Source organism: Streptomyces sp. NPDC055025, from assembly GCF_053608565.1.
In genome coordinates, this window is the sequence record NZ_JBSGVS010000020.1 from 1 (window position 1) to 112,911 (window position 112,911).

The window sequence follows — 112,911 nt, forward strand, 5'->3', positions numbered from 1 at the left end:
GGTTGATAGGCCGGATATGGAAGCCAGGTGACTGGTGGAGTTGACCGGTACTAATAGGCCGAGGGCTTGTCCTCAGTTGCTCGCGTCCACTGTGTTAGTTCTGAGACAATGAACGGCTGTGTGTTATCCGGTTGGTTGTTGTTTTATAGTGTTTCGGTGGTCATGGCGTGAGGGAAACGCCCGGTTACATTCCGAACCCGGAAGCTAAGCCTCACAGCGCCGATGGTACTGCAGGGGGGACCCTGTGGGAGAGTAGGACGCCGCCGAACAATTATTGTGTGAAGTGCCCTGTGCCGGTTATCCGGTACGGGGCACTTCTGCGTTCCAGGACTTTTTCTTTCCAGGACTTTCCGGGATCTTTCTGAGGGCCTTTCTGGCCGCCGCCGCGCGAAAACCGCCTTGCGAGCCGTGGCCCCTGCGCGGACTATCGGTGCATGAACCATGTGATACGTGCCGTCCAGCCCGATGAATGGGCCAAGGTCAAGGCGATCCGGCTGGCCGCGCTCCAGGATCCGGCCGCCCCGGTCGCGTTTCTGGAGACGTACGAGCAGGGGCTCGCGCACCCCGACCTGTACTGGCAGCAGCGAGCGGCCGGCGCCTCGCCCCGGCACGGTGCACGCTCAGGCCAGTTCATCGCCGAGGCCACGGACGGAAGCTGGTCCGGTTCTGTGGCCGTGCTGATCGAGGAGGCCGGCGGCAGCGACTTCTTCGGCTCCACCATCGCCCAGCCGCAGGGACATCTCGTCGGTGTCTATGTGCGTCCCGAACAGCGCGGCAGCGGACTGCTCGGAGCGCTGGTCGCGGAGGCGCTCGACTGGGCGTGGGGGCAGCAGGAACCGTGGTTGTCCCGTGTACGGCTCTATGTCCACGAGGGGAACCCGCGGGCGCGGGCCGCCTATCGCAAGCTCGGGTTCGTACCGACCGGGACCGTCGTACCGTTCGAGCACGATCCGCTCGCCAAGGAAGTGGAGATGGCGATCGAACGCCCCTGAGGGCTGTCCGTCCTGGTCGTCCGAGGGAGGCATTCCGAGGCAGGCATGGAGCCGGGTGCGGCGGGGAAGGCGCGTGCTATGTCTCGTCCGACAGGCTCTGGATATCGGCGTGGGGCCAGCGGTCCCGGCCCTGTTGCCGCGAGCGGAGCAGCACCAGGGCGGGTAGCCCCCGGTCCTGACCGGTGGCCAGCAGCTCCGGAAGCTGGGGAAGCGGAGCCACGGCGGCGACATCGTCGAGGACGAGCGTCATTGGTGGGTCGAGCCGACCGTCAGATGACCGTGCGGCCATGCGGCGGCCGTGCTCGACCACGCTTGAGGTGAGTGCGGTGAGCAGAGGCATCGCACCCGGGCGGGAGCGCGGATCTTCGATCGGCTCACCCACCACATACAGAGTGCCCCCCTCGCTCACAAAAGAATCCAGCGTGAGCGTATCGGTTCGGTTCGGGGTGCAGGCGTCCCGGATATGGACGGAGGACAGGGCGGCGAGCGCACGGGCCGTCAACTGCTGGGCCACTTCGCGGCGTTCGGGGTGCGCGGTGAGCGCGGACTCCAGGAGACCGGCGAGTCCGGAGGTGGCCTTGGGGTGGGTGCGGAGGATCCGTACCGCCTCGTGCGCGCTGCCGCCCTGCGCCCAGCGGTGCACCTGTTTGAAGGGCCGCCCGTCCACGGCCGCGGCGTGCAGCCAGCACCGCAGGAGCGTTTCCGCCGTGTCCGCCATGGCGGCGTCGAGCAGGGCGTGCGGGCGTACGGGGGCGAGCAGCGCGGTCGCGCGGGCGGCGGCGGTGGCCGCGTCCTCGCATCCCGTGGTGGGTGACCAGTGGAGCCGGGCCGGGGTGTCGCAGAGATGGCCCGGGTCGTAGAGCAGAACGGGACCGAGCTTGGCCCGCGCGTCTTTCGTCTCCGCCCACACCGTCGGGTCGGAGGTGACCACGAGGGCGGGACCCTCGGCGTCCAGGACGGCCTGGACGGAGACGGGACGGCGGGTGAGGGGATCGCCGTACTGTACGCGCGGCGCGGTACGTGGACCGGGGAGGCCGACGGACGCGGGCACGGGCGCGGCCGCGGATGTGAAGGTGGCGGACGCGACGGAGACGGTGGGCGTGGGGCCTGCGGGGGCCGGGGACGGCGCGGCTGCCCAGCTCTGGTGCCGGCCCTGAGTCCCGGCGTCGGCCTGGAGGTGGGCTTGGGGCTGGGGCTGGGGCCGGGATTGAGCGTGGGCCTGTGTCTCGGGCGTCTCCACGGACTCGACAGCAGCCGCCCGCGCGGAAGGTCCCGGGCCCGGTCCTGGGCCTGCTCCGGCCATCGCGGTGACGCCGCCCGGCCGGGCGGCCTTGCCGAGCACGTCACGTCCGTCCCGCGCCTGCTGCTCCCGCTCGTCGCGTAGCTGTTCGCGCCGGCGTGCTCGTACCGCCCGATACCGGGCCGTCACTCCCAGGACGAACACCGTGAGGACGGTCAGCACCATGAGCTGGCTTATCAGCAGTCCCCAGAACAGCCCGTACCCGGAGAGCTGCGACGCGGGGGTGTCCGGCCAGGCGCCCGCCACGTCGTGCGGCGCGGAGGCGAGCTGACGCATCGCCACGGGCGTACGGCCGTAGGTCACCCCGTCCGGCCAGGCGCCGTGTGTGAAGAGACCGGCCAGGCCGGTCGCCGTCCAGACCAGCAGCGACAGTCCCAGTACGAAGCCGAGCAGCCCGAGCAGCAGCCCGTCGGGGACACCGCCCCGGCCCTGAGCCGGACCGTACCCCTGTCCCTGTCCCTGTCCCTGTCCCTGTCCCTGCCCGTCGTGGTGGCGCGGCATCTCACGCCACCGTCGACTCGGAGGACTCGTTGAACTGCCGTTGCCGTTCAAGGAGGATCGCCCGCTGCTCCGCCTCCCATTCCGCCGCCTGCATGTCCGCGGGGAGTCCGGCGGCCAGGGCGTCGGCGGCGTCGGCCGCGTTCGACGCCTGGGAGTTCTCGGTCATGGCCCGGTCGGTGAAGACCAGCGGCCGTTCGGCCTCCGTGACGAGATGCTTGACGACCTGGACATTGCCGTTGACGTCCCAGACCGCGATTCCCGGTGTGAGTGTCGGGATGATCTCGACCGCCCAGCGGGGCAGTCCGAGCACCCGGCCGGTCGCTCTCGCCTCGTCGGCCTTCTGGGCGTAGATCGTCCGGGTCGAGGCCATCTTGAGGATGGCCGCGGCCTCGCGGGCCGCCGCCCCGTCGACGACGTCGGAGAGGTGGTGCACCACGGCGACGAAGGAGAGCCCGAGCCGCCGGCCGAACTTGAGCAGCCGCTGGAAGAGCTGGGCGACGAAGGGGGAGTTGATGATGTGCCAGGCCTCCTCGACCAGGAAGATGCGCTTCCTGCGGTCGGGGCGGATCCAGGTGTGCTCCAGCCAGACGCCCACGATCGCCATCAGGATCGGCATCGCGATCGAGTTGCGGTCGATGTGGGAGAGGTCGAAGACGATCAGCGGGGCGTCGAGATCGATTCCGACGGTCGTCGGCCCGTCGAACATGCCCCTGAGGTCACCGTCGACCAGCCGGTCCAGGACCAGCGCCACATCCAGGCCCCAGGCCCGTACATCGTCCAGGTCGACATTCATCGCCTCGGCCGACTCGGGTTCCGGATGGCGCAGTTGTTCGACGATGTCCATCAGGACGGGCTGGCGGTCGACGATGGTCTCGTTGACATAGGCGTGCGCGACCTTGAGCGCGAAGCCGGAGCGCTCGTCGAGGCCGTGTCCCATCGCGACTTCGATGATCGTACGGAGCAGGGCGAGCTGACCGGTCGTGGTGATCGAGGGATCGAGGGGGTTGAGCCGGATTCCGCCGTCGAGCGCCGCCATCGGGTCCAGCCGGATGGGGGTTATTCCCAGCTCCTGGGCGATGAGGTTCCACTCGCCGACGCCGTCCTCGCCCTGGGCGTCCAGGACGACGACCTGGCGGTCGCGGAAGCGCAGCTGGCGCAGTACGTAGGTCTTCTCCAGCGCCGACTTGCCGTTGCCGGACTCGCCGAGCACCAGCCAGTGGGGGGCCGGGAGCTGTTGGCCGTAGAGCTGGAAGGGGTCGTAGATATAGCCCTTGCCGCTGTAGACCTCGCGGCCGATGATCACGCCCGAGTCGCCGAGGCCGGGGGCCGCGGTGGGCAGATAGACGGCCTGGGCCTGGCCCGTGGACGTACGGACCGGCAGCCGGGTCGTCTCCACCTTCCCGAAGAGGAAGCTGGTGAAGGCATCCGTGAGGACGGACAGCGGATCTCGCACCACAGGCCCCTTTCGGCTCGTCGGTTGTCAGCGGTAGTCGGCGCTTCGCGTCGGTCGGTGTCTGGCGGGCGGGCAAGCGGGGCAGCGGGGCGGTGGCGGGCGGCGGCGGGCGGTGCGGCTAGCGGCGGATGCCGGTCGCGAACGGCAGGGTGTTCACAAAGGCCCGGTGGTGCTCGCGGTCGCACCACTCCAGCTTGAGATACGACTTGCCGGCCGAGGCTCTGATCGTGCGTTTGTCCCTGGCCAGTGCCTCGGGTGTCCTGGAGGACACTGTGATGTACCCGACGAGGTTGACGCCCGCCGCCCCGCTGGCGAGATCTTCACCCCGCTGGTCCAGCCGCCCGTGCGCGGCGATGTCGCGCGGGTCGACGGTGCGGTTCATCTTGGCGGCGCGGCTCGCCTCCGCCTCGTCGTTGGTCTTCTCCGTCAGCATCCGCTCGATGGCGATCTCGGTCGGTTCGAGGTCCATGGTGACCGAGACCGTACGGATCACATCGGGTGTGTGGACGAGCAGGGGCGCGAGGAAGTTCACGCCGACCGGGGTCATGGGCCATTCCTTGACCCAGGCGGTGGAGTGGCACCAGGGCGCGCGGGTGGACGACTCCCGGGTCTTGGCCTGGAGATAGGTCGGTTCCATCGCGTCCAGCTCGGCCGGCCAGGTGTTTCGTTTCGTCATGGCCTGGATGTGGTCGATGGGGTGGTCGGGGTCGTACATGGAGTGCACGAGGGAGGCGAGACGGCTCTGCCCGAGGGGTTGCCGTACCCGGATGTCCGCCTCGGCGAGCCGGGCGCAGATGTCGGTCAGCTCGCGGGCCATGACGACGGCGAGGCCCGCGTCCCGGTCGAGTTTCCTCGTACCGGCGGCCTGGCGGGCGGCACGGGCCATGGCCTGGCCCTCGGCGGCCAGTTCACGGGTGTAGTGCATACAGGCGACCAGATAGGCGCGGTGCTGCTCGCTGGAGGTGGAGACCATCGACTGGAGCTGGTCGTAGGAGTTCTGGAGCCAGTCGGGGGAGGCGGAATCGCCGCGCTGGGCGACGTCCTTGGCGTGCGCGTCGGGGTCGGCGGGGAGCGTACGGGCGAGCATCTGGAGCCGGGTGACGAAGCCGTCCCCGTTGGCGACGTGCTTGAGGAGCGTGCCGAAGCGGTCGACGAGGGCTTCCTGGTCCTCGCTGTCGCGCAGTCCGACGCCGGGGCCCTCGATCTCGATGGCGGCGGTGACGGTGCGGCGGTCGGCGTGCAGCAGGACGGCGATCTCGTCGGGGCCGAAGGGCGCGGCCAGCCAGTTGATACGGCCGATGCCGGGGGGCGGGCCGATCTCGACCTCGCGGCCGTCGAGGGAGGTGCCGGCCTCCATGGCGGCGGAGCGGTAGACCGTACCGCCGCGCAGGGTGCGTTTGAAGCTGCGGTTGATCTCGTACCACTTGTAGAACGTGCGCTGTTTGTACGGCACGTAGACGGCGGCCAGCGCGATGAGCGGGAACCCGGCGAGGGTCACGATCCGCAGCGGCAGGACGGGCACGAGGAGCCCGCACATCATGCCGATGAAGGCGCCGGCGATGATCAGGGCGATCTCGCCGGTCTCGCGGTTCTTGCCGACGATCGCGTTCGGCCGGGCGCGGCCGATGAGATACGTGCGGCGGGGCGCGATCGCGTGGGACTGGGTCGTCAACGCCCTCCACCTCCAGTGCTGTTGTTGCCAGTTCCAGTTCCAGTGCCGGTGTTACGTGAGCCGTGGGGGGTGCCGCCGGTGGGGCCGCCGCTCCGGGGCGGGGGCGCGGCGGGAACGCTGCCGGTGCCCGCTCCGCCGCCGGAGTTGCGTGAACTGTGCGCGGCGACGCCTCCGGAGACCGGATTGGCGGGCCGTCCGCCGCTTCCGCCGCCGCTGTTGCCCTGCTGCTGGGCGCCGCGGCTGCTGTGGGTCTTGATGCCCTGGGAGACGAGGGCGGCGGGCGAGCTGATGAGGGCGGCGGCCTGGGCGCCGTCGGTGGCCTGCTTCCGGTTGGTGCGGGAGGAGGCGACCTCGTCGCCGAAGCCGGGCACGAAGCGGTAGATCATCGCGGAGGCGAAGATCGCGAGCAGGATGATGGCGAGGCCGGAGACGACCGCGGAGAACGCGTCGGGGCCTTCGTCGGCGGAGAGCGCGCCCGCGAGACCGAGGACGATCATGATCACGGGTTTGACCAGGATGACGGCGATCATGATGCCGGCCCAGCGGCGGACATGGCCCCACATGTTCTTGTCGACGAGCCCGGCGTAGACGACGGTGCCGAGGAGCGCGCCGACGTAGAGGAGCGCGGCCCGGATGACCAGCTCCAGCCAGAGGACGCCGGCGGCGAGGATCGACACGAGGGCGACGACGATCAGCATGATCGGGCCGCCGCCGATGTCGTCGCCCTTCTTGAGGGCTTCGGCGAAGCCGCCGAAGAAGACATCGGTCTGGCCGCCGGTGGAGGTGGCGATGACCTCGGTGACGCCGTCGGTCGCGGAGACGATCGTGTAGAGGATGAGCGGGGTGAAGGCGGAGGCGAGGACGGTCAGCCAGAGGAAGCCGATGGCCTCGGAGAGCGCGGTGGTCAGGGGGACGCCGCGGATGGCGCGCTTGGCGACGGCGAGGAGCCAGATGACGAGGGTGAGGACGGTGGAGGCGGCGAAGATGACGGCGTACTGGCGCAGGAAGGCGGCGTTGGTGAAGTCGACGTTGGCGGTCTCGTTCACCGCGTCGCTGAGCTTGCCGACGATCCAGGCGGCGGCGTCGGCGCAGCCTCTGGCGAGGGAGGAGAGGGGGTCGAGGGCGCTGGCGGGATCGGAGACGCCGCCGGAGCGCGGGGCGCCCGCGGCTTTCTCGCCGTCCTCGCAGTACTCCTTGGCCTGGCCGACGATGAGGTCGCAGACGTTGTCGCTGGCACTGGGCGACGGGCTCGACGAGGCGCCGTCGGTCGGGGTGGGACTCGGTGTCGGCGCGGCGGAGGCGCGGGTGGCCAGGGCCAGGGCCAGGGCCAGGACCAGCGCCGAGGCACCCGCCAGGGACATGGCGAGCGAGGAGGCACCGAGCCGGCGGCCGGCGGAGTTGCCGGGGCTGGGGCGACCGGGACGGCTGGGACTGCCGGGGCTACCGGGCATAGGTGAAGCCTCCATATCCCTCAACGGCCTTGGCGATCTCGTCCGCGGTGGAGGCCCGGTTGTCGCCGGTGACCGGCGTGGGGCCCTCTGACTGGCTCGACGAGGAGACCTTCCAGTCACCGTCGATCCACTTGAGCTTCTGGGTGATGGTGAACCAGGTCTCGGCCACCGGCTTGGTGGATTCTTCGCCGGCCAGCCCCACGAGACCGGTGGACCAGACCTCGACGGTCGCCGTGGTGGAGTTCAGATCGGTGACCTTGGTGCCCACGGGCACGGTCCTGGACACGAAGGTGAGACCCGTGGGGGCGGAGCCGTCCTCGTTGAGGCCGACGTTCTGGTAGAAGGCCGGGGAGTACGCCGTTTCCATGTCAACGAGTAGTTCTTCGACGGTGCTGGGATCGTGCGTGGCGCGGATGATGCCCTGCCGTGCGTCCGCGTTGAACATCTCCGCGGAGCCCAGTGCCACCGCGTAGTTGGCTGCCGCGCTTGCCGCGCCCTGTTCGTCCTGGGTGAAGCCTGACGGGATTGTGCCGTTCTTGCCCGTGACCGGCTTCACGCCCGATGCCGCTGTCGGGTCGGCGGCCGCGGCTCCCGTGTCTTTGCCGGTGTCGGCGGACTTGTCGCCGCCGCGGTTGGCGAAGGCGATGGCCGCGATGAGGAGGACGACCACGCCCACCACGGTGATGAGGGAGCGGGAGCCGCGGGCGGGGCGGCGGGCGCCGCCGTACATCTCGCCGCTTCTGCCGTCGGGCAGGCGCGTACGGGTCTGGCCCGTGCCGCCGAAACCGTCGTCCGTACGGCCCGAGTCGCCGCCGTAGCCGTGCTCGTCGCCGAAGCTCATGCCGCGTACGTCCCCTCAGCCGTTTGCGGTTCCGCGTGGTCCGCGTAGTACGACGGTAGCCGTGCTGGTTGCCGCGCGGGCGCGGTGTGGTGACTCGACATCAGGGAGACGCAACCTCAGCCGGTGGGCGCGACGGACAGGTGGTGTTGAAGGTGGTCCGGGCACGCCCGGTACGGACTGGTGGGAACGGGACTGGTGGGAACGGGACTCGTGGTCAGGGCTTCGACAGGATCGGGGACAGCGTTCGGAGAGGGGCTCGGGGACAGGGCTCGGGGACGGGGACTTGGGGACAGCGGCTAGACGGCCATCCCGTACACGATGGTGAAAAGCGTGCCCAGCGAGCCGATGATGAAGACACCGGTGAGCCCGGCGACAATCAGCCCCTTGCCCTGTTCCGCGCTGAACGTGTCCCTGAGCGCGGTCGCTCCGATCCGCTGTTTGGCCGCGCCCCAGATCGCGATGCCGAGGCAGAGCAGGATGGCCACGGCCATCACTACCTCGATCATGACGCGGGCCTCGTTCCCCAGAGTCCCGAAAGGCCCCCAGTTCGGGGCGATGCCACCGATGATGGTGGTGATGTCGCCCTTCTCGGCCGCCAGGTACATGTAACTCACCGCCCCTGTTGGGTTGTTCACGCCCACGCCCCCATGGCATGGGTCACGCTCTATCTTCGCTGATGGAACCGCTCTCGTATGCCGCTTGGCGGCTCTCTTTACCCGATCCCCGCACATATGACCGATCATGCCGCCCTGACCTGGCGTGGATCGGACATCTGCGTACGCACATGGTTACTCTGTGTATCACGGTGCGTGACTGCGGGCAATGACTGTCGTTGTTACACCTTTACGGTCACGTCCCGCCCGGGTCTGATCGATCGGGTCGTGGTGGTCGGCCACGGCGGTCGGCGCGCAGTCGTCGGGGTCGGGGAGTCGAGGATCCCGTCGCGCCGCGCCAACCGTACGGGTGAACTTGGTGCCCGCGCCGGGCCGTACGGCCGACGGGCCGCTGCCCATGGATACCCAGGACTGTCCGGGGCCACGGGCGGCTCCGGCGTATCTATGCGGCTCCCGCGCTCTGTTTGTGAGCGGGGCGGCGAGGTGTCCGCCTTTGGCACAGTGCCGGTCGACATCCCGGGCGAGGGACAGGGGCCTGGGTGAGGAACAGAGGCGAGAGCGGCATGGCGGGGTTTGTGGGGCACGGACAGGGGCAGGGCGCGCAGGACCGGAACGGGTGGGACCGCAATGGGTGGGGGCAGAGCGGGGCGGCGGGGGACGCGGACCAACCGGACGGTCCGCGGCGTCTGATCGACCTGGCCGTCGGCGGCGTACCGGCTCCGCGCACCGGCGGGCCCCGGCACGGCGGAGAGTTGCGGCACAGCGGCGGTCCCTGGACGCGGGCGGCCGGGGCGGCCGAAGCGCTGCGTACGCATATGGGCCTGGTGCGGGGTGAGTTCGCCGCCGCACACGAGGGGGTGGCGGCCGGTACGGAGGGCCTGGGGGCCGCGGCGGTGCTGCGGACGGTGCGTATGTCGTGGGAGCGGCGCGTCGAGATCGCGATGGGGGAGTGCGCGAGCCTGGCGGTTCATCTGCGGGCGGTCGCGCGGGACCAGGGCGAGTGCGAGTCGGCGATCAGCGCGTCGTTCGCGCGGGTGGGTGGCGGCGGGCGGTGAACGGGTTCGGCGCTGGTCGTGGTCGTGGTGGCGGTGCTGGCGGTGCTGACGGTGGCGGTGGCGGCTGGGGCGGGGCGCTGACATGGACACAGTTACGTGAGCTGAAGTGCTCCGAACTGGAGGGCGCGGCCGACGGCTGGGGCAAGGTGAGCAACCGCGCGGACGCGGCACGGGACCGTATCGACAAGCAGCTCCTTGTGGGTCTTGAGGCCACGCAGAAGGGCGAGGCGCTGGAGGCGGCGAGCGCGCGGCTGGGGGAGCTGAGCCGTAACTTCCAGTACGTATATGTGGAATGCGGACTGATCCGTACGACCCTGAACAGCCTCGCCCAGGAACTGAGGGGGGCTCAGCGGATGCTGCGGGCGGCGCTGGACGACGCGGATGGCTTGAAGTTCACGGTCCACGCGGACGGTTCGGTCGGCTATCCGGCGGCGGGCGAACATCTGATCACACGGGACAAGCTCCCGGGCGGGACGGCCGAGGGCAGCGCGCTGCCGAGACTGCTGTCCCCGCCGCCGGCCCTGACGGCGCCGAATCCCCATGCGGCGAAGGCCCAGGAGATCGCCGACACGATCGCGTGCGCGGTCGGTGAGGCGAACCGGATCGACGCGCGCTACACGGCCACGCTCCTGAAGCTGACGGCTCCCCGGGACGGTCCGCTGACCTCCGACGCGATCTGGACGGACGCGCACGGCGACGCGACGGCGGTGCGGGGACTCGCGGACGAGTACCTGAGGGAGTCCATCCCGAGGGAGAAGTCCCCCGCGGAGCGCAGGGCGTGGTGGGACGGTCTGACGCAGGAGCGGCGCGAGGAGTATCTGGCGGTCTATCCGGACGAGATCGGGAACCTGGACGGGATCCCGGCGGAGGTACGGGACGCGGCGAACAGGGACAACCTGGCGCTGCTGATCGGAAAGCTGGAGGGGCGGGCGGGGGACGAGGGGGAGCGGACGCGGCTGGCGGGGCTGAGGGCGATCGACGAGCAGGTGCGGTCGGGCGGACATCCGCCGATGTTTCTGCTGGGGATCGGGGAGCACGGTAATGGGCGGGCGATCGTCTCCTACGGGAATCCGGACGCGGCGAGGAATGTCTCGGTGTATGTGCCGGGGCTGGGGACGTCGCTGGACGAGGAATTCGCGAGGAACGACCTGAAGCGGGCGCGGGACACGGCGGTGGGGGCGCGTGAGTACGACGCGTCCAGCGCCTCGATCGTATGGCTGGGGTACGACGCGCCTCAGCTCTCCGCCGCCGATGTCGCGGGCAATACGGATGTGATGTTCGCTGATCAGGCGCGGGTGGGGGCGGTCGCGTACAACGAATTCATGTCCGGCGTCTCGGCGACGAACCGGAACGAGGATCCGCATGTGACGGCCATCGGGCACTCGTACGGTTCGCTCACGGTCGGCCAGGCCGCGCAGCGCCAGGGAGGGATTCCGGGCGCCGACGACATCGTGCTGCTGGGCAGCCCGGGGACGGGTGCGGCTTCGGCCGACGAACTGGGGGTGGGGCGGAGGCATGTGTTCGTGGGCGCGGCGGAGAACGACCCGGTGACGGCGATGCCGGCCAAGATCGAGGCCCGCGGTATGGCGACCGGCGCGGTCAGCGGAGCGGTGGTGGGGTCCGCGGTGGGCGGGCCTCTGGGGGCGGCGGCGGGAGGGCTGGGGGGAGGAGCGGCGGCGTTCTTCGCGCAGGACGCGCAGGCGGACGACCGTGAAATCTGGTTCGGCACGGACCCGGCGCACGAGGCGTTCGGCGCGCGCCGGTTCCGGGTCGAGGACGGACCGCGTCCTCTGGGAGACCGGGGCGGGTTCACGGCGCACACCAACTATTTCAATCCGGACGACGATGAGGAATCCGCGCGGAATATCGCGAAAATCGTCGCAGGCCGAGGCGACAAGATCAGCACTCAGGAGCACCGATGAAAGCTGCATGCCTTGCCCTGATGGTAATTCCGGTTGTCCTGGTCTCCGGATGTGGCTCACAGCGAGGTGCCAGTGCCCCCGAAAGGAAGCTGCCCGGAGTGAACATGCAACAGGCGGCCGAAAAAGCCGACGCGATCATGCATGAGACGGTGTCCGGTATCAGACCGGAATTGCGATGGAATCACGGCCCCTCGAACGACCACATCTGTAGCGGCCTCAAGGATGAATTGCCAGGTAGAGGATCGGTAAAGCGCCGAATCGCGGTGATGACCGTCGTTTCCGAGGAACGGAGAGGGAACTTGCTCGGTGTGGTGGAACGCAATTGGAAGGCGCGTGGATACGAGATCACCAGCGTAGACGCCGACAAGGATCTCCCGGCCATCTACGCCGCTTCGCCGGAGAACTTCCGCATGAGCGTCGCCGTCGGAGGTGAAGGCCAGTTCTTCTTCTCCATCACCACCCCGTGCTTCACCGAATCCGCCGTGCCGGATCCGGCGACCGAGCCGAACACGCCGCAACGTGCGGGTGAGTACCCCGCGCGGCCCGATGTCTACGACGACTTCTGGTCATCCACGGGGGGTCTTTCGGCGTCCTCCGTTGGTATCTCCTGATCCGGGGGCTCCGCGCCTAGACTGGGGCGGGACTGGTGGCCCTGACGCGGAGGGTGTTTGACGGTGCGTAAGGCATGGCTGGTCGTGGCCGCTGTCGGTGGGGTCGGGATGGGGTTTGTGGCCCTGCTCGTCGTGGGGACCTATTCCGCCGCCGCCGGGCTGGTCGGCGGCGGGGGGAGGGTGGGGCTGGCCAAGGGGGCCGTGCCCGCCGCGTATCAGCCGCTTGTGCAGAAGTGGGGCAACTACTGTCCCGCCATCAATCCCGCGCTGCTCGCCGCGCAGTTGTACCAGGAGAGCGGGTGGAACCCCAGCGCCCAGAGTCCCGCCGACGCCAGGGGCATCGGGCAGTTCATCCCCGGGACCTGGCAGGCGCACGGGATCGACGGGGACGGTGACGGGGACCGGGACATCTGGGACCCGGCCGACGCGATTCCGTCCGCCGCCTCCTACGACTGCGAATTGGCCGGATACGTCAAGGACGTGCCCGGGGACGCGACCAACAACATGCTCGCGGCGTACAACGCGGGGGCCTACGCCGTCATCAAGTACGGCGGCGTTCCGCCGTACCGGGAGACCCAGAACTACGTCAAGGTCATCCGGACGCTGGAGAAGAGCTTCGCCCGGCCCATCGGGCGCGTCGAGCCGTCGCGGCAGGCCGCCTCGGCCATCTACTTCGCGCAGCAGAAACTCGGCACGCCCTATCTCTGGGGCGGGAACGGTACGGCCGACCAGGGCGGGCGGTTCGACTGTTCCGGGCTGACGCAGGCCGCGTACCGGACCGTGGGGATCGAGCTGCCCCGGGTCGCCAATGACCAGTACAACGCCGGTGAGCACCCCTCGCGCGACGAGCTGCTCCCCGGTGACCTCGTCTTCTTCTCGGACGATCTGACGAACTCGCGGACCATCCGGCATGTGGGTCTGTATGTGGGCGGCGGGTACATGATCAACGCGCCGTACACGGGGGCCGTGATCCGCTTCGACAAGATCGACACCCCGGACTACTTCGGGGCCACGCGGGTCACCGAGGACGGTGCCAAATCGCTGCCGACCGATCTCCCGGAGAGCCGGCCGGCCGTCTGACGGCGGACTCCCCAGGGGTCTCCTCCCCGGGTGGCTCCGGGCCGCCCGGGGTCGACCTGGGCCTCCCGGACCCCTGGCTCCTCGGCGGCTCCTCGGCCCCCCGGCAGCACCCCGCATGGCCGGAACTCTCCCTCTCGGCGGCCGTCTGAACTGGGACGACGTGTCACTCTTCGATAACGTCATGGTGATCGTTCGGTGGAGAGCGGAACGTAGACGGTGAGTACGCCGTTCCCTGGACAACAGCCGGGTATTGATCACGCGGCATGTTCCGTACCGACCACGGGGGTTGGTGGAGGCGGTGCGCGCGGATCTGCGGCGCGCCGGGTGACAAGGCAAGGGGCCGCAGCAGATGGCTGGACTCGCACTGGATGGGTCGAACCCCGATGTCAGCCTGCTCTATGACATCAATGGGCTCGCCAAGGGCGCACCGTTGTGGTTCGACCGCGTCATGGAGTTCGCCGGCGAGTACGGGATCATGGCCGCGCTGGTGCTCATCGTGCTCTGGTGCTGGTGGAGCGTGCGCCGAAGCGGAACGGCGGAGGACTCCGTCACCACCGTCGTCGGACTCCTCTGGGCGCCGCTCGCCGCCGCCGTCGCGCTGCTGATCAACATCCCCATCCGGGGCTTCGTGGAACGGCCGAGACCGTTCCTGGACCACAAGGGCGTGGAAGTCCTGGTGGCGGGCAAGACGGACTACTCGTTCGTCAGCGATCACGCCACCATGGCGATGGCCATCGGCGCCGGGGTCTTCATCGCCCACCGTAAATTCGGTCTGGCCGCGATCGGGCTGGCACTCCTCGAAGGCTTCTGCCGGGTCTATATGGGCGTCCACTACCCGACCGATGTGATCGGCGGCTTCGCGCTCGGTACGGCCGTCGCCCTGCTGCTCACCCCCCTCGCGCTCGCCCTGCTGACGCCGCTGGTGTCCGCGGTCTCCCGTTCGCGACGGGCCGGCTGGGCCGTACGGTCACGGGCCGCGCGCGAGGCCGATCTCGCGGGGGGCTGCGGCGCCGTGGGCGGGACGCGGCCCCTCGGTATCCCCGAGCCGCGCCCCGACGACAACAATCTCGCCGCGTAATCCGTACGCGCGCTCCTACGATCCGTACGCCTAATCCGTACGCGCGCTCTGTATGGATCTGTACGGACTCCCGCGGATCCGTGTGACAGACGCCCTACGAGGGGTCCTCGCGTGACGCCACCGCGCTGACCACCACGTTCGAATCCCAGTGGCCCTGGGCGTCGATGACCCCGCCGCAGGTGATCAGCCGTAGCTGTGAGTTCGGCACCGGTCCGTAGACCACGTCCGTCGGGAAGTTCTTCGTCGGGTACGTGTTGACCTCCGTCACCCGGAACGGCAGCCGCCGCCCGTCGCCCAGCTCCGTCTCGACCAGATCGCCGGGGAGCAGCCGGCCGATCTTGGCGAAGACCGCGTTCTTGATGTTGTCGCGGCCGTTGCGCACCGGGACGCTGCCGGGGTTGGCCGGGGCGTCCCGGTGGCCGACCAGTACGGCCGGGCCGCGTTCTCCGGGGCGCGGGCCCAGGGCGTACCAGCCGACCTTCATCGCGTTGCGGAACCCCGGCGCGTCCAGCGCGCCGTTGTCGTCCACCCCGAGCGGCAGTACGTCCGCGGTCAGTCCGAGCACCGGGACGCGCAGCCGTACGGGGGCGGAGGGCGGGTCCGTGACCTCGACCGGGCGGGGTTCGGCCGTGTCCGTCACGGGTGCCGGCCGCTGCGGGAGCAGATAGAGCAGGGCACCGGCCACGGCGCACAGAACCGCGAGGACGAAGAGGACGGCGAGCATTCGGTCCGCCCTGTCCGCCCTGTCCGGCCCCCTGCCCAGGCTGGTCGACCGCGACGGTCGGCCCGCCCTGTCCGGGCTGTCCGTACGGCTCGCCCTGTGTGTTTTACGCGCCCTGCGGTCGTCCGGGCCCGCCGGCCCCGCCGTTCCGGTCAGTGGTGGTCACCCGTGGCGCGGCGCCGGCCACGGCGCACCACGAGGATCGTGCCGAGGGCCGCCGCCGCGGTGGTGCCGATGGCGAGGGTGAGTTCGGCCGTGCCGGTCCTGCGTACCACCGAGTCGGTGGCGGTCAGGTGGTCCGCGCCGCCTCGGGCCGCGCCGGACGGGGTGATCTGGAGGTTCCCGACGGAGGGCCCGGGGACGGTGTCCTTGCCGGTGCTCGTTCCCGTCGTCCCTGTCCCCGTCGTACTGGTCCCCGTCCCTGTCCCCGTCGTACTGGTTCCCGGCCTCACGGGTCCCACGGGCGCCACCGACGGCACCGGCTTCGGCGCAGGCCCCCGCGTCGAGGTCGCCGCGGGGGCCTGCGGCTGGGGAGTGATGCGCGGGGGGACCCGGGTGGGAGCGGCGGTGGTGGTCCGCGGCGCGGGCACCCGTCCACCCGCCGAGTTCGCGGGCGTGGGCGGCTTCGGTGGCTTCGGCGTCTTCGAGGTCTTCGAGGTCGGCGCCTTCGCGGCCGGTGTCTTCGAGGCCGGGGGCTTCGCCTTCGACGTGGACGACGCCGTGCGCGACGCCGACGGCTTCGCCTGGGGCGAGGTCGCCGCCGAGCCGTTCCGGTCCGTCACCGCCCTGCCGTCCGCGGAGACCAGACTGAAGCCGTCCACGTTCTGGCCCTTCGGCTGGTTCGGCCGGTCCTCCTTGTAGTAGTAGAGCGGGTGCGTGTTGTAGATGACGTGCGGCTGGTCGCTGTTGGCCGCGTTCAGCGGAGTCTGCGCGGTCTCCCCGATGACGCCCGTCGCCTTTGTCGGGAAGCCGACCGCCGCGGGCCAGGTGGTGGCGCACTTGCCGGCGCACTCGGGTCGGTCCGGTTTGTCGGCCAGCCGCAGATAGAGCGGATTGCCGTTCTCGTCGGCCAGCACCTGGCCCACGCCGGTGTTGATGAGTGTCAGTTCGCTCGGCTCCTTCGGCCTGTCCACCGCCGTGGCGGCGGCGCCGCCGAGTGCGACGAGCAGAACGGTGGCCGTCGTGAGCGTGGCTATCCGGGGTCCTTGTCGGTCCATGGGTACGCCCTTGGGAGTCGGGAATGCCGGGTGTGCCCCCTCCTGCTGCCTACGTGCTACCTACCAGAGCATCGCCCGGCGGACCGTACGGCCACCTCGGTGGGCCGTACGGGCGACAGCGACCGGCCGGTACCGGGCAGCCGGTCGCCCGTGAAAATCGGCCGGAGCGCCCGTCCCCGGTCGGCCGGAGCCCCCGTCTCACCGCCTCCCCGCGGTCAGAGCGCCTGCGGGAAATCGAAGAGCCGGTCCGGGTCGTACTGCTTCTTCAGCCGCGTCAGCCGGTCCGCGGCGGGACCGTAGTAGGCCGTACGCCAGTCCGTCAGCGTCGGGTCCGCGTAGTTCTGGTACGCCGCGCCCGACGCGTGCCGGCGCAGCGAAGCGTGGGTGTTTTCCAGCCACGCCCGCTCCGCCGATCCGGAGGTGCCGGGCTGCCAGGCGGCGATGTACTGCGCCAGGATCCGCGAGCCCCGGTGGACGAAGGACGTGGCGAGCGGATCCACGCGGTTGACCGCGCCGCCGAGCGCCGTGAGGGCGAGGGAGCCGGCGCTGCCCCCGCCGCCGTTCCCGTTCCCGTCCGGCGGGAGCCGGGTGAAGGCCTCGGCGGCCGAGACGAGGGCGCGCAGCCCGGCGGGGGAGAGGGACCGGTCGTAGAAGTCCGAGGCCGCGGCGTAGGTCTCGCGCTGGAGCGCGCCCCGCTCGCTGCGGCCCGGCGTCGTACCGGGCAGATGGCACTGCTCCTCGTCGAGTCCGGAGCAGCCGCCGTACACCAGCATCGCGTCCCCGTAACCGCGCTGCCGCAGTGATATGGAGCTCGCCGGGCCGGGACCGCCCGCGCCGTCGGCGAGCCGGTCGAGCGCGTTCTTCAGATCGTCCTCGTCGCCGAGGGAGAAGGCGGACAGGGAGACGGTGGGGGCGGCGCCGCCGGGACCCGCGGAGAGATGGAGCGAGGACCAGATCTCGTCCGGCTGGTCCGGACCCCATCGCTGCCAGGCGGCGAGCAGCGTCTCGGCCTTCGACCACGGCCAGCTCAGAAAGGCGGAGACGCTCTCGGGTGCGGGGTGCGTACGGAAGCGCAGTTCGGTGACGACGCCGAAGTTGCCGTTCCCGGCGCCGCGCAGCGCCCAGAAGAGATCCTCGTTCTGTCCGGCGTCGGCGGTCAGCCGCCGGCCGTCGGCGGTGATGAGGGTGGCGGAGGTGAGGCTGTCGCAGGTGAGGCCGTACGCGCGGGCGGCCACCCCGTGTCCGCCGCCGAGGGTGAGCCCGGACACGCCGACGGTGGGGCAGGATCCGGCGGGGATCGTACGGCCCTGTTCGGCGAGGGTGCGGTAGACGTCGCCGAGCCGGGCGCCGGCGCCGACGATCCCGTCCGTGGCCGCGTGTTCGAGCGAGTCGAGCTTCGATATGTCGATGACGAGACGGCCGTTGCCGCTGGACCAGCCCGCGTAGGAGTGACCGCCGCCGCGGATCGAGACGGGGGTGCCATGGGCCCTGGCGAAGGCGAGGCACTCCTTGATGTCGTCCTCGCCGGCGGCGTACGCGACGGCGGCGGGCTTCAGGGAGTCGAAGCGGGTGTTGTAGAGCTGGCGGGCCGTCGGGTACGCCGCGTCGTCCGGGCGTACGAGATCCCCGTCGAGCCCTTCCGCCAGCGCGGCCCAGTCCGGGGCGCCGGCCGGGGACTTTCCCGTACCACTGGGCGTCGGATCCGTACCGCCGGGCGGTCCGCCCTTGCCGTCGCCCGTGCCGCCCGTGCCCGCGGGGCGGTCGGGACCGCCGGCCGAACACGCGGACGCGGCCGCCGCGGTGAGGGCGGCGGCCGCCGCGGTGAGCACTGTGCGCCGTTCCATATGACGACCTCCTGAGGAGGGAAGTGTGCCTCAGGAACCCACGGTTGCGGAATGAGAGATTCCGGACAGGAGGGTTCCGTCTCAGCCCTGTGGTGCGTGGGACGCCGCGTCCGTACGGGCGCGGTCACGGGATCTGCGGGCGGGGCCGGTCCAGCCGCATGAGCAGCGGGCCAGACAGAACGAACCGCGCTCTATGGTCGAAGTGGTATGAGATGGGCTGCTATGGGGCGATTTGGAGTGGGATAAAGGGGCGGGAGAGGACCCGGGGGAGGGGTCGGACGCCGAGGCGGGGGGCGAAGTGGCGGTGGGGGGACCGGAGGTGTCTCGCTCGTACACGAACTCCACGGTACCGAGGTCTCCGTGCCTCATGGCGGGGCCCGGCGTGACGGGGAACGCGGGGCGTCGTTATCCGGAACGGGTGGGCTTCGGACAAGCGACGGCCAGGCGTTGGGGGTTGGCAGGCGATGGTGGTGCGGCAGCACAGACGCAGGAACGTGGCGTTCGCCGTCGTGGCCGTGGCAGGCGTCGTCGCCACGGGCGCCGGCTGCTCGGGAAGCGGCGGGGCCGTGGCCGACGACCGGCCGAGCCCGGACCCGGGAGCGGTGCTCAGGGCGGCCGACGTGCTGCTCGCGGCGGGCAGTTCGAAGGCCCGTACGTCCATGGAGATGGCGGCCGGCGGGACGCGCGTGACCATCCGGGGCGAGGGCGGATACGACTTCACGCGGCGGATGGGGCGGCTCAGGGTCGTGCTGCCGAAGGACCCCGCCGGGGTGAACCGGCACCGGCCCATCACCGAACTGCTCTCGCCCGCCGCGCTGTACATGAAGAACCGCGGAGCCGGGGTGCCCGCCGACAAGTGGGTCAGGGTGGATTCGACCACCCTGGAGGACGGGAATCTGGTCACGGGCGGGGCGACCGATCCGCTGACGGCGGCCGAACTGCTGCGCGCCGCCCGGAATGTGTCCTTTGTCGGGGAACAGGATCTGGCGGGCACCCGGGTGTGGCACTACCGGGGCACCACCTATATCGGCGGGGCCGCGCGGTCCGCGGCGCCGTACGCCCGCGAGGCCCTGGCCGCCGCGGCCAAGGGGTTCGGCGAGGACGCGGTGCCGTTCGACGCGTATCTGGACGAGGACGGGCGGCTGCGCAAGGTCAGGCACCAGTTCAGCTATGTCAATCAGGGGCATACGGTCGATGTCGCGTCGACCACCCTGCTGTACGCGTTCGGGTTCACGGTCTCCGTGGCGCTGCCCCCGTCCGACGACATCTTCGCCGGGGAGATCAAGGCCTGAGCCCGAGGGGATCAGGGCCTGGGCGCGCGGAGATCGGGGCCTGGGCGCGGGCTCCCGGCGGGGTATGGGCGCCGGCTCCCGCGGACTCCTGCCGGCTCCCGGCGGACGTCCCGGCGGAACGTGACCGGGGCGGCCGGATCACGGATCGGCAAGATCGGATCCGGCCGTAACGGCGGAGAACCAAGGCGGAAATGGTCCGGACGTGCCATGCGCGGTGTGTATCACCCTCCCTACGCTAGGAAGTCGACACCGGCAGGAAGAGGTGATAGCACGTGGCTCTGTTGCGTACGCCGACCGTCCAGGACCACGTCGCCCTCGCCGAGATCGAGTTGTGCGGTGAGTTGATGATCGCGGCGTCCGCCGCGGACGAGGACCGGCTCAGCCCGGACCGTATCGACGAGGTGCTGAATGTGACGGCCGAGCGGGCTCTCCTGGAGGAGTCCGAGCGGGCGCTGCTGGAGGAGTCCGCCGAGCGGGCCCTGTTCGGGGAGCCTTCCTGGGAGTGAGACCCCTGGCGGGGCGCGGTCCCTCCGCGCCCCGGCCGGTACGTCCGTACTCCCCGCGCCGTTCTCCCCTTACGCCGGTGACATCGGGTTATGCCTGTGACATCGGGCACAAAGGCGGCGTCGGGTACGAAGGGGATGTCGGGCGCGAAGGTGACATCGCGCACAGATGAGGTGTCACCTACGGCGTTGGATACGGCGTCAGGTACGGAGCAGCCGGGCGATCGCCTTGGTCGCTTCCTCCACCTTCGCGTCGATTTCATCCCCGCCCTTGATCGCGGCATCGGCCACGCAGTGGCGCAGATGCTCCTCCAGGAGCTGGAGCGCGAAGGACTGGAGGGCCTTCGTCGAGGCGGAGACCTGGGTCAGTATGTCGATGCAGTAGACGTCCTCGTCGACCAGCCGCTGAAGGCCCCGGATCTGCCCCTCGATCCTGCGCAGCCGCTTGAGGTGCTCGTCCTTCTGCTGGTGATATCCGTGCACACCGCGGTCGTGGTCGGTGATGGCGGAGGGCGCGTCGCTCGTCGCCGCGCCGGCCGCCTCGGTGGTCGTCATCGCGTCCTCCTGCTGTGTGTCCGCTGTGTTTCAGCGCTCTGTCCGAAAAGGGTAGTTATACCCCTCGTGGGTATATGGTACCTGTCTGTGGGCCTTGGGGCAGGGCCCTGTGCTTATCACCTTGTCTGATGGGCGACACTTGGGACTTGCCGCTTAGCAGTGGCCGGATGATGCGCCTAGCATCACCCTGACCGAATTCCATGTAACCCGAGGACCCCAGGTGCGCTTTCGTCTGACCCCCAGGGAGACGAGCTTCTATGACATGTTCGCCGCGTCCGCGGACAACATCGTCACGGGCTCGAAACTCCTGATGGAACTCCTCGGGGCGGATTCCTCCGCCCGGACCGAGATCGCGGAGCGGATGCGGGCGGCGGAGCACGCGGGCGACGACGCGACTCACGCGATCTTCCATCAGCTCAACTCCTCCTTCATCACGCCCTTCGACCGCGAGGACATCTACAATCTCGCGTCCTCCCTCGACGACATCATGGACTTCATGGAGGAGGCCGTCGACCTGGTCGTCCTCTACAACATCGAGGAGCTGCCCAAGGGCGTGGAGCAGCAGATCGAGGTACTGGCCAGGGCCGCCGAACTGACCGCGGAGGCCATGCCGCACCTGCGGACGATGAGCAACCTCACCGAGTACTGGATCGAGGTCAACCGGCTGGAGAACCAGGCCGACCAGATCCACCGCAAACTGCTGGCCCATCTCTTCAACGGCAAGTACGACGCGATGGAGGTGCTCAAGCTCAAGCAGGTCGTCGATGTGCTGGAGGAGGCCGCCGACGCGTTCGAGCACGTCGCGAACACGGTGGAGACCATCGCGGTCAAGGAGTCCTGAACCACGTGGACACCTTCGCACTGATCGTGACCATTGGTGTCGCGCTCGGCTTCACCTACACCAACGGTTTCCACGACTCCGCGAACGCCATCGCGACCTCGGTGTCCACCCGGGCGCTGACGCCGCGCGCCGCTCTGGCGATGGCCGCGGTGATGAATCTCGCGGGCGCGTTCCTTGGCCAGGGGGTCGCCAAGACCGTCAGTGAGGGTCTGATCGAGACACCTCATGGATCGAGGGGGATGGGCATCCTCTTCGCCGCGCTGGTCGGTGCGATCGTCTGGAATCTGGTCACCTGGTACTACGGGCTTCCCTCCTCGTCCTCCCACGCGCTCTTCGGCGGCATGGTGGGCGCGGCGCTGGCCGGCGGCACCGATGTGATCTGGTCCGGGGTGCTGGAGAAGGTCGTCGTCCCGATGTTCGTGTCCCCGCTCGTCGGTCTGCTCGTCGGCTATCTGGTGATGGTCGGGATCCTGTGGATATTCCGTCGCTCCAACCCGCACAAGGCCAAGCGCGGCTTCCGGATAGCCCAGACCGTGTCCGCGGCCGGGATGGCGCTCGGACACGGTCTCCAGGACGCGCAGAAGACGATGGGCATCGTGGTGATGGCCCTGGTCATCGCCGATGTGGAGGACTCGGGCGACTCGATTCCCGTCTGGGTGAAGATCGCGTGCGCGGTGATGCTCTCGCTGGGTACGTACGCGGGCGGCTGGCGCATCATGCGAACGCTGGGCCGGAAGATCATCGAGCTGGACCCGCCGCAGGGGTTCGCGGCGGAGACGACCGGCGCGTCGATCATGTTCGGCTCGGCGTTCCTGTTTCACGCGCCGATCTCGACGACGCATGTCATCACCTCGGCGATCATGGGGGTCGGGGCGACGAAGCGGGTGAACGCGGTGCGCTGGGGCGTCGCGAAGAACATCATTCTCGGCTGGTTCGTCACCATGCCGGCCGCCGCGCTGGTGGCCGCGGTGAGCTTCTGGATCGTCGACCTGACGTTCGGCTGACCGGCCTCCGGTCCCGGGACGAAGGAACGAAGGAAGCGGACGAAGGAAGCGGACGAAGAGAGCGGACAAAGAAAGTGGGCCCGCCCCCCTGGGAGAGGGGGCGGGCCCTTCGTCGTGCGGTGGCACCGCCATGCAGCACCGCAGGACGGTCCTGACGACCTATCCGAAGCGGCCGGAGATGTAGTCCTCGGTGGCCTGCACGGACGGGTTGGCGAAGATGCGCTCGGTCTCGTCGATCTCGATGAGCTTGCCGGGCTGGCCGACGGCGGCCAGGTTGAAGAACGCCGTACGGTCCGAGACGCGCGCCGCCTGCTGCATGTTGTGCGTCACGATGACGATCGTGAAGCGCTCCTTCAGCTCCCCGATCAGATCCTCGATGGCGAGGGTCGATATCGGGTCCAGCGCCGAGCACGGCTCGTCCATCAGCAGTACGTCCGGCTCGACCGCGATCGCGCGGGCGATGCACAGACGCTGCTGCTGGCCGCCGGAGAGACCGGAGCCGGGCTTGTTCAGCCGGTCCTTGACCTCGTTCCAGAGGTTGGCGCCCTTGAGGGAGCGCTCCACGACCTCGGCCAGCTGGTTCTTGCGTACCGTGCCGTTCAGCCGCAGCCCCGCCGCGACATTGTCGAAGATCGACATCGTCGGGAACGGGTTCGGGCGCTGGAAGACCATGCCGACCGTACGGCGCACGGCGACCGGGTCGACGTTCGGCCCGTACAGGTTCTCGTCGTCCAGGAGGACCTTGCCCTCGACGCGGCCACCGGGGGTGACCTCGTGCATCCGGTTCAGCGTGCGCAGGAACGTGGACTTGCCGCAGCCGGACGGGCCGATGAAGGCCGTCACGGAGCGGGGCTCGACGGTCATGGAGATGTCGTCGATCGCCCGGTGGGAGCCGTAGTAGGCGGAGAGTCCGCTGACATCGATTCGCTTGGCCATGTCAATCACTGCTTCTTTCGTGGCCCCGCGCGGCGGAGCCGGATATCGGGCCTCAGCGGCCGGTCTTCGGGGCCTTCCAGCGGGCGATGCCGCGCGCCACCAGGTTGAGGATCATGACGAAGGCGATCAGCACCAGGGCCGCGGCCCACGCACGGTCGATCGCGGCGACCTCGCCCGCCTTGTACTGGTCGAAAATGTAGAAGGGGAGCGACGACTGGGCACCGTCGAACGGGTTCGAGTTGATCAGCGAACTGCCGAAGACGAGCAGCATGACCGGCGCGGTCTCACCGGCGATACGCGCGATGGCGAGCATCACACCAGTGGTGATACCGCCGATCGCGGTTGGCAGGACGACCTTGAGGATGGTGCGCCACTTCGGCACACCGAGTGCCAGTGAGGCCTCGCGCAGCTCGTTCGGTACGAGCTTGAGCATCTCCTCGGTGGAGCGGACCACGACCGGGATCATCAGGATCGTGAGGGCGAGCGAGCCCATCAGACCGGACGGGTCGGTCTCGGTCATCAGCATGAGCGACAGGATGAACAGACCCGCGACGATGGACGGGATGCCCGTCATGACGTCCACGAAGAACGTCACGGCCTTCGCCAGCGAACCCTTGCCGTACTCCACCAGGTACACGGCGGTCAGCAGACCGATCGGCGTGGCGATCAGGGTGGCGATGCCGACCTGCTCCAGCGTGCCGATGAGCGCGTGATAGACACCACCGCCCGGCTGGGCGCTGGGGACACCGGCCATGGAGTGGCCGAGGAAGTACGGGTCGAGGACCTTCGCCCCACGGCTGATCGTGGTCCACAGCAGGGAGAACAGCGGGATCACGGCGAGGACGAAGCACACCCAGACGATGCTGGTGGCGAGACGGTCCTTGGCCTGGCGCTTGTTCTCCACCACCGAGGTGGTGACATACGAGATGACGAGGAAGGCGATGGCGGCGATCAGGCCCCACTGGACCTTGCTGTCGAGACCGGCGGCGGCCCCGATGCCCACGCCGACGAGGATCGCGACGACGGCGAATCCGGCCGCCGCCCCGCGGGGGAGGCCCCGGCGGCTGAGGCTCTTCCCGCCGCCCGAGGGCGGCAGCGGGGTCGGTGCGTGCTGTACGGCTGTGTGGCTCATGCGTTGGCCCCCGAGTACTCCTTGCGGCGGGCGATGATCAGCCGGGCCGCGCCGTTCACCAGCAGGGTGAGGACGAAGAGCACAAGACCGGAGGCGATGAGGGCGTCACGCCCGGTCTCGGAGGCCTCGTCGAACTTCGCCGCGATGTTCTGGGCGAACGTACCGCCGCCCGGGTCGAGCAGATGGAGCGAGAGCACATAGTTCGGGGAGAGCACCGTGGCGACGGCCATCGTCTCGCCGAGCGCGCGGCCGAGGCCGAGCATCGAGGCGGAGATGACACCGGAGCGTCCGAACGGCAGAACCGAGAGCCGGATGACTTCCCAGCGGGTGGCGCCCAGTGCGAGGGCCGCCTCCTCGTTCATCCGCGGGACCTGGAGGAAGACCTCCCGGCTGACGCTGGTCACGATCGGCAGGATCATGATCGCCAGCAGGATGCCCACGGTCATCATGTTGCGGGCGACGCCCGGCTGGGTCTGGTCGAAGATGTACGTCCAGGAGAAGTACTGGTCGAGCCAGAGGTTGAGGCCGTCGAGATACGGCACGAGGACGAGGGCGCCCCAGAGTCCGTAGACGATGCTCGGTACGGCGGCGAGCAGGTCGACGACGTACGCGATGGGCGCGGCCAGTCTGCGCGGCGCGTAGTGCGAGATGAAGAGCGCGATGCCGACGGCGACCGGGACGGCGATGATCATCGCGATGATCGAGCTGACGACCGTACCGACGAAGAGGACCGCGATACCGAAGACCGGCGGGTCGGCGGACGCGTTCCAGTCGAGCGTGGTGAGGAAGTTGCCCTCGTTCTTGGAGAGGGCGATGGCGGCGCGGTAGGTCAGGAACCCCGCGATCGACGCCATGATGACGAGCAGCAGAATGCCCGAGCCCCGGGAGAGGCCCGAGAAGATCTTGTCGCCCGCGCGCCCTGTGGAGGTGCCCGACCTGGGGCTGAGCGGCGGAGCCGGTGGGGTGTCTGTAGGTGTGGTGGAAGCCATGATCTTTCCGGTCTGTGTGGGGGAGGGGTGGCTCCCCTGGCGGCGGTGCACCGGATGGGTGGACGGCCGTCGGCCCGGAGCGTTGCGCCGGGCCGACCGCTGTCACCTGCTGTGCCGGGGACTACGAGAGGGAAGCGACCGTCTCGCGGACCTTGGCGTTGATCTCGGCGGGGATCGGGGCGTAGCCGGCGTCGGAGAGCAGCTTCTGGCCCTCGTCGCTGGCGGTGTAGGTCAGGAAGGACTTGACCGTGGGAAGCGTCTCGGCCTTGTTGCCCGTGTCACAGGCGATCTCGTAGGTCACCAGGACGATCGGGTAGGCGCCGTCGGCCTTGGTGGTGTAGTCCAGCTCCAGGGCCAGGTCCTTGCCGGTGCCCTTGATCGTGGCGGCGGCGATGGCCTTGGAGGCGTTGTCGGACGTGGCCTCCACGGGGGCGCTGGCACCCGTGTCGATCTGGACGGTGGAGATCTGCTGCGACGTGGCGTAGGAGAGCTCGAAGTAACCGATCGCGCCGTCGACCTGCTTCACCTGGGTGGCCACACCGGCGGAGCCGGAGGCAGCCTGGCCGCCGGGGGCGGGCCACTTCTTCTCGGCCTCGTACTTCCAGTCGGAGGAAGCGGTCGCGTTCAGGTACTTGCCGAGGTTCTGCGTGGTGCCGGAGTCCTCGGAGCGGTGGAAGGCCTGGATGGGCTTCTTCGGGAGCTTGACGTCGGGGTTCAGCTTGGCGATGGCCGTGTCGTCCCAGCTCTTGATCTTGCTGTCGAAGATCTTGGCGAGCGTGGGGGCGTCGAGGACGAGGCTGTCCACACCCTCCAGGTGGTAACCGATCGCGATCGGACCGCCGACCATGGGCAGGTTGATGCCCTGGCCGCCCTTGCAGATCTCCTTCGAGTCGGCGACCTCTTCGGGCTTGAGCGCCGAGTCGGAGCCGGCGAAGCCGACGGTGCCCTGGTTGAAGGCGACGATGCCCTCACCGGAGGAGGACGACTTGTAGTTGACCTCCACACCAGGACATGCGGCCATGTAGCCCTGGACCCAGAGGTCCATGGCGTTCTTCTGGGCGCTGGAACCGGACGCGAGAAGCTGGCCCTGGGCGCCCTCACAAGCGGCGTTCGCCGAGGCGGCGGGCTTCGACGACGCGTCGCTGGGGTTGGTGTTGTCGTCCGATCCACACGCCGTGAGAACCAGGGCGCCGGAGACGGCGAGGGCACCGAGCGCGGTGGCACGCAGCCCGTTCTTGCGCTGAAGCTTCACTTCGGGTGTTCCTTCCAAGAGCCGCCGGTCCCCGTGAGATGACGGCGGCGTGTGTCGGGGTGGTTGGTGAGGCACTGTGAACCGTCACCGTGTAAGCCCGAAATTAGGCAGATGAGGTGAAGCCGCCGACGGGGAAGGGTGAACGGAAAGTGAACCGTGGCATACGGACCGGTGCTGGCCTCTTTTTCGAAGGGATCAGCTCGTCTTCGGGGCGCTTTATGCCACTGCTGACGGCTGATCATGCTCGATTCGCTCGTCGGCCCAAATGTCCCGAGGACGGGATCAGGTCGCGTGCAGCGCGTCCAGCAGGACATCCACCAGGATGCGGTCGCGGGGCTGGGTGAGCCGGTCGCGGGCCGCCGCCGGAGCGAGCCAGACTATGCGGTCGACCTCGTCGCTCGGGGTGAAGGCGCCGTCCGTCGCCTCGGCCGCCCAGTAACTGACCCGCTTGGGACGGCCCTGGGCCAGATAGCTGACCGTACCGAGCCGGGCGCCGGGCGCGCAGTGGTGGCCGGTCTCCTCGTACACCTCGCGCAGCGCGCCCGTCAGGGTGTCCTCCGCGCGCTTGAGCTTGCCCTTCGGGTGCGACCAGTCGTCGTACTTCGGCCGGTGCACCAGACAGATCTCGGGACCTTCGGCTCCCTCGCGGGGGTGGCGCCACAGGACACAGCCGGCCGCGAGCACCGTGTCGTCCGGCCTGCCGTGCCCGGCCCCCGCCATGGGTTCGCCCCCGTCGCCTTCGCTGTCGCCGCGTTCGTAGGTGTACGCGTACGTGTACTCGCCATCGCCGTCGTCCGTGTACGCGCGCCCGTGTTCGCCCGCGTACGCGTGCCCGTACTCGTACTCGCTCTCGTGGCCTTGCTCGTACTCGCCCTCGTGGCCTTGGCCGTCGTCGTGACCGTGGCCGGTCATGGTGCGGTCGCCGCCATCGACATCTGTTGCCACACCTGCTGGAAGGCGAAACGCGCGGCCTCCACCTCAAGGCGCTGGTCCGCGTGCAGCACCCCCAGGGCGTACGCCGTCGCCGGGGCGATCCGCGGGGTACGGGCCGCGTTCGCCGCCGCTGCCGCCGCCTCGGCCGCGTCCCGGTGCCGGTCCAGCGCCTGGCACGCGCCGAGCAGCATCGGATCGGGGGTGCCGCCCGCGCACCAGACCTCCTGCGCGTACCGGTGCAGCCGCAGCAACTGCCGTACCTGGTGCCAGGGCGCGTCCTGCGCCTCGCCCTCCGACGCGGTGGCGAGACCGTGGACCAGGGCCTCCGCGTTGTACGGATGCGCCGCGCGCGCCAGCGGCAGCGCGGCCACGGCGTCCAGCAGCTGCCGCTCCGTGGTCTCACCCGGTTCGGCGAGCACCTCCACGGCGGGGGCCGCGGCCATCGGCCCCAGCGGCACCTCCGAGGCCAGTACGGCCACCGCGTCCGCCACCGCGTGGAAGCGCGACGAGCCGAGCGCCTGGAGCGCCGCCGAGTGGGCACGGGTCCGGGCGAGGGTGAGCTGACGGTCCAGCAGCGCTCCCGCGCGGGACGCCCCGACCGTGAGCGTGCCGGGCGGCGCCGCCGCGGACCGGTCGTCCGTACGTGCCGTGGGCGTGGCCGTCGCGCCCGAGAGCCGGGCCAGCGCTCCGAGCAGCCGGTGCAGCCTGCTCGTACAGGCGTGCTCCTGGGCCAGGGTGCCGGAGAGCCAGCCCAGTTCCGTACGGAGCTGGTCGGCCCAGACAGGGTCGAGCAGCGGCCGGAACGTGTGCAGTCCGCCGCCGATCCTGCGCGCCGCGCCGCGCAGCGTACGGGCCGCGGCCTCGGCCGCCGCCGTGTCCGAACCGCTCTCGCCGTACATCCGCAGCCCGCGCAGGAAGTCCCCCGCGCGCGCGTGCAGATGTCCGGCCAGGACCTCGCCCGCCGTCAGACGGTCGGTGTCGCCCGCGGTAAAGGGGTCGATGTCCACTTCATGGTGCTGCACGCCGGCGCCTCCGTGCGTCTATGAGCATTTCCTGTACGTTCCGCAGCGGCCGGCCGTCCTGGTCCGTGGCATGCCGGGTCCAGTTGCCGTCCGCGCCGAGGTGCCAGGAGGAGGTGTCGTCGGACATCCCGGTCTCCAGCAGCCGGGTGAGTGCCGCGCGGTGAGCCGGATCGGTGACCCGGACCAGTGCTTCGATACGCCGGTCGAGATTGCGGTGCATCATGTCCGCGCTGCCGAGCCAGACCTCCGGCTCCCCGCCGTTGCCGAAGGCGAAGACCCGGGAGTGCTCCAGGAAGCGGCCCAGGATCGACCGCACCCGGATGTTCTCCGAGAGTCCCGTGACCCCTGGGCGCAGGGCACAGATGCCACGGACCCAGACATCGACCGGCACCCCCGCCTGCGAGGCCCGGTAACAGGCGTCGATGATCGCTTCGTCGACCATCGAGTTGACCTTGAAACGGACATAGGCGGGCCGTCCCGCCCGGTGGTGCGCGACTTCCTTGTTGATCCGGGCGATCAGTCCGTCACGCAGCGACTTCGGGGCGACCAGCAGCCGGCGGTAGGTCTCCCGGCGCGAGTAGCCCGAGAGCCGGTTGAACAGGTCCGACAGATCGGCGCCGACCTGCGGGTCCGCGGTGAGCAGCCCGAAGTCCTCGTACAGCCGCGCCGTCTTCGGGTGGTAGTTGCCCGTACCGACATGGCTGTACCGGCGCAGGGTGTCGCCCTCCTGCCGTACCACCAGCGAGAGCTTGCAGTGCGTCTTCAGCCCCACCAGGCCGTACACCACATGGCAGCCGGACTCCTCCAGCTTGCGCGCCCATTTGATGTTGGCCTGCTCGTCGAAGCGCGCCTTGATCTCGACCAGGACGAGGACCTGCTTGCCCGACTCGGCCGCGTCTATCAGCGCGTCCACGATCGGCGAGTCACCGGACGTCCGGTACAGCGTCTGCTTGATGGCCAGGACGTCCGGGTCGGCCGCGGCCTGCTCCAGGAAGGCCTGGACGGAGGTCGAGAACGAGTCGTACGGGTGGTGCAGCAGTACGTCGCGCTCGCGCAGCGCGGCGAATATGTCCGGCGCGGAGGCGGACTCCACCTCGGCGAGATCGCGGTGGGTGCCCGCTATGAACTTGGGGTACTTCAGCTCGGGCCGGTCCAGCCGCGAGATCCCGAAGAGCGCCGTCAGATCCAGCGGTCCCGGCAGCGGATAGACCTCGGCGTCCGACACCTTCAGCTCGCGGACCAGCAGATCGAGGATGTACGGGTCGATCGACTCCTCGACCTCAAGACGGACCGGCGGGCCGAAGCGGCGCCGCATCAGTTCCTTCTCCAGCGCCTTGAGGAGGTTCTCGGCGTCGTCCTCCTCCACTTCCAGGTCCTCGTTGCGGGTCACCCGGAACATGTGGTGCGCCAGCACCTCCATCCCGGGGAACAGCTCCTCCAGGTGGGCGGCGATCACATCCTCCAGCGGTACGTACCGCTGCGGCGAGGCCTCCAGGAAGCGGGAGAGCAGCGGCGGCACCTTGACCCGGGCGAAGTGGCGGTGCCCGCTGACGGGGTTGCGCACGACGACGGCCAGATTGAGCGAGAGTCCGGAGATGTACGGGAAGGGGTGCGCCGGGTCGACGGCCAGCGGTGTGAGGACCGGGAAGATCTGCTGTCGGAAAAGTGTGAACAGACGCGCCTGTTCCTTGTCGGTCAGCTCGGGCCACCGGATGATGTGGATGCCCTCGTCGGCCAGGGCGGGGGCGATGTCCTGCTGATAGCAGGCGGCGTGCCTGGCCATGAGCTCGCGCGAGCGGGTCCAGATCAGATCGAGCACCTCGCGGGGCTGGAGGCCCGACGCGGAGCGGGTGGCGACGCCGGTCGCGATACGGCGCTTGAGGCCGGCCACCCTGACCATGAAGAACTCGTCCAGGTTGGACGCGAAGATGGCGAGGAAATTAGCCCGTTCGAGCAGCGGGGTCGCGGGGTCCTCGGCGAGCTCCAGGACGCGCTCGTTGAAGGCGAGCCAGCTCCGCTCGCGGTCGAGGAACCGCCCCTGGGGCAGCTCGTCTCCCTCCTGGTCGCCGTCCTCCTCGTACACGTCGAGGTCGGAGTCCAGATCGGGTTCGAGGCCGGAGGAGGCCGTGGCGACCGTGTGGGGGCGGTGGGCGGTTATGAAACCTACGGACGGCTGGGTCTGCTGGACCGGTACCTCGGCTGGCTGCTGGCTCATGTCCCCATTCTTCCGCGCAGAGGGGACGACCGGCGCGTCGGAGAGGGCAGGGGCGAGGCGGATCCTGCCGTTCGATGAGGGGGGCAGAGCGGGCTGCATTGGGAGAGAGTCGCAAGACCGTCTGAATGGCCGGTAACGGTGACATGACGTGAAGGAAAGCGGGGCGGGGCTCCCCGGGGGCGTCCTGAAGCGGATCGGGGGCGCCCCGGCGCGACGGAAACACGGGTGCACCGGGGCACGCGCCGTTACGGGCCGTGTGCGCGGGGTTACGTTACTGGGCGGTCGGGCGGGGTGGCCGGGGCGGTCGGGGCGGGCGGGCCGATCGACCGGACCGGGCGGGCCGATGAGGAGGCCGCGGGACGGGGCGTCCGGGCCCGTCGGCCGGGCTCCCGGGGGCGTCGGACGGTGCTCCGAGGCCGTTCGCCAGCGCTCGTTTCAAGCCTTGGGGCGGTCGGGGCGCCTGATCGGCCGGGGCGGCCGGACGGTGCTCTGGGGCGGCCGGCCAGTCCCCCGCGGCGGTCGGTCAGCGCTCCGGGCCGCCCGTCAGTCCCCCGGGGCCGCCCGTCAGGACTCCGTGCGGTACATCAGGTCCACCTCGTGCGTGCGGAAGCCGAGCCGCTCGTACACCGTCACCGCCGCCGCGTTGTCCGCGTCCACGTACAGCATCGCGGTCGGCAGCCCCTGCGCCGCGAGATGGCGCAGTCCGACGCCGGTGAGCGCCTTGCCGAGGCCGCCGCCCTGCGCGTCGGGCCTGATGCCGACGACGTACACCTCGCCGAGCTGCTCCTCGGCGTGCACCTTGGTCCAGTGGAAACCGATCAGCTCGCCCTCGCGCTCGGCCAGGAAGAAGCCCTTCGGGTCGAACCACGGCTCGGCCATGCGGTCGTCCAGATCGCGCTGGGTCAGCGAGCCCTGTTCCGGATGGTGCGCGAAGGCCGCCGCGTTGACCGCGAGCCAGGCGGCGTCGTCCCGCCCCGGTACGAACGTACGGATGGTGACCCCGGCGGGCAGCACCGGCTCGGGGATGGCCGGCGAGCCCAACGGGCGCCGCAGCTGGCGCAGTTCGCGGAAGAGGGTCAGCCCGAGCACCTGGGCGAGATGCCGGGCGGCCGACTTGCCGCCGTGTGCCCACACCCGCAGCCGCTTGCCGGACGCGCCCAGCAGCGCGGCACCCAGCGCCCGGCCATGGCCCTGACCGCGGCAGCCGGGCCGTACGACCAGCTCGGCGGCCGGGGCCTCGACGGGATCGGTGTCCTCCAGCTGCCCGTAACCGACAAGCCCCCCCTCGGCGTTGAGCAGGAAGTGCCGCACGCCCTCGCGATGTCCACCGCGCAACTGGAGTCTGCCCTGCTCGGAGACGGCCTGTACCCCGTCCGAGGCGACGGCCTCGGCGAGCAGGTCGAGGACGTCCTCGGCCTGCTCCGGGGTGAGCGCGTCAAGGGTCTGGATCTGCCGGCCGGGCTCGCGGGCTGCTGCGTCAGTCATGGATCGAGGGTACGGCGCCCCCGCCCCCGCACCGCAGATCCGCCCTGCGCCCGACAGCTTCCCCACCCGCAAAGGCAACCAGCTTGTAACCCGGGACCCCCTGTCGTGCTACGCGCGTTGACTCTAGGCTGCCGCTCGCAGTCTTCATGAGACTCCGGACTTTTCATGACTCTCAACATGCTCAATACCCTCAATACCCTCAAGAACCTTCAGGCATACGTTCGATCCACAAGGGGACCGATGTCAGCGAGACCGCAGAAGAAGCGCGCGACACGGCGGCTGCTCGCCGCCGCCGCGGGGCTGGCCACCGTCGGAGCGCTCGCCGCGGCGATGCCGGCCGTGGCGAGTGACGAGAGTGGCGGGAACAAGGGCCACCACAAGGACGACTTGGTCAAGGTGCAGCTCCTGTCCTTCAACGACCTGCACGGAAACCTGGAGCCGCCCGCGGGCTCGTCCGGCAACGTCAACGAGAAGCAGGCCGACGGTACGACCAAGGCGATTCCCGCCGGCGGTGTCGAGTACCTGGCGACCTCGCTGCGCAAGGCGCGCGAGGGCAACAAGTTCTCCATCACCGCGGCGGCCGGTGACATGGTCGGTGCCAGCCCGCTGCTGTCCGGCCTCTTCCACGACGAGCCGACCATCGAGGCGCTCAACAAGCTCGACCTCGATGTGACGGGCGTCGGCAACCACGAGTTCGACGAAGGCGCCGTTGAGCTGTCCCGCCTCCAGAAGGGCGGCTGTCACCCGGTCGACGGCTGCTACGAGAAGGGCAAGAAGTTCAAGGGCGCCGACTTCCCCTACCTCGCGGCCAATGTGACGTCGGAGAAGACCGGCAAGCCGATCCTCGCGCCGTACGAGATCTGGAAGAGCCACGGGCTCAAGATCGGCTTCATCGGGGTGACCCTGGAGGGCACGCCGAACATCGTGACCGCCGAGGGCGTCAAGGGACTCAAGTTCCACGACGAGATCGAGACGGTCAACAAGTACGCCAAGGAGCTGGAGGAGCAGGGCGTCAACTCGATCGTCGCGCTGATCCACGAGGGCGGCTCGCCGGCCTCCTCCGCGTACAACTACGACTGTGACAGCCCGGCGCCCGGCGGTGGCATCTCGGGTCCGATCGTCGACATCGCGAAGGGCATCTCGCCGCAGGTCGACGCGCTGGTCACCGGCCACACGCACAACGCGTACGCCTGCACCATCCCGGACCCGGCCGGCAACCCGCGCCTGGTCACCTCGGCCGCGTCGTTCGGCCGTCTGTACACGGACACCACGCTCACCTACGACCGTCGTACGAACGACATCGTGCGGACGAGCGTGAAGTCGGCGAACCACATCGTCAGCCGGGACCAGCCCAAGGCCCAGGACATGACGGACCTGATCGCGCGCTGGAACACGCTGGCCGCGCCGATCTCCAACACCCCCCAGGGCTTCATCTCCGCGGACATCAACGGCCGCGGTTCGTCGAGCCCGGAGTCCCCGCTCGGTGATGTGATCGCGGACGCCCAGCTGGAGGGCACGGCACCGGCCGACAAGGGCGGTGCGCAGCTCGCCTTCATGAACCCGGGCGGTATCCGGGCCGACCTCGTCTACGCGGCCTCGGGGGCCGAGGGCAACGGTGTGGTGACGTACGGCGAGGCCTTCACGGTCCAGCCGTTCACCAACATGATGAACGTGTTCGACCTGAAGGGAGCGCAGATCATCACGGCGCTCCAGCAGCAGGTCAGCGGTTCGAACGCCGGCTCTCCGAAGATCCTCCAGGTCTCGAAGGGCTTCACCTACACCCTGGACATGACGAAGACGGGCGCGGACCGTGTCGTCACCGACTCGGTGCGGCTGAACGGTGAGCCGATCGACCCGGCGAAGACGTACCGCGTCGCGATGAACGAGTTCCTCGGCGGCGGCGGCGACGGCTTCGCGGCGCTCGGCCAGGGCACGAACAAGCTGGTCGGCCCCTCGGACCTGGACCTGCTGAACGCGTACCTCGCGGCGAACTCGTCGGCCCAGTCCCCGCTGGCCCCGCCGGCGGCGAACCGGATCACGATCATCCGCTAGTCCCGACCGTCGGCCCTACGGGATGCTGACACCATGAGGGCGGTGGGCTCCGGCCCACCGCCCTTCCGCGTCCCGCCGCCCTTTGCCGTCGCGCCGGGGGCGGCGTGCCGTACCCGGCCCCGCCCCAAGGCCTCGGCTCCGCGTCCCGCCCAGTTCACCCCGCCCGATCTGTCGCCCCGCTCAAGGCGTGTCCCCAGTACGTACCTTGGCTGTCTCCGGCGCGGCCAGGGCGTGTCCCAGGGCCCTCCCGCGGTCGCCCCCACGGTCTTGCCGTCGGCCACGATGCCACCGGAGCCGGTGTGTTCGGTTTTGCCGATGCTGCCCGAGCCGTACTACTGAATGTGGTCGCCGCTCATGATCACCCGATGCTCCCGCTACCGCTGTGACGGGCCTTGCCGATGCTGCCCGCGCCGTACTGCCGGATGAGGTCGCCCTGCACCGCGTGTGCCACGTTGATGATCGTCTGCGCGACGTCGGGGTTGCCGATCGCCTTGGTGATCTCGTGGATCAGCCGGTGGATCTCCTCCTGCTGCGTGGACCAGATGGCCTCATGCTGGGTGCCGGAGGTGTTGAGGACCAGGCCGTACACCGGGGGCTTTTGCAGAGCGGAGACCAACTTCCGCATCAGAAGCGCATTGACGACCATGAAGACGATTGTTCCCACGGTGTCGGCCACAACGGCGACTATGACGCCCGGGATCCACGAGCCGATGGTCCGGAGGATAAATTTCTTCCACGCGGCGCCCTTGTCGACGGTCAGTCGTCTCTGGCCGACGTGGGAGATGTCGCGCAGCGGATATGCCTCGCTCTCTACCCACAGCACACCTTCATCGATTGTTACTTGGGCTGCCACGGGACTCCTGTCCACCACCGGACGTTGCGGCATGGAGCGTAGCGAAGCCGATGCGGACACGCGACGGAGATCATCCCCCCTGCTTCCCACGGATCCCTCGCCAACGCTGGACCATCGAACGCACCCATGGCCCGGCTCGCCGACCGCCGCTGCCATCTCCGCCGCTGCGAGCGCAAAGCAGAGCACTCCCTGGCCTTCGTCGGCATCGCCTGCACCCTCATCTGCTACCGCGGACTCACCGAATGAGATGGCCTTTCAGCGTCGGCCGGCGGACTGGTCGAGGTCGTCGGGGTCCCGTCGATAGGGTCTTGGTATGGCTGATGTCTGGCAGGTCTCCACCGCGACGGGAACCCGCGAGGAAGCCGTGGCGCTGGCGAAGTCGGTGGTGACCGCCAGGCTTGCGGCCGGTGCGCAGATCGTCGGCCCGGTGGTCTCCGTGTTCTGGCATCGGGGCGAGTTCGGAACGGGCGAGGAGTGGCAACTCCTGTTCAAGACCCGCGCGGACCGCTATCCCGAACTGGAAACGCACCTGCTGCGCCATCACCCCTGGGACAACCCGGAAGTCGCGGCGGTTCCGCTCGCCGCGGGTTCGGCCGCGTATCTGCGCTGGGTCGGGACGACGACCGAGCCGTAACCCGGGCGTCGGTACGTCAAACCCCCGCTCTGTCCAGTGCCTCGGCCACGGCCGGTACGGTGCGGTGGGCGCTGAGACCTCGAAGGACTGGCGCGATACGGCGCCTTGGGCGTACCGACGCCACCCCGGCCGAAAGTTCCAGCACGCGGCCGGCGGTCGTCGCGGCTTGTTCGATCTCCCCGGCCGCCAGGTACGAGTCGGCGAGCCAGGACAGGTAGAGGCTCTTGTCGCGTGCGTGCGTGTCGTCGTAACGGGCCAGCACGTCCTCCAGGACCGGGATCGCGCGGAGCGGGCGGCGCAGCTCGGTCCAGCACCGGGCGGTCATGATCTGGAGTCCGTTGCCGTCCCACGCCGCCCAGTCGGGTACCGGGACCCCGTTGGCCTCACCGAGCACCGCTTCCGAGGTGTTCAGCGCGCGCTCGGTCTCGCTGACGTTCCCAGCGGCGGCGTACGCCCAGGCGAGCCGCCCGTGGAGCAGCGCCCGCACCCCGGCCGGGGCACCGGGCCCCGCCGTACGGCACGACTGGACAGCGGTCTCCACCCCGGCGGTGCGGCTGGCGCTGACCTTCTGGTACGCGAGGAAGGCGAGCGCGTTCCCGGCGAGCGCGTCGTCGCCCGCCGCGACGGCGGCTTGATGGCCGGCCTCGTAGAGACCGCTCGCGTCGGCGTGCCTGCCCGCGTCGAACGCGGCCCATCCAGCCTGCTGGGCCTGCTCGGCCAGTACGGAGAGAAGGGAACGGCCGGTCTCCTCCGTGTAACTGCCGTCACGGATCAGCGCCTTGGTGGCCTGATACTCCCCGACATAGAAGCGGTACGTGTCGCCGCCGCCCAGGACGTCGTCAAGCCGACGCAGGCGCGCCGTACGCTTCCGCAGCCGGACGGGTATGTCCCGTCCGATCCGTGGTCCCGCTTCGAGCTGAACGAGTTCATGAAGCCCCACTGCCAGCCCCGCGCCGGCAGACGACCTGAAGAATTCTCTGCGACGCACTGTGCTGCCTCCGTTTCGGGGCGTTCTGGTGATGTGCGCCGACGGTGCGGACGAACGAGCACCGGGGTCGCTTGTCTCTCAAGCCCGGGGAGCGAGGCCGACCCCGGCAGGAAGGGTCCGTGCCGGGGTCGTTCGTTCTCGTTGCTGTGGGTGGCGTCAATCGATGCTTGAGAAGGCGCCTTTCCGCACTCCGGCCACGAATGACGACCACGTGTCGGCGCCGAGGAGCAGAACGGGACCGTGGAGGTCTTTGCTGTCCCGTACAGGGACGACTCCATGGCCCGAAAGCACGGCCTCCACGCACGCTGACTGCCCGTTGCTGTGGCTGGACTTAATCCATACCGCGTCCGTGAGGTCATAACTACCTACCACCTCGGGTATCAGACGCATTGACGCCTGCGCATCGAGCGGCACTTTTCAGATGTTGCTTCGCGCTTACGCCTTGGCGTGCCGGGCGAGTTCAACCAGACCCGCCCATGCTTCATCGGAGAGCATGAGGACGGGACCGCCGGTGTCCTTGGAGTCGCGAACGGCGATGACTCCGGATGCGAGGAGGGCGCGGTTGTACTCGACGCAGTTTCCGCCATCTTGGTTGCTGTAGCTCGACTTGGCCCACCCGTGTGGTGGGATGACCGGGATCACAATGCCTCCATAAGGTCACGGATCACACTCGCGGACGCGTCGGGTGAGAGAGCTGACGCGGTGATGACATCGTACAGACGCGTCAGAATCCTTACAGCGGCCTCGTCGTTGGTCATGCCCCGACTGGATCCCCAGACAACTGGGCGAGGGGCAATGAATACGACCCCGGCCGGAAGGGTCCGTGCCGGGGTCGTTCGTTCTTGTCGCTGTGGGTGGGATCAATCGGCGTTTGAGAAGGCGCCTTCCCGCACCCCGGTGACGAACGACGCCCACGTGTTGGTACCGAAGACGAGCGCTGGGCCGTGCGGGGTCTTGGAGTCGCGGACGGGGACGCCGACGGCATAGCCGTCCGATACTTCAACACACCCGCCCTCTCCGTTTTCGCTGTGGCTTGACTTGCGCCAAGAAGCCAGAGCCGACGCATTAGGAATCGCGTTCATTCTCACACCCCTTCAGCTTCCACTGCTGGATCGGATCAAAGGGAAAACTTGCCGCTCTTTACTGCGGTAACGAACGAAGACCAAGCGTCTACTCGGAATACCGCTGCCGGACCGTGCGGGGCCTTGGAGTCGCGAACAGGAACACCATCGGAATAGCCGTCCGATACCTCAATACACCCGCCTCCGCCGTTTTCGCTGTAGCTCGACTTGCGCCAAGAAGCCAGAACGGACGCGTCAGGAATCGTATTCATCGTCATACTCTTTCAGGTATCTACGGATCAGGTCGATGGATTCATCATCCGTAAGCGCCATTGAGCGGGCCAGATCAAAACGATCTGTCAGCTCAATCACCCTCTTCGTCGAAGATACCGCTTCTCCGGAGTCAAAGCTCTCGACCAGTGCGATTGTCCCGCCGTCTTTCAAGGTCATGAGAGTCAGACTCCCTCCCAGCATGGAGTGCGCGCCCTTAGCGAACGGAAGGATCTGAATTGTGGTGTGCGGTCGGGAGGCAATCTGTAGCAGATGGCGTAGTTGCCCGGTCATGCCCTTTGCGTCACCCATTGGACGCCTTAGTGCCGATTCGTCAATGATTGCCCAGTAATAGAATGCTTCGTGACGGTCGAAGATCCGTTGCCTGCGACGACGGACGGTGACTCGCTCGCTGCGATCCTCCTCGGATTCGCCGGGAAGTGCCTTTCGGAATAGCTCTCGCGCGTACTCTTCCGTTTGAAGAAGTCCGGGGATGAGGCTACTCGTGAAGACCTGGATGCGTTCCGCCTCAGGCTCCTTGCTCACGAACCTGCGGCTGTAGTCGGCGATCACAAATTCATGCGCCATCTCCAGTAGTTCGGCCAACACGCCATCGGTGTCGAAGAACCCGTCCAGCGTGTTCACCAGAGCCTCGGAGGGAAGCTGATCTCCCAGCTCTACGCGGCCGAGATAACTGTGCGAGTAGCCACCCACGTGTTCGGAGAGCTGACGGAGTGACAGTCGCTTGCGCTCCCGCAGTCGACGCAGTCGCCTTCCCAGTCTCACACGTGGCGTGAGCTGGCCTGATTCGTTGTTCAGCTCCACTCCGGTCGAACCTTCTTTCGCGTAACTCGCCGTCTCCACTGGGCATTTGGTGACAGCTAAGACATGTGCCCAGCGTGCCCGGTGAGAGATCGTAGTAACCGGCGGCAGAACACGCCACACCCAGAAACCAGAACCCCCGCGACCGCGGCGAACGGCCCGGGGGCGTGGCCCTCAACTAACCGGAGTTGACGACATGGTGAAGGATATCGTCCAGTTCTTCGAGACGTTCTTGCGGCGCTTATTTCCGGCCGGGGATTCCCGGGACCGGGGCGCTCCCGTGGTGCTGCGGTGGAGTTCGCATCCGAGTTGTGTCGGGTTGGCCAGGATGGAGCTGCGGAAGGTGCTGGCGGATTGGGGACTGTCGGAGTTGGAGGACTCGGCGTCGCTGGTGGTTTCCGAGTTGCTGGCCAATGCCGTGCGGTATGGGCGTGTCTCTTCGGGGCGGGAGATCGAGACCCGTTATCTGCCGAGGTTCGGTGCGGTGCGGATCGAGGTGAGCGACTCGTCGCCGTGTCGGCCCGTGCTGCGGGGTCTGGATCCCGATGCCCTGGACGGGCGGGGGTTGCTCCTTGTTGCCGCGTTGGCGGACGAGTGGGGGGTGGGTGAACGGGATGACGGCGTGCCCGGGAAGGTGGTCTGGGCGGAGCTGGTTCTGCCGATCGGGCTGCCGGGTGAGGGTGGTTGCTCGTGACCGGGCCGGTGGGCAGGCCTCCGGTGGGTGCGTTTGCGCGGCCGGATGTCGTCCCGTACATCGCGTGTTGGTCGTCGGAGCAGCGGCCTGCGGGTGTGGTGGTGGTCCGGGGCGGTGGCATCGCGTATGCGGATGAGGGGGCGTATGAGCGCGATGACATGGGTGTGCTGTGGAAGCGGATCGGGATCAGTCCGGGGAAGGGGCGGCCGGAGTTCGGGAAGGTGCATTTTCTGCGGCAGCGGCGGGCGATGCGGAAGTTGCTGTGCCAGGTGTGTGGTGGGCCGTCGGATCGTACGGGTGAGGGGACGTTGTGGCTGGTGGGGGAGGACGTGGATGGTCCGGAGTTGTGGGAGCCGGGTTATGTCACGACGCATCCGCCGGTGTGTGTGCCGTGTGCGGTGATGTCGGTGGGTGCGTGTCCGCATTTGCGTGAGGTGTATGTGGCGTTGCGGGTGCGGGCGTTCGTGCCGGCGGGGGTGCACGGTGCGTTGTACCGGCCGGGCGAGCCGTTCCCGGTGGTGTATGACGCGGACGGGGTGACGTTCGAGGACTGGCGGATCGGGTGGGTGCTGGCGTCTCAGCTGATCATGGAGTTCCAGGAGTTCACGGTGGTCGACCTGGAAGCAGAACACGCGGCGTACCTTGCCAACAGCCGTTAGGGCCTCTCCGGCGGGTCTTGCCCCGGTGGCGGGGTCCGGCACGCAGGCTGTCGCCGCCCGCATCGACCGAGACGCCGTAGCTCCTGCCGGAGTGGTCTACAAGCCCGTGCGGGACACGCCCTACCGCGTGGACGGCCAGCCGTGCAGCGTGTGGGTCCGGGAGGTGCGCGGGGCCGAGATCACCGATGCCGTGTCCGTGTGTCCTCACCTGTTCCACGCCAAGGTTGACAAGGCGTTCGACTTCGCGGTTACCGCCGCAGGCGACTGGTACTTCCTTGAGTGCAATCCGAACGGCCAATGGGCGTGGCAGCCGGCGGAGACCGTCGCGGCGATCACCCATGCCCTTACCGACCAGTTGGAGAAAGGCCCCGACACGTGAGCACATCGGCTCAGCTCCGCGACACCTTGACGGACAGACTCACCGAGGAGGGCACCCTCACGGAGCCCGAGTGGCGCAGCGCTGCCAAGGCGGTTCCCCGCGAGCTGTTCACGGGGTCCTACTTCAGGCCGGTGCCGGGAAGGGTTCCGACCGGCTACCGACCAGTCCGGGACGGCGAGCCCGGATGGCTGAAGGGTGTCTACTCCGACGAGACGCTGATCACCCAACTGGACGGGCGGATCAGGCCCGACGACGTGACCGAGGGGGCCGTGACCGGCTCCCCGACGTCCTCGTCCACCCTGCCCTCGCTGGTGCTGCGCATGTGGCAGCAGCTCGATGCCCGGACCGGGCACCGGGTGCTGGAGATCGGCACCGGAACCGGGTACTCGACCGCCCTTGGCGCACACCGTCTCGGAGACGCCAACCTGACCAGTATCGAGTACGACCCGGTGGTGGGCGGGGCTGCCACCGAGGCGCTCAAGGCCGCCGGGTTCGCGCCCAGGCTGATCATCGGTGACGGGCTGCGTGGCGACCCGGACGGGGGCCGGTACGACCGGCTGATCGCCACCTGTTCGGTCCGGTACATCCCGCTGCCGTGGCTGCACCAGGTGAGACCAGGCGGAAAGATCCTGGTCACCCTCTCCGGGTGGAGCTACGCCAACGCCCTCGCGCTGCTCGACGTGACCGGTTCCGGGGAGGCCACGGGCCGGTTCCTGCCCGGTCACACCAGCTTTATGATCGCCCGGACGCACGACCGCCCGCCCCGCCCGGCGCCGGCCCTGCTGCCCGGGGACGAGCGACCGAGCCGGATCGACCCCGCCAAGCTCGACGGCTGGACCGGCGGTTGGGTCGCGCAGCTCGCGGTGCCCTCGGCCGAACGCATGGGGGCGGGCGCGGAACAGATCCTCTGGGACGTGTCCACCGGTTCGCAGGCCCGGACGGCCCTCAACCCCAATGGCGGGTGGACCGTCGTACAGCGCGGTCCCGTCCGTCTGTGGGACCGGGTCGAGCGGGCTGTGCAGTACTGGCAGGCCGCTGGCGAACCTCACCAGGAGGGATTCGGCATCACGGTGTCGGCCGCCGGTCAGCGAGTGTGGATCGGCACCGAGGACGGGCCGGGCTGGGACCTGCCGATCTGACGCTCAGTGCGTCGGACAGTCCTCGGTGGTGGCGGGCGAGGGGCGCGTACCGGCCCTCAGTCGCGTACCGGCCTTCAGTCGTGTACGGGCCAGGGCGGGGTGCTCGCTCCCCTGTTGGTGAGAGTGAGCACCCCGCCCTTGTGCGGTCCGGGGCTCAGCGCGTGGTGCCGTTGTTGAAGAGGGACCGCGACCAGACGTAGCCGACCAGGGCGATACCGGCGCACCAGGCGAGCGAGATCCAGCCGGCGTTGCCGATCTCCGAGCCGGAGAGCAGGCCCCGCAGCGTCTCGGTCATCGGCGTGAACGGCTGGTACTCGGCGAACCAGCGCAGGCCCGGCGACATCGACTCCGCCGGTACGAACGCCGAGCCGAGGAACGGCAGGAACTGGATGAGCAACGGCTTGTTGCTCGCCGACTCGACGGTCTTGGAGATCAGGCCGAGCGCCGCGGACAGCCAGGTCACCGCGAAGGCGATGGCCGCGAGGAGGCCGGCCGCGGCCAGCCACTCCAGCGGGGTCGCCCCGGACCGGAAACCGACGGCGAGAGCGAAGCCGACGACCAGCACGGCGCTCACCATCGTCTGGACGACGCTGCCGACGACATGCCCCGTCATGAACGACGAGCGCGTGATGTTCATGGTGCGGAAGCGGTTGATGATGCCCTCGGTCATGTCCGTGCAGACCGCGATCGAGGTCGACATCGAGCCCGCGGCCACTCCCATGATGATGATGCCGGGCGTCAGATAGTTCAGATACGCGTCCCGGCCGCCGCCCATGCCGGCACCGATCGAGTCACCGAAGGCGTACACGAACAGCAGCAGCATCAGGATCGGCATCATGGCGCTGCCGAGCCCCACCGACGGATAGCGGATCGCGTGCTTCAGATTCCGCCGCAGCATCGTCGTCGAGTCGTGCACGGCGTGGGTGAGGGTGAGGGTGCTCATCGCAGGGTCTCCTTCATGTGGAGCGCGGTGCCGGTGCTGCCGTCGCCGGTCAGGGCGAGGAACACGTCGTCGAGGTCGGGGGTGTGTACGGAGAAGTCGGCGGCGCGGATCCCGGCGGCGTCGAGCCGGTCGAGCAGGGCGCGCAACGCGTCGAGGCCGCCGTCGCCCGCGACGCGCAGGGCGAGTTCCTCGTCGTCGCGGGCCGCGCCGGGGAAGACGGTGGCCGCGCGCTCGTACTCGCCGGGGTCGGTGAACCGCAGGCGTACATGGCTGCCGGGGATCTGCGCCTTGAGCTCGTCGGCGGTGCCCTCCGCGACGATCCGGCCGCCGTCGAGCACCGCGATCCGGTCCGCCAACTGGTCGGCCTCCTCAAGGTATTGCGTGGTGAGGAAGACGGTGACGCCGCCGGCGACCAGCGAACGCACGGTCTCCCACATGGTGCGGCGGCTGCGCGGGTCCAGCCCGGTCGTCGGCTCGTCGAGGAAGATCACCCGCGGCTCGCCGACCAGTGTCATGGCGAGGTCGAGCCGGCGCCGCATCCCGCCGGAGAAGAACGCGGCGCGCTTGTGCGCGACGTCCGCGATGTCGAACCGCTCCAGCAACTCCTTGGCCCGCTTGCGGCCTTCGCGCTTGCCGAGCCGCAGCAGGTCGGCCATGAGGAGCAGGTTCTCCTCGGCGGTGAGCAGGTCGTCGAGCGCGGCGAACTGCCCGGTGACGCCGATCGCGGCACGCACCTGGTCCGGCGCCGTGGCGACGTCGTGGCCCGCGACCTGGGCCTGCCCGCCGTCGGCGGAGATGAGCGTGGACAGGATCTGCACGGTGGTGGTCTTGCCGGCGCCGTTCGGCCCGAGCAGCGCGAACACGGTGCCGGACGGGATCCGCAGATCGATGCCGTCGAGGACGGTCTTGTCGCCGTACGACTTGCGCAGATCGGCGGTGGAGACGGCGGCGGTGACAGCGGTGGGGACGGCGGCGGTGACGGCGGCGGTGACGGCGGTGGTGACGGCGGTGGGCGGCTGCCGGCCGTCGCTCTGATTGGACGTGGGCATGACAGAAGAAGGCATGAGGCCCTCCCATTCGAAGGCGTGGTGAGCGGTGAAGTGGCCTTGGGTGTGCGGGGGTTGGGTGTGCGGGAGTTGGGCGTGCGGGGATCGGGCTACGGAGATCAGGCCTACGGAGATCGCGTGGGGCGGACCCGGGCGCGGCCCGCGCGCGTCAGACCCGGGCGCGGCGGATGTCGATGTTGCCGTAGCGGGTACGGGCCCTGACCTCGACCGTCTCCTCGGACTTGTCCGGGCTCTCGGACGCGGTGAGCGCGTTGTGCACCTGCCCGGCGCCCGAGTCGATGTCGAGCCAGGCGGCCGTGCCCTCCCGGATACCGACCTCGATGGCACCGTACGAGGTCTCCAACTGGACGGTGCCGCGGGCGACCTCGTCGACGCGCAGGGTGCCGTGGGCGGTGGTGGCGGCGACCGAGCCCTCGGCGTGCTCGATGATGATGTCGCCGTTGGCGCCGCTCACGCGCAGATCGCCCAGGGCGTCGCCGACGGTCGTGGTGCCGTGCGAGTTCTTCAGGACGGCCGGGCCGTCGAGGGTGCCGACGCGCAGGCTGCCGGAGCTGGTGGTGATCTCGGCGACCCCCTCGACACGGTCCACGGTGATGCTGCCGTGGGACGCGGTCAGGTGCAGCGGCCCGGTGCTGTCGAGCCGGACGTCACCCGACGAGGTCTTCACACGGACCTCGCCGAGCCGGCCCTCGCCGTACACCTGGGCCCAGGCGCCGGTCATCTCCACCCGCGAGCCGGTGGGCAGTTCGACCGTCACGTCGACGGTGCCCGTGCGTCCGATGAGATAGCGCTGCTTGGGCGTTTTGATAGTCAACAGGCCGCTCGCGTACCGCACCTCGGTCTGCTCGGCCGCCCGTACGTCCGGGTCCTTCTTGGGGTCGCGGGGGTGCACCTCGACGAGGGTGTCGAGCCGGTCGGCGGCGATGAACCGGATGGATCCGGCTTCCACGTGGGCGGTGGCCGAGATCGTCGCGGGGGTGTCGAAAGAAGGCATGGCTGTCCCGTCCTCTTGGGTCTTCGTGGCGTCCCTGCTGGTGGGACGTGATGTGAGTGAGGTGAGGTGCAGTGAGGTGAAGTGAAGTGAAGTGAAGTGGTGGTGCGGTGTGCGCGGGTGCGTGCAGTGCGTGCGGTGCGTGCGGTGCGGTGTGAGTGAAGTGGGCTGCGAAGGATCGGGCTGGGCTGGGCTGGGCTAGCGCACCCAGCCCGTGAAGCTCTGTCCGGCGGTGCGGGTGGTACGGGTCTTCTCCGCCGTACGCGGCCGGGTGCCGCCGTCGACCGCGGCCGACACGGCTCGTACCAGCCACGCGTTGACCGACAGGCCCTCGCGGCTCGCGGCTTCCTCGGCGCGCGCCTTGAGGTGGGCGGGCAGTCGCAGGTTGACCCGGGCGGTGCCGCCGTCGTCGCCGTCGGCGGGTGCCGCCAGGGCCGGTGCCAGGGCTGGTGCCGGTGCCGGTGCCTCGTACGCCTCGGCGGGCCCGCTCTTGTCCCCGTACGCCCCGTACGCCTCGTCCCCCGCCGGCCGCGTCACCACGAAGTCGGGGTCGAGCCCGCGCAGTCGTACGTCGACCGAGCCCGGGGCGAGTTCGCGGGTGATCTCGTCCATCGCGGCGGAGAGCACATTGAGCATCGCCAGGCGGGTCGCCGACTCCAGGGGAGCGGTGAGCCGCTCGGCCAGCTCGCGGGCTTCTTCGCCGCCGGCTTCGGCGGCCACCGCGAGTTCGCGGCGGAGGTTGTCGACATACGGCGTGAGGTCCATAACGCCATAATGGCATCACTGTGGCGCCATGTGCAAGCCCGTGTGGGGAGAGATTGTGGGTCGGGATGGATTAGACGGCCGTGACCTGCGGAAATCTTGTGGGATCGAGGTGTGTCACTGTGGCGCTATGCGGAGTCATGGCCGCTCTGGCGCATCGAGTGACACCACGTGGTGCCATGGGCCGCGGCTCCCTGGCTTTCGCGGTCCCGCCCTGGAGCGTGGCCGGGATCGAAGGTGGCGGGATCCGGCTCGCCGTCCTCCACGGTGCGTTCCGATCATTCCGCCACCGTTCATTCCACCCTGTTCCGCGCGTGACGTGTACCGGACATAATCCGAGGGCTGACCCCCCACAGCAGACGGAGGCACCCTCGTATGAGCACCCATACCGGTACGCGCCGCGGCTTTCTGACCGGCGCGCTCGCTGTTTCCGCCACCGCCCTCATCGGCGCGGCCCCCGCCGTCGCCGCGTCGCGGCGCGCGCTCGCGCCCCAGGACTGGATGGGCGGTTTCGCGGACGCCACGCCCTTGCAGCGGCTCACGATCCCCGGTACGCACAACTCCGGCGCGCAGGTCGGCGGGTTGTGGGTGGCCTGCCAGAACACCACCGTCGCCGCGCAGTTGAACAGCGGCATCCGCTTCCTGGACGTACGCTGCCGCGCCTTCGACAACGCGTTCAGCATCCACCACGCCGCGTACTACCAGAACCTGAACTTCGACGATGTGCTCGGCGCCTGCCGGGACTTCCTGCGCGACCACCCCTCCGAGACCGTACTGATGCGGCTCAAGCAGGAGTACTCCGGGGAGAGCGACGCCGAGTTCCGGCGGATCTTCGACACCTATCTCGACGGCAAGGGCTGGCGCTCCCTCTTCCGGCTGGACGGCGGCGGGCTGCCCACGCTCGGCGCGGCGCGCGGCCGGGTCGTGCTGCTCGCGGACAACGGCGGACTGCCCGGTGTGCGGTACGGGGACGGCTCGCTGTTCGACATCCAGGACGACTACCAGGCCGAACCCTTCGCCAAGTACCCCAAGATCGAGGCCCACTTCCGCAAGGCCGCCCAGCAGCCCGGCAAGATGTTCATCAATTACGTGAGCACGGCGGCCCTGTTGCCGCCCCGCTGGAACTCCGACCGGCTCAACCCGCAGGTACATACGTTCCTCGACGGCGCCGAGGCGAGCGGCTGGCGCGGGCTCGGGATCGTACCGCTGGACTTCCCCGCCACCCGCTCCGGCCTGGTGGAATCCCTGATCCGGCACAACGGCTGACCGCCGGGCACCGCCCCGTACGGTCCGGCCCGCGCCCGCCCCCGCCCCCGCCGCCCTCGGGTGGCAGGGGCGGGCGGGCCGCGGGAGCGCGGTTACGACGGTCTATCGTGGACGCCATGTCCGCCCCTGAGCTGATCCGTATCGTCTCCCGCGACTCGCCCATGGCCCTCGCCCAGGTGGAGCGTGTCCGCGCCGAGCTGGCCGTGCTCCACCCGGGCATCGCGACCGAGGTCATCCCGGTCAAGACCACCGGCGACAAGTGGATGGGCGACCTGAGCAAGGTCGAGGGCAAGGGTGCCTTCACCAAAGAGGTCGACGCGGCCCTGCTCTCCGGCGAGGCGGACCTCGCGGTGCACTGCGTCAAGGACGTCCCGGCGGACCGTCCGCTGCCCGCGGGCACCACCTTCGCCGCCTTCCTCAAGCGCGACGACATCCGCGACGCCCTCATCCACCCCGGCGGTCTCACCCTCGGTGAACTCCCGGCCGGCACCAGGATCGGCACCTCCTCGGTGCGCCGCGTCGCCCAGCTCGCCGCCTCGCACCCGCATCTGGAGTGCGTCCCGTTCCGCGGCAACGCCAACCGCCGTCTGGAGAAGCTCGCCGCGGGCGAGGCGGACGCCATCCTGCTGGCCGTCTCGGGCCTCGAACGCATCGGCCGCACCGACGTGATCACCGAGATCCTCTCGCCGGAGACGATGTGCCCGCCGATCGGCGCGGGGGTCCTCGCTCTCCAGTGCCGCGAGGACGACACCGTCCTCATCGACATCATCAGCGGCCTCGGGGATCCCGACACCTACCGCGAGACCACGGCGGAACGGATGTTCCTCCATGTCCTCCAGGGCCACTGCAACTCACCCATCGCCGGATACGCCCAGGCTCAGCGCAACGGTGATCTCTCCCTGCGCGCGTGTGTTTTCACGCCCGACGGCAAGACCGTGCTCAACGCGCACGAGTGGGCGGGCCCGCTCGACCCGGCGACCCTGGGGACGTCCGTGGCGGTCTCGCTGCTGCGGCAGGGAGCGCGTGAGCTGATCGACAACATCGCGCACTGAATCGACGGCGTCGCGCACTGCTTCTCGGTGACCGATGATTTCGGGCCACGGCTCGGGTCTTCCTTCTGACCGCACATCCGACCGCACACTTGAGGCTGCGGGCGAGACGGCGGGCCGAGACGGCTGACCGAGAAGGTGGACCGAGAAGGTGGACCGATGAGCGAACTGCGCGACGTTCTGGACAAGCACATCAGCGATGGACCGGTGCCGGGAGCGGTGGCCCTGGTGGCCCGTGGCGACCGGGTCGAGGTCCAGGAGGCCGGCTCCGTGGACATCGAGGGCACCGCCCCGATGGCCAGGGACACGATCTTCCGTATCGCCTCGATCACCAAGCCCGTCATCGCCGCCGCGGTCATGATGCTGATCGAGGACGGGGCCGGCGGCCCTCGCCGGATCGCGCTGGACGATCCGGTCGCGCCCTGGCTGCCGGAGCTGGCGGAACCGTATGTCGTCCGTACGCCGGGCAGCCCCGTCGACGACGTCGTACGGGCCGGCAGACCGATCACCGTCGCCGATCTGCTCTCCGCCCGTGCCGGGTACGGCTTCCCCGCCGACTTCTCGCTCCCGGCGCTCGCTCCCCTGTTCAGCGATCTGAAGCAGGGGGCGCCGCAGCCGCAGCAGGTCGCGCCGCCGGACGCGTGGATGGCGGAGCTGTCCCGTATCCCGCTGCTGCACCAGCCGGGCGAGGGCTGGCTGTACAACACCACCTCCGACATCCAGGGCGTGCTGATCGCCAGGGTCTCGGGCCGCCCGCTGTCCGAGTTCCTGGCGGAGCGGATCTTCGAACCCCTCGGTATGAGCGACACGGGATTCCACGTACCGCCCGCCAAGCTCGACCGGTTCACCAGCTTCTACCGTCCCGCCGACGATCCGGCGGGCGCCCCCTCCGACACCCCCTCCGACGATCCGGCGGGCGGGACCGCCGACGCCCCCGCCGACGACTCCACCGACGACCTCACCGACGCCTCTGCGGGCCGCCCCGTACTGGTCGACGCGCCCGACGGACAGTGGAGCAGCCCGCCTGCCTTCCCGTCGGGCGCCGGCGGTCTGGTCTCCACCGTCGACGACTGGCTGGCCTTCGGCCGGATGCTGCTGGCCGGGGGCAGTGCGGACGGCCGCCGGTATCTGACACCCGAGTCGGTACGGCTGATGACCACCGACCATCTCACCCCGGCCCAGCGCGACGCGGGCAAGCTGTTCCTGGAGGGCCAGGGCTGGGGCTTCGGCGGCTCGGTCGACATCGAGCCGATCGACCCCTGGAACGTACGGGGGCGCTACGGCTGGGTCGGAGGTACGGGAACGACGGCCCACATCGTCCCGTCCACCGGCACGGTCACCGTCCTGCTCAGCCAGCTCGCGATGTCCGGCCCGACCCCGCCCGACCTGATGCGGGACTTCTGGCGGTACGCGGCGGGGGCGTAGGGGCGTGAGGCGGGTCAGGCCGGTGGGCCTGAAGCCCCGAGGCCGGGTCCCGCGCGTGGGACCCGGCCTCAGGAACCGGTGGCGTTACTTCGTGAAGTACAGGTACTTCCACGCCCCGTGCGTCGTCGCGTTCACGGTGTCGCCCGAGGACCCGTTGATGTACGAGGAGCGCATACGGGCGCGGATACCGGCCTCGCCGGGCGCCCCGAGCTGGACCGCGGACTTCCCGTTGGTGGCCAGGGCGAAGTACTCGGAGCCCGAGTCGTACCACGTGCCCTGGTAGTAGACCTGGAGCTGGAAGCGCTGCGCACGGCCCTTGTAGTACGTCATGGACGTCGTCAGGACCGGGTCGGTGTTCTTGTGGAACCAGTAGTACGACGTGGAGCCGATCTTGCCCGTCTTGTAGTGCTTGGAGACGGACGTGGAGACCTTCACCTTGGCGTACGCGGTCGACTTCACGGTCTTCGGACCCGAGCGGGTGTCGCCCGTGTAGACGGCGGTGACCGAGGTGTCCCGGGTCATGTCCACGGTGACGGACAGATCGCCCTTGGAGTTGACCTTGCCCTTCTTCAGCAGCTTCTTGGGCTTGTCGCCGCCGGCCGGGTCGGCCCAGAGCTCGACGACGCGGTTCGAGTACGTCTTGCCGAGGTGGGCGGTGAAGGAGACATCGGCGCCGTACGAGTAGACGGAGCCGTTGCGGTTGAGGGAGAGGGCGGTCGACGTGCGCGAGACGGCGACCGTGTCCTTGCCCGACGCGGGTGCGTGCGTGGTGTCGCCCGCGTACTGCGCGGTGTAGATGACATTGCCGCCCGCCGGCGGGGCGTCGGTGAAGGAGAACGCGCCGGAGGAGCTGACCGTCTTCGTACCGAGCGACTTGCCCTTGGGAGAGGCGATGTCGGTACGGACGACGGTGACCTTCGAGCCTGCGGGGAAGGACTTGCCGGAGGTCAGCTTGCCGGTGACGGTGATCTTCTTGGCGCGCGTCGCCTTCGCGGGCGCGGACACGCCGACCGTGACCGGGTAGCGGGCGGCGTTCTCCAGGACGCGCAGATAGAGCTTCTCCTGCCCGGAGGAGATGACGAACAGCCTGCTGCTGTCCGGGGCCCAGGCCAGTCCCTGGTTGGCGATGGTGTCGCCGCCGGACGCGGACTGGGCGTAGGTGTACGTGCGGTACGGCTTCGTCGTACCGGGCTTGAAGACGAAGACGTCCTTGTCGTACCAGGCGAACGTGGACAGGGCGACCGTGCCGTCCGGGGCGATCGCGGCGGAGGTGGGGCCGCCGGCCTCGGTGGGGTAGCCGCCGGTACGGGTGAGGTCGTCGGCGTTGATCGCGGTGGCCGCGTAGGGGGACTCGCCCGACGCGGCGACGATTTTCTTGCCGTCCGCGCTGAGCGCGAAGTCGTTCATGTAGTTCGCGGCCTCGGGCGGCATCCCCTCCTTGCGCAGGACGGGGGCGCCCGTGGAGACGTCGTACACGGCCAGGCCCGACCAGGTGCCGTGGTGACCGAACACCAGGGTGTTCCCGGCGGACTCCAGCTCGGGGGCGTCGTACCACGACCGGTCGGGGAGCTGGTCGAGGACCACCTCGGGGGTGGCCGCCGCGGGGTCGAACGAACCCACGTGGTGCGAGGGCTGCTGCCCGTACGCGAACCACACCCGGCCGCCGGCCACGGCCAGGGTCTGCGGGTCGGTGTTCTCACCGATCGCGAACCGGGTCGCCTCGGTCGAGGTGGAGGTCGCGATGGCGACGACGCTGTCGTCGCCGGGGACGGCCGCGTAGACGGTGGCGGAGTCGGGAGTGATCGCCAGATCCCGTACGCCGGGAAGATTCGGGACGGTCGTGACGAGCTTGCCCGCGTAGTCGGTGACGACGACCTTGCCGCCGGCCGGGTCGCTGATATAGACCCGCTTGTGGACACCGTCCACGGCGAGATCGCCGTACGAGGTGATCGGAAGGGCCGCGGCGGAGTCGGCGGCAGCCGAACCCGCGGTGCCGACGGCGAGCGCCGACGAGCTGATGAGGACCGCGAGCGCGGTCGACAGGGTGCGCGTACGCACGTTGATTTTTACCCCCACAAAGAGACCCGGTGGATGGGCCGGGTGCTGAGTCGGGCCGCGCGGCTTCCGACACCGTTGATGAGGACGGCAGACGGGGCGCGGCCACTACTGCTCGCAGCGTATGCCAGGCCTGTGACACTCGCACAAATGAATTGTCGGGGGTGGGGAGTTGGTGGGGGGTGGGGTGGCGGGGGTGGCTGGGGTGGGGTGGTTGTCTTCCGGTACGGACCGAGGGGTAGTCGGGGTGGGCCGGGTGGTTTCGTGCCACGCGGGGGCCGCCCCTCTGGGTTTGAGTTTCGCGATTGCGGGTCGGGCGTCAAGGGCGCTCCTTCGTCGCGTCGGCTGCGCCGATTCCGCTGCGCTCCACCCTTGACTCCCGTCCCTCCATCGCAAGTGCGGATCAGTGGGAGGGGCGGCCCGGGGGAAGGGGTCCCCGGGGGGCTGAGTTGGGGGTGCTGGTTTCCTCCCCGGCCTGCGGCCCGGTGGGCCCTGCGGGGCTGCGCGACAGTGGAGTGGGGCGGTGACGACACCGGCTCAGCGACTGACCGTCCGCTGCTTGCTGAGGTTCAGTCCCGTGTCTGGGGTGGGTGGTTGGTGGGGTGGGTGTGTCTGTAGCGGAAGCGGATGGGCCAGTTGAAGGCCTGTTTGTGCTCTGGGACCCGTCTAACGCAACTGAGGACACATGTCCGCCTCATGGCAGCCCCCAACGCCCTCCCAAATAGGTGCATATAGGGCACCGCTGTGGCTAGCCATGCCTACTTCCCCGGGAATGGCGTGGCGATGGGTCCGGCTGCGTCCTTCGGACGTCTCTTGCGTCCTAGTGACGCGAGAAGCGTCCTCACAGGTCCCTGACCGGCAAAAAGGACACACGCACCGGCCCGTCCGGGCCGTCGAGGGCGTCAGCTCGTCCGCCTGGCGCTTGGGGTGCCACGTGACCACGAATCCCAGATACGGGACTGAACCCCAACAAGCAGCGGACGGTCTGTCGCTGAGCCGGTGCCGTCACCGCCCCATTCCACTGCCGCGCAGCCCCGCAGGGCCCACCGGGCCGCAGGCCGGGAAAGAAACCAGCACCGCCAACCCAGCCCCCCGGGGACCCCTTCCCCCGGGCCGCCCCTCCCGCCTGTCCGCACTTGCGATGGAGGGACGGGAGTCAAGGGTGGAGCGCAGCGGAATCGGCGCAGCCGACGCGACGAAGGAGCGCCCTTGACGCCCGGCCCGCAATCGCGAAACTCAAACCCAGAGGGGCGGCCCCCACGCGGCACGGGACCTACCGGCCCACCCCGATTACCCCTCGGTCCTGACCCGCAGTCAGAACAGTTACAGCAGTCACAGCAGTCACAGCAGCCAGAACAGCCAGACCAGCCACAGCCGCCCCCGGCGCCCCCGGCGACGAGCGAGGAGCCGTCGCGCGTGACGGGCGGTGAACCGGGCGTACCCCCTGCGGGCGTTGGGTGTGCCGCCGCAGGGGGTCGTCCGTACGCCACTGGTGCGGTCAGGAGCTGAAGGGGACGGCGTCTGCCGCGGAGGTGTGCCAGTTGGTGACGATCGGGTCCGCCACGAGGATCTTGCCGACCGGGAGGGAGACCGGGTTCGGGTCCTCGTTGCCGATGGCGACGATGATGCTGTTCAGCTCCTTGCCCCAGTTGTCGTTGGTGGTCTTCGGGTTCACCCCGGCGTAGGCGGTGACTCCGCGCTTCAGCGTGATCTGCGGCCCGACGGCCTGCTCCGCCGGGCCCGCCTCGGTGCCGTCGGATCCGAAGGCCACCGTGGGGAGCGCGGCGGGCAGGACGCAGGTGATGCCCGGCTTGGCCTTCGCGATGATCAGGATGTAGCCGCCGGCCTGGGTCTCGGCCCTGGTGCTCCAGGAGATGTCGTTGGCGCCGCAGACCTGCCCGTAACCGCTCTTGTCGCCGCTGCCGCTGCCGCTGCTGCTGCCGTTGCTGTCGCCGCTGCCCGCGTTGCCGCTGCCCTTGGCGCCGGAGGCGGCGTTGCTGCCGCCCGCCGTGCTTTCGCCCGCCGCGCTTCCGTTCTTGCCGCTCTCCGCGGCGGAGCCCTTGGAATCGGAGCCCTTGGACGTTTCCGCGGCGGCGTTCTCGGCGGACGTACCCGACGTGGTGCCCGTATTCGCCGCGGCACCCGTGACGGACGTGGCACCCGTACCGGACGTAGTGCCGGCGCCCGAGTCCTTCGTGTTCTGGCAGGCGGTCAGCGACAGGGCGGCGACGAGGGCGGTGGCGGCCAGAGCGGTGGTGCGGATGCGGTGCTTGAGCATGATTCTTCTTCCCGTTTCGGTCGGATCCGGCCCGCTCCCGCACCGGACGGTGTTCCGGTGGCGGCGGGGCTCGGTGGAGATGGAAGCGCGACGACGGCGAGGGAGCGTTCCCTGAGCGAGGGGTGCTTCCCAGGCCGGTGCTGCTGTCTGGTCACAGCTTTCGGGCTGGCCGGTCCGGGCCGCAACCAGCCAGGGGAAGAACGGGACGCTGGAACGGTGAAACGCCCTCTGACCTGCGGGAACAACATGCCCCTGGAACGGCGTCCCGGGACGGCGACCGTCACATCACGGCTGGGAAGGGCCCCGCCGCGTCACCGCCGCGACCGCCGTGTCACTGCCGGGACCGCCTCCGCAACATCGCCGCAAGCACGGCAGGCCCCTCCACCGGATACCGGGCGCGGGCCGTGGCGCTATCCCGTTGAAAGGTGTCACTCACGCCACTGGGGGACGGGGCGGCGGCCGGTTAGCTTCGGAAACGGCCCAGGACGGACGTCCCGCACCCCGAGAAAAGGTTCCGCAGCCATGACCTACGTCGTGCCGATTCTGATCGGCGTCGTCTACGCCCTCTTGATGTCACTGATCCGCGAACCGCACCGGCGCCGCTTCAACGCGATCATGGTGGCGGGGGCGGGAGCCGCCTATCTGAGCGGCGGAGGCTTCGGCGGCTGGGAACTCGTCTTCACCGCGGTCATCACCTACGTCGCGTACCGCGGGCTGGAATCCTGGACCTTCATCGGCATCGGCTGGCTGATGCACACCGCCTGGGACCTGGTCCACCACTTCAAGGGCAACCCGATCATCCCCTTCGCCCACGACTCGTCCCTCGGCTGTGCCATCTGCGACCCGGTCATCGCGCTGTGGTGCCTACGCGGAGGCCCGTCCCCGCGCGAACTCCTCCGCCACAAGCACCCCACGCCCCTCCAGGACCAATCCGCCCCCAAGGCAACGGCTTCGTGAATTCCCGCCCTGCTGGTGCCACTTGACGTGGACCGCCGTACGGGCGACGCTCGTGGAACCAATCGGAACCCATGAGAAGGCGGCGATGGTAATGGCGCTACGGTTCATTGCGAAGGACCCCAACACCAACGGGACGCAGTGCCCGACGGCCTGGGTGGATGACGAAGCGGAAGAGATCGTTATTCAAGGCTGGAAGGCCGGGCAGGTGCTGTTAAACCAGTGCTGCGAAACCGGGCCGATCCCAGAGACGGAAGCAGTAGTGCGTGTACCGATCCGTATGGTGCCTGCGCTGAGGGAGGCATGCGATGTCGCCGACCGACTTGGCGTTCGTTGACCTCTTGGCCAACACTCGCCATTCGGCCGTGCACCTTGAGCTACGCGACTCGTACGGAATCGGGGAGGAGGCAGCCGAGTTCGACAAGTGGCGCGACGGCTGGCGTCCCGATCCAGACCCGACCACGTGGTGGAACGATTTCCACACGTGGGTACGCGACGCGACAACCAGGGGGGTCGTGTTCCGCCGTGCCCGTGTCGTCTCTGAGCCCGTGAGCGCTTATATCAGGTACGAGCACGGGTGCACGTACCAGAACGTTGCCGCTGGTGAATTGGTCCGGTGGCTTTCACGTCGCGAGGCTTCGGATCTCGCCTTGCCGGGAAACGATTTCTGGTTGTTCGATGGGCAACTGATCATGTGGAACCACTTCACCGGCGAAGGCGGCTCAGCGGGGCCGGAGCTGGACGAACGGCCGGACGTGGCGAAGTTCTGCGCATCAGCGTTCGATACTGTGTGGGAACGAGCCACGCCCCACGAGGAATACCGGATCTGACGGACCGAACCGAGACATGCCCGCGTCCCCATCATCAAGCGTTCAGGAAGCCCGGAAGGCCATCGCTGGCCGGCTTCGGGAGATCAGGAAGGATGCGGGCTTGTCCGGCCACGTTGTGGCCGTGAGCGCTGGTTGGTACAAGTCCAAGGTCTCGCGCATTGAGAACGGGGTCACTCCTCCGTCTCCGGAGGACATTCGCGCGTGGTGCCGTGTCTGTGGGGCTGATGATCAGGCCGCCGATCTGATCGCTGCTGCCCGCTCCGCCGACACCATGTACGTCGAATGGCGACGCGTTCAGCGGTCCGGACTGAAGCAACTTCAGGAGTCATACCTCCCCCTGTACGAGCGCACCAAGGTTTTCCGAACCTACTGCGCCAATGTGGTGCCGGGAGTCCTTCAAACCCACGCCTACGCGTCTGCGCTGCTGCGTTCCATCAGCGAGTTCCACGAGACGCCCGACGATGTGAACGATGCGGTGGAGGCCCGGCTTGACCGCTCTGCGCGAGTGGTGCGCGGGGGAAACCACCGCTTCGCCTTGGTGCTCGAAGAATCGGTGCTGCGTCACCGTGTCGGAAACGCGGAGACGATGGCCGGACAGCTTGGCTATCTCCTGTCGGCCATGGCATTCCCGTCCGTTTCGCTGGGTGTGATCCCCTTCTCTGCTGAGCGCCGCATGTGGATGATCGAGACGTTCAGTGTGTACGACGAAGAGAAGGCTGAAGCGGAGCTGCTCACCGCGCGCGTGAACGTCACTGTGCCGAGTGAGGTGCAGCAGTACCTCAAAGCGTTCGGGAACTTCTCCAGACTGGCCGTCTACGGGGCCGACGCCCGCGCTCTGATCACTTCCGCGGTCGACGCGTTGGAGTGATGTGCGTAGAACTTTGTGGAACCGCCTAGGAGTTGGAGCCATCGCGGTCCTAGCGTTGTCCCTGCACGGATGACGTGAAGGCGTGCGGGGAGACTCCCGCACGCCCACCGCCTCCGTGACGGACAGTTGGACAGTCCCTCGTCCGACCGGACGTCTTGATTACGGGCAGACGTGTCCGGTCCGGGCTGATGGGGTCAGGCTCTTGCCTCGGTCAGCCCCTTCGCCGGGTGCCGCTCCGGGCCGTGAGGGCAAGCCGCTTCGGACCCCGGGGCACCGAAGGGCCCAGACGTCCGCCCCGACCGGTGAGAACCCTGGACAGGTCGAGTGGTCGGGGCGGGTGACCAACCCGCAGGGCTCAAGCCCTGCGGTTCACCGGTCACGCCACTGACCGTACGGCGCGCGTGACCCTTCACGGAAGAGGAGGTCGGTGGATGAGCGCTCAGACCGTCGACACATATGAGACGCGCAGACCGGACGCCGAGGGATGGCGCGGCATCCCGTTCCGTCACCTGGAGGACGTGCCAGTCGGCGACACGGCGGGCGTGAGCATCCTGGTGACGGCGGAGGACGACGGTGGCAAGCACGACGCGGGGCCCTTGCCGCCCGAGGCGCCGCGCGACCCGGCTCCGGGCGGTGGGGATGGCGAGTAGTCGCAGCAAGCAGTGGCAGCAGGCGGTCGCAGCAAGCAGCCGCAGTCGGTAGATCTCGCCTGTAGGTGATCCCGTGCCCCGCCTGTGCGTCTCCCCCGGCGTAGGGGCGGGGCTTCGGGCGGCGCAGGGTTCGTTACCGCGTCCACCGGGGCCGGGGCAGGGGGCTCACGGGGTTTCCGGTGGGGGTGTCGGGGCGCCCGGGATGCGGATGGCCGCCACCGTGCCGCCGCCCGCCGCGTGGCGGAGGGCCACCTCGCCGCCCGTCTGGTGGATCGTACGGGCGACGATCGACAGGCCGAGGCCGGAGCCGGGGAGGGCGCGGGCCGAGGGGGAGCGCCAGAAGCGTTCGAAGACGTAGGGGAGTTCCTCGGCGGGGATGCCGGGGCCGTGGTCGCGTACGGTCAGTTCACCGCGTTCGCTCAGGGCGACCTCCACCGCGCCGCCCGGCGGGCTGAACTTCACCGCGTTGTCGAGGACGTTCACCAGCGCCCGTTCGAGCGCGGCCGGTTCGGCCCGTACGTACCACGAGCGCAGATCCGCGGTGATGGTCAGCTCGGGGCCGCGCAGCCGGGCCCGTTCCAGCGCGCTCTCCACGATGTCGTGGAGAGCGACGACCTGGAGGGGGCCGGGGTCGGTCGCGTCCGGGCGGGAGAGTTCCTGGAGATCCCCGATGAGGGAGGCCAGTTCGGTCATCTGCGCCTTGACCGAGGCCATCAGCGCCCTGCGGTCGTCGGGCGGGATCGCGCGGCCGGTGTCCTCGCTGCGGGCGAGCAGTTCGACGTTCGTACGGAGCGAGGTCAGCGGGGTCCGCAGTTCGTGCCCGGCGTCGGCGATGAGCTGCGACTGCCGGTCGCGGGAGGACGCGAGCGCGGCGGTCATCGAGTTGAAGGAACGGGAGAGCCGGGCGATCTCGTCCTCGCCCTCGACCGGGATACGGACGGTCAGGTCCTCCGTACGGGCCACATGCTCGACCGCGCGGGTCAGCCCGTCGACCGGCCGCAGCCCCGCCCTGGCGACCCAGAGGCCGGCCGCGCCCGCGCCGACGACACCGACGCCGGCCACGGCGGTGAGGAGCAGGGCGAGCCGGTTCAGGGCCGAGTTGATCTCGGTGAGGGGCCGGGCCACGGAGACGGCGATCGGGGCGCCGGGGCGCAGGGACTCACGCTGGGTGAAGACGCGGACCTCGGTGCCGCTGTCCGTGGTGCTGTCGTGCAGCGAGGTGTGCTCGGTGCCGTTGGCGACCGCGAGATCCTCGGCCCGCACCTTCACCGGCTCCGAGTCGGGGGCGACGCACCGGGTGCCGTCGGGCAGGATCACCTGGATATAGGCGAAACCGGATCCGTTCGTGGACTCGGGAGGGATGCCGCTGGTGCAGTTGTTCAGTGCGTTCTGCACCGTGCTGGGCGGGGCGGAGGTGTTCTCCAGGGAGGTGTCCAGCTCGCTCGGCAACTGGGTACGGGTGAGCAGCCAGCAGGTCACGGCCACCGCGGCGACGGCGACGGCGACGGCCGTGGTGACCAGCAGCGCGAGCCGGGAGCGCAGTGGCAGTGACTGGAACCGGTGGATCAGACCCCTCACGCCGCGCCGCCGCTTCCGCCGCCGGGAGAGCCGCCTTGCGAGCCGCCTCGCGTGCCGCCCTGCGAGCCGCCGGGGGTGAGTCCGGAGGCACGCGCGGCTCCTCCCGTACCGCCCGCACTGCCCGTACCGCCCGCACTGCCCGTACCGCCCGCACTGCCCGTACCGCCCGCACTGCCCGTACCGCCCGCACTGCCCGTACCGCCCGCACTGCCCGAACCGCCCGTACCGCCCGCACTCCCCGCGCCGCCTCCCGCGCTGTCCGCACGCAGCGCGTATCCGACACCACGCACCGTGTGCACCAGCCTCGGTTCTCCGCCGCTCTCCGTCTTACGGCGCAGATACATCACATACACGTCCAGCGAGTTGGAACTCGGCTCGAAGTCGAAGCCCCAGACGGCCTTGAGGATCTGCTCGCGGGTGAGCACCTGCCGGGGGTGCGCCAGGAACATCTCCATCAGCGTGAATTCCGTACGGGTCAGTTCCACCCGCCGGTCGCCCCGCATGACTTCGCGTGTGGTCAGGTCCATCCGTAGATCGGCGAAGGCGAGCACGTCGTTGCCCGGCAGCTCGCCGGTCGTCGTCGCGTACGAGCTGCGCCGCAGGAGGGCGCGGATACGGGCGAACAGCTCGTCCAGCTCGAAGGGCTTGACCAGATAGTCGTCGGCGCCCGCGTCCAGCCCCGTGACCCGGTCGCCGACCGTGTCGCGGGCGGTCAGCATCAGGATCGGCACCTTCGAACCGGCGGCCCGGAGCCGGCGGGCGGCGGTCAGGCCGTCCATACGGGGCATCTGGATGTCGAGGACGATCAGGTCCGGGGTGTACGCGGTGGCCTTGGCGAGGGCGTCGACACCGTCGACGGCGACCTCGGTCCCGTACCCGTCGAACGCGAGGCTCCGCTGGAGGGCCTCGCGTACGGCGGGTTCGTCGTCGACGATCAGGATTCTCTGGGGATCGCCTTCGGCGGGACTCATATCGCTTCCACCTCGTCCTCGTCGCTGGATCGTCGGGTCTTGTCGGGTCTCGTCGGGTCGGATCTCGTCAGGTCTGCCGGTCGCGCGGGTCCGTCGGTCGTGCGGGTCTGCCGGTCGCGCGGGTCCGTATCGGTCGTGCGGGTCTGTCGGTCGTGCGGGGCGCCGCTCCGTGGCGCGGACCGGTGTTATCAGCGTCGCACGGCCGCGGTGCGCTTACGTGCCGCACACCTCTTACGGCCGAGGCTGAGGCGGCGGCCGCGGTCGCCTCGCGGCCACCGCGGCCGTGAACCGGTCAGCTCGTACCTCCGCCCCGCAGCTCAGCTCGTACCCCCGCCCCGCAGCGCCGCGAGATCCGACTTGACCGTATTGACCGGGATGGCGAAGCCCAGGCCCACGCTCCCGGCGCCGGAGCCGCCGCCGACCGAGGAGGAACTCGGCGCGTACATGGCCGAGTTGATGCCGATGATCTCGCCGTTCATATCGATCAGGGCGCCACCGGAGTTGCCGGGGTTGAGTGACGCGTCGGTCTGGAGCGCCTTGTACGTGGTCTTCGAGGACCCGGTGTCCCCGTTGAACTGCTGCCCGCCGAACTCGAACGGCCAGTTTCCGCCGCCCGGCTGCTGCCCCTGGCCCTGTCCCTGGTCCTGCTCCTTGGCGACGGTGACGTCCCGGTTCAGCGCCGAGATGATGCCGCTGGTGACCGTGCCGGTCAGGCCCTCGGGGGAGCCGATCGCCACGACCTCGTCACCCACGCCCACCTGGTCGGAGTTGCCGAGCGTGGCGGTCTTGAGGCCGCTCGCGCCGTTCAGCTTGACGAGCGCGAGGTCCTTGTCCGCGTCCGTGCCCACGACCTGGGCGTTGTAGGTCTTGCCGTCGCTGAGCCGCGCCTGCACCGTCGAGGCACCGGCGATGACATGGTTGTTGGTGATGATCTCGCCGTCGGACGTGATGATCACGCCGGAGCCGGTGGACTGTCCGGAGTTCGAGCTCGCGGTGATCTCGACGATCGTCGGGGACACGGCCTGGGCGACACCGGCGACCGTGCCCTTGCTGACCTGCGAGACCGTGGTCCCGCTCACGATCGTGTCCCCGCCGCTCGTACCGTCGCCGGAGCGCTGTCCGACCAGGGTGGCCGTGCCGCCGCCGATGATCGCGGCGGCGATCGCCACGGCCGCGAGGAGTGCGACCGGGGCCTTGGCCCTGCCGCCCCTGTGCGCCGTGGCGGTATGGGCCGTCGCGATGTCGTCGCCGTCACTGTCGCCGTGACCGCCGCTGTGGCCGTGGTGGACCGGCGGTGCGGGGGGACCGTACGCGGGGGGCGGCGGGTACGCCGGGCCCGGGAAGCCTTCGGAGGACCCTACGGTGGGCTGCTGCGTGCTGTCTGCGTCGCCGCTGCTGCGGTAGTAGTCGGTCATGGGATCGACTGTCGGCGCGCGAGATGAGAAGCGGCTGAGGACGTTCTGAGAAGCCCAACAAAACCCTGTATGCCCCATGTAAAGAGATCGGCGGCTGGACCGGCGCCCCTGCTCGGGAGGTCGGCGGTCGGACCGGCGTCCCTACGCGGGAGGCCGGCGGTCGGACCGGCGTCCCTACGCGCAGCCGCAGGAGCGCCGCACGATCAGCGCCGACGGGAACTGCTTCACCCGTTCCCGCCGCGACCCGGCCACCCTCAGCCCGTCGTCCAGCACCAGATCCACCGCGGCCCGCGCCATCGCCGGCCGGTCCGAGGAGATCGTCGTCAGCGGCGGATCGGTGAGCGCGGCTTCCTTCACATCGTCGAAACCCGCCACGGCCAGTTCGCCCGGGACATCGAGCCGCAGCTCGCGCGCGGCCCGCAGGACACCGATCGCCTGGTCGTCCGTGGCGCAGAAGATCGCCGGGGGTCTGTCGGGGCCGGACAGCAGATCCAGCGCGACCACATAGGCGTCGTAACGGTTGTAGGGAGCCTTGAAGAGGCGTCCCTCCACCGACCGGCCGGACTCCAGCATCGCCCGCCGCCAGCCCTCGACATGGTCCGTCACCGGGTCACCGACGACCGGCGTGGACTCGACGCCGCCGAGACAGGCCACGTACTCGTAACCGTGCTCCAGGAGATGGCGGGTGGCGAGCTGGGCGCCGCCGATGTCGTCCGTGACGACCGCCACGTCGTCGATGCCCTCGGGACGCTCGTGCAGCAGCACCACCCGGGCGTCCCAGGCCTCGATCTCGGCGGCGGCGCGCTCGCTCGGGCCCTGGCTGACCAGGATCAGCCCGGACACCCGCATACCGAGGAAGGCCCGCAGATAGTGGACCTCGCGCTCGTCCCGGTAGTCGGAGTTGCCGACCAGCACCATTTTCCCGCGCTCGGCCGCGGCCTGCTCCACCGCGTGCGCCATCTCCGCGAAGAAGGGCTGCCGGGCGTCCGGCACGACCATCCCTATCAGGTCGGTCCGCCGCGAGGCCATGGCCTGGGCGACCCGGTCGGGGCGGTAGCCCAGCTCCTTGATCGCGGCGACCACCCGCTCGCGCGTGGCCGGGGCGACCGGCCGGGGTCCGTTGTTGATGACGTAGCTGACGACCGCCGTCGACGTACCCGCCAGTCGTGCCACATCGTCCCGCGTCACCTTGGCCACGCGCGGCAGTCTACGCGGGGTGACCTACCGCTTGGCAGGCCGTACGGCAGGTTCCCGCACCGAAGCCCGCTCGGTGGCCGAAACCGTACGCCCGCGCTCCTCCGCCGTCTCGTGCCGCGGCTCGGCACGGGGGTCGTGGCGGGGATCGTGACGGGAGGTGTCACGGGGCTCGTCACGGGAGGATTCGGGAGCTGTCGCCTTCGCCTTGGCCTCCTCGGCGGCCCGCTCGACCTTCTCCGGGGTGACGAAGCGGTAGCCCACGTTCCGTACGGTCCCGATCAGGGACTCGTGCTCGGGACCGAGCTTGGCGCGCAATCGCCTTACATGTACGTCGACCGTGCGCGTACCGCCGAAGTAGTCGTAACCCCAGACCTCCTGGAGGAGCTGGGCCCGGGTGAAGACCCGGCCGGGGTGCTGTGCGAGGTACTTGAGCAGCTCGAACTCCTTGAAGGTCAGGTCGAGGACCCGCCCCTTGAGCTTCGCGCTGTAGGTGGCCTCGTCGACCGACAGATCGCCGTTGCGGATCTCCATCGGGGAGTCGTCCGACGAGATCTGCTGGCGGCCCATCGCGAGCCTCAGCCGTGCCTCGACCTCGGCGGGGCCCGCCGTGTCGAGCAGTACGTCGTCGATCCCCCAGTCCGCCGTGACGGCGGCGAGTCCGCCCTCGGTCACGACGAGGATCAGCGGGCAGCCGGGTCCCGTGGACCGCAGAAGCTGGCAGAGCGACCTGACCTGCGGCAGGTCACGCCGGCCGTCGATCAGGATGACATCGGCACCAGGGGTGTCGACGAGGGCGGGCCCCTCGGCGGGAGCGACCCGCACATTGTGGAGCAGGAGCCCGAGTGCCGGCAGCACCTCCGTCGAGGGCTGGAGTGCGTTGGTCAGGAGCAGCAGGGAGCTCATCGCCGCTCACCTGCCCTGGTCGGTCCGATGGCGGGGGCGGCGGCCGGTGCGGTCGCCTGTCCGATGGCCGGTGCGGTCGTCGGCCCGGCGGCCGGCCCGGCCGGTTCGGTCGGACAGTGGTCGTGCGTGGTTTGCTTGCCCATTACGTCGGTTCCTCCTCGGTCCCTGCGAGGACGTATGCGGCACTGCTCGGTAGTGCCGTAGCGCGGTGCTCGCACCGCACTGCTCAGTACTACCGCTTGGTACTGCCCGGTACCGCTGTGTCATCTGTCTGTAACAACGGACCGGAAACACAAAAGGACCCGGGGGCTACGTTGCCCGGATCCTCTTCGCAGCAGAATAACCCACATGTGTACCGCGTCATCTGGTCAATCCCGCAGATCATCTGATTCATCTACGGTGCCCACTGCCCGGCGCGCGGTTCTCAGGACCGTGGACCGGGTCCCCATCGAGGCGGTGTACGAGCCGTGTACGGCGGGTTTCCCCCGGGATTCCGGGGGTGGCGGCGGGACCGCGATCGTGCTGGCCCACGGTTTCACCGGGTCGGCGGAACGGCCGGCCGTACGACGGGCGGCGCGGGTCTTCGCCCAGCGTGCGGCGGTCGTGACCTTCTCGTTCCGTGGACACGGGGGCTCCGGCGGACGGTCCACGGTCGGCGACCGGGAGGTGCTCGATCTGGCGGCGGCGGTGGCATGGGCACGTTCGCTCGGCCATGAACGTGTGGTGACGGTGGGTTTCTCGATGGGTGGCTCGGTGGTGCTGCGCCATGCCGCGTCGCACAGGGGGCGCACGGATGCGCGCACCGACGCCGTCGCCTCCGTAAGCGCTCCCGCGCGCTGGTACTACCGGGGGACGGCACCGATGCGACGGCTGCACTGGGTGGTCACACGGCCCGCCGGACGGCTCGTCGGACGGTACGGATTGCATACGCGTATCCACCACCGGAAGTGGGATCCGGTACCGCTCTCGCCCGTCGAGTCGGTCCCGCTGATCGCCCCGACCCCGCTGCTGGTCGTACACGGTGACCGTGACCCGTACTTCCCGCTGGACCATCCGCGCATGCTGGCCGCCGCGGCGGCCACGACGGCGGGGGCGGGACCCGCGGAACTCTGGCTCGAACCCGGAATGGGCCACGCCGAGAACGCGGCGGACGAGGCCCTGCTCGCACGGATCGCGGAGTGGCTGACGGCCGGGGAGCGGGGGCGCGCGGACATCCGGCGGTAGCGCGGAAGGCGGCCCGCGTAGGGAGGCCCGGACCCGGAACGGCCGGGGGCGTCGGCCATCATGGAGGCCGACGAAAGGAGTGCCGCTATGGCAGCGGGCACGATCCGCTACTGGGCCGCGGCCAAGGCAGCGGCCGGAGTCGCCGAGGAATCGTATACGGCCGACAACCTGGCCGACGCGCTCGACGCCGTGCGGTCGAAGCACCCCGGTGAGCTGACGCGGGTACTCCAGAGGTGTTCGTTCCTTGTCGACGGTGACCCCGTGGGAACGCGTGGCCATGAGACCGTACGGCTTGCCGAGGGCGGCACGGTCGAGGTGCTCCCGCCGTTCGCAGGAGGGTGAACCGCACAACATGAGCAACGATCAGCAGTATCCGTACGGCCAGCACGGGGGCAACGGCGCGTACGGGGAGCAGGGCCAGTACGGCGACCAGTACGACCAGTACGGCAACCCGCGGCAGCCCCAGCAGTCGCAGCAGCCCCAGCACCCTCAGCAGCAGCCCGCGTATCAGGAGCCGGTCCAGGATTCGGGCGCCGCGCAGACCTGGGAGGGCCAGACCTGGGACACCCAGTACCAGCCGCGTCTCCAGTGGCAGCAGGACCAGTACGGACAGCAGGGCCAGCAGCCTCAGCCGTATCCGCAGGGACAGGGGCAGGGACAAGGGCAGGCGCAGGGACAGGGGCAGGGGCAGGCGCAGGCGCACCAGCCGTATCAGCAGGCGCCTCAGGCCGCTGCCGCCGCCGAGACGGCCTATCTGCCGGTGCAAGGCGTGCAGGGGACGCAGGGCATGCAGGGGACGCAGGGCACCTATCCGCTGCCGCCCGAGATGCCCGTGCCGGGTCGGACTCCCGGTGCGGGGCCCGCTGCGGGACTCGCTGCGGGGCCCGGCGCGGCGTCAGGTGCGGCACCCGGTCCGGGTCCGGCACCGTACGCGTCCCAGGGCGTGTTCCAGGGACAGGGACAGGGTCCGGCGCTGACCGGCGCCACGTCCGCTTCCGCCCCCGCACACGCTTCCGCCCCCGCTGCCACGCCTGCCGCCGCCGACGGCTACAGCGCCCCCACCACCATGGGCAACGCCCGGATCACCGACGCCCAGCGCGCCCGCGCCGAGGGCCGGTCGCCGATCATCCCGCCGGGTATGCAGCCGGCCGGCCTGACCGCCGTACTCGGCCTGCTGCTGGCCGGGGGCGCGGCGGTCGGACCGTACGCGCTGCTCGTCCCGCTGGTGCTGCTCCAGGCGGTCACCGCGGCGGGCTGGTTCCGGCTGAACGGCATGTGGCCGGCCAGACAGGGCATCGCGCTCGCCTTCCTCGGCGGGCTCACCGCCGATGTCGCGCTGCTCGCCGTCGACGACGAGTACGCGGTGGCCGCGGTCATCGGCACCCTCGGGGTGTGGGTGCTACTCACGGTCGTGCTGCAACTGCGCAGCCGCGCGGGCGCCGACGAGCGGATGGAGGGCCTGATGGCCACCGTCGTCTCGGCCGCGCTCACCATCATCGCCACCGGACATCTCGCGGCCCTGCCGGACGCGGTGGTCGTGGGCGGGGTGGCGGTCGCCGTGGCCACCGTGGCGCGTGCGCTGCCGCTGCCGGGGATCGTCTCCGTGGTGGTGGCCCTGCTGGTCGCGACGGGCGCCGGGGCGGTGGTCGGCGGTATGACGGATCTGGGCGGCGCGGGCGCGCTGCTGGGACTCGGGGCCGGGGTCTGCGCGCTGGTCGGGCTGCGGGCCGCGAGCTATGACTATCCGTCCCGTTTCGTGCATATGACGGCGGGAGTGGCCCTGCCGCTCACGGCCGCCGCTCCGGCCGTCTATCTGCTGGGCCGCGTGCTGGGCTGACCGTTCGGAGAAGGTCCGAGAAGCGCCGGAGGAGCGGAGGGGGAGCGCCGGAGGAGCGTCCGAGAAGCGCCGGAGGAGCGGAGGAGGAGCGGAGGACGGTCCGGTCCGAGCGTTCGGAGGTCGGTTCCGGGAACCGTTACGCTCGCACGATCGTCAGGGAAGCCAGAGCGATCGAAAGTGATCAAAGGTGATCACGGGGATCGATGGGCAGCGTCCGATCGGCGTCTGCCCGACACCTACGGGGCCGGACGCCCTACAGGGCCGGACACCAAGCAAGGCCAGACACCTAACAGGGTGGGGGACACCGAGCAATGCGCGCACTGCGAATACTGCTGATACTCGTCGTGGTCTTCGGCGGTCTGTTCGTCGCCGCGGACCGTGCCGCGGTGTACTTCGCCGAGGGTCAGATCGCCGACAAGATCAGGTCGAGCCAGGGTCTCAGCTCCCAGCCCCAGGTCTCCATCAAGGGCTTCCCCTTCCTCACCCAGGTCCTGGGCTCCTCGGTGGACGAGGTCGACATCGGCCTCGGCGGTGTCAGCGCCACGGCCGACGGGCATCAGGTCCAGGTGACCGAGGTCAGCGCCGTGCTGAAGGACGTCAAGATCGACAGCAGCTTCTCCTCCGCGACCGCCGCCCAGGCCAGCGGCTCGGCGCGTATCTCGTACGCGGATCTCGCGAAGTCGGCGCCGAAGGGCGCGACGGTCGGTTACGCGGGCGCCGAGCGGGCCGCCAAGGGGCAGGTCAAGCTCTCGGGGCGGCTGGCGGACGTGCTGGACGGCGCGGGCATCGACATGCCGTCCTCCGTGCGGGCGCTGCTGGACGGCCAAGATGTCACGGCGTACAGCACGGTCTCGCTGGAGGGCGGCGACACGGTCCGGCTGCGCGCCGAGACCCTGCCCGAGCTGCCGGTGCCGGGTCTGAACGATCAGGTGCGGGACGTGATCGACTACGACCTCAAGATCGACGGACTGCCGTCCACCATCAAGCTGGACCGGATCACCGCCTCGGAGAGCGGCCTCCAGTTCGCCGGCACGGGCACGGACGTCTCGCTCGCGGGCTAGGCCCGTCCGGTCGGACAGCCGTACATCGGGATGGGCTGGCCGTCGGATGCCCGGATGCCCGGATGGCGAGACGGTGGTGTCCGCTCCTCAGAAGGCCGACGGGCGGAAGCGCCGGGCGGGACGGCGGTCATCGTATGACCGGAACACTTGTCTCACTCCGTGGATGATCGTGTCTCGCCATGTGATACGCCGGTGACATGTCTACCGGAACGTCCCTACGATCGGACGTATGAGGCAGCAGGCGGACTTCACGAAGCGGCGGGCAGTTGACCTGTGCCGCGTCGCCGCCATGCTCTGTCGCGCTGTCTGAGCGGGACTTCCGCGTCCCGTCTTGCGGCCCTTCGAGTATCTCAGGGCCAGTCCCGCGCCGTACGCCGGCTTCCGTCCCATGCGTGCCATGCCCGGAAGCCACCGCATCACACGCATGACCCCGCCGCACACTGCCCCGGAGGAGAACAGCATGAGCCGCAGCGACGTCCTGGTAGACGCCGACTGGGTCGAGGCCCACATCGACGACCCGAAGGTGGTCATCGTCGAGGTCGACGAGGACACCTCGGCCTACGACAAGAACCACATCAAGAACGCCGTCCGGATCGACTGGAAGAAGGACCTCCAGGACCCGGTCCGCCGTGACTTCGTCGACCAGGAGGGCTTCGAGAAGCTCCTGTCGGCCAAGGGCATCGCCAACGACGACACGGTCGTGCTCTACGGCGGCAACAACAACTGGTTCGCGTCCTACGCGTACTGGTACTTCAAGCTGTACGGCCACGACTCCGTCAAGCTCCTCGACGGTGGCCGCAAGAAGTGGGAGCTGGACTCCCGCGACCTGGTCGAGGCCGTTCCGGAGCGCGCGGAGACCACCTACGAGGCGAAGCCGCAGAACACCGCGATCCGCGCCTTCCGTGACGACGCGCTGGCCGCGATCGGCACCCAGAACCTGGTCGACGTACGGTCGCCCGACGAGTTCAGCGGCAAGCTGCTCGCCCCGGCGCACCTTCCGCAGGAGCAGTCGCAGCGTCCGGGCCACATCCCGACCGCCCGCAACATCCCGTGGTCCAAGAACGCCAACGACGACGGCACCTTCAAGTCGGACGACGAGCTCAAGGAGCTGTACGCCGAGGAGCAGGTCGACCTGGCGAAGGACACGGTCGCCTACTGCCGTATCGGTGAGCGTTCCGCGCTGACCTGGTTCGTGCTGCACGAGCTGCTCGGTGTCGAGAACGTCAAGAACTACGACGGCTCGTGGACCGAGTACGGCTCGCTCGTCGGTGTGCCGATCGAGCTCGGCGCCAACAAGTAATCACGTTCCGACCTGGAGGACTGAACAGTATGTGTGGAGCACAGGCCGGCGGCCCCGACGCTTCGACGATCAAGCCCGGCGAGACCACCATCCAGGGTTCCGTGACCCGTGACGGCGAGCCCGTCACCGGTTATGTACGCCTGCTGGACTCGACCGGCGAATTCACCGCGGAGGTCCCGACCTCGGCGACCGGCCAGTTCCGCTTCTACGCCGCCGAGGGCACGTGGACCGTGCGCGCGCTCGTTCCCGGCGCCACGGCGGACCGTACGGTCGTCGCGCAGACCGGAGGCCTCTCGGAGGTCGCGATCGCCGTCTGAGCCCGCACAGTCCCGAGGCTCTTCCGCCCCGCCGGAGTCGTCCGGCGGGGCGGAGTGCTGCCCGGAGCCCCGAGTCCCGGAGCCCCGAGCCCTGGAGCCCCCGGAGCCCTGGAGCCGCGAGACACGACCTGGGGCCGGACGGGCGATGTCGGGCCATGACGGGAGATCGATCGTGCCGACTCCTCCGGGAGAAACCTTGCGCCCGGTGACGGGCGGTGTACGCATGGGGCATGGACGATCCCTTTGCTTTCGATCCCCTGAGAGTGCCGAGAGTGCCGAGGGTGCCCAAGGTGCTCGTCAAAGCCCGGAAGGCACCTGGCGCGCCTTCCCCCGTACCGCCTTCCCCCGTACCGGAGACACCCGGCGGTGCCGGGGAGAGCACGGACAACAGGACGATTCCGCGAGCCGGCTGAGCAGGGCGAGCCAACTGAGCAGGACGGGCCGGCTGATCAGGGGTTGGGCGGCAGGAAGGCCAGGCCCCGGGCGCGGTGGAGTACGGCGGCGGCGTGCGGCTGGTGGCGGAAACCGCGCAGGGACCCGCGCAGACGCCTGAGCGCCTGGTCCGCGGCGGCCGAGCGCAGGCTCGGGTAGTGGTCGAGGAAGACGTGCCAGTGGGTGCAGGACTCCTCCAGATGCCCCAGTGTCAGGAGCGTGTCGGCGAGCCGTGCGCGGCTGAGGGCGCTGGATCTGTGCCGGTCCTCCCGGCGGCCCTCGGCCGCGACGGTCAGGGCCTGCGCCGCCCGCGCCGTATCCCCCAGGGCGAGCAGGGTCCTGCCGCGCTGGTAGTCGAGTCCGGCCCGGGGGTAGCTGGTGAAGGGTCCCGGCGGGCCGGTCGCGCGGTCATGGTGGGTCTCGGCCGCCGCGAGATCGCTCATGGCTCTGTGCCGCTGCTGCGCGTGGGCGTGGGTGAGCGCGCGCTGGCTCAGGAGGAAAGCCCGGGTCGCCCGGTCGGTACGGGGTCCGGCGGTGTCCACGGCGGCCTCGGCGAGACCCCCCGCGTGCGCGTGGAATCCGAGGAACATCGCCTGGAGGCTCATGGCGCGCAGGGTGATCGCGAAGAGGCGCCGGTCACCGGCCTCGTGGGCGAGGCCGAGTGCGGTGCCGAAGTAGTGCTGGGCCAGGCTGGGATAGCCGGCGTCCATGCTCATACGGGCCAGCAGATGGGTGAGTTGGGCCGCGCCGGTGAACAGGTCCCGGCGCAGGGCGGGCCGGGCGGGAGCGGCCAGCAGACGGCTCGTGTCCTCGGCGAGGTAGGCGGTCAGCGCGGAGCGCGCGTGAGCACCGCCGTGACGCTCCATGAGATCCGCGAAGAGATGGACCATCCAGAGCAGCCGCTGGACATCCCCCGAGGCGGCCCGGGGTCCGGCGGCGCGTGATCCCGCGGCGCCGTACCGCACCGCGGCGGACGGTACGGGGCTCCAGGCCGGCGCGGTGGCGGCGGCCAGGTCGTAGGCGTTGCCGGCCAGAAGGGCGCGGCGGGTCGGGTCGGCGTCGGCGCGGGCCAGTGCCGTCAGCCGGTCCATGACACCGCCCGTCTCCGGCCCGTCGCCCAGGAGGGAATCGCCGGTGTCCCGCAGGGGCTGTGCGAGACCGGTCTCCTCCTCGGTGACCAGGCGGCCGCTGCGGCGGCTGAGGGCCGAGGCGACCAGGACGGGTATGGGCGGCCGGGGGCGGGAGCCGGTCAGCCAGTGGGCGACCGAGGTGCGGTCGTAACGCAGTTGCAGACCCTGTGCCGCGCCCAGTTCGTTGACGGCCCGTGCCAGTTCGCTCGGGCTCCAGTGGGCTTCGTTGAGCAGCGCGGCGAGACGGGGGTTGGGCTGATGGCGGGCCAAGGCCTCGTTTCTCCTCAGGACGGGCCCGGCGAGCCCTGTCCGCTTCCGTCAAGGGGGCGCGACGGCACACGCGTTCAACGCGCGCACGCATCGATCACGGCGGGCCACGCTCAGGGGGAGGTCGGTGGGCAAGCCTAGGAGATGTTCCCTCTCGCACGGCAGTTCATCCCGCTTTCGGTCACCGGGACAGCCGCTGTCCGGTATCTCCGCCCCACGCCGCCTCACGCCGCCTCACGTCCAGAGGCCTCACGCCGCCTCACGTCCAGAGGATCGAGGAGTCCCTGATGACACAGTTCGACGAACTCGCCGAGATCTACGAGGAGTTCTCCCGGCTTCCGTTCCGGCGGGAACTGGAGTTCCCGAGTGTGCTGGGAGTGCTCGGCGACCTCTCCGGGCTCCGGGTCCTGGATCTGGGCTGCGGGAGCGGTGTCTACAGCCGGACGCTGGCACGGTGCGGCGCGGGGCGGGTGGTCGGGCTCGACGATTCGGGCGGAATGATCGACCACGCCCGCGTACGGGAGTCCGCGGAGCCTCTGGGCGTGAGCTATGTCAGCGGCCCTCTGCCGGCCGCGCTGGAGGGCGCCTTCGACGTGGTGCTCGGCGTGTACGTACTGCCGTACGCCACCACCTACGCGGAGCTCACCGGGCTGTGCCGGACCGCCGCCGACGCGCTGCGGCCGGGCGGACGGTTCGTCACCCTGCCCGTCCATCCCGGGGTCCACCACGACCCCGGCCACTACGAACGCTACGGCTTCCGCCTCACCACCGGCCGGTCCCCGGAAGACGGCTCCCCCGTGGATCTCGAACTGCGCTTCGCCGCGTACGAGACCCATGTCACCGCGCGCTACTGGAGCGCCACGACGCTGGAGCGGGCGCTGCGGGAGACCGGCTTCGGTCCCGTCCGGTGGCGGTCCCACCGGCTGTCACCCACGGCCGCCGCCGGACCGCCCGACTTCTGGCAGCCCTATCTCAGCACCCCCCACGCCGCGATCCTCGACACCCGGAAGGAAGACAGCCCCTCATGACACCACTGCCCGAACTCGCCGAACGCAGCCATTTCCTCATCGAGAACGCCCGCTTCATGACCCTGGCCACCCACGGCCCCGAGGGGGCCTGGGCCTCCACGGTCAACTACGTACCGCTGCGGCAGCCGCTGCGGCTGCTGTGGTACTCGATGCGCCGGGCCAGGCACTCACGCGACATCGAGGCCGACCCGCGGATCTCCGGCTCGGTCTATCTGACCGGGCTGCCCGGACTGGGCCTGGACGGCGCTCAGTTCACCGCCACCGCGAGGCCGGTGGGACCTGACGAACTCCAGGAACTCAGCGACTGGTACTACGAACGGAACTTCCCGGACGAGTCGGTCCGCCGCCAATGGCGCCTGCCGCTGGGGGAGTTCCGGGACGAGGGACCCCGGCGCTTCTATCTTCTGGAGGTCCACCGGTGGTGGCTGCTGGACATCGACCAGTGGCTCGCGGACAAGAAGGACCAGCGCGTCGCCGTTCCGCTGGACGCTCTCGCCGGCCGGCCGATGGCCGGCAGCGACGGACCGGCGGGTGTCCGGTGAAGGCGCTCGTCAAGTCGGGGCCCGGTGAAGGGCTGGACTTCGTCGATGTCCCGGCCCCCGTACCGGGCCGCCACGACGTGCTCATCCGGGTGCTGCGCACCGGCATCTGCGGCACGGACCTGCACATCTTCGAAGGAAGCCCCTGGGCGGCGCGGACGGTGACGACGCCCCGTGTCATCGGCCATGAGTTCGTCGGCGAGATCGTGGAGACCGGGGCGAGCGTCGGAGGTCTGCCGCCCGGCCAGCTCGTCAGCGCGGAAGGGCACCTGACCTGCGACACCTGTGTCAACTGCCAGGCGGACAGGAAACACCTGTGTCGCGCGGCGCAGGGCCTCGGGGTGCAGCGCGACGGCGCGTTCGCCGAGTATGTGGTGCTGCCCGCGCGGAGCGTCTGGGTGCACCGCCCCGGTGTCTCCCTCGATGTCGCCGCCATCTTCGACGCCTTCGGCAACGCCGTCCACATCGCCGACGCCTTTCCCGTCCGCGACCGGACCGTCCTGGTCACCGGAGCGGGACCGATCGGTGTCCTGGCCGCCGCCGTCGCCCTGCACCGGGGGGCGCGCCTGGTCGCGGTCAGCGACATCAGCCCCTTCCGGCTGGACCTCGCCCGACGCGCCGGGGCCCATCTCGTCATCGACGCGGGTCACGGGCCGATCGACACCGCCGCCGCGCTCGGTGCGGAGAACGGCTTCGACATCGGCTTCGAGATGTCGGGCAACCCGGCCGCTCTGCGTGGTCTGATCGGCGCCATGGCGCACGGCGGCCGGATCGGCGTCCTCGGTCTGCCCGACGAGGACATACCCACCGACTGGTCGGACATCGCCCTGCGCATGCTGACCATCCAAGGGATCAGCGGACGCAAGGTCTTCGACACCTGGCACACCATGGCCGACCTGCTGGACCAGGGTGTGGACCCGTCGTTCACCATCACCGACCACTTCGCCGCGGAGGAGTACGAGAAGGCCTTCGCCACCGCGGCCGGAGGGGACGCGGGCAAGGTGATCCTCGACTGGGTCCCGAGGGACTGAGGGGGCGTCATGGACTGCACCGTGCGTGTCCACACCACCATCGACGAGATCGACGGACGGTGGGACGACCTGATGACGGCCGCCCGCGCCCCCGTCTTCTACCGCCGCCCCTTCCTGCGGGCCTTCGAGAAGCACCCGCTGCATCCGGTCCTGCGTACCGCGTATCTCACGGTCGAGGACCGGTCGGGGCGCGCCCACGCGGCCCTGCCCCTCTATCTGCAACGCGATGTCGACCCGATGCGGGTCATCGCCGATCACCATCCCCACGCGGTGGGCCGGACCGTGCTGCTCAGCCATGTGTGGCACTGCTACGACACCGTGCTGCCGGTACGGCCCGGCCCCGGCGGCGCGTCCGCCGCCCGTCGCGCCGTCACCGCGCTGCGGGACATCGCGTGCCAGTGGGACGCGCGGCTGTGCGGCATGGCCAACGTGGACGCGGCCGGCCCGCTGGACGCGCTGCTGACGGACGCCGGATTCGCCGGGGTCGACATCGACGTGGGATGGGGACTGACCCTGGACCGGTACACGGGATTCGACGACTACCTCACCAACGCGCTCAGCAGGAAGGCGCGGTACAACCTCAGACACGACCTGCGCGAGGCGGAGCGAGCGGGAGTCACCGTCCGCACGGGCGACGCGCGGAGCGCGGATCTCGACGAGTTCGTACGGCTGGCCCGCGCCACCGCCGCCAAATTCGACAACTCCGACTACTACCGGCCCGGCCTCTTCCAGGACTTCGTGCTGGCTCTCGGCGACGGTGTCCAGGCCATCGAACTCCGGGTCGAGGACCGGATGATCGCCTCCGCGCTCACCCTCACCGACGACACCCGGCTGCACTACTGGGCAGTGGGATACACACAGAAGGACACCCCCGGCTACAGCCCGTTCTATGTGGCGTACGCCCAGGTGATGCGGGAGGCGTGGGCGTCGGGCCGCGACTGGGTCGAGCTGGGCCGGCGCAACCCGTCCTTCAAGCGGCGGTACGGTCTCCAGCCCCGCGTACTGCGTGCCTACCTCGCGGACGTCGCCGCGGACGCGTAAGGACTCCGCGTCGGCGGACAGGCACGACAAGGCACGGCGACCGCCCGCCGACGGGGCCACCGCCCGCCGGCGGTTTCGGTCGTACGCTGGAGACATGTACACGCGACGCCGTCGTCGGTACTTCCTGTTGATGGGCGGATGCCTGATCCTCTTCGTCTCCGCCTGGACGTTCGTACGATTCTGGTCGGTTCCGGCCGCTGTCGCCCTGTGCATCGTCGCCATGGTCATTCCCCCGATCGCGGCCATGGTGGGCAACGCACGCGGCAAGGACGACCGCTGGTGGGACGACCCGTCCGGGGACCCTCAGTCCGATGAGTGGTGGGACGAGCTGGACGGCAAGAAGCCCCAGAAGAGAGACAGCAGGAAGTAGCCCGGCGAACAGGGCAGTGAACGGGGGCGTGACGGGACGCGGCAAGGAAGCGGCGCCCGCCCGGGGGCGGAGATGTGCCCAGGCGGCCTCCCGGGCGGGCGCCGCCGTGCGGGCGGGGTCGCCTTCCGGGCGGGCGCCGCGGCGTCATAGGACTTCAGCGGGCGTCAGCGGACTCGGCGGATGTCAGTAGACGAGCGCCTGGACGCCGTCCGGCATGATCTCGCTGACGAAGACCTGCGCGCCGGCGATCCGTACCCCCTCGATGACGTCCTTCTCCGTGATGTCACGGCGGGCCGCGCACTGGGTGCAGAGGGTGATCAGACCCCCGGCCCGGATCGACTCCATGAGATCCGGCAGCGGCGCGGAGTGCGGCAGTTCGAACTCCGCCGCCCTGCCCGGCAGCGCGAACCACGCGGACTCGCCCGTCAGCCACAGCGAGACCTCCACACCGCTGGCCACGGCCACCGCCGCCACCGTGAAGGCCTGGGAACAGCGCTCGGGGGCATCGGCCCCCGCGGTCACTTTGATCACGAGCTTCTTCGCGGATTGCATATGCCGAACTGTAATCCGCCCAGGTACAACCACCCTGTGCGCTCGGCGGTCAGGTCTGTGCGCGGGTAACGGAACCCGCGCTTCAAGCCTTGTCTTGTGAAGTCTCGTGGGGGGACTTTCTTTGGAATCTCAGCCGACTGACTCGGCTACTCCTGCGGCTCCTGCGGCTCCTGCGGCCTCCGTGGCTGCCGCGGCCGTGGAGCCGGAGCCGGAGCCGGTGGGTGCTCCGGAATCTCTGCCGGGGGCCGTGCCGGGGTTCGTGCCCGTGCCGGGGCCCGGCCGGCCGCCGCGCAGGCGTGGCCGTACGACCCTGCTGATCGCCGCCGCCGCGGTGCTCGGCATCGTCGCCGGAACCGCCACCGGGTACGCCGTCCAGGCCGACCGCGCGCCGACCCCGCTGCCGGCGCTCGCCCAGCCCGGCCTCGCGTACCCCGCCACGTCCCTTCCCGAGGGGAAGGAGGCGGAGCCGCTGTCCGCCGAGGAGGACAGCCGGGTCAGGACCGACGGCGATCTGCGCAAGCTGCTGCTCCCCCGGCCCTCCGGCGCGAGGGAGAGTGCCTTGACCTGGGCCAGTGACGGGTGGCTCTCGCTCGACGCGTACGTCCGTGACTTCGACGACCCGGACTACATGTTCGAGGATCTGGCGGGGAAAGGTTTCCGCCGGGCCGCGTGCGCCTCCTGGGAACAGGGCGAGTACCGCGAGACGAACATCTTCCTTGTGCAGTTCCGGGCCGACTGGTCCCTCGGCGCCCCCGAGCACGCGGAGGGGCAGTTCGCCTACATGCCGGAGGAGGAGGACGGCGCGGGCAACCCAGGCGATCCCATCAAGGGCAGCTCGAACGGCCGTTACTACCTCTACAAGGTCGAGCGGGAGGCCGGGTACCTGCCGCAGTACCACGCCCGCGCCCTCGCCCACCGGGGCGATGTGATGCTCGACATCAACATCTTCGACACCGAGCCGATCAGCAAGAAGGACATCCGGACGCTGGCCGAGCGGCAGTTGGAGCGCCTGTGAACGACGACCTGGCCACCAAGGCCACTGAGACCACCGGGGCCACCGAGGCCACCGAGAGCGCTTCCCCGGCACCGGCTTCCCCGGCAGTGACACCGGCACCGGCCGCACCAGCGGTGACACCGGCAGTGACACCGGCACCGGTACCGGTACCGGCAGGGGCGCCGCCCGGCCGCGCGCGTCGGCTCCTCGGGACCGTGCTGCCCGCCGTCCTTGTCCTCGGCGCGATCGGCGGCGGTATCGCGTTCGTCAAGACCACCGTCGACGGGGCCGACAGGACCGTCCCCACCACGCTGTGGCGGAAGCCGGACACCGAGCCGCGCCCGAATCCGGACCCGGCCGAGCATTTCGCCGAAGGACGCACGGACACCGACCTCAGCAGGAAGCTGCTCCCCGTCCCCGGGGACTACCGTCTCGGTCCGGATGTGGGGGAGCACGGCAACGATGTCTCCCTGACCGCCAAAGAGGCGACGGAGATGTTCCGGTCCATCGGCGAGGGGCTCCCCGCCCAGCTGCGCAGGGCGCTGAACAAGGAGATCGACAGGCTGGGCGTCAAGGGCATGGCCGCGCGCTCCTACAGCGCGTACTCCGGAGACCTGGTCGTCCAGGTGTATCTGATGCGGATGACGGACCGCGGGGCCGTCCACCGCTGGTACAAGAACCAGGCGGACCGGCCCGGGGCCCGTAAGGGACCGGCGGTCGAGGGCCACAAGGAGGCCAGATGCTTCCTGGCCCCGAAGGAGAAGGAGTCGGGGCTCGCGGCGATGGAGTGCGTGGCGTACGACGGTGAGCTGGCCGTCGATGTCGTCGCGCGGGGCACGGAGCCGCTCGACCCGTCCGCCGTCGCCGAACTGACGAGGGATCAGCTCGGCCACATCGCATCCCCGGGGAAGTACATATGACCGAGCAGATCACGTCAGCGCCGAAGCCGGCCCCCACGGACGCGACAGAGGCCGCGCCCCAGGGTGTGGCCTCGGCCGAGGACGGTCCGGCGCCCGCGACCGAGGGCGCCGTCGAGCCCGCAGCCGTGGCCGTGGACACCGCCGTGGCCGGGCCCGCAGCCGTGGCCGTGGACATCGCTCCCGGCGGCGTGCCTCCGATGCCCCTCCAGCCGCCCGTGGTCCCGCGGGCCGCACGGCCGTCGCGGCGGGTGCTGCGGGCCGTGGCGCGCTGGGCCGCCGCCGTGGTCGTCTTCGGCGGGCTCGGTACCGGTGCCGCGTTCGGCATCGGCGGTATGGAGCGAACCGACGTACCCGGGCTGGCCACGCGTGACGACGGCCGGTGGGAGTATCCGCGCCTCGCCCTGCCCGCCCTCCCCGCCGGCGCTCCGCGCCCCTTCACCGAGGCGAACGAGGCGGAGATCCACTACGCCGATGTGCGTGAGCTGCTGCTGCCCGCCCCGGCCGGGGCCACCGCTGACAAGAAGCTCACCGGCGGCTGGGTGGACGTCGAGCGCTATCTCTCCGAGTACGCCCCGGAGGAACGCGCGGCCCTGAGGGTCTCCCTGCGCGACTACGCCGTACGGCATATCGCGGCCCGTGGCTGGACCATGCCGGACGGCACCGCCTCGCGCGTCTATCTGCTCCGCTTCCAGTCGGTCGCGTTCGCGCTGACGTACGAGGCCGAGGAGATCGGCGACGGGCTGACGGCCGGCATCCCGCTGTCCGCCGCCCCGTCGACCGAGCTGGACGAGGGCTGGGCCCGGGGCGACGTCGTACCCAACACCCTGTCCAAGGTGTACACGGAGCCCAAGCCCTACGGCCCCACCCAGGTACGCCAGGCGTATGTCCTCGCGGGTGACACCCTCGCGCTGATCGTCCAGGAGAAGAAGGGCGGCGCCGCCGCCGTACCGTTCCACCAGACCGTGATGCTCCAGAATCAGCTCCTCGGCTGAGCGGGCAGCACCTCACCGAGAGGGCCGGGCCACCACCCATTAGGCTGGGGCCCGGCCCCACCGGCCCCAGCCCCGCCCCTACGCACATCCGAGGAGCCCCCCGTGCTTGAGGCCTTCTTCACTTCCCTGCTGGTCCTCGTCTGTGTCGGCACGCTCGCCTTCGCCGGTCTGACCGTGAAGAAGCTGTACCAGGGCCAGCGCTAGGCACTCGCCGTACCACCGCCGGCGCCGCCATCGCCGCCGGCACCGTCCTCAACCTCACGGCCTCCCCTCTACAGATCGACTGAGCTGCTCATGATCGAGATCCCGTCCGACCTGCACCCGGACCTTGTTCCCCTCGTCTTCCTCCTCGGGAACTGGGAGGGTGTCGGCGTCTTCGACTTCCCCGGCGACGAGAAGGCCAACTTCGGCCAGGAAGTCACCTTCAGCCATGACGGCAGGGACTTCATCGAGTACGTCTCGCACACCTGGGCGCTCGACGCCGAGGGCAAGAAGATCAGGCCGATCGAGTCCGAGTCCGGCTTCTGGCGGATCGACAAGGAGCGCAAGGTCGAGGTCGTGATGGTCCGCGACCAGGGCGTCGTGGAGGTCTGGTACGGCGAGCTGGCCGACCAGAAGCCGCAGATCGACGTGGTCACCGACGCGGTGGCCCGTACGGCGGCCTCCGGGCCCTACAGCGGCGGCAGGCGGCTCTACGGCTATGTCAAGGGCGACCTCATGTGGGTGGGCGAGAAGTCCACCCCCGAGATCCCGCTGCGCCCGTACATGTCGGCGCATCTGAGGAAGGTCGTGACCCCGGGCCAGGTCGAGGAGTGGGCCAAGGACCTCGGCGACCTCCCGGACGACGGCATCGCCTTCTTCAAGTAGCCGGCCACGATCGCGTGCGCCCCTGCCTACACTGGGGGCGTGGTGAGCATCGACTGGAAGAGCGACCTGCGGCAGCGTGGTTACCGGCTGACGCCTCAGCGCCAGCTTGTTCTCGAAGCCGTCGACACCCTCGAACACGCGACGCCGGACGACATCCTCTCCGAGGTGCGCAAGACCGCCTCCGGGGTGAACATCTCGACCGTCTACCGGACTCTTGAGCTGCTGGAGGAGCTGGGTCTGGTCTCGCACACCCATCTCGGGCACGGCTCTCCGACGTACCACCTGGCCGACCGCCACCACCACATCCATATGGTCTGCCGGGACTGTACGGAAGTGATCGAGGCGGATGTCGAGGTCGCGGCGGAATTCACCGCCAAGCTGAGCGAGACGTACGACTTCACGACCGATATGAAGCACTTCGCGATCTTCGGCCGCTGCCGGTCATGCTCCGCGCACGCGGCGAAGGACGATTCCTAGGTACGTCGGGCGGTTCACCGGGCACGCCGGGCGGTTCACCGGCACGCGCGGGCGATTCAGAGGCACCCCGCGGGCATCGTCGTGGGGCGACGCGGGGCCTTTTTCGGCGCTTCGCGGGCCCACTGCGGCCAAGTCCGCCCGAGTCGTACGCTGATAGACATGAAGAGCCCTCTGCTGTCCCTGCCCGGAGCCGTCCCCGCCGAAGGACAGGACGAAGGTGTCGCCGCGCACTACGGCGATCTGTTCCGTGAACAGCGCGCCCTCGCCGACGGCACCGGACTGGTCGATCTCTCCCATCGCGGAGTCGTGACCGTGACCGGGGACGACCGGCTGAGCTGGCTGCATCTGCTGCTCACCCAGCATGTGAGCGAACTGCCCGCGGGCCGGGCCACGGAAGCGCTGATCCTGTCGGCGCACGGCCATATCGAGCACGCGCTGTATCTGGTGGACGACGGCGAGACGGTCTGGGCGCATGTCGAGCCCGGTACGCAGGAGGCGCTGATCGCCTACCTGGAGTCGATGAAGTTCTTCTACCGGGTCGAGGTCGCCGACCGTACGGACGACATCGCGGTCGTCCACCTCCCGGCGGGCTCCATCGCGGAGCCGCCCGAGGGCGTGGTCGTACGGGAGACCCCCTACGGCAGGGATCTCTTCCTGCCCCGGGCGGACCTGGAGACCTATGCCGCGTCGCACGGACCGCTGGCCGGGACCCTCGCCCACGAGGCGCTGCGGATCGAGGGCCACCGGCCGCGTCTCGGCTTCGAGACCGACCACCGGACCATCCCGCACGAGCTGGGCTGGATCGGCAGCGCGGTCCATCTCCAGAAGGGGTGCTACCGGGGCCAGGAGACCGTGGCGCGCGTCCAGAACCTGGGGAAGCCGCCGCGTCGGCTGGTCTTCCTGCATCTGGACGGCAGCGAGGTCCATCTGCCGGGGCACGGTACGCCGGTCCGGCTCGCGGCCGACGGTGCCGAGGGGCGCCAGCTCGGTTTCATCACCACCTCGGCGCGCCATCACGAGCTGGGCCCGATCGCGCTGGCTCTGGTCAAGCGCAATGTGCCGGTGGACGCGGAGCTGATGGCGGGGGACACGGCGGCGGCCCAGGAAGCGGTCGTGGAGGCCTGAAGCGCCAATACCACATTCCTATGGCAGATGTCATATGCGGCGCCATCAGATATGCGGAAATCGCGGGTGCCGATGTCACATGCCGCGGGTGCCGATGTCACATGTCCAGCACCACCGTGAACGGGCCGTGGTTCGTCAGCGAGACCCTCATGTCCGCTCCGAAGCGGCCCGTCTCCACGCGCGCGCCGAGCGCCCGCAGACCCGCCACCACCGCGTCGACCAGCGGCTCGGCCACCGGGCCAGGCGCCGCGGCGTTCCAGGTCGGGCGGCGCCCCTTGCGGGCGTCCCCATAGAGGGTGAACTGCGAGATGACCAGCAGCGGAGCGTCCGCTTCCGAGCAGGATCTCTCGCCCTCCAGCAGCCGTATCGACCAGAGCTTCCTGGCGAGCCGCTCCGCCTGCTCCTTGGTGTCCTCATGGGTCACTCCCACCAGCACACACAGTCCCTCGCCCGGGAACCCGCCGACGGTCTCGGTCCCGGACGCCGTCACGACGTCGACGCTCGCGCCGTCGACTCTCTGCACCACCGCACGCATACGGGCCAACCTATCGGGGGCCGAACGGGTGCGGAGTGCACGCATGCGTCCGGGCAGGAGTGGCACGATGCCCGAAGGCGGTGCGCCGGTTCGCGTGCCGGTCCAGGGATGGGGGGTTCCCAGCGGAGCGAGGGACCGGGTTCGCCCCAGCGGAGTGAGGGGAAGTACGCGCGATGACCACACCCGGTGGCGGACAGCCGCCCGGTTCCGTACCGACGACGTGCACGGCCAGTGGCACGACCAGCGGGACGGGCAGCGGCCCCGTCGCCGTCCCCGCCGCCGGGACCGGCGCCGCCACGGGCGCCGCCACCGGTGGTGGTACGGACCCGTGTGCCGTCCTCGGCTCCGGCCTGGGCACCGGTCCGGGTCTTCTGGCCACCGGTCCGGGTACGGGGTCGGGTACGGGGGCGGGGCGGGCGACGGACACGGACAGCGGGGTCGGGCCAGGGTCCGGGTCCGGGGTAGGGGCCGCGGTAGGGGTCGCGGCCGGGGTCACCGCCGCCGGTACGGGCTCTGGTACGGGCTCCGGCACAGGCACCGGCACCGGCGGACTCCGTCCGCCCGTACAGCGCACCGGCGGCGAGGGCTCGCTGCCCGCGCCGCGGCCGTACGACTTCACCGTGCTCCGGCTGCCCGAGCTGCGCGCGCTGCGCCGGGACTCGCAGCGCGACGAGGCCGATCTCAGCTATCTGCGCCGGCTCCTCCAGGGGCGTATCGACATCCTGCGGGCCGAGCTGGCCCGCCGTACCGCGCCCGAGACGCCGCTCCTCGACCGGCTGTCCGAGATCCTCACCGACGCCCCTTCGCGGCACCGCACCTCCGCCCGCCATGTCACGCTCTCCGTTCCGCGCAGCGAGGAGTACCGCGCGCTGGCCGCGGAGACGCTGGCGGAGGTGGAGCTGTCGGACCTGGAGGCCCGTACGGACGAGGAACTGCACTCCGCGATGAGCCGGCTGATCCGCAACGAGCAGCAGCTCTCGCGCCGCCGTCAGCAGTTGCAGCAGACGGCGAACGAATGCAGCGCGGAGATCGCGCGGAGGTACCGTGAGGGGGAAGCTCAAGTGGATGACCTGCTCATCTGAAGAAGATCATCCCTGCTGACAAAGACCCTCGCTGAAAAAGACCCTCTCCGCTGAAGAGGACCCGCCCACCCCGACGAGCACCCGCCACCCGAGACCGCCGACGGCCGCCCGATCCGCCGTCGGCGTTTCCGAGCGGTTCGCCCCCTGCCCCGGAAGGCCGACGATGACACCCAGCACCCCCGCCGTACCGCCGGTCATACCCTCGGCGGCCACCCCCACGGCCGTCCCGGCCGTCCTCGCCGAGGTCGTACGGTCCGGCTTCACCGAGGGTCGGCACCGCGGGTCGCTCGTGCTGCTCGGGGCGGACGGGCGGGTGGAGCTGGCGCTCGGCGACCCCGGCCTGCCGGTCTTCCCGCGCTCCAGCAACAAGCCGATGCAGGCCGCCGCCGTGCTGCGGGCCGGTCTCGATCTGTCGGGGGAACGGCTGGCGCTGGCGGCGGCGAGCCACTCGGGGGAGGCGTTCCATCTCGACCTCGTCCGCGTGATGCTCGCCGAGCACGGACTGACGGTGGACGATCTGCGGACACCGCCGGATCTGCCGCTGGATCAGGTCACGGCGGAGGAGCATCTCGCGGCCGGCGGGGCGCGTGAGCGGATCCTGATGAACTGCTCGGGCAAGCACGCGGCGATGCTGGCGGTCTCCGCCCAGAACGGCTGGTCCAAGGACGGTTATCTGGACCCGGACCATCCGCTCCAGCGACTGGTCCGCACGGTGATCGAGGAGACGGCGGAGGAGACGGTTCCGGCGGTCGGCACGGACGGCTGCGGTGCCCCGCTGATGGCGGTCAGCCTGACCGGACTGGCCCGTGCCTTCCGCCACTTCGTGCTCGCTGCGCCGGGCACGGCCGAGCGGCGGGTGGCGGACGCGATGCGCGCCCACCCGGAGTATGTGGCGGGCACCCGCCGTTCGGACACCTGGCTGATGAGGGAAGTACCGGGCACGCTCTCCAAGATGGGCGCGGAAGCGGTCCAGGCGGTGGCGCTGGCGGACGGCCGCGCGCTGGCGTTCAAGATCGACGACGGTGGGTCCCGGGCGGTGGGTCCGGTGCTGGCGCGCGCGCTCGAACTGCTGGGCGTGGAGGCCGAGGTGGTCGGACGCATCGGCCGGGCGCCGCTGCTGGGCGGCGGCGCGGAGGTCGGTGCGGTCCGCGCGGCGTTCTGACCGTGGACGCGTTCTGACCGTGGACGCGGTGTGAGCTGGACGCGGCGTGAGCTGGACGCGGCGTGAGCGGGGTGTTCCGACCGTGAGGGCGTCGGCGGAGGGCGTCGGCGGATGCGCGGGAAGGCCCCCGCCAGGAGCGATGGTGAAAATCTGGATGCGCGGGGCGGCCCGTACGGCTTAGCGTGCGGATCATGAGCCTTGAGGTCCGTACCGTCACCGAATCCGAGTTCCCCGACTGGAGCCGAGCCCTCGACACCGGGTTCCTGAACCCACCGCTCGGCGTGGACGAGGTGATCGCGGAGCGGCTCGCCCGCGCCGATCTGGACCGTACGCGCGGCGCCTTCGACCAGGGGCGCTGCGTGGCGACCTTCCGGTCCTTCGCCCAGGAGCTGACGGTGGTCGGCGGCGCCGTGCTGCCCGCCGACGCCGTCACCAATGTGAGTGTCTCGCCCACGCACCGCAGGCGCGGGCTGCTCGGCCGGATGATGGCCGCCGATCTGACGGCCGCGAAGGAGCGCGGCGACGCCGTCGCCACGCTGATCTCCGCCGAGTACCCGATCTACGGGCGGTACGGCTTCGGCCCCGCCGCCGGTGTCGCCGAGTGGGCGATCGATGTGCCGCGTACGGGTCTCGACCCGCGCTGGTCGGGCCCGGTCGACGGCGGCAGGATCGATCTGGCGGACGCCGCCGACGTCCGGAAACTCGGTCCCGAGCTGTATGAACGCCTCCGGCTGCGCCAGCCGGGCGCGACCGACCGCGACGAGCGCTGGTGGCAGATCAATACGGGCGAGGCGCCCACCGGCCGTCCCTGGGTCGAGCCCTTCCACGCCGTCTACCGCTCCGCGTCCGGCGAGGTCGAGGGTCTGGCCACCTACACCGCCGACGACCAGTGGGGCGACGGCAAGCAGCCGAAGAACACCGCGTCCGTACGGAAGCTGATCGCCGTGAGCCCGCGCGCGGAGCGTGCCCTGTGGCAGTTCCTCTGTTCGATCGACTGGATCACGACGGTCAGGACGGGGTTCCGCGCCCCGGACGATCTGCTGCCCCACTTCCTGCCCGACCCGCGCGCGGCCCGGATCGTGACCCAGGCGGACTTCCTGTGGGTACGGATCCTTGACGCCGTACGGGCGCTGGAGGCCCGTACGTACGCCGTTCCCGGGACGGTCGTCCTGGACATCCACGACCGGGCGGAGCTGGCGGGCGGCCGGTTCCGGCTGGAGGCCTCGCCGGACGGCGCCAGCTGTGTGACGACCACGGAGTCGCCGGATCTCGTGCTGGACGTGCGGGAGCTGGGCGCGCTGTATCTGGGTGACGAGTCCGTGCTGCGGCTCGTGGCGCTGGGCGCGGTGAGCGAGGAGCGGCCGGGCGCGGCGGCGGTGGCGGAGAGGCTCTTCCGTACGCCGAGGCGCCCGTGGTGCCCGGACGTCTTCTGAGGTGGGGTCCGTGACGCGTTCCGTGCTGGTTTCCGGGGCGTTCTTCCGGGGTGTTCCGCCGGGCTCGGCCGGCCGGTTCAGGCCGTACGCGCCCTGAGCGGACCGTACGGCGTACGGCCCGAGTTCAGGCCGTACGCGCCTTGAACAGTACGCGCGAGAGCCCGAGCGCCACCGTCAGTATCCCGGCGCACCAGGCCAGCGCGGTCCAGGGCGCCGAGCCCACCGGAAGGCCCAGCAGCAGACCGCGCAGCGACTCGATCACCGGGGTCACCGGCTGGTGGTCGGCGAAGCCGTGGAGCCAGGCGGGCATGGTGTCGATGGGGACGAAGGCGCTGCTCGGGTACGGCAGGAACATCATGAAGAACGTGAACCCGCCCGCCGCCTCCGGGGACTTGGCGAGCAGTCCGGCCGCGGCCGAGAGCCATGAGACCGCCACGATGAAGCCGACCAGGATGCCCGCTGCCGCGAGCGCGGCGGGCAGGGTGGCCGAGGGGCGGAAGCCGATCAGAAAGGCGACGCCGAGGACGAGCGCCGTCGAGACGAGGTTACGGGCGGTGCTCGCGACCACATGCCCCGCCAGGATCGGGGTACCGCCGATGTCGAGCGAGCGGAAACGGTCGATGATGCCGCCCTTCATGTCCTCGCTGACGGCTACGGCGGTAGTGGCGGAGCCGAATCCGGCGCACAGGAGCAGGACGCCCGGGACGACGTAGGTCACATACTCCGTGCCGGTGTCGATGGCCCCGCCGAAGAAGTAGACGAAGATCAGCATCAGCATGACCGGCAGCATCATCGAGGTGATGACGGCGTCGAGGTTGCGCCTGCTGAGACGGATACCGCGGCCGGCCATGGTGAGGGAGTGCGCGAGTGGGCCGGTGATGGAGTACCTGGGCGCGTCAGACACGCGAGGGCTCCTTGTCGTTCCGGTCGGCTTCCTCGCGGGGCCTGCCCGTCAGCGTGAGGAAGACATCGTCCAGCGTGGCGCTGTGGACCGTGAAGCGCGCCACTTCCGTACCGTCCGGGTCGATCTCGTCGAGCAGCGCCCGTACATGGGCGGCGCCGCCGTCGGTCGGCAGACCGAGGGTCAGGCTCTCGGGGGAGTGGTGCACCGCGCGGGAGGCGAGGCGCAGATAGGCCTCGGGACCGGTCAGCACGAGATCGAGCCGGTGGCCCGCGACCCGGCTCTTCAGCTCGTCGGCCGTGCCCTCGGCGACCAGCCGCCCGTGGTCGAGGACCGCGACACGGTCCGCCAACTGGTCGGCCTCCTCCAGGTACTGGGTGGTCAGGAAGACCGTGGCGCCCTGCGCGGCGAGATCCCGTACCACCTGCCACAGCTCCTGGCGGCTGCGTGGGTCGAGACCGGTCGTGGGCTCGTCGAGGAAGACGACCTCGGGTTCGCCGACCAGTCCGGCGGCGAGATCGAGCCGGCGGCGCATACCGCCGGAGTAGGTGGCGGCCAGGCGGTCGCCCGCGGCGGTGAGGTCGAACCGGCCGAGGAGTTCGGCGGCGCGGCGGCGGGCGGCGGACCGTGACAGACCACCGAGCCGGGCCATCATGCGGAGGTTCTCCGCGCCGGTCTGCGTCTCGTCGACGGCGGCGGACTGCCCGGTCAGACTGATGGCGCGGCGCACCTGGCGACGGTCGGCGACGACGTCGTACCCGGCGACCCGCGCGGTGCCGCGGTCCGCCTCGGTGAGCGTGGCGAGGACGCGTACGACGGTGGTCTTGCCCGCGCCGTTGGGGCCGAGGAGGGCGAAGACGGTGCCCCGCTCGACATGGAGATCGATCCCGCGCAGGACGGGCACCCGCGCTTTCCCGTTCCCGTAGGACTTTTCGAGGCCGGTCGCCTCGATGGCCGCTGGTGGATGCATGGCCCCCCGCTTCTATTGCGTATGACGTACACGTTATTGTGTAAGAGTTACGCATTACTAGGATGGGCGTCAAGCAGGGGGTTGACGAGAGGCGGCGGCGATGACGTACAAGAGCGGCGGTACGGGACTGCCCGCCAGCATCGAGGCCGCCTGGGGGCTGCGCGAACGCCCGTCCAAGGGGCCCAAGCCCGGTCTGAGCCTGCCCCGGATCGTCGACGCGGCGGTCGGTGTCGCGGTGGCCGAGGGGCTCGGCGCGGTCTCGATGGGGCGGGTCGCCAAGGAACTGGGCGTCTCGACGATGTCCCTCTACCGCTATGTCGCGGCCAAGGACGAGCTGTACATCCTGATGCAGGAGGCGGCCATCGGCCCACCGCCGCCCGCTCCGGCGACCGGCACGGGGTGGCGTGAGGCGCTGGCCCGGTGGGCGTGGGACCAGCGGGAGATGTTCCGCGGGAACCTGTGGGCGCTGCGCATCCCCATCTCGGGCCCGCCCGCCACACCGAACATGGTGGCGTGGTGGGAGCGGGGAATGGTGGCGCTGGACGGCACCGGGCTGGACGACGGCACCAAGCTCTCGGTGATTCTGCTGGTCAGTGGTTTCGTACGGAACGAGGCGACGCTGATGGCGGATCTGGACGCGGCCGTCGAGGCGAGCGGTGTATCGGCCCAGGAGGTGATGGCCGGCTATTCGCGCACGCTGCGGAGACTGGCCGACCCGGGCCGCTATCCGGCGGTGGCCCGGCTGCTGGAGAGCGGGACTCTGGACGGAACGGACGACCCGGACGCGGACTTCAGCTTCGGTCTGGAGTGCTTGCTGGACGGTGTGGAGGCGATGGCGGGGCGGCGGGGCGGGGCGGGACGGGACGGCCGGGGGACGCCGTCCTGAGCCATACGCACCACGGGGACTGGTCACTACTCCTGGGGTCCGACGACCTTCCGGTACGAAGTGATCTTCCGGTCGATCGCGTTCAGGTGCTTGCGGGTCCGCTCCATGCGCGCGATCACCTCGCGGCGGTGCTGTTCGAGGAGCCGCAGCCGTTCGGCGTCGGTTCCCGGCCGACGGGCCAGCGCCGCGTACCGCCGGATGTCCACGATCGGCATGCCCGTCTGGCGCAGCATGACGAGCCCGGCCAGCCAGGCCAGGTCGTCGGCACCGTAACGGCGGCGCCCGGACGCCGAGCGCGGCGCCGGGTGGAGCGTCAGGCTCTCGCGTTCGTAGTAGCGCAGGGTGTCGACACTCAGTCCGCACATGGCGGCGGCCTCACCGATGAGCAGGCCTTCGGGCGGCACGGTGACGCCGATATCGGGCAATAGCACCTCGTCCACCCGACCACTATGCGACCTGGAGTGCGCTCCAGGTCAAGCTCCGCCGTATCCGGCGATCGGGCGGGCCTCGCGGCTTCCACTCGCGGCTTCCATTTGACCTGGAGCGCGCTCCAGGAGGCACGGTGGCCGGGTGGTCGCCGCGCGCGGGAGATGCGCGGCCGAAGCGCACACGAGGCGCACGAGAGAAGTGAGAGACGGACAGTGAAGACGATTGAACTGGGCAGGGACGGTCTGGGCAGGGACGGTCTGCGCGTCCCGCCGCAAGGTTTCGGCGCCATGGGCATGAGCGCGTTCTACGGCGCGAGGGACGAGAAGGAGGCGGTGGCCACCCTCAACCGGGCGGTGGATCTGGGTGTGACGCACATCGACACCGCCGAGGCGTACGGGCCGTTCGAGAACGAGAAGCTGATCGCGCGGGCCCTGGGCGCCCGTCGCGCCGAGATCACCCTCGCGACCAAGTTCGCGAGGGACTTCGACGCCGAGGGCGCTCCGCAGGACGGACGCCCCGAGCATGTGCGCCGGGCGGTGGAGCGGTCGCTCCGCCATCTGGAGACGGACACCATCGACCTCTACTACCTCCACCGTGTCGACCCGGCCGTCCCGATCGAGGAGACCGTCGGCGCCATGTCCGAGCTGGTCGAGGCGGGCAAGGTGCGCCACCTCGGACTCTCCGAGGCCGCCGCCGCCACGATTCGCCGCGCGCACACCGTCCACCCGATCACCGCGGTGCAGTCGGAGCTGTCCCTCTTCAGCCGCGACCTGCTGGAGAACGGGATCAAGGCGGCGCTGGACGAGCTGGGCATCGGTCTGGTCGCCTTCTCCCCGCTCGGCCGCGGCTTTCTCGCCGGAGCCATCCGCGGCGTCGACGACCTCGACCCCGACGACGCGCGCCGGGGACTGCCCCGCTTCTCGGCCGAGAGCATCGCCGCCAATCTGGCGCTGGTGGACCGGGTCGGCGCGATCGCCGAGGCGCGTGGGGCGACTCCGGGACAGATCGCCCTGGCATGGGTCGCCGCACAGGGCGCGGTCGCGATCCCCGGGACCAAGCGGCGGGCCTATCTGGAGGAGAACGTCAGGGCGGCCGACATCACCCTGACCCCCGCGGAGCTGACCGCCCTGGACAGCGCGGTACCGACCGGCGCCGTCACCGGCGCGAGGGACACCGCCGAAGGACTCGCCCTCACGAACCGCTGACACCGTCCCCACGCGACGTCCTGCCCTCGCTCCCTGGGCTTGGCGCTCCCTAGGCTTGGCACATGGAGGAACACGGCGGAGAAAGCGGCGGTGGCATCGGGGAAGGCGGCGGGGAACACGGCGCGGGGCGTGGCGGACTGCCGGCGCCGATCGCCGCGTGGTGTGTCCGTGCGCTGGGGGCCCGCCCCGTAGAGCGGTTGTTCTCCGTCGCGCAGACGTCCGAGGTGGTGGCGGTACGGCTCGACGACGGCCGTCGTGCCGTCATCAAGGCGCGGCCCGACGAGGCAGGCCGCGCGCGGGCGTGCGTCGCGGTGCAGCGGGCGCTGGCCGATCGCGGGTACCCCTGTCCCCGGCCGCTCACCGATGTGGCCGTCGTGGACGGCCGGGCGGTGCACGCCGAGCAGTGGCGTCCGGGTGGTGACATGGCGCGGGGGGACGGTCCGGAGACCGCCCGGAAGTTCGCCGTACTGCTCGGCACTCTGGTGATCGGGGCACGGGAGGTGCCGGTCCGGCCGCCGCTGCCGAACCCGGTCTGGGTCCGCTGGGACCACGACGGTCCCGGCACCTGGCCCGCCTACGACTGGCACGACGCCCGAGCCGGACTGATACCCCTTCCGCCGGATCCGGATCTTGAGAGCCTTGAGGAAATCGCCGTACGCGTGCGCGCCCGGCTGGCCTGCGCCGCCTCGCTGCCCCGCACGGTAGGCCACGCCGACTGGGAGACGCAGAACGTTCGGTGGCGGGGCGAGGACGCGTACGCGGTGCATGACTGGGACAGCCTGGCGTGGCTGCCGGAGGCGGCGGTCGCGGGGGCCGCGTCCGGGGCGTTCGCCAGTGCCGAGCACCCCACGCTCGTACCCGTGGAGAGTTCGGCGGCGTTCCTCGACGCCTATCAGGAGACGCGAGGACGGTCGTTCACGGACGAGGAGCGGCGGCTCGCCTGGGCGGCGAGCCTGTGGCCCGCCGCCCACAACGCCCGAACCGAAGTCCTGTACGGGCGGGAGCCGATCGCCCTGCGGGCCCTGCGTGACCAGGCCGACGAACGCCTGGCCGGCCGCTGAGCAGGCTCTGGCCAGGCTCCGAGCAGGCGCTGAGCGCGCCGCGCTTGGGCGGGCTCGAACTGGCGCCGCCCTTGGGGATCGACCGCGCGAGTGACTGGTCGTGCCGGTCCCAGGAACGCCGGGGCACTGCCACCCGGAGCGGAAAAGGCGCAGAGTCGGTCGTAGCGGATTCCGGCCCCGGGACGGATGTCCCCACGGATCAGGCGGATCCGGGGCGGACGTGACCACTGGTCCGTAACGAGCGGACCGGGCCCCTGCTCCGTAACGAGAGCGGACCGGACCCCCTGATCCGCGACGAAAGGAACACCATGACCAGCGCAACCCCCGCCGGCACCCTCACGCTCGCCGACGACCTCACCATCAGCCGTATGGGCTACGGCGCCATGCAGCTCGCCGGCCCCGGAGTCTTCGGTCCCCCCAAGGACCGCGACGAGGCCGTCGCGGTGCTCCGCGAGGCGGTCGACCTCGGTATCACGCACATCGACACCAGCGACTTCTACGGTCCTGTCGTCGTGAACGAGATCATCAAGGAGGCCCTGCACCCCTACCCCGCGGACCTCCGCATCGTCACGAAGGTCGGTGCCCGCCGTGGCGACGACGGCTCCTGGAACCCGGCGCTGGAGCCCGACGATCTCAAGGCCCAGGTACGCGAGAATCTGCTGCATCTCGGCCTGGACGTCCTCGACGTCGTCAATCTCCGGGTCGGGACGGCCGAGGGCACCTCGGAGGATTCCGTCGCGGAGCAGTTCGGCGCCCTGGCGGAGCTTCAGCGGGAGGGCCTCGTCCGCCACCTCGGGCTGAGCGCCGTCTCCTCGGCGCTGCTGACGGAGGCTCAGGCCATCGCACCCGTCGTCACCGTACAGAACCTCTACAACCTCGCCGCCCGCCAGGACGACGCCCTCGTGGACCGGTGCGCGGCCGAGAACATCGCGTTCGCCTCGTTCTTCCCGCTCGGCAGCTTCAGCCCGCTCCAGTCGGAGACGCTCACCGCGGTGGCCACCCGCCTCGGTGCCTCGCCGCAGCAGGTGGCGCTCGCGTGGCTGCTTCAGCGGTCGCCGACGACGGTCCTCATCCCGGGCACCTCTTCCGTGGCCCATCTCCGCGAGAACGTCGCCGCGGCCGGCCTCGAACTGCCGGCTGACGCGGTCGCGCAGCTCGACGCCATCGCCGGATAGGCGCCTTTGTGGGCGCCTTTGTGCGGAGCGGGGCACGGGTGCGGATCTGCTGAAGGTGCTGGTCAAGCCCTGACCTCGGTGGTTGTCAAGGGCTTACTTCGGTCGTCAAGGGCTCACTTCACGAGAGGCTGGGTGAAGCGCAGCAGGTTGCCGGAGGGGTCGCGGAACGCGCAGTCGCGGACGCCGTAGGGCTGGTCCATCGGCTCTTGCAGCACCTCTCCTCCCGCGGCGCTGACGCGCTCGAAGGTGGCGTCGCAGTCGTCCGTCGCGAAGATGACGCCACGCAGCAGGCCCTTGGCCATCAGTTCCGCCATGGCCTGTTTGTCCGCCGGTGAGGCGTTCGGGTCGGCAAGGGGCGGTTCCAGGACGATGTTCACGTCCGGCTGCGAGGGCGCCCCGACGGTCACCCAGCGCATCCCCTCGAACCCGACGTCGTCGCGTACCTCAAGGCCGAGCACATCGCGGTAGAAGGCGATCGCCCGGTCGTGGTCGTCCACGGCGATGAAGCACTGGGAAAGGCGGATGTCCATGCCGTTCAGGCTAGTGCTGTGGCCGGCGGCGGGCCCGCTCAACCGTTCCTGAGCGGACGTGTGTGGATCTTGGCCATGCACGCCGGGATCGCGGCGCCATGGTCATGGCTCCGGGCCCGGTACGTGCTCGGGCTCGCGCCGACCAGCTGGGTGAAGCGCGAGCTGAACGACCCCAGCGACGTACAGCCGACCGCGAAGCAGACCTCGGTCACCGTGAGGTCACCGCGCCGCAGCAGCGCCTTGGCCCGCTCGATACGGCGGGTCATCAGATAGCTGTACGGCGTCTCTCCGAAAGCGGCGCGGAAGCTGCGGGAGAAATGGCCCGCCGACATCAGGGCGTCACGCGCCAGCATCGGGACGTCGAGCGGCTCGGCGTAGTCGCGGTCCATCCGGTCGCGGGCCCGCCGCAGCCGGACGAGGTCGTCGAGGTCCTGCCGTCTCACCTGGCGAGTGTCGCACAGCACCCGGGGCCGGTGACGTTCGCGAGGTCCTCGGGCCTGACCGCGATCAGGTCCGAGGACCTCGTCCAGATCCGGGACGACGTCCTCGGTCACGTCCTCGGTCACGTCCTCGGTCAGGCTCCGACGTAGGCCGCGAGGTGCTCGCCCGTGAGGGTGGATCGGGCGGCGACGAGGTCGGCGGGTGTGCCCTCGAAGACGATCCGGCCGCCGTCGTGGCCGGCGCCGGGACCGAGGTCGATGATCCAGTCGGCGTGCGCCATGACCGCCTGGTGGTGTTCGACGACGATGACCGACTTGCCGGAGTCGACGAGCCGGTCGAGCAGGCCGAGCAGTTGCTCGACATCGGCGAGATGGAGGCCGGTGGTCGGCTCGTCGAGGACGTAGACACCGCCCTTCTCGCCCATGTGGGTGGCCAGCTTGAGCCGCTGCCGCTCACCGCCGGACAGCGTGGTGAGCGGCTGGCCGAGGCTGAGATAGCCGAGCCCGACGTCGGCGAGCCGGGTGAGTATCCGGTGCGCGGCCGGCGTACCCGCCTCGCCCGCGCCGAAGAACTCCTCGGCCTCGGTCACCGACATCGCGAGCACCTCGCTGATGTCGCGGCCGCCGAGGTGGTATTCCAGTACCGATGCCTCGAACCGCTTCCCCTCGCACTCCTCGCAGGTGACGGCGACACCGGCCATCATCGCCAGGTCGGTGTAGATGACGCCGGCGCCGTTGCAGTTGGGGCAGGCGCCCTCGGAGTTGGAGCTGAAAAGCGCCGGCTTCACGCCGTTGGCCTTCGCGAACGCCTTGCGGATCGGGTCGAGCAGTCCGGTGTACGTCGCCGGGTTGCTCCGCCGTGAGCCGCGGATCGCGCCCTGGTCGATCGACACCACACCCGCGTCGGCGGCCCCCGGCTGCTGAGGCAGCGACCCGTGCACGAGCGAGCTCTTGCCGGAGCCGGCGACACCGGTGACGACGGCGAGCACCCCGAGCGGGATGTCGACGTCGACGTCGCGCAGGTTGTGCGCTGTCGCCCCGCGGATCTCCAGCGCGCCGGTGGGCGTCCGTACCGTTTCCTTGAGGGAGGCCCGGTCGTCGAAATGGCGGCCGGTGATGGTGCCGCCGGCCCGCAGTCCCTCTACGGTGCCCTCGAAGCAGACGGTGCCGCCCGCCGCACCGGCGCCGGGGCCGAGGTCGACGACATGGTCGGCGATCGCGATCGTCTCCGGCTTGTGCTCCACGACGAGCACGGTGTTGCCCTTGTCCCGCAGCCGAAGCAGCAGGCCGTTCATGCGCTGGATGTCATGGGGGTGCAGGCCCGTGGTGGGCTCGTCGAAGACATACGTGGTGTCGGTGAGCGAGGAGCCGAGGTGGCGGATCATCTTGACGCGCTGCGCCTCGCCGCCCGACAGCGTGCCCGACGCCCGGTCGAGCGAGAGATAGCCCAGCCCGATCTCCACGAACGAGTCGAGAGTCTGGCGCAGGGTCGCGAGCAGCGGCGCCACCGACGGCTCGTCGAGACCGCGGACCCATTCGGCCAGATCGCTGATCTGCATCGCGCACGCGTCGGCGATATTGATCCCGCCGCCTGCGCCTGCGCTGCCGCCACCTACGCTGCTGTCGCCGCCCACGCTGCTGCCCCCGCCGACGAGGACGCCGCTGCCGCTGCCGCCGATCCGCGACGAACGGGCCGCCTCGCTGAGCCGGGTGCCGCCGCACTCGGGGCAGGCGGTGAAGGTGACCGCCCGGTCCACGAACGCCCGGATGTGCGGCTGCATCGCCTCCCGGTCCTTGGACAGGAACGACTTCTGGACCTTCGGGATCAGCCCCTCGTAGGTGAGGTTGATGCCGTTGACCTTCACCTTGGTCGCCTCGCGGTGGAGGAGGTCGTGCCGCTCGGTCTCGGTGTACTCGCGGATCGGCTTGTCCGGGTCGAGGAAGCCCGACTCGGTGAAGATCCGCAACGTCCAGTGGCCGTCCACCTTGTAGCCGGGGACGGTGATCGCGCCTTCGGCGAGCGACTTGGACTCGTCGTAGAGCTGGGTGAGGTCGATGTCGGAGACCATGCCCCGGCCTTCGCAGCGCGGACACATGCCGCCGGTGCGGGTGAAGGTCTGTTTCACGGTCTTGCCCGCGCCGCGTTCGACCGTGATCGCACCGCTCGCCCGGACCGAGGCGACGTTGAAGGAGAACGCGTTGGGCGAGCCGATGTGCGGCTGCCCGAGCCGGCTGAAGAGGATGCGCAGCATCGCGTTGGCGTCGGTGGCGGTGCCGACCGTGGAGCGCGGGTCGGCACCCATCCGCTGCTGGTCGACGATGATCGCGGTCGTCAGCCCGTCGAGTACGTCGACCTCGGGCCGCGCCAGCGTCGGCATGAAGCCCTGCACGAAGGCGCTGTAGGTCTCGTTGATCAGCCGCTGCGACTCGGCGGCGATCGTGCCGAACACCAGTGAACTCTTGCCCGAGCCGGAGATCCCCGTGAACACCGTCAGCCGGCGTTTCGGTATCTCGATACTGACGTCCTTGAGATTGTTCACACGCGCGCCGTGCACGCGGATCAGATCGTGGCTGTCGGCAATGTGCGGCTCGGGCGACCGCGTGTCCGTCCTCGTGGCCGTGCTCATCGTGTCTCCATCTGTTGGGCGGGGCCGCCTCAGCGGTCCGCCTCAGCGGTCTCCGTCGGCGTCGCCCGGCTCGGTCCGACCGGCTCGCTCCGACCGGCTCCGAGCAGTACGTCGTGGCCTGCGCGCGCGGGTCCAAGCCGGTGCGCGCGACGAGGCGGTCACCCCGCCCCAGCGGCAGCGCGCCGGTCTCAAGGACCTCGACTTCGCCCTCGATCGTCGAAGGATAGCGGCACCGGATACGGCGCACCGCGGTGTCGCGACGGCGCCGAGCGCGGGGGCGGGGGACCGAGGCGGGGGCGGGGGCGGCGGGCGCGGGGGCCAGGGCGGGGCCGGCACTCACCGGTCCTGGAGCAGCCCGAGAACGTTGCCGTCGGGGTCGGTGAAGGTGGCCACCAGCCGGCCGCCGCCGACGTCGTGCGCGGGCTCCTTCACCTCGGCACCCGCGGCGGTCACCTCGGCCAGCTTCGCCTCGATGTCCGCCACGTGCCAGTAGGTCACCGGCGAGGTCATGCCCTGCGGTCCACCGCCCGGCACCAGCCCGATGTGCTGGCCCTCGGCCTCGAAGCCCACGTAGTAGGACTCGTCGGCCTGCGGCGCCACGCCGAGCAGGGCGGCGTACACCTTCTTGGCCGCCGCCAGGTCGGAGACGGGATGCAGCACGGTCTTGATGCCCTGGGTGGAAGAGCCGCTCATGATCACTCCTGAAGTCGTGGGTCCGGTCGGGATGTGCCCGGTCGGGGTGTTCCGGTCGGGATGTGTCTGTATCAGCGACGAACGGGAAGCCCCGGAGAACGACGGTCCGATCGCCCTGGACGGAAGCTCGTGCGCATGACGACGTCCATGGCAGTGACGCTAACCGCGGCTCACGGGTCCGCGCTTCTCGAATCCTGACCGGTCCTGCCAGCGGTTTCCGGCGGCGCGCGACGGGATCGGCGCGTTCGGCGGCGGGTCCCGCGCCGTGAGTGCGTCAGCTCTCAACCGGCTTCCGGTGCGGCGCGACCGTACTTTTCCGCGAGGGCGAGGCGGCCAGGGCGAGGCGGCAGGGCTTCCTCAGGACCGGGCGAGGACGCAGAACTCGTGGCCCTCCGGGTCGGTCAGGCACGTCCACGGGACATCGCCCTGGCCGACGTCGAGATCGGTGGCGCCGAGGGCCCGCAGCCGGGCCACCTCCGCCGCTTTGTCGTCACCGGGGTCCGGCACCAGGTCGAGATGGACGCGGTCCGGCACGGCCTTCACGCCGGGAGTGCGGAGGAACTCAAGATACGGGCCGACCCCCTTGGCGGAGCGCCACACCGCGTGATCGTCGGTCACCTCGTGCAGGGTCCAGTCGATCGCCTCGTCCCAGAACCGGGCCATGGCCCGCGGATCCACGCAGTCGACCACCACCGCGGCGATCGGCCCGGTGTCCCGGTAGATCTCCCGGGGCTCCAGCACACAGAACTCGTTGCCCTCGGGATCGGCGAGGACCGTCCACGGCACTTCGCCCTGACCGACGTGGGCGGGCGTCGCACCGAGATCCTTCAGACGCGCGACCAACTCCGTCTGATGGGCCGCGGAGGTGGTGGCGAGATCGAGGTGCACACGGTTCTTCGTCGTCGTCCTGGGTTCCGGGACGGCAATGACGTCGACGCAGACGGTGACCGGGTCCAGCCAGTCGAAGCCGACGGGTAGAGCGGCGGTCGCACCGGGTTCCCGGCTGGTCACACGCCAGCCGAGCGCCTCCGCCCAGAACCGGCCGACCGCCGAGTCGTCAAGAGCCTTCATATTCACCAGGACGGGTCGCAGTGTCATGCCGGCGATCCTAGACACCGGCTCCTACGCACCCGGCTCCTACGGCACCCGCTCCGCGACGACATCCGCAGACCGTCGCCACACAGCAGTGACACCAAGCGCTGGAATGTGACAGCCGGCGCTGGAAGTCACAGGAGGTGAGCCTGAGCACGACAGTCGCCGTGAACCGCCTGTCCCGACCTGGCCCTCCCACTTTCCGACGGTCAGTGGGTCCCGTTCGCGGCAAGAGCGCCCGAGCCGGCCGAAGCCGACCCGGGCGCCCAGTCAACACACGTGTACAGACGCCTACTTGACGGCCCGGTAGGCCCGGTGGATCGTCTGCTTCAGGGTGTTGCCGGCCGTGTCCGTGAGCGTCACGCGCAGAGAGACCGGGCCCGCTTTCGCCGGGTGGCGCAGGTCGAGGCGCTTGCCGTCGACCGCCTTCGCCGGGTGCCAGGTCCGGCCGTCGTCGTACGAGACGGAGAAGGCCAACGTGCGGGCGGTGCGCGCGGTGGCCGCGCCCTCGACCGTGAACGGGACAGAGAAACGCGTGCCCGCCTTGGCCGTGCTCTGCGTGGACAGCCGGGGCGTGAAGCGGACCACCGACAGCGGCAGCCGCTGCCCGGCACCGGTGACATGCGCGGAGGTGAAGGTCCACTCGGCGGTGACCCGGGTGGAGACCGACGAGAGGGAGGCGGGGCGGGAGACGTCCGTCGTCAGGCGGTACGTGCGCCTGGCGGCGGGGAGTTCGTACGAGACGCCGGCCAGGTCCGTGTTCGCGGCGAAGATCTTCGTGCCGCCCGCGTAGAGGGTGCTCCTGGCCTTGCTGTAACGGGAGTCGCCCACGTGCCCGGCGCCGTCGGAGAAGAGCGGAAGGTACGCCGTGAGGGTGTCACCGACGCGGACCGCGCCCGGACGGTCCTCGTTGCCGGTCAGCGGGCCCGTGAGACGCGGGCCGAAGACGCCGGTGTTGAAGCGCTCGGTGTACTGCTTGCCCGCCCTGTACGCCCGGGGGTTCACGGTCCACTGGCCGGCGTCGTGCACGGTTTCGCCGTCCGCGTCCGTGCCACCCGTCTGCCACACGGAGTACTGCCACCGCACGCCCGGCAGAACGTAGTCGGTGAGGGTGGCGGGCAGGGAGAACTCGGTCGGGTTGAAGTCGGCCCAGAATCCGCCCCCCGGCGTGAGGGGCGCGGCGACGAGCGACCCCTTCTTGTCCTTGGCGGGCTCACCGACGGGGATGGTGACCTTGGCGAACTGCGAGCGCTTCAGGTGCGCGGTGAAGCCGGCCAGATCGCCGGTACGGTTCATCGCCGGCCGGTAGCTCGTACTCCCGTGCGTCCAGGTGCCGTTGTACTGCGCGAACGCCTCGCGGGCGGGCAGCCGGGCGCCGAACTGCCCGACGCGCAGCTTGCCGAAGCTGCCCATCTCGTATGTGGTGACGCTCTGGTTCCGGTCGATGTCGAACCCGTAGTTGAAGGTGGCGTCGGTGTGCTTGGCCCTGGCGTCCGGCACGGTGATCCGGACCGGTTCGGCCTTGCGGGCGTCCATGACGAGGGTGGTGTCACGGGTCAGCGAGAACTTGGGGTTGAGGAGGAGGGCCAGGTCCCCGGCGTCCGGGGTCGCGCCCGTTTCGATACGGCCTTCGAGGCTGTAACGGCCCCTGGGCAGCCGCACGGTGAACTCGCCGTCCGTGTCGTCCGAGTAGTCGTTCCAGATCTCGTTGTCCAGCCCCTGCACCCCGGTCTGGGACCGCCCGGCGGGCTTCCCCCCGAGGTCGAGATGCCTGACGGTCAGGTCGTACGACTCGGCTTCGCGCTGTACGCCGACACCGGTCCGTACGGTGATGCCGGCGCCGTCCGTCGCGGTGACCGAGCCGCCGAAGCCGCCGTCGGCCGTGCCCGCGCCGCTGTCGGCGGTGACCTGGGCTGTCGCGGTGCCGCCCGCCGGGACGGTGAGCCGCTTCGGCGAGACCTCGAACATGCCCTCGGCGGCGGGCTTTCCGTCCTCGCCGTACGCCTCGGTGGCCAGGTCGAGGGTGCGGGGGCGGTCGCCGTCGTTGCGGTAGGTGACGGTCCTGGTGACCGGCTTGTCGTCGGTGTGCGGCCACTGCTGGGTGGGGAAGCCGAGGCTGGCGGGGGTGGTGGTGAGCTGCTGGCCGAGGGCGCGGACGATGTCCGTACGGCCCGTGCCCTGCGCGAACGCCGAGACACCGGCGGTCGGCTCGGCCGACGCGGTGAGCGCGGCCTTGAGTCGCTCACCGGTCCAGTCGGGATGACGCTGGGCGAGGATCGCGGCGGCGCCCGCGACATGCGGGGTCGCCATCGACGTACCGCTCATCGACACGTAGCCGTCGGCGGCCGGGTCGCCCTCCGTGCCCTCGGTGGCCTTCGCGGCGACGATGTCGACGCCGGGGGCGGTGAGGTCGGGCTTGAGGGAACCGTCCGCTGCCGGGCCGCGGCTGGAGAACTCGGCCATCGCGTCGGCACGGTCCACCGCGCCCACGGTGAGCGCGGCGGCGGCGCTGCCCGGCGATCCGACGGTTCCGGCCTTCGGGCCCTCGTTGCCGGCGGCGATCACGAAGAGGGCGCCCGAGGAGGCGGACAGCTCGTTCACCGCCTGCTCGACGGGGTCGTCACCGGGGCTGTCGGGGCCGCCCAGGCTGAGGTTGACCACCTCGGCACCCTGCGCGACGGCCCACTGCGCGCCGGCGATGACCCCGGACTCCTCGCCGGAGCCGCCGTCGTCGAGCACCTTGGCGCTGATCAGCCGGGCGCCCGGCGCGACCCCTTTGTACGTGCCCCCGGAGTGCGCGCCGGACCCCGCGACCGTGGACGCCACATGCGTGCCGTGACCCACCCGGTCGACCGTGTCCGCCGCCGCGGAGAAGTTCTTCGCCGCGTCGATACGGCCCTTCAGATCCGGGTGCGTGCCGTCAACTCCGGTGTCCAGCACGGCGACCTTGACGCCCGTGCCGTCGTACCCCGCCGCCCAGGCCTCGGGGGCGCCGATCCGCGCGGTGCTCCGGTCGAGGGCCGCCTCGACCTTCCCGTCGAGCCAGATCTTCTCGACCCGGTCGGCGGCGGCCGACCTCTCCCGCGCCGTCCCCCCGCTGCCGGTGAGCGTCTCCCACAGGCCGGAGCCCTCGGACTTACGGGCCTTCAGCGCGTCCCCGTTGACGCTGGGCAGGCCCCGGCCGACCCGGGCTCCGGTGGCGGACAGCGCGCTCGGCGCGAGGGTGCGGCCCTTGGCGTACGTCACGATCAGCGGGAGGTCGGGGCGGGCCGCGTCGTCGTAACCCCACTTGACCAGCTGCGTCACGTCGAACAGCCGCCGGTCGGCGGTGCCGTTCGAGAGGAGCCGCTCGGCGTCACGCGGGACGACGTAGGTGCGGTCGGCGCTCCGCGCTATTCGGAAGGTGGTGCCTTCCCGGCCCTTGCCGGGCCGCACACCGGTGACCTGTCCGGTGGCGTCCAGTGTGACCCGGTCACCGGTGACGAGGGTGACTGTCCTGGCCTTGCCGAGGGCGCGGGCCGTACCCGCCGTACCGCTGTCGAACTGCGCGGCCCCGGATTCCGGGGCAACGAGCAGGGCCGAGGTGAGGGCGGCGGCGACGAGCACGGCGAGAGCGGAAGCCTCACTCGCTCGCCTCTTGCGGTGATTCAAGGCATGCCTTTCCTCTGGACCTCCGGGCATGGCAGAGCAGCCCGGCGGACGGGACGAAGAAACAGAGGGGAAAGAGGCGCCCCTTCGCGAAGGGGCGCGGGGCGTACGGACTCAGACGAGCCGCTTACGACCCCAGAAGAAGAGGAACGCCACGACACCGGCGGTCAGGGCGAACAGGATCGACGCCCCGAACCACTGCATGGCGTTCATCTGCGACAGCGGGAGGTACTGCGTCGACCAGCCCACGACATCGGCCTTGTCCAGGCACACCTGCCGTGCCGCGTCGGTCTGCGCCCCCGAACAGGTGCCCCAGCCCAGCAGATCCCCGGTGCCGGTGACGAACGACTGGTCGACTTCGTAGGCGCCGTGGGGCAGCGGCGGGGGCCCGCTCTCGCCCATCACACCCTTGTTCGTCGTGACCGTGACGACGTTGCCGAGCGACAGCAGGAAGTAGCTCCAGACGAGCTGGACGGCGACGGCGAAACCGAAGGTGACCACCATGGCCGTCAGCGTGCGCCGCAGCACCACACCCAGCGCCACCCCGCCGAAGACGGAGAGGAGGGTGAGGGCGACAAGCACCGGGCCCGTCGTGTTGAACGCCTCGCCCGAGGTCCACTCCATGGCCAGGGCCTCGGACTTGACGGGGTTCCACCACCAGCCGAACACCGCCGACAGCACGCCGGTGCTCACCACTACCACCAGTCCGGCCAGCGCGAGCTTCGTGGTGAGCCAGCGGGTCCGGCTCCCGGACTGGGCGGCGACCAGCTTGGCGGTGCCGTTCTCCAGGTCGCCCGCGATGAGCGGGGCGCCGAGGAAGACACCGAGCAGGATGGGTATCGCCTGGAGGCCTATGGAGACGAAGGAGAACGCGTCACCGTACTGCGGGAACGTGCCGCCCGCCTCGTCGAGGCTCCTGCCGGGATAGCCGTAGCCGTTGAGGAAGTCGACCAGCTGGCCGCGCTGGTAGACGATCCAGGCCACGGTGAGCGCGGTGGCGGCGAGGATCGTCCAGAACGCGGCCCGGTGCTGGCGCCAGACCAGCCAGGTCATACCGCTGAGTCGGGGGCGCCGGTTGGCCTCCGTGGTGGTCGCGTTCATGGTCCCGTCGGCGGTCCCGTTCATGGTCCCGTTGTTGGCGTCGCTCGTGGAGCCGGTCGTGGCGTCGCTCGTGGAGCCGGTCGACGTGCTGGTCGAGCTGCGAGTGAAGGCGCTCATGCCGCCACCGCCCCGGTGCCGAACCCCCGGCCGTGGACCTGGGCGGTGGGGGTGATCAGCGGTGGTGCGTCGGGTGAGCGGAGATAGGCGAGCAGGAGTTCCTCCATGTTCGGGGCGTTCACGTTCCAGGGGCCGGTGACCGGGCCCTCGGGGCGGATGAGCGCGGTGAACTGCCGTCCGCTGGTCCGGGACTCGACGAGGGTGTGGTGCCCGAGGGCGAGGGCGGGAGGCATGCCGTCCCCCTCCGTGGCGCCCGTGACCAGGGTGTGCACGGACATCAGCTCGTCCACGTCACCGGCGAGGCGCACTCCGCCGCCGGAGACGACGACGAGGTAGTCGCACACGTCCTCCAGTTCGGCGAGGACGTGGGTGGACATCAGCACGGTGGTTCCGCGCTCGGCGGCCTCGGCGAGGAGGGTGCCCATGATCTCGTGGCGCACGACCGGGTCGAGGTCCGACATCGGCTCGTCGAGCATCAGCAGGTCGGGGCGCTTTCCGAAGGCGAGGGCGAGGGCGACGCGGGTGCGCTGGCCTCCGGAGAGGCTGCTGATCTTCGCGTCGAAGGGCACGTTGCCCGCGCGGATGATGTCCTCGGCGGCGCGCTGGTCCCAGCCGGGGTTCAGCTCCCGGCCCAGACGCAGGGTCTCCGCCACGGTGAAGCGGCGGAACAGGGGCTTCTCCTGGGCGAGGAACGCTGTGCGCCGACCGGACTCCACCGAGCCCGGAGCCTCACCGAACAGGCTGATCGAGCCGTTCGTCGGCTCCAGGACATGGGCCGCGATGCTCAGCAGCGTGGTCTTGCCCGCCCCGTTGGGTCCCACCAGGCCGCAGATCCGTCCCGCCGGGAGCCGGAAGGAGCAGTCCCGCAACGCCCAGCCCCGCCGGTAGCGCATCCCCAGCCCGTACGCCTCGATCGCCGCTTCCCCCGCGTACATACCTTCACTCACCTGTGCTCCTGGTTGTCGTGGCCCCCGTGGACCCCGTTGTCGCGGACCCCGTTGCCGTGGACCCCGTTGCCGCCACGTTCCCGGCGGCGTACTGCTTCTCCATCGCCGACGCGACCAGCGCGGCCACGTCCTCCTGCTCCAGACCCGCCCCGGCCGCCTTCGACATCCACGCCACCAGCTCCGCGTACAGCGGCGAGTCGGCGCCCGTCTCGGGGCGGCCCAGCGTGCGGCGTACGAAGGTGCCCTGGCCCGGTCGCGGTTCGACCAGGCCCTCGCGCTCCAGCTCGCGGTACGCCTTGAGCGTGGTGTTCGGGTTGACCGTGCTGGTCTCGGCGACCTCCTTGGCGGTGGGCAGCCGGTCACCCGGCACGAGTACGCCCAGCCGGAGGGCCTGCTTGGTCTGCTGCACGATCTGCTGGAAGGCGGGGACCCCGCTCCGCCTGTCGATGCGGTACTCCACGATCACCACCACCATTCCACTACTTGATTAGTGGAATGATGATGGAGGGGTGCGAGGGCGGTTGTCAATGCCGACCGGGGATGAGGAGAAGCGGGTGGAAGGTACGCCGACCGTCTCTTTTTGGGACATGGCCGGGCTCGGCGCATACGGAAGCGGGCAGAACGACAACCCATGGGAGGACTCCACCGCCCGGCGGGGGCAGCTCTTCGGCCAGCTCCCGCGCGGCGGCCTGTTCATAGGACTCGCCGACATCCACGGCGCCGCCGACCACGACCTCGTAGCGCCCGGGAAAGCGCGACAGCTGCTCCGACCGCCGGTGAACCAGGATCCGCCCACGCTCATCACGGCACACCGTCACGGCGACCCGGTGCAGCCAACCCTCGCGGATGGCCTGCCGGCGGCTGACCACCACCCCCAGCACGCGATCCGAAAGAGGCCGAGACAGATCCGCTGTCAGCCGCCCCAGCCAGAGCAGATGAAACACCGTTGGCAACACTGCGATCGGATCACCGAGCAAGGCAGCTCGAGCGACCAGTCGACGACCAGTACAACCCTGGAAAATGCCGCTGCCCCCGGTACGACGGAAAGCCTCGCACCGGCCGCTGGTCGAGGCCCTGTCTCGAAGGCCACGGACACGGCCTCGACCAGCGGCCGCCGGTACTCGCCCCGGTCATCCCGCCAGCTCACCTCGAAGCCGTCTACCTGCGACGGCGCCGTCCTCTCCAGCTCACGCAGCCCCATGTATGCCAACTGCGCGGATCTTTTGGGACTGAGCAGAACGAACGGCACTGAATCCCCCGGTCGAGCGACCGTGCCCTGGGAGCGTCAGCCCAGCACTGGGTTGCCCAGGAGATTCGCGTCCCCGCACGGCCAGGGGCCCTCGGCCAAGGGCCCCAGTGGGCTGTGGAAGGCGAGAACTTCGCTGTCCAATGACACGACGACGCGGCCGTCGCCCAAAAGCAGGGTGCGGCCCATGATGTTCCGGCTGTCATCCATCGCGAACAACTCGTGCGAATCCAGGTCCGCGTCGACGGCGAGGAGTTTGCCGTCACGCCAGAACACGGTGGTGCCCTCGCGGTCTATCGCGGGATAGGACGTGTAGTAGCCCGTCAGCGGAGGCCCGTCCACGAGCGTGTTGTCCGGCGCCAGCCGCCGGAACAGCGACGTGGAGGGCAGTTGATTCTCCAGCTCGGGGCCGCAGATGGTGCCCCGACTGTCAATGAGCATCGCGCCATGACTGGCCCACCGGGCTGTCGTACTGCCATCGCGACCGTAGTGGCCCGTGGTGAATTCCCCGTATCCCTGGGACCCGATCAAGAACTCGCCCGGACCAGCTATCGCCTTCCGGCCCGAGGGGGCAGGCGCGGTAGCCGAGACGATCGCGCCACTGGCCAGGTCAAGAAAGAAGGTCCTCCCGAGCCCTCCCCGAGCGTCGGTGAAACTGGCCGCGACCCTGTCGGCCGAGACCAGCAGCGGCTCCCAATGATCGACATCTACCTCTTCCGGCACCCAAGGCCGAAGAGGACGCGCCTCCCTTCCGGTATCCACACCCATTCCCACTACACCCGGATGAGATACGGCACCGAGCACGATCGGCGTCGACCACACGCCGTTTCCCTCCCACGTATATCGCGCAACGCGAGGCCGGGTGACGGCGGGTTGTTCGTCCTGCGACATCCGCAGAATGCGGGACGCGCCGGCCCAGGCGACGCAGAACCCGTCTTCGAGCAGGACGAACGCGCTGAGCTCCTCGCCGGCCTCGCGCTCCGGGACGACAGTTCGGCGTGTGGATCCGTCGGGGAGGACGCCCTCCAAAGTCCGGCCGCCCTGATGCGGGTACGCGATCCAAAGCGTGCCGTCTGCTGACAGGCGGGACTGCGGTCGCCCCGTCCCGGCGTACGTGCGCTGCCAAGCCGCCGAGCCTCCGGAGTCCATCATCGTCACGACCGTCTCCAGCGGGCTTGCCCCGTAGCTGGTCACATACAGCGGACCGGACGCATCCTGTGCGGCCACGGACCGGACTTGGCCCGGCATGGCAATGCGGGAGGAGAGAGTCATGCGTCCGCATCCTGCCGCATCCCACTGGCGCCGTCAGCGGAATGATCAAGGCTCATGGACCGACCGCCTCGGTTGATCGCGGACCCCCCGGCGCAATGTCTTTATAGGCGATTCCAGCAGCCCCAAGGATGGTCGTCTTGCCGCCGCCGTTGGGCCCCACTACTGAGGTATGCCCTGTAGTTATTCGAAGTGACCTTCTCTTCCGGGCGGCGGATGTCGCCTTCGCGGATCTCGCTTCGGAAACTGGTCATGGGGTCCCGCCCTCCGCCGGTAGATGATCAGCGCGCGAGAGAGCGTGGTTCGCGCGCCCAGGGTGCTGGGTCCTCCTACGGCGGCCGCCTCATCAAGGTCATGGGCTCTGTGCCGACTGCTGGCCGTGCAGATCGGCTGGGACTTTTCAAGTCGTGTGGCAAGTTCGCCGGGACTTCGTCACCTTCGCTGGGAACGGACACTTAGCGTGACGAGTCACAGAGGGCCGGAGCAGTTGCGTGGAACACTATTGCAAGCACGCGCTTGCAATAGTTAGCAGGGCGGCGCAGTATGGAGGCATGGCATCACTCAACGTCGGCAATCTCGGTGAGTATCTGCGTGAGCAACGGCGCAGTGCGCAGTTGTCGTTGCGGCAGCTCGCCGATGCGGCCGGCGTGTCCAATCCGTATCTGAGCCAGATCGAGCGCGGGCTGCGCAAGCCGAGCGCGGACATTCTGCAGCAGCTCGCGAAGGCGCTGCGGATCTCCGCCGAGACGCTGTATGTGCAGGCCGGGATGTTGGACGAGCGGGGGCGGGACGAGTTGGAGACGCGTGCCGTCATCCTCGCCGACCCCTCGATAAACGAGCGGCAGAAGCAGGTGCTGCTCCAGATCTACGAGTCGTTCCGCAAGGAGAACGCGCTCGACACGGAGAGTGCGGAGAGCACGGCCGGTACGGAGAGCACGGACGGTACCGGGACCGCGGTGCGGACGGCCGGTGCGGGTGCCGCCGCTGCCGGGGGCTTCGAGGACACCGTCGCCGACGGCCCCGCGGCCGGCGGCAGTGCTGCCACTCCACCCGCAAAACCCTCACACTGAACTGATCCGGGAGGACACCAGTCATGGCCATCGTGGATGACCTGCGCAAGACCCTCACCGACCCGACGCCCCTCTACTTCGCGGCCGGCACCGCCGACATCGCCGTGGAGCAGGCCAAGAAGGTGCCGGGCCTGATCGAGCAGTTCCGGGCCGAGGCTCCGGGGCGGCTGGAGGCCGTACGTAACTCCGACCCCAAGGCCGTGCAGGACAAGGTCACCATCCAGGCCAAGGAGGCCCAGGCGACCGTGCAGGCCAAGGTCACCGAGGTGTTCGGGTCGCTGGACACCGATCTGAAGAAGCTGGGCGAGAACGCGCAGGACCTGGCGCTGCGGAGTCTGGGCATGGCCGCCGAGTACGCCGTCAGGGCGCGGGAGACGTACGAGAAGGTCGCCGAGCGCGGCGAGCAGACCGTACGGACCTGGCGCGGCGAGGGCGCCGAGCAGATCACCGAGATCGCCGTCGCCGTCGAGCCCGAGCCGAAGAGCGAGCCCAGGACGCACCAGCCCAGGACGCAGACGAAGGCCGTGCCCAGGCCCGCGCCGAAGAGCGAGCCGAAGGCCGCGCCCAAGCCGGCCGCGGCGAGGACCACCGTCGCCAAGCCGGTCACGGCCAATGCCAAGAAGACGGCCCCTCGTAAGACGACGCCGGCGGCCAAGAAGGGCACTCCGCCGTCCGCCAAGTAAGCCTGTCCGCCGACGGCTGAGCCTGTGAGCCCGTCCGCCGAGTGGGCCGGGTGGCAGCCCGATCGGGGCGGGCCGGCAGCGGCGTCGGCGGGGAAGCGTAGGCGAAGCGTAACGGGCCGGGCACCTCACGGGTGTCCGGCCCGTTGTCCGGGTACCTTGGCGTACGGGCCGCGAGGTGTTTCACCCATTCACCGGGTTGTCCCACCGGGTCATCCATCTACCAGGCAGGCGGTGTCAGCATGCTGCTCTCGGGTTTCGGCACATTCCTCTGGCTGCTCAATCTGGCGATGCTCGCCCTCGCCGTCGTCGCGCTGTTCCTCTCCGCGACGGCCCGTGAGGACGCCTATCGGGCCGCTGACAAGCAGACCAAGAAGTTCTGGCTCATCATCCTGGGGATCACGGTCGCCGTGAACCTCGTCGTGCCGATGCTGTTCCTCCAGATCGCCGGGCTTGTCGCCACCATCGTCTTCATGGTCGACGTACGGCCCGCCATCCACCAGATCTCCGGCGGCGGCGGACGCCGTGGCGGCGGTTCCAGCAGCGACGGCCCCTACGGTCCGTACAACGGCGGGCGCTGAAGCCGCGGGGACGGACCGGACAGGCCCCCGGGACCGGACAGACCCCCGGGACCAGACGGACTCCTGGGACAGGACGTACCCCTGGGACGGACAAACCCCGGCGTCACGTGCCTTCGCGGCCCAGTAGCAGCACCGCCACATCGTCGGTCAGTTCCCCGCCGTTCAGCTCCCGCGCCTGAGCGACCGCCGATTGCAGCAGGTCGTCGCCGGTCAGTCCGCCTGCGAGCTGCGCGTTGATCATCTCGACCATGCCCTCCTGGCCGAGACGCCGCGTGGCGCCCGGCGCCGCCCGGCCCTCGATCAGGCCGTCCGTGTACAGCATCAGACCCCACGACGCGCCCAGCTCCACCTGCCGCCGTGGCCAGCGCGCCCGTGGCAGCAGCCCCAGCGCCGGGCCGCCCTCCTCGTACGGGAGCAACTGCGTCGCCCGCCCGTTCCGGGTGATCAGCGGTGAGGGATGACCGGCCAGACAGAGCCCGGCCCGCCGCCCGTCCGGCGTGATGTCGACCGTGCAGAGCGTCGCGAAGATCTCCTCGCTCTCCCGCTCGTGCTCCAGCACCTGCTGGAGCGTGGAGAGCAGCCGGTCGCCGCAGAGACCCGCCAGCGTCAGCGCGCGCCAGGCGATCCGCAGCTCCACACCGAGCGCCGCCTCGTCGGGCCCATGGCCGCAGACGTCGCCGATCATCACATGGACCGTGCCGTCCGGCGTACGGACCGTGTCGTAGAAGTCCCCGCCCAGCAGGGCCCGCGATCTGCCGGGCCGGTAGTGGGCGGCGAAGGTCAGATCCGAGCCCTGGAGCAGGGGAGTGGGCAGCAGACCCCGCTCCAGCCGGGCGTTCTCCTGCGCGCGCAGCCGGGACTCGGTGAGCTGGCGCTGCGCGATGTCCGCCCGCTTGCGCTCGACGGCGTACCGGATGGCGCGGCTCAGCAGCCGCCCGTCCAGTTCGCCGCGGAAGAGATAGTCCTGGGCGCCGACCCGTACGGCCCCGGCCGCGCGCTCGACATCGCCCTCCGCCGCCAGCGCGAGTACGGCATGGCGGGGCGCCAGGCGCAGTACGTGCTTGAGCGGGGCCAGATCGTCGCTGTCGCCGGAGCCGGGGAGCGCGAGGTCCACCAGGATGCAGTCGATGTCGTCCGTGAGCAGCCGCTCGGCCTCGGTGAGATTACGGGCCGTACGGATACGGACGCGGGTGCCGGCCCCTTCCGGCAGCTCCGGAGCGGTGAACGTGCCCGCCGGGTCGTCGTCGATCACCAGCAGCGTGAGATCGCCGCCCCCGGTGGTCCCGGAGGACCCGGAGTTCCCGGTGGTCCCGGAGGGCCCGGAGTTTCCGAAGGACCCGGCGGTCCCGGAGTTTCCGGTGGTCCAGGAAGTACCGGGGGTGCCGGTGGTCTCGGCGGCGGGCTGCGTCTCCACGGTCGAACCTGTGCGCTGTTGCGGTACGGGTACGGGTGCCGACATCGGTCTGGGTTTCCTTCCCTCCCCCCGAGGGCGCGGGTGGCACGACGATCGACGTTCCACCAGACGGGGACCATAGCGTTAGCGCACGCTCCAGTGGAATGGCATAAGGATGAAGAGCCACCGTCATATGCCGCCCGCCACACCGCATCCGGCGCGATTCGGGCATCGGTGGCCATGACATACATCACGTATGGCCTGGCCGTCGCCCCTTTGGACATGCTCCACGTCACACGGGGAGCATCCGAGGCAGACCCGTGGAACACCCATGGAACACCCGTCAAGCGCCCATGAAGCACCAGTGAAGCGCACGTGGATCACGCGTCGGACCGCATGCGCGCGGCCGGTCGTACGGGGCCGACCGTACGGGGCCGGTCGTACGAGATCGGCGGCGGGCGCGGCGAGACGACGGGCGGCGCGGGGGAGGCAACGGAAGGCCGCGCGCATGTCACACGTACGAGACCTCGGACGGACGACGTGTGCGAGTGCCGTGCGATTCCGGCGCGGAACCCCGTACGGGTCTCAACGGGGTCCCACGTACATATGGGTTCCGCACGCGGCCCATTGGGGGCAATCGCCCCACTTGTCCGGGCGTACGAGCCTACTTGTCCGGGCTTATGGCCCTACTTGTCCGGGCGTACGACTCCGAGAATCTGCATCGAGCCCGCGCCCGCCAGCGTCACATTCCGCCCCGGCCTCGGCGCGTGCACGATCGCGCCGTCGCCGATGTACATCCCCACATGACTGGCGTCCTGGTGGTAGATGATCAGATCGCCGGGCCGCATGTCCTGCACCGGGATCCTCGGCAGCAGCCGCCACTGCTCCTGCGAGGTACGCGGGATGGGCCGACCGGCCGCCGCCCACGCCTGTGAGGTCAGCCCGGAGCAGTCGTACGAGGACGGCCCCTCCGCGCCCCAGACGTACGGCTTGCCGAGCTGCGCCGTCGCGAAGGCGATCGCCTTCTTGCCCGCCGCGCTCGCCTGGCGGTTGATCTCCGTGATCGCGCCCGAGCCCAGCCAGGCGGACTGGGCCCGGAACGCGGCGTCGCTCTCCAGCCGCGCCAGCCGTGCCCGCTCTTCCTTCTCCAGGCTCGCTTCAAGCTTCTTGGCGGCGGAGATCTGCTTGGTGATCTCCTTCTTCGCCTTTTCCTTCTTGACGCGGTTGCTTTCGAGCTGCCCCCAGTGGGTGCTCGCGTCCACGGTGTAGGTCTTCAAGTCCTCCTGCGCCCTGGTGAGTTCGGCGATGAGGTCCCTGGTGGCCTTCTGGCCCTGCTGTATTCGTCCGACGCCGTCGAGGAAGAGCTGCGGATCGTCGGTGAGGATGAGCCGCGCCTCGGGCGGCAGCCCTCCGCCGCGGTACTGCGCGCGGGCCGCGGCGCCCGCCCGGTCCTTGAGCGCGTCGAGCCGCAACTGGCCCTGGACCAGGTCCTCCGCCAGCGAGACGACCTCGGCGGACTGCTTCTTGGTCTGCTCGTCGGCGAGGTTGTACGCGTCGGTCGCGGACGCGGCCTTCTGGTAGAGGCGGTCGATCTCTTGGCGTACGTCGTCGAGGGACTTCCCGTCCCGGGTGACCGCGTCCCCGGTGACCGATGTGACCCCCGGCGGGAGTTCGACCGGCGGCGGGGGAACGGCCGGCGGGGACGGGGCGTTGAGAGCCGCGGGCGCGGCGATGGGGACGACCGGTGCGGGGGGTGGCATCGGTGCGGCGTACGCGCGGTTCAGCAGATCCGGTGACGCCAGGACGGCCAGGGCGCACGCCACGGTGATCGCGGCAGCGGCACTGCGTCGTCGGTTCACAAGGTCCCCCTCCGAGCCAATCCGGTCCACCCAGTTGGCCAAACAAGCCCAAAACGCGCTTTCGTCGCCTATCCGACTTACCGTCAGCAAGTGCTGTCGCCGTCGCGATCGTGTCATGTCCTCCGGGAAAGGGACAGAGGGGTCCCGCACCTCACAGGACTCATTCACCCCACTGTGGACGAACGGGCACCCAATGGTGTTCCCGTGGTCACATCCGGTTGCCCGCGCCGCCGTTAGGATCCCCGGCCGCGCCACCGGAACGAGGCGCGGGCACGGGCGCGGGCGCGGCCCCGGAAGCGGAACCGGAGCCAGAACCGGAGCCAGAAGCGGAACCGGAAGCGGAACCGGAACCGGAAGCGGACCGAGGTGCCAGCGCCGTCCACTCCACCGTCACCTCGCCCTGCCGCCACCGGCGCGCGTCGTCCGCGAGCGGCCAGTCCGCCGCCAGTTCGCGTACGGCCCTGACCCATCGCTGCCGCGCGCCGAGCGACGCGTACGGAGCCGCCGCCGCCCACGCCCGGTCGAAGTCGCGCAGGAACGCGTGGACCGGCTCGCCCGGCACATTGCGGTGGATCAGCGCCTTGGGCAGCCGTTCCGCCAGATCGGACGGCCGGTCGAGCGAGCCGAGCCGGGTCGCGAAGGTGACCGTCCGCGGCCCCTCGGGCCCGAGCGCCACCCAGACGTGCCGTCGGCCGATCTCGTCACACGTCCCCTCCACCAGCAGCCCGCCCGGCGCGAGACGCGCGCACAGCCGCGCCCAGACCGCGGCGACCTCGCCCTCCTCGTACTGCCGCAGCACATTGGCCGCCCGTACGAGCAGGGGCCGTGCGCCGCCGTCCAGCGGCAGCTCGAAGCCGCCGTGGAGGAAGCGGAGGCCGTCGCGCTCGTACGGGAGGGCGGCGGCGACCCGGGCCGGCTCGATCTCGATCCCGACGACCTCGGTACGGGGATCGGCCGTACGCAGCCGCCGCAGCAGTTCGACCGCGGTCCAGGGGGCGGCTCCGTACCCCAGATCCACCACGACGGGCGCGCCGGGCGAGCGGCGCAGCGCGGGTCCGTGTACGGCGGTGATCCAGCGGTCCATACGGCGCAGCCGGTTCTGGTGCGTGGTGCCGCGCGTCACGGTGCCCACTGGACGCACGGTGCCCACCGGGCGTGACGGGTGGGACGGGCGCGACGAGCGGGACGGCCCGGACGGGCGCGACGAGCGGGACGGAGGGACCGGGGGCACCATGGGGACGAGGGTAACGACACGCCGTACGGCAGGACCCACGGCGACGGCAGGACCCACAGCGACGGCAGGACGTGCGGCGACGGCGGGACCTACCGCGACAGCGGGGCGGAACGCCTCGGCCGCCCGGCCCGGCACCCCGTCGACCCCTCGATGGTTGAGCCGTTCGCCGTAATGATTTGGCAAAGTGGAAATGATGGCGGAAATGCGAGAGCCCATTCCGCTGTTGAAGGCCTTCGGAGGGACGCGCACCCCCTCCCCTTTGCCGTGCCCCCGAGCGGCTCCCCGAGCGAGAGGCCGTAGACGTGAGTCAGTACGTGTCCCGTATCGCCGGCACGTTCACAGGACCGGCTCGACCGCCCCGCCTCCGGCTCCCCGGCCAGCACCGCCGGCCCCGTCGGATCGCCATGCTCAGCGTCCACACCTCCCCGCTGCACCAGCCGGGCACGGGCGACGCGGGCGGTATGAACGTCTATATCGTCGAGCTGGCGAAGCGCCTGGCCGCCATCGACATCGAGGTGGAGATTTTCACCCGTGCCACGGCCGGCGGTCTGGATCCCGCCGTGGAACTGGCTCCCGGTGTGCTCGTACGGCATGTCGACGCCGGCCCGTACGAGGGCCTGGCCAAGGAGGAGCTGCCCGCCCAGCTCTGCGCCTTCACCCACGGTGTGATGCAGGCCTGGGCCGGCCACCGCCCCGGCTACTACGACCTCGTCCACTCCCACTACTGGCTCTCCGGCCATGTCGGCTGGCTCGCCTCCGACCGCTGGGGCGTCCCTC

Annotated in this window: 105 protein-coding genes, 1 rRNA gene and 3 pseudogenes (1 of these 109 only partly in view); 53 read left to right on the forward strand and 56 right to left on the reverse strand. The window is 70.0% G+C overall.

Annotated features, from left to right (window positions below):
- Window positions 1-152 precede the first annotated feature (152 nt).
- A 5S ribosomal RNA gene (gene rrf / locus ACWGDX_RS14495) occupies window positions 153-269 on the forward strand.
- A gap of 165 nt (window positions 270-434) precedes the next feature.
- A complete protein-coding gene (locus ACWGDX_RS14500) occupies window positions 435-992 on the forward strand; it encodes a GNAT family N-acetyltransferase (RefSeq protein ID WP_453625507.1) in 558 nt (185 codons plus the stop codon).
- A 76-nt stretch (window positions 993-1,068) separates the two neighbouring features.
- Here the strand turns inward: ACWGDX_RS14500 and ACWGDX_RS14505 are convergent, their stop codons facing one another.
- The 6 genes from ACWGDX_RS14505 to ACWGDX_RS14530 all read right to left on the reverse strand — a co-directional run bounded on the left by ACWGDX_RS14505 (window position 1,069) and on the right by ACWGDX_RS14530 (window position 8,815).
- Window positions 1,069-2,793, reverse strand: coding sequence for a type IV secretory system conjugative DNA transfer family protein (locus ACWGDX_RS14505; protein WP_453625509.1), 1,725 nt, complete (start codon window positions 2,791-2,793; stop codon window positions 1,069-1,071).
- A 1-nt stretch (window position 2,794) separates the two neighbouring features.
- Complete coding sequence (locus ACWGDX_RS14510; RefSeq protein ID WP_453625511.1) at window positions 2,795-4,246, reverse strand: ATP-binding protein; 1,452 nt, start codon at window positions 4,244-4,246, stop codon at window positions 2,795-2,797.
- A gap of 118 nt (window positions 4,247-4,364) precedes the next feature.
- A complete protein-coding gene (locus ACWGDX_RS14515) occupies window positions 4,365-5,918 on the reverse strand; it encodes an SCO6880 family protein (protein WP_382855075.1) in 1,554 nt (517 codons plus the stop codon).
- On the reverse strand, window positions 5,915-7,279 hold the full coding sequence (locus tag ACWGDX_RS14520) for a hypothetical protein (RefSeq protein WP_453625677.1): 1,365 nt from the start codon (window positions 7,277-7,279) through the stop codon (window positions 5,915-5,917). The genes ACWGDX_RS14515 and ACWGDX_RS14520 overlap by 4 nt, the downstream gene beginning before the upstream one ends.
- Window positions 7,280-7,358: 79 nt before the next feature.
- Complete coding sequence (locus ACWGDX_RS14525) at window positions 7,359-8,210, reverse strand: hypothetical protein (protein WP_453625513.1); 852 nt, start codon at window positions 8,208-8,210, stop codon at window positions 7,359-7,361.
- Between the two features lie 296 nt (window positions 8,211-8,506).
- Complete coding sequence (locus ACWGDX_RS14530) at window positions 8,507-8,815, reverse strand: hypothetical protein (RefSeq protein WP_003985768.1); 309 nt, start codon at window positions 8,813-8,815, stop codon at window positions 8,507-8,509.
- 572 nt (window positions 8,816-9,387) lie between these two features.
- Between ACWGDX_RS14530 and ACWGDX_RS14535 the strand changes: the two genes are divergently transcribed.
- From ACWGDX_RS14535 to ACWGDX_RS14555, 5 genes are all read left to right on the forward strand, one after another.
- Window positions 9,388-9,879, forward strand: coding sequence for a hypothetical protein (locus ACWGDX_RS14535; protein ID WP_453625515.1), 492 nt, complete (start codon window positions 9,388-9,390; stop codon window positions 9,877-9,879).
- Between the two features lie 77 nt (window positions 9,880-9,956).
- Window positions 9,957-11,801 carry an alpha/beta hydrolase gene (locus ACWGDX_RS14540; protein WP_453625679.1) on the forward strand — a complete coding sequence of 615 codons (1,845 nt, stop codon included), beginning with the start codon at window positions 9,957-9,959 and terminating at the stop codon, window positions 11,799-11,801.
- Between the two features lie 104 nt (window positions 11,802-11,905).
- Window positions 11,906-12,412 (forward strand): hypothetical protein, encoded by a 507-nt coding sequence (locus ACWGDX_RS14545; RefSeq protein ID WP_453625681.1) that lies wholly within the window; start codon window positions 11,906-11,908, stop codon window positions 12,410-12,412.
- Window positions 12,413-12,520: 108 nt separating this feature from the next.
- On the forward strand, window positions 12,521-13,492 hold the full coding sequence (locus ACWGDX_RS14550) for a C40 family peptidase (protein WP_453625683.1): 972 nt from the start codon (window positions 12,521-12,523) through the stop codon (window positions 13,490-13,492).
- A gap of 349 nt (window positions 13,493-13,841) precedes the next feature.
- The gene (locus tag ACWGDX_RS14555) at window positions 13,842-14,570 is read left to right on the forward strand and encodes a phosphatase PAP2 family protein (protein WP_453625517.1); all 729 of its coding nucleotides are present in this window, start codon (window positions 13,842-13,844) and stop codon (window positions 14,568-14,570) included.
- 94 nt (window positions 14,571-14,664) lie between these two features.
- On the opposite strand, the gene ACWGDX_RS14560 is transcribed toward ACWGDX_RS14555, so the two are convergent.
- The 3 genes from ACWGDX_RS14560 to ACWGDX_RS14570 form a co-directional block, all read right to left on the reverse strand.
- Window positions 14,665-15,294 (reverse strand): sortase domain-containing protein, encoded by a 630-nt coding sequence (locus ACWGDX_RS14560; protein WP_453625519.1) that lies wholly within the window; start codon window positions 15,292-15,294, stop codon window positions 14,665-14,667.
- 149 nt (window positions 15,295-15,443) lie between these two features.
- Window positions 15,444-16,508: a hypothetical protein gene (locus ACWGDX_RS14565; protein ID WP_453625521.1), complete on the reverse strand. Its 1,065-nt coding sequence runs from the start codon at window positions 16,506-16,508 to the stop codon at window positions 15,444-15,446.
- 215 nt (window positions 16,509-16,723) lie between these two features.
- Entirely contained in the window at window positions 16,724-18,352 is a 1,629-nt protein-coding gene (locus ACWGDX_RS14570; RefSeq protein ID WP_453625523.1) for an FAD-binding oxidoreductase, read from the reverse strand.
- 464 nt (window positions 18,353-18,816) lie between these two features.
- Between ACWGDX_RS14570 and ACWGDX_RS14575 the strand changes: the two genes are divergently transcribed.
- Window positions 18,817-19,644 carry a hypothetical protein gene (locus ACWGDX_RS14575; RefSeq protein ID WP_453625525.1) on the forward strand — a complete coding sequence of 276 codons (828 nt, stop codon included), beginning with the start codon at window positions 18,817-18,819 and terminating at the stop codon, window positions 19,642-19,644.
- A 272-nt stretch (window positions 19,645-19,916) separates the two neighbouring features.
- Window positions 19,917-20,150: a hypothetical protein gene (locus ACWGDX_RS14580; RefSeq protein ID WP_453625527.1), complete on the forward strand. Its 234-nt coding sequence runs from the start codon at window positions 19,917-19,919 to the stop codon at window positions 20,148-20,150.
- Between the two features lie 198 nt (window positions 20,151-20,348).
- Here ACWGDX_RS14580 and ACWGDX_RS14585 read toward each other — a convergent pair whose 3' ends face one another.
- Window positions 20,349-20,702, reverse strand: a complete 354-nt coding sequence (locus ACWGDX_RS14585) for a metal-sensitive transcriptional regulator (RefSeq protein ID WP_453625529.1) — start codon at window positions 20,700-20,702, stop codon at window positions 20,349-20,351.
- 220 nt (window positions 20,703-20,922) lie between these two features.
- Here ACWGDX_RS14585 and ACWGDX_RS14590 point away from each other — a divergent pair, with 220 nt between their 5' ends.
- On the forward strand, window positions 20,923-21,543 hold the full coding sequence (locus ACWGDX_RS14590) for a DUF47 domain-containing protein (RefSeq protein ID WP_453625530.1): 621 nt from the start codon (window positions 20,923-20,925) through the stop codon (window positions 21,541-21,543).
- 5 nt (window positions 21,544-21,548) lie between these two features.
- Entirely contained in the window at window positions 21,549-22,547 is a 999-nt protein-coding gene (locus tag ACWGDX_RS14595) for an anion permease (RefSeq protein WP_453625532.1), read from the forward strand.
- A gap of 159 nt (window positions 22,548-22,706) precedes the next feature.
- Here ACWGDX_RS14595 and pstB read toward each other — a convergent pair whose 3' ends face one another.
- The 8 genes from pstB to mshD form a co-directional block, all read right to left on the reverse strand.
- Entirely contained in the window at window positions 22,707-23,483 is a 777-nt protein-coding gene (pstB, locus tag ACWGDX_RS14600; RefSeq protein ID WP_453625534.1) for a phosphate ABC transporter ATP-binding protein PstB, read from the reverse strand.
- A gap of 52 nt (window positions 23,484-23,535) precedes the next feature.
- Window positions 23,536-24,615 (reverse strand): phosphate ABC transporter permease PstA, encoded by a 1,080-nt coding sequence (pstA, locus tag ACWGDX_RS14605; RefSeq protein WP_453625536.1) that lies wholly within the window; start codon window positions 24,613-24,615, stop codon window positions 23,536-23,538.
- Window positions 24,612-25,604, reverse strand: a complete 993-nt coding sequence (gene pstC / locus ACWGDX_RS14610) for a phosphate ABC transporter permease subunit PstC (protein ID WP_453625537.1) — start codon at window positions 25,602-25,604, stop codon at window positions 24,612-24,614. Before pstC ends, pstA begins: the two co-directional genes overlap by 4 nt.
- Window positions 25,605-25,725: 121 nt before the next feature.
- Window positions 25,726-26,856, reverse strand: a complete 1,131-nt coding sequence (gene pstS / locus ACWGDX_RS14615; protein WP_453625539.1) for a phosphate ABC transporter substrate-binding protein PstS — start codon at window positions 26,854-26,856, stop codon at window positions 25,726-25,728.
- Window positions 26,857-27,138: 282 nt separating this feature from the next.
- Complete coding sequence (locus ACWGDX_RS14620; RefSeq protein ID WP_382855118.1) at window positions 27,139-27,576, reverse strand: NUDIX hydrolase; 438 nt, start codon at window positions 27,574-27,576, stop codon at window positions 27,139-27,141.
- Window positions 27,577-27,764: 188 nt separating this feature from the next.
- Entirely contained in the window at window positions 27,765-28,811 is a 1,047-nt protein-coding gene (locus ACWGDX_RS14625) for a CHAD domain-containing protein (RefSeq protein ID WP_453625540.1), read from the reverse strand.
- Window positions 28,798-31,026 (reverse strand): RNA degradosome polyphosphate kinase, encoded by a 2,229-nt coding sequence (locus ACWGDX_RS14630; protein ID WP_453625542.1) that lies wholly within the window; start codon window positions 31,024-31,026, stop codon window positions 28,798-28,800. Before ACWGDX_RS14630 ends, ACWGDX_RS14625 begins: the two co-directional genes overlap by 14 nt.
- A 564-nt stretch (window positions 31,027-31,590) precedes the next feature.
- Window positions 31,591-32,511 carry a mycothiol synthase gene (gene mshD / locus ACWGDX_RS14635; RefSeq protein WP_383037776.1) on the reverse strand — a complete coding sequence of 307 codons (921 nt, stop codon included), beginning with the start codon at window positions 32,509-32,511 and terminating at the stop codon, window positions 31,591-31,593.
- Between the two features lie 240 nt (window positions 32,512-32,751).
- Between mshD and ACWGDX_RS14640 the strand changes: the two genes are divergently transcribed.
- Window positions 32,752-34,563 (forward strand): bifunctional metallophosphatase/5'-nucleotidase, encoded by a 1,812-nt coding sequence (locus ACWGDX_RS14640; protein ID WP_453625544.1) that lies wholly within the window; start codon window positions 32,752-32,754, stop codon window positions 34,561-34,563.
- A 358-nt stretch (window positions 34,564-34,921) separates the two neighbouring features.
- Here the strand turns inward: ACWGDX_RS14640 and ACWGDX_RS14645 are convergent, their stop codons facing one another.
- Window positions 34,922-35,416 carry a DUF6232 family protein gene (locus tag ACWGDX_RS14645; RefSeq protein WP_453625546.1) on the reverse strand — a complete coding sequence of 165 codons (495 nt, stop codon included), beginning with the start codon at window positions 35,414-35,416 and terminating at the stop codon, window positions 34,922-34,924.
- Between the two features lie 313 nt (window positions 35,417-35,729).
- On the opposite strand from ACWGDX_RS14645, the gene cutA reads away from it, so the two are divergent.
- Window positions 35,730-36,050 (forward strand): divalent-cation tolerance protein CutA, encoded by a 321-nt coding sequence (gene cutA, locus ACWGDX_RS14650; protein WP_453625548.1) that lies wholly within the window; start codon window positions 35,730-35,732, stop codon window positions 36,048-36,050.
- Window positions 36,051-36,066: 16 nt separating this feature from the next.
- Here the strand turns inward: cutA and ACWGDX_RS14655 are convergent, their stop codons facing one another.
- The 6 genes from ACWGDX_RS14655 to ACWGDX_RS14680 all read right to left on the reverse strand — a co-directional run bounded on the left by ACWGDX_RS14655 (window position 36,067) and on the right by ACWGDX_RS14680 (window position 39,194).
- On the reverse strand, window positions 36,067-36,990 hold the full coding sequence (locus ACWGDX_RS14655; protein WP_453625549.1) for an XRE family transcriptional regulator: 924 nt from the start codon (window positions 36,988-36,990) through the stop codon (window positions 36,067-36,069).
- A 204-nt stretch (window positions 36,991-37,194) separates the two neighbouring features.
- On the reverse strand, window positions 37,195-37,428 hold the full coding sequence (locus ACWGDX_RS14660) for a DUF397 domain-containing protein (protein WP_453625685.1): 234 nt from the start codon (window positions 37,426-37,428) through the stop codon (window positions 37,195-37,197).
- Window positions 37,429-37,473: 45 nt separating this feature from the next.
- Entirely contained in the window at window positions 37,474-37,680 is a 207-nt protein-coding gene (locus ACWGDX_RS14665) for a DUF397 domain-containing protein (protein WP_453625551.1), read from the reverse strand.
- Between the two features lie 218 nt (window positions 37,681-37,898).
- Entirely contained in the window at window positions 37,899-38,120 is a 222-nt protein-coding gene (locus tag ACWGDX_RS14670; protein WP_453625552.1) for a DUF397 domain-containing protein, read from the reverse strand.
- 35 nt (window positions 38,121-38,155) lie between these two features.
- Complete coding sequence (locus ACWGDX_RS14675; protein WP_453625554.1) at window positions 38,156-38,377, reverse strand: DUF397 domain-containing protein; 222 nt, start codon at window positions 38,375-38,377, stop codon at window positions 38,156-38,158.
- Complete coding sequence (locus ACWGDX_RS14680; RefSeq protein WP_453625556.1) at window positions 38,355-39,194, reverse strand: DUF5753 domain-containing protein; 840 nt, start codon at window positions 39,192-39,194, stop codon at window positions 38,355-38,357. Before ACWGDX_RS14680 ends, ACWGDX_RS14675 begins: the two co-directional genes overlap by 23 nt.
- Window positions 39,195-39,387: 193 nt before the next feature.
- On the opposite strand from ACWGDX_RS14680, the gene ACWGDX_RS14685 reads away from it, so the two are divergent.
- The 4 genes from ACWGDX_RS14685 (at window position 39,388) to tgmC (ending at window position 42,062) form a co-directional block, all read left to right on the forward strand.
- Window positions 39,388-39,885: an ATP-binding protein gene (locus tag ACWGDX_RS14685; RefSeq protein ID WP_453625558.1), complete on the forward strand. Its 498-nt coding sequence runs from the start codon at window positions 39,388-39,390 to the stop codon at window positions 39,883-39,885.
- A 95-nt stretch (window positions 39,886-39,980) separates the two neighbouring features.
- A complete protein-coding gene (locus tag ACWGDX_RS14690; protein WP_453625559.1) occupies window positions 39,981-40,544 on the forward strand; it encodes a hypothetical protein in 564 nt (187 codons plus the stop codon).
- 91 nt (window positions 40,545-40,635) lie between these two features.
- Window positions 40,636-40,923 carry a hypothetical protein gene (locus ACWGDX_RS14695; RefSeq protein WP_453625561.1) on the forward strand — a complete coding sequence of 96 codons (288 nt, stop codon included), beginning with the start codon at window positions 40,636-40,638 and terminating at the stop codon, window positions 40,921-40,923.
- Entirely contained in the window at window positions 40,920-42,062 is a 1,143-nt protein-coding gene (tgmC, locus tag ACWGDX_RS14700; RefSeq protein WP_453625563.1) for an ATP-grasp peptide maturase system methyltransferase, read from the forward strand. Before ACWGDX_RS14695 ends, tgmC begins: the two co-directional genes overlap by 4 nt.
- 154 nt (window positions 42,063-42,216) lie before the next feature.
- Here tgmC and ACWGDX_RS14705 read toward each other — a convergent pair whose 3' ends face one another.
- The 4 genes from ACWGDX_RS14705 to ACWGDX_RS14720 form a co-directional block, all read right to left on the reverse strand.
- The gene (locus tag ACWGDX_RS14705) at window positions 42,217-43,005 is read right to left on the reverse strand and encodes an ABC transporter permease (RefSeq protein ID WP_453625565.1); all 789 of its coding nucleotides are present in this window, start codon (window positions 43,003-43,005) and stop codon (window positions 42,217-42,219) included.
- Window positions 43,002-44,054 carry an ATP-binding cassette domain-containing protein gene (locus ACWGDX_RS14710; RefSeq protein WP_453625687.1) on the reverse strand — a complete coding sequence of 351 codons (1,053 nt, stop codon included), beginning with the start codon at window positions 44,052-44,054 and terminating at the stop codon, window positions 43,002-43,004. The genes ACWGDX_RS14705 and ACWGDX_RS14710 overlap by 4 nt, the downstream gene beginning before the upstream one ends.
- A gap of 166 nt (window positions 44,055-44,220) precedes the next feature.
- Window positions 44,221-45,066 (reverse strand): DUF4097 family beta strand repeat-containing protein, encoded by an 846-nt coding sequence (locus ACWGDX_RS14715; RefSeq protein WP_453625567.1) that lies wholly within the window; start codon window positions 45,064-45,066, stop codon window positions 44,221-44,223.
- Between the two features lie 195 nt (window positions 45,067-45,261).
- Window positions 45,262-45,828 (reverse strand): hypothetical protein, encoded by a 567-nt coding sequence (locus ACWGDX_RS14720; protein WP_453625569.1) that lies wholly within the window; start codon window positions 45,826-45,828, stop codon window positions 45,262-45,264.
- A 372-nt stretch (window positions 45,829-46,200) separates the two neighbouring features.
- Here ACWGDX_RS14720 and ACWGDX_RS14725 point away from each other — a divergent pair, with 372 nt between their 5' ends.
- The 3 genes from ACWGDX_RS14725 (at window position 46,201) to ACWGDX_RS14735 (ending at window position 49,565) form a co-directional block, all read left to right on the forward strand.
- Window positions 46,201-47,091: a phosphatidylinositol-specific phospholipase C gene (locus ACWGDX_RS14725; RefSeq protein WP_453625571.1), complete on the forward strand. Its 891-nt coding sequence runs from the start codon at window positions 46,201-46,203 to the stop codon at window positions 47,089-47,091.
- Between the two features lie 116 nt (window positions 47,092-47,207).
- A complete protein-coding gene (hemC, locus tag ACWGDX_RS14730; RefSeq protein ID WP_453625573.1) occupies window positions 47,208-48,143 on the forward strand; it encodes a hydroxymethylbilane synthase in 936 nt (311 codons plus the stop codon).
- Window positions 48,144-48,299: 156 nt separating this feature from the next.
- Entirely contained in the window at window positions 48,300-49,565 is a 1,266-nt protein-coding gene (locus ACWGDX_RS14735; RefSeq protein WP_453625575.1) for a serine hydrolase domain-containing protein, read from the forward strand.
- Window positions 49,566-49,649: 84 nt separating this feature from the next.
- Here the strand turns inward: ACWGDX_RS14735 and ACWGDX_RS14740 are convergent, their stop codons facing one another.
- Window positions 49,650-51,623 (reverse strand): Ig-like domain repeat protein, encoded by a 1,974-nt coding sequence (locus ACWGDX_RS14740; RefSeq protein WP_453625577.1) that lies wholly within the window; start codon window positions 51,621-51,623, stop codon window positions 49,650-49,652.
- Between the two features lie 1,495 nt (window positions 51,624-53,118).
- Window positions 53,119-53,898 (reverse strand): hypothetical protein, encoded by a 780-nt coding sequence (locus ACWGDX_RS14745; protein WP_453625579.1) that lies wholly within the window; start codon window positions 53,896-53,898, stop codon window positions 53,119-53,121.
- Between the two features lie 522 nt (window positions 53,899-54,420).
- On the opposite strand from ACWGDX_RS14745, the gene ACWGDX_RS14750 reads away from it, so the two are divergent.
- The 5 genes from ACWGDX_RS14750 to ACWGDX_RS14770 all read left to right on the forward strand — a co-directional run bounded on the left by ACWGDX_RS14750 (window position 54,421) and on the right by ACWGDX_RS14770 (window position 57,200).
- Window positions 54,421-54,855, forward strand: coding sequence for a DUF6010 family protein (locus tag ACWGDX_RS14750; RefSeq protein WP_383037725.1), 435 nt, complete (start codon window positions 54,421-54,423; stop codon window positions 54,853-54,855).
- Window positions 54,856-54,907: 52 nt separating this feature from the next.
- Complete coding sequence (locus ACWGDX_RS14755) at window positions 54,908-55,189, forward strand: hypothetical protein (RefSeq protein WP_453625580.1); 282 nt, start codon at window positions 54,908-54,910, stop codon at window positions 55,187-55,189.
- Window positions 55,161-55,682, forward strand: a complete 522-nt coding sequence (locus ACWGDX_RS14760) for a DUF6879 family protein (protein ID WP_453625582.1) — start codon at window positions 55,161-55,163, stop codon at window positions 55,680-55,682. Before ACWGDX_RS14755 ends, ACWGDX_RS14760 begins: the two co-directional genes overlap by 29 nt.
- Before the next feature lie 16 nt (window positions 55,683-55,698).
- Entirely contained in the window at window positions 55,699-56,550 is an 852-nt protein-coding gene (locus tag ACWGDX_RS14765; RefSeq protein WP_453625584.1) for a helix-turn-helix domain-containing protein, read from the forward strand.
- A 431-nt stretch (window positions 56,551-56,981) separates the two neighbouring features.
- Complete coding sequence (locus ACWGDX_RS14770; protein WP_383037716.1) at window positions 56,982-57,200, forward strand: hypothetical protein; 219 nt, start codon at window positions 56,982-56,984, stop codon at window positions 57,198-57,200.
- 165 nt (window positions 57,201-57,365) lie between these two features.
- Here ACWGDX_RS14770 and ACWGDX_RS14775 read toward each other — a convergent pair whose 3' ends face one another.
- The 5 genes and pseudogenes from ACWGDX_RS14775 to ACWGDX_RS14795 all read right to left on the reverse strand — a co-directional run bounded on the left by ACWGDX_RS14775 (window position 57,366) and on the right by ACWGDX_RS14795 (window position 63,264).
- Window positions 57,366-58,778 (reverse strand): sensor histidine kinase, encoded by a 1,413-nt coding sequence (locus ACWGDX_RS14775; RefSeq protein ID WP_453625586.1) that lies wholly within the window; start codon window positions 58,776-58,778, stop codon window positions 57,366-57,368.
- Window positions 58,779-59,014: 236 nt separating this feature from the next.
- Window positions 59,015-59,749, reverse strand: a pseudogene (locus ACWGDX_RS14780) (response regulator transcription factor); the annotation flags it as partial.
- Between the two features lie 317 nt (window positions 59,750-60,066).
- Window positions 60,067-61,164 carry a S1C family serine protease gene (locus tag ACWGDX_RS14785; RefSeq protein ID WP_453625588.1) on the reverse strand — a complete coding sequence of 366 codons (1,098 nt, stop codon included), beginning with the start codon at window positions 61,162-61,164 and terminating at the stop codon, window positions 60,067-60,069.
- A 174-nt stretch (window positions 61,165-61,338) separates the two neighbouring features.
- A complete protein-coding gene (locus ACWGDX_RS14790) occupies window positions 61,339-62,361 on the reverse strand; it encodes a LacI family DNA-binding transcriptional regulator (RefSeq protein WP_453625590.1) in 1,023 nt (340 codons plus the stop codon).
- A 24-nt stretch (window positions 62,362-62,385) separates the two neighbouring features.
- Entirely contained in the window at window positions 62,386-63,264 is an 879-nt protein-coding gene (locus tag ACWGDX_RS14795) for a response regulator transcription factor (RefSeq protein ID WP_453625592.1), read from the reverse strand.
- 348 nt (window positions 63,265-63,612) lie between these two features.
- On the opposite strand from ACWGDX_RS14795, the gene ACWGDX_RS14800 reads away from it, so the two are divergent.
- The 6 genes from ACWGDX_RS14800 (at window position 63,613) to ACWGDX_RS14825 (ending at window position 69,003) form a co-directional block, all read left to right on the forward strand.
- The gene (locus tag ACWGDX_RS14800) at window positions 63,613-64,488 is read left to right on the forward strand and encodes an alpha/beta hydrolase family protein (RefSeq protein ID WP_453625594.1); all 876 of its coding nucleotides are present in this window, start codon (window positions 63,613-63,615) and stop codon (window positions 64,486-64,488) included.
- An 87-nt stretch (window positions 64,489-64,575) separates the two neighbouring features.
- Window positions 64,576-64,830 (forward strand): MoaD/ThiS family protein, encoded by a 255-nt coding sequence (locus ACWGDX_RS14805; protein ID WP_363083219.1) that lies wholly within the window; start codon window positions 64,576-64,578, stop codon window positions 64,828-64,830.
- Window positions 64,831-64,840: 10 nt separating this feature from the next.
- The gene (locus ACWGDX_RS14810) at window positions 64,841-66,325 is read left to right on the forward strand and encodes a hypothetical protein (protein WP_453625596.1); all 1,485 of its coding nucleotides are present in this window, start codon (window positions 64,841-64,843) and stop codon (window positions 66,323-66,325) included.
- 311 nt (window positions 66,326-66,636) lie between these two features.
- Window positions 66,637-67,386, forward strand: coding sequence for an LmeA family phospholipid-binding protein (locus tag ACWGDX_RS14815; RefSeq protein ID WP_453625598.1), 750 nt, complete (start codon window positions 66,637-66,639; stop codon window positions 67,384-67,386).
- 460 nt (window positions 67,387-67,846) lie between these two features.
- The gene (locus tag ACWGDX_RS14820; RefSeq protein ID WP_453625600.1) at window positions 67,847-68,686 is read left to right on the forward strand and encodes a sulfurtransferase; all 840 of its coding nucleotides are present in this window, start codon (window positions 67,847-67,849) and stop codon (window positions 68,684-68,686) included.
- A 29-nt stretch (window positions 68,687-68,715) separates the two neighbouring features.
- Window positions 68,716-69,003, forward strand: a complete 288-nt coding sequence (locus tag ACWGDX_RS14825) for a DUF1416 domain-containing protein (protein WP_093594878.1) — start codon at window positions 68,716-68,718, stop codon at window positions 69,001-69,003.
- Window positions 69,004-69,452: 449 nt separating this feature from the next.
- On the opposite strand, the gene ACWGDX_RS14830 is transcribed toward ACWGDX_RS14825, so the two are convergent.
- Window positions 69,453-70,835 carry a hypothetical protein gene (locus ACWGDX_RS14830; RefSeq protein ID WP_453625602.1) on the reverse strand — a complete coding sequence of 461 codons (1,383 nt, stop codon included), beginning with the start codon at window positions 70,833-70,835 and terminating at the stop codon, window positions 69,453-69,455.
- Window positions 70,836-71,104: 269 nt separating this feature from the next.
- Here ACWGDX_RS14830 and ACWGDX_RS14835 point away from each other — a divergent pair, with 269 nt between their 5' ends.
- From ACWGDX_RS14835 to ACWGDX_RS14855, 5 genes are all read left to right on the forward strand, one after another.
- Window positions 71,105-71,860, forward strand: coding sequence for a class I SAM-dependent methyltransferase (locus tag ACWGDX_RS14835; RefSeq protein WP_453625689.1), 756 nt, complete (start codon window positions 71,105-71,107; stop codon window positions 71,858-71,860).
- Window positions 71,857-72,402, forward strand: a complete 546-nt coding sequence (locus ACWGDX_RS14840) for a pyridoxamine 5'-phosphate oxidase family protein (protein WP_453625604.1) — start codon at window positions 71,857-71,859, stop codon at window positions 72,400-72,402. The genes ACWGDX_RS14835 and ACWGDX_RS14840 overlap by 4 nt, the downstream gene beginning before the upstream one ends.
- Window positions 72,399-73,430: an L-threonine 3-dehydrogenase gene (gene tdh / locus ACWGDX_RS14845; protein WP_453625606.1), complete on the forward strand. Its 1,032-nt coding sequence runs from the start codon at window positions 72,399-72,401 to the stop codon at window positions 73,428-73,430. The genes ACWGDX_RS14840 and tdh overlap by 4 nt, the downstream gene beginning before the upstream one ends.
- A 9-nt stretch (window positions 73,431-73,439) precedes the next feature.
- Window positions 73,440-74,471: a GNAT family N-acetyltransferase gene (locus ACWGDX_RS14850; protein WP_453625608.1), complete on the forward strand. Its 1,032-nt coding sequence runs from the start codon at window positions 73,440-73,442 to the stop codon at window positions 74,469-74,471.
- 94 nt (window positions 74,472-74,565) lie between these two features.
- The gene (locus ACWGDX_RS14855) at window positions 74,566-74,841 is read left to right on the forward strand and encodes a DUF3099 domain-containing protein (RefSeq protein ID WP_453625610.1); all 276 of its coding nucleotides are present in this window, start codon (window positions 74,566-74,568) and stop codon (window positions 74,839-74,841) included.
- A 183-nt stretch (window positions 74,842-75,024) separates the two neighbouring features.
- On the opposite strand, the gene ACWGDX_RS14860 is transcribed toward ACWGDX_RS14855, so the two are convergent.
- On the reverse strand, window positions 75,025-75,393 hold the full coding sequence (locus tag ACWGDX_RS14860) for a DsrE family protein (protein WP_363082566.1): 369 nt from the start codon (window positions 75,391-75,393) through the stop codon (window positions 75,025-75,027).
- A 217-nt stretch (window positions 75,394-75,610) separates the two neighbouring features.
- Here ACWGDX_RS14860 and ACWGDX_RS14865 point away from each other — a divergent pair, with 217 nt between their 5' ends.
- From ACWGDX_RS14865 to ygfZ, 6 genes are all read left to right on the forward strand, one after another.
- Entirely contained in the window at window positions 75,611-76,408 is a 798-nt protein-coding gene (locus tag ACWGDX_RS14865) for a hypothetical protein (RefSeq protein ID WP_453625612.1), read from the forward strand.
- Window positions 76,405-77,307 (forward strand): hypothetical protein, encoded by a 903-nt coding sequence (locus tag ACWGDX_RS14870; protein WP_453625614.1) that lies wholly within the window; start codon window positions 76,405-76,407, stop codon window positions 77,305-77,307. Before ACWGDX_RS14865 ends, ACWGDX_RS14870 begins: the two co-directional genes overlap by 4 nt.
- Window positions 77,304-78,299, forward strand: a complete 996-nt coding sequence (locus tag ACWGDX_RS14875; protein ID WP_453625616.1) for a hypothetical protein — start codon at window positions 77,304-77,306, stop codon at window positions 78,297-78,299. Before ACWGDX_RS14870 ends, ACWGDX_RS14875 begins: the two co-directional genes overlap by 4 nt.
- A gap of 294 nt (window positions 78,300-78,593) precedes the next feature.
- The gene (locus ACWGDX_RS14880) at window positions 78,594-79,166 is read left to right on the forward strand and encodes an FABP family protein (RefSeq protein WP_453625618.1); all 573 of its coding nucleotides are present in this window, start codon (window positions 78,594-78,596) and stop codon (window positions 79,164-79,166) included.
- A 39-nt stretch (window positions 79,167-79,205) separates the two neighbouring features.
- On the forward strand, window positions 79,206-79,643 hold the full coding sequence (locus ACWGDX_RS14885) for a Fur family transcriptional regulator (protein WP_453625620.1): 438 nt from the start codon (window positions 79,206-79,208) through the stop codon (window positions 79,641-79,643).
- 159 nt (window positions 79,644-79,802) lie between these two features.
- Entirely contained in the window at window positions 79,803-80,768 is a 966-nt protein-coding gene (ygfZ, locus tag ACWGDX_RS14890) for a CAF17-like 4Fe-4S cluster assembly/insertion protein YgfZ (protein WP_363082572.1), read from the forward strand.
- A gap of 97 nt (window positions 80,769-80,865) precedes the next feature.
- Here the strand turns inward: ygfZ and dtd are convergent, their stop codons facing one another.
- Window positions 80,866-81,303 carry a D-aminoacyl-tRNA deacylase gene (gene dtd, locus ACWGDX_RS14895; RefSeq protein WP_453625622.1) on the reverse strand — a complete coding sequence of 146 codons (438 nt, stop codon included), beginning with the start codon at window positions 81,301-81,303 and terminating at the stop codon, window positions 80,866-80,868.
- A 590-nt stretch (window positions 81,304-81,893) separates the two neighbouring features.
- On the opposite strand from dtd, the gene ACWGDX_RS14900 reads away from it, so the two are divergent.
- From ACWGDX_RS14900 to ACWGDX_RS14910, 3 genes are all read left to right on the forward strand, one after another.
- The gene (locus tag ACWGDX_RS14900) at window positions 81,894-82,385 is read left to right on the forward strand and encodes an RsiG family protein (protein WP_453625691.1); all 492 of its coding nucleotides are present in this window, start codon (window positions 81,894-81,896) and stop codon (window positions 82,383-82,385) included.
- Window positions 82,386-82,548: 163 nt separating this feature from the next.
- Complete coding sequence (locus ACWGDX_RS14905) at window positions 82,549-83,547, forward strand: asparaginase (RefSeq protein ID WP_453625624.1); 999 nt, start codon at window positions 82,549-82,551, stop codon at window positions 83,545-83,547.
- Window positions 83,548-83,738: 191 nt separating this feature from the next.
- Complete coding sequence (locus ACWGDX_RS14910) at window positions 83,739-84,980, forward strand: GNAT family N-acetyltransferase (protein ID WP_453625626.1); 1,242 nt, start codon at window positions 83,739-83,741, stop codon at window positions 84,978-84,980.
- Window positions 84,981-85,104: 124 nt separating this feature from the next.
- Here the strand turns inward: ACWGDX_RS14910 and ACWGDX_RS14915 are convergent, their stop codons facing one another.
- Window positions 85,105-85,884, reverse strand: a complete 780-nt coding sequence (locus tag ACWGDX_RS14915; RefSeq protein WP_453625628.1) for an ABC transporter permease — start codon at window positions 85,882-85,884, stop codon at window positions 85,105-85,107.
- Window positions 85,877-86,851: an ATP-binding cassette domain-containing protein gene (locus ACWGDX_RS14920; protein ID WP_453625630.1), complete on the reverse strand. Its 975-nt coding sequence runs from the start codon at window positions 86,849-86,851 to the stop codon at window positions 85,877-85,879. Before ACWGDX_RS14920 ends, ACWGDX_RS14915 begins: the two co-directional genes overlap by 8 nt.
- Window positions 86,852-86,951: 100 nt before the next feature.
- On the opposite strand from ACWGDX_RS14920, the gene ACWGDX_RS14925 reads away from it, so the two are divergent.
- The gene (locus ACWGDX_RS14925) at window positions 86,952-87,737 is read left to right on the forward strand and encodes a TetR/AcrR family transcriptional regulator (RefSeq protein WP_453625631.1); all 786 of its coding nucleotides are present in this window, start codon (window positions 86,952-86,954) and stop codon (window positions 87,735-87,737) included.
- Between the two features lie 26 nt (window positions 87,738-87,763).
- Here the strand turns inward: ACWGDX_RS14925 and ACWGDX_RS14930 are convergent, their stop codons facing one another.
- Window positions 87,764-88,177, reverse strand: a complete 414-nt coding sequence (locus ACWGDX_RS14930; RefSeq protein ID WP_453625633.1) for a MerR family transcriptional regulator — start codon at window positions 88,175-88,177, stop codon at window positions 87,764-87,766.
- Window positions 88,178-88,453: 276 nt separating this feature from the next.
- On the opposite strand from ACWGDX_RS14930, the gene ACWGDX_RS14935 reads away from it, so the two are divergent.
- From ACWGDX_RS14935 to ACWGDX_RS14945, 3 genes are all read left to right on the forward strand, one after another.
- A complete protein-coding gene (locus ACWGDX_RS14935; protein ID WP_453625692.1) occupies window positions 88,454-89,371 on the forward strand; it encodes an aldo/keto reductase in 918 nt (305 codons plus the stop codon).
- A gap of 62 nt (window positions 89,372-89,433) precedes the next feature.
- Entirely contained in the window at window positions 89,434-90,432 is a 999-nt protein-coding gene (locus tag ACWGDX_RS14940) for a hypothetical protein (RefSeq protein WP_453625635.1), read from the forward strand.
- 308 nt (window positions 90,433-90,740) lie between these two features.
- On the forward strand, window positions 90,741-91,607 hold the full coding sequence (locus tag ACWGDX_RS14945) for an oxidoreductase (protein ID WP_453625637.1): 867 nt from the start codon (window positions 90,741-90,743) through the stop codon (window positions 91,605-91,607).
- Window positions 91,608-91,720: 113 nt separating this feature from the next.
- Here the strand turns inward: ACWGDX_RS14945 and ACWGDX_RS14950 are convergent, their stop codons facing one another.
- The 11 genes and pseudogenes from ACWGDX_RS14950 to ACWGDX_RS15000 all read right to left on the reverse strand — a co-directional run bounded on the left by ACWGDX_RS14950 (window position 91,721) and on the right by ACWGDX_RS15000 (window position 105,320).
- Window positions 91,721-92,137: a VOC family protein gene (locus tag ACWGDX_RS14950; protein ID WP_383037643.1), complete on the reverse strand. Its 417-nt coding sequence runs from the start codon at window positions 92,135-92,137 to the stop codon at window positions 91,721-91,723.
- Between the two features lie 38 nt (window positions 92,138-92,175).
- A complete protein-coding gene (locus tag ACWGDX_RS14955; protein WP_453625694.1) occupies window positions 92,176-92,526 on the reverse strand; it encodes a helix-turn-helix transcriptional regulator in 351 nt (116 codons plus the stop codon).
- Between the two features lie 185 nt (window positions 92,527-92,711).
- Window positions 92,712-95,204, reverse strand: coding sequence for an ATP-binding cassette domain-containing protein (locus tag ACWGDX_RS14960; protein ID WP_453625639.1), 2,493 nt, complete (start codon window positions 95,202-95,204; stop codon window positions 92,712-92,714).
- 336 nt (window positions 95,205-95,540) lie between these two features.
- A complete protein-coding gene (locus ACWGDX_RS14965) occupies window positions 95,541-95,897 on the reverse strand; it encodes a VOC family protein (protein WP_453625641.1) in 357 nt (118 codons plus the stop codon).
- A 357-nt stretch (window positions 95,898-96,254) separates the two neighbouring features.
- Window positions 96,255-96,995, reverse strand: a complete 741-nt coding sequence (locus tag ACWGDX_RS14970; protein ID WP_453625642.1) for a VOC family protein — start codon at window positions 96,993-96,995, stop codon at window positions 96,255-96,257.
- A gap of 285 nt (window positions 96,996-97,280) precedes the next feature.
- Window positions 97,281-100,640, reverse strand: coding sequence for a S8 family peptidase (locus ACWGDX_RS14975; RefSeq protein ID WP_453625643.1), 3,360 nt, complete (start codon window positions 100,638-100,640; stop codon window positions 97,281-97,283).
- Between the two features lie 111 nt (window positions 100,641-100,751).
- Window positions 100,752-101,855, reverse strand: coding sequence for an ABC transporter permease (locus ACWGDX_RS14980; RefSeq protein WP_453625645.1), 1,104 nt, complete (start codon window positions 101,853-101,855; stop codon window positions 100,752-100,754).
- Window positions 101,852-102,790, reverse strand: a complete 939-nt coding sequence (locus tag ACWGDX_RS14985) for an ABC transporter ATP-binding protein (RefSeq protein ID WP_453625696.1) — start codon at window positions 102,788-102,790, stop codon at window positions 101,852-101,854. The genes ACWGDX_RS14980 and ACWGDX_RS14985 overlap by 4 nt, the downstream gene beginning before the upstream one ends.
- Window positions 102,791-102,794: 4 nt before the next feature.
- Entirely contained in the window at window positions 102,795-103,277 is a 483-nt protein-coding gene (locus tag ACWGDX_RS14990; protein WP_453625647.1) for a GntR family transcriptional regulator, read from the reverse strand.
- A 184-nt stretch (window positions 103,278-103,461) separates the two neighbouring features.
- A pseudogene (locus ACWGDX_RS14995) lies at window positions 103,462-103,719 on the reverse strand (NUDIX domain-containing protein); the annotation flags it as partial.
- Window positions 103,720-104,087: 368 nt separating this feature from the next.
- Window positions 104,088-105,320: a hypothetical protein gene (locus ACWGDX_RS15000; RefSeq protein WP_453625649.1), complete on the reverse strand. Its 1,233-nt coding sequence runs from the start codon at window positions 105,318-105,320 to the stop codon at window positions 104,088-104,090.
- Window positions 105,321-105,868: 548 nt separating this feature from the next.
- Between ACWGDX_RS15000 and ACWGDX_RS15005 the strand changes: the two genes are divergently transcribed.
- The 3 genes from ACWGDX_RS15005 to ACWGDX_RS15015 all read left to right on the forward strand — a co-directional run bounded on the left by ACWGDX_RS15005 (window position 105,869) and on the right by ACWGDX_RS15015 (window position 107,648).
- Window positions 105,869-106,387, forward strand: coding sequence for a helix-turn-helix domain-containing protein (locus ACWGDX_RS15005; RefSeq protein WP_453625651.1), 519 nt, complete (start codon window positions 105,869-105,871; stop codon window positions 106,385-106,387).
- Window positions 106,388-106,410: 23 nt separating this feature from the next.
- Window positions 106,411-107,070, forward strand: coding sequence for a hypothetical protein (locus tag ACWGDX_RS15010; protein ID WP_453625652.1), 660 nt, complete (start codon window positions 106,411-106,413; stop codon window positions 107,068-107,070).
- A gap of 239 nt (window positions 107,071-107,309) precedes the next feature.
- Window positions 107,310-107,648 (forward strand): DUF2516 family protein, encoded by a 339-nt coding sequence (locus tag ACWGDX_RS15015; protein ID WP_363080935.1) that lies wholly within the window; start codon window positions 107,310-107,312, stop codon window positions 107,646-107,648.
- A 103-nt stretch (window positions 107,649-107,751) separates the two neighbouring features.
- On the opposite strand, the gene ACWGDX_RS15020 is transcribed toward ACWGDX_RS15015, so the two are convergent.
- The 3 genes and pseudogenes from ACWGDX_RS15020 to ACWGDX_RS15030 form a co-directional block, all read right to left on the reverse strand.
- Entirely contained in the window at window positions 107,752-109,107 is a 1,356-nt protein-coding gene (locus ACWGDX_RS15020) for a PP2C family protein-serine/threonine phosphatase (RefSeq protein ID WP_453625654.1), read from the reverse strand.
- Window positions 109,108-109,727: 620 nt separating this feature from the next.
- Window positions 109,728-110,900: a C40 family peptidase gene (locus ACWGDX_RS15025; RefSeq protein WP_453625656.1), complete on the reverse strand. Its 1,173-nt coding sequence runs from the start codon at window positions 110,898-110,900 to the stop codon at window positions 109,728-109,730.
- Window positions 110,901-111,264: 364 nt separating this feature from the next.
- Window positions 111,265-111,984 (reverse strand): annotated as a pseudogene (locus ACWGDX_RS15030) (class I SAM-dependent methyltransferase); the annotation flags it as partial.
- A gap of 452 nt (window positions 111,985-112,436) precedes the next feature.
- Between ACWGDX_RS15030 and mshA the strand changes: the two are divergent.
- A protein-coding gene (gene mshA, locus ACWGDX_RS15035; protein ID WP_363080932.1) for a D-inositol-3-phosphate glycosyltransferase crosses the window boundary here: on the forward strand, window positions 112,437-112,911 show its beginning. It continues 878 nt past the right edge of the window; 475 of the gene's 1,353 nt are visible here — the first part of the coding sequence; the start codon lies at window positions 112,437-112,439; its stop codon lies beyond the right edge, outside the window.

Bases quoted from the DNA above. Each gene is read 5' to 3' on its own strand.
- ACWGDX_RS14585 (WP_453625529.1), bottom strand. From the start codon at position 20,702: ATGACGACCACCGAGGCGGCCGGCGCGGCGACGAGCGACGCGCCCTCC.
- ACWGDX_RS15015 (WP_363080935.1), top strand. From the start codon at position 107,310: ATGCTGCTCTCGGGTTTCGGCACATTCCTCTGGCTGCTCAATCTGGCG.
- ACWGDX_RS14720 (WP_453625569.1), bottom strand. From the start codon at position 45,828: ATGGACCTCACGCCGTATGTCGACAACCTCCGCCGCGAACTCGCGGTG.
- ACWGDX_RS14990 (WP_453625647.1), bottom strand. From the start codon at position 103,277: ATGGTGGTGGTGATCGTGGAGTACCGCATCGACAGGCGGAGCGGGGTC.
- ACWGDX_RS14760 (WP_453625582.1), top strand. From the start codon at position 55,161: ATGTCGCCGACCGACTTGGCGTTCGTTGACCTCTTGGCCAACACTCGC.
- ACWGDX_RS15010 (WP_453625652.1), top strand. From the start codon at position 106,411: ATGGCCATCGTGGATGACCTGCGCAAGACCCTCACCGACCCGACGCCC.
- mshD (WP_383037776.1), bottom strand. From the start codon at position 32,511: ATGACTGACGCAGCAGCCCGCGAGCCCGGCCGGCAGATCCAGACCCTT.
- ACWGDX_RS14660 (WP_453625685.1), bottom strand. From the start codon at position 37,428: ATGCGTCTGATACCCGAGGTGGTAGGTAGTTATGACCTCACGGACGCG.
- ACWGDX_RS14940 (WP_453625635.1), top strand. From the start codon at position 89,434: ATGGAGGAACACGGCGGAGAAAGCGGCGGTGGCATCGGGGAAGGCGGC.
- ACWGDX_RS14630 (WP_453625542.1), bottom strand. From the start codon at position 31,026: ATGAGCCAGCAGCCAGCCGAGGTACCGGTCCAGCAGACCCAGCCGTCC.
- ACWGDX_RS14925 (WP_453625631.1), top strand. From the start codon at position 86,952: ATGACGTACAAGAGCGGCGGTACGGGACTGCCCGCCAGCATCGAGGCC.
- ACWGDX_RS14750 (WP_383037725.1), top strand. From the start codon at position 54,421: ATGACCTACGTCGTGCCGATTCTGATCGGCGTCGTCTACGCCCTCTTG.
- ACWGDX_RS14670 (WP_453625552.1), bottom strand. From the start codon at position 38,120: ATGAACGCGATTCCTAATGCGTCGGCTCTGGCTTCTTGGCGCAAGTCA.
- ACWGDX_RS15000 (WP_453625649.1), bottom strand. From the start codon at position 105,320: ATGACTCTCTCCTCCCGCATTGCCATGCCGGGCCAAGTCCGGTCCGTG.
- ACWGDX_RS14810 (WP_453625596.1), top strand. From the start codon at position 64,841: ATGAGCAACGATCAGCAGTATCCGTACGGCCAGCACGGGGGCAACGGC.
- ACWGDX_RS14710 (WP_453625687.1), bottom strand. From the start codon at position 44,054: ATGCCCACGTCCAATCAGAGCGACGGCCGGCAGCCGCCCACCGCCGTC.
- ACWGDX_RS14855 (WP_453625610.1), top strand. From the start codon at position 74,566: ATGTACACGCGACGCCGTCGTCGGTACTTCCTGTTGATGGGCGGATGC.
- ACWGDX_RS14800 (WP_453625594.1), top strand. From the start codon at position 63,613: ATGTGTACCGCGTCATCTGGTCAATCCCGCAGATCATCTGATTCATCT.
- ACWGDX_RS14920 (WP_453625630.1), bottom strand. From the start codon at position 86,851: ATGCATCCACCAGCGGCCATCGAGGCGACCGGCCTCGAAAAGTCCTAC.
- ACWGDX_RS14955 (WP_453625694.1), bottom strand. From the start codon at position 92,526: ATGGACCGCGACTACGCCGAGCCGCTCGACGTCCCGATGCTGGCGCGT.
- pstC (WP_453625537.1), bottom strand. From the start codon at position 25,604: ATGGCTTCCACCACACCTACAGACACCCCACCGGCTCCGCCGCTCAGC.
- ACWGDX_RS14640 (WP_453625544.1), top strand. From the start codon at position 32,752: ATGTCAGCGAGACCGCAGAAGAAGCGCGCGACACGGCGGCTGCTCGCC.
- ACWGDX_RS14935 (WP_453625692.1), top strand. From the start codon at position 88,454: ATGGGCATGAGCGCGTTCTACGGCGCGAGGGACGAGAAGGAGGCGGTG.
- ACWGDX_RS14820 (WP_453625600.1), top strand. From the start codon at position 67,847: ATGAGCCGCAGCGACGTCCTGGTAGACGCCGACTGGGTCGAGGCCCAC.
- ACWGDX_RS14570 (WP_453625523.1), bottom strand. From the start codon at position 18,352: ATGGAACGGCGCACAGTGCTCACCGCGGCGGCCGCCGCCCTCACCGCG.
- ACWGDX_RS14705 (WP_453625565.1), bottom strand. From the start codon at position 43,005: ATGAGCACCCTCACCCTCACCCACGCCGTGCACGACTCGACGACGATG.
- ACWGDX_RS14825 (WP_093594878.1), top strand. From the start codon at position 68,716: ATGTGTGGAGCACAGGCCGGCGGCCCCGACGCTTCGACGATCAAGCCC.
- ACWGDX_RS14815 (WP_453625598.1), top strand. From the start codon at position 66,637: ATGCGCGCACTGCGAATACTGCTGATACTCGTCGTGGTCTTCGGCGGT.
- ACWGDX_RS14500 (WP_453625507.1), top strand. From the start codon at position 435: ATGAACCATGTGATACGTGCCGTCCAGCCCGATGAATGGGCCAAGGTC.
- ACWGDX_RS14550 (WP_453625683.1), top strand. From the start codon at position 12,521: ATGGGGTTTGTGGCCCTGCTCGTCGTGGGGACCTATTCCGCCGCCGCC.
- ACWGDX_RS14675 (WP_453625554.1), bottom strand. From the start codon at position 38,377: ATGACGATGAATACGATTCCTGACGCGTCCGTTCTGGCTTCTTGGCGC.
- ACWGDX_RS14545 (WP_453625681.1), top strand. From the start codon at position 11,906: ATGCAACAGGCGGCCGAAAAAGCCGACGCGATCATGCATGAGACGGTG.
- ACWGDX_RS14575 (WP_453625525.1), top strand. From the start codon at position 18,817: ATGGTGGTGCGGCAGCACAGACGCAGGAACGTGGCGTTCGCCGTCGTG.
- hemC (WP_453625573.1), top strand. From the start codon at position 47,208: ATGTCCGCCCCTGAGCTGATCCGTATCGTCTCCCGCGACTCGCCCATG.
- ACWGDX_RS14880 (WP_453625618.1), top strand. From the start codon at position 78,594: ATGATCGAGATCCCGTCCGACCTGCACCCGGACCTTGTTCCCCTCGTC.
- ACWGDX_RS14805 (WP_363083219.1), top strand. From the start codon at position 64,576: ATGGCAGCGGGCACGATCCGCTACTGGGCCGCGGCCAAGGCAGCGGCC.
- ACWGDX_RS14770 (WP_383037716.1), top strand. From the start codon at position 56,982: ATGAGCGCTCAGACCGTCGACACATATGAGACGCGCAGACCGGACGCC.
- ACWGDX_RS14685 (WP_453625558.1), top strand. From the start codon at position 39,388: ATGGTGAAGGATATCGTCCAGTTCTTCGAGACGTTCTTGCGGCGCTTA.
- ACWGDX_RS14555 (WP_453625517.1), top strand. From the start codon at position 13,842: ATGGCTGGACTCGCACTGGATGGGTCGAACCCCGATGTCAGCCTGCTC.
- ACWGDX_RS14530 (WP_003985768.1), bottom strand. From the start codon at position 8,815: ATGTACCTGGCGGCCGAGAAGGGCGACATCACCACCATCATCGGTGGC.
- pstB (WP_453625534.1), bottom strand. From the start codon at position 23,483: ATGGCCAAGCGAATCGATGTCAGCGGACTCTCCGCCTACTACGGCTCC.
- ACWGDX_RS14970 (WP_453625642.1), bottom strand. From the start codon at position 96,995: ATGACACTGCGACCCGTCCTGGTGAATATGAAGGCTCTTGACGACTCG.
- ACWGDX_RS14745 (WP_453625579.1), bottom strand. From the start codon at position 53,898: ATGCTCAAGCACCGCATCCGCACCACCGCTCTGGCCGCCACCGCCCTC.
- ACWGDX_RS14620 (WP_382855118.1), bottom strand. From the start codon at position 27,576: ATGGCGGGGGCCGGGCACGGCAGGCCGGACGACACGGTGCTCGCGGCC.
- ACWGDX_RS14795 (WP_453625592.1), bottom strand. From the start codon at position 63,264: ATGAGCTCCCTGCTGCTCCTGACCAACGCACTCCAGCCCTCGACGGAG.
- ACWGDX_RS14505 (WP_453625509.1), bottom strand. From the start codon at position 2,793: ATGCCGCGCCACCACGACGGGCAGGGACAGGGACAGGGACAGGGACAG.
- ACWGDX_RS14525 (WP_453625513.1), bottom strand. From the start codon at position 8,210: ATGAGCTTCGGCGACGAGCACGGCTACGGCGGCGACTCGGGCCGTACG.
- ACWGDX_RS14910 (WP_453625626.1), top strand. From the start codon at position 83,739: ATGAGCCTTGAGGTCCGTACCGTCACCGAATCCGAGTTCCCCGACTGG.
- ACWGDX_RS14945 (WP_453625637.1), top strand. From the start codon at position 90,741: ATGACCAGCGCAACCCCCGCCGGCACCCTCACGCTCGCCGACGACCTC.
- ACWGDX_RS14965 (WP_453625641.1), bottom strand. From the start codon at position 95,897: ATGAGCGGCTCTTCCACCCAGGGCATCAAGACCGTGCTGCATCCCGTC.
- ACWGDX_RS14860 (WP_363082566.1), bottom strand. From the start codon at position 75,393: ATGCAATCCGCGAAGAAGCTCGTGATCAAAGTGACCGCGGGGGCCGAT.
- ACWGDX_RS14985 (WP_453625696.1), bottom strand. From the start codon at position 102,790: ATGTACGCGGGGGAAGCGGCGATCGAGGCGTACGGGCTGGGGATGCGC.
- ygfZ (WP_363082572.1), top strand. From the start codon at position 79,803: ATGAAGAGCCCTCTGCTGTCCCTGCCCGGAGCCGTCCCCGCCGAAGGA.
- ACWGDX_RS14905 (WP_453625624.1), top strand. From the start codon at position 82,549: ATGACACCCAGCACCCCCGCCGTACCGCCGGTCATACCCTCGGCGGCC.
- dtd (WP_453625622.1), bottom strand. From the start codon at position 81,303: ATGCGTGCGGTGGTGCAGAGAGTCGACGGCGCGAGCGTCGACGTCGTG.
- ACWGDX_RS14535 (WP_453625515.1), top strand. From the start codon at position 9,388: ATGGCGGGGTTTGTGGGGCACGGACAGGGGCAGGGCGCGCAGGACCGG.
- ACWGDX_RS15020 (WP_453625654.1), bottom strand. From the start codon at position 109,107: ATGTCGGCACCCGTACCCGTACCGCAACAGCGCACAGGTTCGACCGTG.
- ACWGDX_RS14735 (WP_453625575.1), top strand. From the start codon at position 48,300: ATGAGCGAACTGCGCGACGTTCTGGACAAGCACATCAGCGATGGACCG.
- pstA (WP_453625536.1), bottom strand. From the start codon at position 24,615: ATGAGCCACACAGCCGTACAGCACGCACCGACCCCGCTGCCGCCCTCG.
- ACWGDX_RS14960 (WP_453625639.1), bottom strand. From the start codon at position 95,204: ATGAGCACGGCCACGAGGACGGACACGCGGTCGCCCGAGCCGCACATT.
- ACWGDX_RS14875 (WP_453625616.1), top strand. From the start codon at position 77,304: ATGACCGAGCAGATCACGTCAGCGCCGAAGCCGGCCCCCACGGACGCG.
- ACWGDX_RS14560 (WP_453625519.1), bottom strand. From the start codon at position 15,294: ATGCTCGCCGTCCTCTTCGTCCTCGCGGTTCTGTGCGCCGTGGCCGGT.
- ACWGDX_RS14715 (WP_453625567.1), bottom strand. From the start codon at position 45,066: ATGCCTTCTTTCGACACCCCCGCGACGATCTCGGCCACCGCCCACGTG.
- ACWGDX_RS14950 (WP_383037643.1), bottom strand. From the start codon at position 92,137: ATGGACATCCGCCTTTCCCAGTGCTTCATCGCCGTGGACGACCACGAC.
- ACWGDX_RS14725 (WP_453625571.1), top strand. From the start codon at position 46,201: ATGAGCACCCATACCGGTACGCGCCGCGGCTTTCTGACCGGCGCGCTC.
- ACWGDX_RS14785 (WP_453625588.1), bottom strand. From the start codon at position 61,164: ATGACCGACTACTACCGCAGCAGCGGCGACGCAGACAGCACGCAGCAG.
- ACWGDX_RS14850 (WP_453625608.1), top strand. From the start codon at position 73,440: ATGGACTGCACCGTGCGTGTCCACACCACCATCGACGAGATCGACGGA.
- ACWGDX_RS14565 (WP_453625521.1), bottom strand. From the start codon at position 16,508: ATGGACCGACAAGGACCCCGGATAGCCACGCTCACGACGGCCACCGTT.
- ACWGDX_RS15005 (WP_453625651.1), top strand. From the start codon at position 105,869: ATGGCATCACTCAACGTCGGCAATCTCGGTGAGTATCTGCGTGAGCAA.
- ACWGDX_RS14765 (WP_453625584.1), top strand. From the start codon at position 55,699: ATGCCCGCGTCCCCATCATCAAGCGTTCAGGAAGCCCGGAAGGCCATC.
- ACWGDX_RS14520 (WP_453625677.1), bottom strand. From the start codon at position 7,279: ATGTCCCTGGCGGGTGCCTCGGCGCTGGTCCTGGCCCTGGCCCTGGCC.
- ACWGDX_RS14840 (WP_453625604.1), top strand. From the start codon at position 71,857: ATGACACCACTGCCCGAACTCGCCGAACGCAGCCATTTCCTCATCGAG.
- cutA (WP_453625548.1), top strand. From the start codon at position 35,730: ATGGCTGATGTCTGGCAGGTCTCCACCGCGACGGGAACCCGCGAGGAA.
- ACWGDX_RS14980 (WP_453625645.1), bottom strand. From the start codon at position 101,855: ATGAGCGCCTTCACTCGCAGCTCGACCAGCACGTCGACCGGCTCCACG.